The sequence below is a fragment of the Sulfitobacter brevis genome (genome assembly GCF_900112755.1).
Classification (GTDB): domain Bacteria; phylum Pseudomonadota; class Alphaproteobacteria; order Rhodobacterales; family Rhodobacteraceae; genus Sulfitobacter; species Sulfitobacter brevis.
Window position 1 is genome coordinate 1 of sequence record NZ_FOMW01000004.1, and the last position, 115343, is coordinate 115343.

Consider the following 115343-nt stretch of genomic DNA (forward strand, 5'->3'; position numbering starts at 1 on the left):
CAAAAAGACCGCGAAGAACTCATGGCATTCTTCGACTTTCCTGCTCAACATTGGCAAAGCATCCGCACCAGTAACCCAATTGAATCCGCCTTTGCCACGATCCGGCACCGCACCAAGCGCTCAAAAGGCTGCCTGTCACGCGACGGAATGCTGCACATGATGTTCAAGCTGGGACAATGCGCTGAGGAAAACTGGCGGAAGCTACGCGGCTTTGACTACCTCGCCAAAGTCATCACAGGCGTTACGTTCAAAGACGGAATTGAAACTACCAAACCCAGCCAGATCGCCGCATGACCGACAAGCCTCAAACACCAGACTCGACAATAGCTCGTGGCCTTGTCCTGGTCTGTCATGCTGTCTCCTGTCGTTAAACAGGAGGTGCGTCCGCAGGCTGTGGAACAGAAAGAATTAGGTTTGATAGGCGGACGTGGGGGAGAAGACGGAAATTGTCTGTAACCTGTAAGAACCGCCAGACGGGAAACGCACCTAATTGTGGCTATCTTGTCAGTTGTGAATTTGTAAAGTGAGCCCACTTTCGCTTTTGTTAGAAAGAGCATTCCTGACTGCGCCATCTGTCGCATTGGCAAGAAGAGCAATCTCATGGGAGGTGGCAGAGCTTACAATCTCGAATGCGTCGCTTGATGCACGCGTGCATCGGACATCTGATCTGGCGGAGGCTTACAATCTCGAACTCGTCGCTTGATGCACGCGTGCATCGGGGCATCCGATCTGGCGGAGCTTACAATCTCGAATGTGTCGCGTGAAGCACGTGTGCATCGGACATCCGATTTACGCGGGGCATGTAGAAAGGGCCGGCGTGGTGCCGCGTCCCGCAAATGTGAGTAACGTAAATGCCGACTCAGAAACCTCAGCCCAAAAAGGGCCAATCGGATCAGACAGGTTCGAAAAACCCATCGAATCCCGGCAACAAGTCACCGCAGAAATAAGCCCCATTTTCACAGCTGCGTCTGCCGTCCCTTCACAGGGGCGGTAATTTTGTTGAGGGCCAACCCTACCAACTCTACCCTTTTGGGGCGAAGTTCTGTCCAGCATAACCATCGTCTGGGGGCGTATCCTTTCCATAGGCGATGTTGCCATTCTCATCGAGACCCACGCCAAGACCAAGGCGCCTGCGTCGTTCCCAAAACGCTTCTTCCTCAGGGCTGGCTTGAACCATTTGCTCAGCAAACCAGTCAAACCACTTTGGGTCCGCTTCATCCGGTTCAATCGTCATGACGCTCTCCTTTACGCGAGTTCGCGACGGACCGCGCACTCTGTGCTACATTGCTAAACATAGCATAGGCGGCCTGTTCATCGTAGATCCCATTGTTGACGACGCGCCAGCGCTCGAGCTTGTCGGTCGGGACCCAAAGGATGTCATCATGATCAATCAGCGAGATTGCCTCAAAGAACTCCGGCTCATCCCTGTGGGTCCGGATATATTCTGACAATATGCCAGAGACCGCCTGCCCGAGAGCGGCCCCTTCATTGCCATCCAATTTGCAACGAGTTGAAGGTTATCAGGTGTATAGTGGCCATCGCTGGCGTAGCAGCGGATGCGCAGCGTGATGCACACGTGCATTCCCCATCCAATCTTGGCGGACCTGATGGGGAATGATGGGAACTTTGATCCGAACGCGGATCAAGCATCTATGCTCATACAAGGTTAGAATAAATCGTGAACATTCGGCAGGGTTTCATTCCACTATTCTGCCTCGAAGTGTCAGTTCATGCGCATTCTGTCAGCCCGACCGCTTAGTCCTGGTTACGCTACGCCCGTATCTTGTAACCAACTTCATCCCTCCCTGACTTGGTGCGCATTCTGTCAGCCCGACCGCATAGTCCTTGGTTACGCTACGCCCGTATCTTGTAACCAACTTCATCCCTCCACTGACTTGGTGCTCAGGCAGTGATGTCGTCGTCTTGTGTTCGAAGGCGCCCAGTGCGTTCAGCTCTCGTCTGACGAAAGAATGCGCAATGTCCGCTGTGTGTCAGCAATGCCAGGATCGGAGATCGGGCTGTCGCAGAGCAGGTCAAATGCTTTGTCGAACAGTGCGTCCCATTTGCGCAGCGTCTTGATCCTGACCATCGAGCCACCATTCGTAAAACGCGCCATTGATCGGCTGGTCTCGGTTGCGTGATCATTGTAACCGTGCTCGCGCAGAGCGGTGATAGTTTCCTGTGCAGCTTTCACAAGTCCACCGGCGTCAGAGGCGAGGAAGATGGTGCTGTCGGAGTTGTTGAATTTTGTTATTGTCGTATTCCTTTTTTAGTGCGTTCCGTCCTAATCTGGCCCGCACGAAGTCGGGACCGGATTTGGTCGGGATGCACATCGTTTGGTCCTCTGAACAGAAGATGGCCTAAAGTTTCAAACCAAAAACAGCTTTTTGGAAAAAGAAAGAGAGACAGAGCGCGAGGGGCATCATAGAGGCGCTGTGACTCGTCCGGGTGTCACATCAATTTGCGCCAAAGCTGAGCGTGAGCCGCCGCGTCCGGGCCGGCTCGGTGCAGCGTATCTTGAGACGCCATAATGCGGTAGGCCAACCCCAGCTTCCCTGGCTCAATTTTGCCTTGTGACGAAAACGCCCACGTCAATGCCTCATCGAGGGAATGAATTTTGCACCAACTCTGTTCCCCTGCTAACATCCGCAACCACCTCTCATCGAACGAAGGAGCATCGGATATGATCGGGCGGCCAGCGATGAGTTTATAAAGCCAACCCGCTACTTCCTCAGTAACCGGAGCGTCATTCAGATCAACAAGCGGAATTTTATGTATCTTTGCGCTGTCCTCGTGCCATGCATTCGGCGACCAATCTGGCCGAGGTCGGATTAGCGAACTATGCGTAATGATCTTGCGCCCGTCGAGCCATGCTAAGCCAACTTCGATCGGCCAGCTGTCTTCAGCGAGAGAAGAAGCTTCGAAGTCTATAAATACGGGCGTTTTGAACATATCAGGGATCTGGGGCCTCTCTAAGAACCATCCTCAATGGTAGGGATAGAATATGGAGCGCCAGTCATAGTGCCTAACGGATTTTCCACAGAAGTATAACAGCAAAAGCTGCCCGCCTCTGAGGTCATCATAGCCGGTTCGCTAAGGTTCCGCGATACGGGCGTAGCGCCACCTCGGATCTAATCGTGAGCAGTCATTCCTGCCAAGACTGCAGCAACCCGCTCAATCTCCGATCGGACAAAATGGATGTCTCGATATACCGCACCGACTGAGTTTGCTGAGTCTCGGCCGTAGGGTGCCCAATCATCAGGATGATTACAGTTAAATCCCAGTGTCCAACCGCCGCCGTCCACCGTTGCGTGTGTTCCCTGCCCTGAATATGTCCACCCGTTATGCACCTGAATCCCATGCAAATCTTCAAGGTCCGAGCCGGATAGGGGGTGGTCATTGGGGATTTGGATATAAGCGTGCAAAACCCCAAACCTCTGACGCTTGATGCGACAGTCATATCCTGATGCGGTTAGGTCGAGGTAGTCGGGTTCGTTGAACCAAGATTCAGTGTGTTCTGCCATAGCCTGAATACGCTTTGAGGGGCCTTTGTAGCGCACTGCGTGCAAGTTACCACCATTGACCCGCGCCATGACGGCGGGGGAAACTTGACCAGACTGTAGCTTCTCCTCATCGTTTGCGCGCGCCGCAGCTTTTTCGGACGCGCGTTTCTGGAATGAAAAGCTTGGCACCTTGGGTTTCATGATTTCTCCCTCGTGCGAGTTTATCACATGGACGTCGATTTCTTCTTGGTAAATCTCGATACCTGTGGCCAGCCGCTCGGATTAACGATCTTGATTAAAGTCCAATAGGACATATATGACCTGTATTCATATATTATAAGCCATATGAGACCATTAATGTCGAATCTTCGTGCCCAGAGGGCTTTGGTGAACCTTGGCCGCAACGTCAAGCAAGCGCGCCTCGCGCGTCGTCTTGCCATGCTTGATCTCGCCGAACGCGCAAGCGTGTCGGAAAAGACGATCCAGCGTCTGGAGCGGGGCGATGCTGGCGTGGGCATCGGGAATCTGGCCGCAGTGCTTGCGGCGCTCGGCGAGCCCGATGCACTCGCGAAGATCCTGCGGATAGAAGATGATGCTGTGGGCCTATCCCGCGCGCTCGACGGGATTCCCAAGAGGGGGATATCCTATGTAAAGCGCGGCCGCGCACGAGCTCCGGATAGCCGCCATGAGGCCGAAGGTGATGACGATGAAGGCGTAGGCTTCTGATGGCCCCGCGCGCAGAACAGAAGGTCACCCATGTCTGCCTTGGGAACGCACTCTTGCCGGTCGGTAAGCTGCGGTTCACGCAGGAGCCGCGCCGCCAGTATTCCGAATTTCAAAATTTCGAGAGCTGGATCAACGATGCGCTTGCCTTCGCGATCGCACCTCGGTTGACGCGCCCTCCTATACGTCCATAGCATCCACAGGCGATCAGCGCGACAGCCTGCTTTCCGTCCTTCAGGATGCGACCCCTGACGCATGGGGGCATCTCTTGATGGCGCGCGTTCACGGCGCGGGCCTCAGTGAATTCGACATGCTTACCCTGTTGGATGATGCGACGCGCCAGGGCGCACTCCGGTTCATCGGAGAAGACGGCGGGATCATCAGTGGACATCGCGCACCGGTGCCTAACCTTATGCAGATTGACGCACTCCGGGGCATTGCGGTCAGGATCGAGCAACGCCGCGAGATGTCGAGCGAGGATCTGCGCCTGCTCGCAGGCGCTGGCGGCTCGATTGACGATGCCCGACCGAAGGCAAATGTGCAGGACCGCGACAACCTCTGGATCGCTAAGTTCTCGTCTCTGGAAGACCCGCATTGTGGCGGCGCGCGGGTGCCTGTCCAACACGTTTTGCCTGACAGTGAAGTGCGCTCACAGAATTCATCTGACATTTAAACTGCTATGTTCCGCGAAGGCGGCGCAGCCGATCATCGATTTCTTGCGGGGGAAGAAACACAGCGCGGTCATCCCGCCAGAGTTCGAGTGCAAAGATCAAAAGTTCGACTTCGCATGCCATGGCCTCACATAATTCGTCGATGATCCAGAGCACCCCATGCACCCGCACGTCGCGGGCGGCCGCGACTTTCCTCAGTTGGCCGTCGCCCGTGAGCAAGATTCCGTTTTCCTGACAGGTTGCAGTCACCAGTGCGAAACAATCGTTTGCCGATAGGCCGCTGTGCTTCTTTTTAAGAGCGAACACTTGCGCCACTTCCTCGCCGGGCAGGTCGTATGTGGTAAACCCACCATCCTCGAGCATGCGCCATTCCTGTGGGGTGAAATCGAGAAGTTCTTCCTCGCGGATCGGCAAGGGCACGATGAACTGGTAGGGAAGCCGGAACAGCACATGGAGTAGCTGCCCCTTTCTGAGGTCAATAAGGCAGGAGGCATCATTAACGATAACGCAGGTCACTGGTCGCGGGGCCCCCGGATTTCACGCTCGATGATGTTCAGCGGCAGGCTAAGCATTTGTGCCGCCCTGACTGGCGAGATTAGTTCTTCGCCAAGGGCACGCCAGACCAAGCGATCAAAGCGCTGCGGGGACTCAAACGCAGCAAACCCCTCGTCATCTTCAATTGGCTCGGGCTCAGCGGTTCGCCATTTGCGTGCGTAGGTCTTGAAGGCATATTCTACGGCCGATTCTGACAGGATGCCGACTTGGCGGAGTCGCATCAGCATTGCCGCAGCTGAAACGCCATAAGTCTGCTTGAGCCGCATGATTTCGTGATAGGTGACGCCACGCTGGTTTTCACCGGCCAAGGCAATGAGGTGTTCAGAAGGTATCAAAAATGCCCCAGCGAAACGGTTCATCGCTGGTTCCAGCCGGATTGACGAATTGCCGGTGCTGACGATGATCCGATGCGCCAATTCATGGGCAAGGTTGAATCTTTTGCGCTCGACGTTGGTTTGTCGCGCGACAACGATCACTTCGGTTGGCGGACGATTTGCCCGCTCAACATGACACGCCATACCGTTGATCCGTTCCGGCAGATCGGTCTCGATGACCTTCAATCCCTTGTCCTCGAGCAGGGCGGTCATACTGGGGATAGGATCGATGCCCAGCTGCCATGCCCTGCGAACTTCACGCGCCTTGATATCCAGTGCAGCATCATTCTCTACATGGTCGATCCGAACCTCTGCAAAGGGATCGCCCGCAGGTTGGAGGTCAAGAATATCTTCGATGGCCAGATAGTCTTCCAGCTTTCCGATCACGACCGCTTCTGCCTTGGCGCGATCTTGAGCCGAGGCTTTCGAAGTTTTGCGCCATTCGAGTGATTGAAGGGCCTCCACTTGGCCGCCCATTAGGAAGTCGAGCGATACTCCGAGGGACCGGCTCAAGCCGACCAGCACACTCGAGGACGGCATCATCTTGTCCGCCTCGTATTTGCTGATTGCCTGCGCCGAAATGCCGGGGGTAACGCTCCCTGCGAGCGCCTGCATAGATAATCCCGCCTGCTTGCGGGCAAGTCTGAGTCTTTGTCCGAACATGGTTTTCTCCCGTCGATTTTTCAGCGGTTGATAAGCGCCATATAGTTGTGTATATATAAACACAAGGTTTAAGAATCGTCAACGAGAATAGGGGTTAATAAGCTAAAATGATAAAGAAAAATCAACATGTTGTGCCGCATAAGAGCGGGTGGGCTGTGAGAGGTGCAGGCAACGGGCGTGCTTCCTCCGTCCATGGCACGCAAAGTGAAGCAATAAGCGCGGCCCGCGAAACCGCTATCCGCCAAGGGAGCGAAATGCTGATCCACGGTGAAAATGGCCGTATCCGCGAGCGCAACACTTACGGCAATGACCCGTATCCACCGAAGGGTTGAGCGATAACGACGAGGTGGAATCCGTATGAGCAGTATCGGGAACAATAGGCAGATACGTCGCATCCTCTCCATCGATGGCGGTGGGATTAAGGGCACGATGCCCGCTGCTTTCCTTGCGGGGCTGGAAGAGGATTTGGGCGAGCCCATCGGGCGCTATTTCGATCTCATTGCGGGCACATCGACGGGCGGTATCATCGCACTGGGCCTCGGCATGGGGCGCACGGCAGCGGAGTTGCTCGAACTCTATGAACACCGCGGACCCGTCATCTTTGGTCAGAATGAGATAGATGATAAACCGCAGGGGAAGATGGGTCGGTTCTGGCGCAACCTCACAGCTATTGGACGCCGCGTTGTCAGACCAAAGCATGACTCGGCAACTCTTGCCCGGGAACTCAAGGCGGTTCTGAACGACAGCCTCATCGGGCAATCGCAGACCCGGTTGGTTATTCCGGCATGGGATGCAGATCTGCGCAGCCCCTATATTTACAAAACCGCGCATCATGCGCGCCTTCAGACGGATTATCGTAAAACGGCATTAGATGCCGCTCTGGCCACAGCGGCCGCGCCCACGTATTTCAAGCGGCATCGCACGGTTGATGATATCGGCCTGACCGATGGCGGAACATGGGCTAACAACCCCACGGCCATCGCTGTCGTCGAAGCCATAACCCTTCTGGGATGGCACGCTTCAGACCTGCGCATTCTAAGTCTGGGTTGTTTGGACGAAGTTTACATGCTGCCCGAGAGTCCGGGAATTGCGGGGCTCGGACCCAAGGCTCTGAATCTCTACACCGATGGTCAATCACACGGTGCCCTTGGCATGGCAAAGCTCTTAACCGGGCATTCCTATGATGGAGACCGAATCTATCGGTATTCGCCTTCCGTCCCGAGTGGGTTCTTCACTCTGGATGACACCACGAAAATCGGTCGGCTCAAGGGTATCGGTATGTCCGAAGCCCGAAAGGCGAAACCTCACCTTACCCCTATCTTTTTTACTGAGCCCGCCGATGTCTTCGTGCCAGTTCATCAACTTAAGGAGGATGCGGCATGAACCAAGTGTTGCGACAGCCGCTGACCGACAGTGACATTCGGCGGCGCACGCATATATTCTCCATACTGAACGAAATCGGCGAAGATTTGGATCTGACCGAGACCCAGTTTGATCGCGCTCGCCAGAGCTACGGCGCGGTGGGTGACTGGCTGTCGAGTTCGAACGATCCGCTATTGGTCAGCGTTCTTGTCTATCTTCAGGGGTCCAGCGCGCTTGGAACGGCTGTGAAGCCGATCGGCCGCCGGGAATTTGATGTGGATCTGATCTGCTTCTGTGCGGGTGTCGCATCGGGCATTTCACCCGCGACCCTGAAGGAGGCTGTCGGCAATCGACTGAAGGAACACGTCACTTATGCGCGGCTCCTCGAAGAAAAGAAACGCTGCTGGCGCCTCAACTACGCGGGAGACTTTCATCTCGACCTGTCTCCGACTATCGTAAACCCGTTTTGTGCCAACCGTGGCGAACTGGTTCCCGACCAAACGTTGCAGGAGTGGCATCCGACGAACCCGCGTGCCTACAAGACACTGTTTGATGAGCGTGCCGCGCTCCGGCCCACCTTTGTGGGCAAACTCGTCGCCAAGCAGCGGGATGAAGCAACGGTAGAGCCGTTCCCCGTCCGCGAAACGGTGAAGGGCATCCTGCGCCGTATTGTGCAGTTGCTCAAACGGCACCGGGACGTCTTTTATGAAAACAACACGGAAGACGTCGCTCCAATTTCCGTTATCATCACCACGCTCGCGATGCAGGCTTACGCGTATTGCGTGCGACGGCATGTCTTCAAAGATGAAATGGATGTGCTGGTCGAGACGATCCGGATGATGCCGCACTTTATCGAGCGGCCCATTCTGGACGGGCACCAAAGCTATGCCATCCTGAATGAGACCACCAATGGAGAAAACTTCGCGGATAACTGGAACAAGGATGCACGCCGCGCGCCGGCCTTCTACACGTGGCACGCGCGGGCAGTGGCTGATTTCGAGGCCCTTCGCGATGCCGTTGGTCAGGACCGCCTGTCGCTGAACATGGAGCGCTCGTTCGGCTCCCGTGTCACTGGCCGAGTCCTTGATAGCCGCATAGGCGCGGTTTCAGACGGCCGCAAATCTGGCCTACTTTTTGTCGCGCCCTTGATAGGCCTGACGACATCGAAAGTCGCCGCATCAACGGTAGTGCCCGCAAACACATTTTTTGGAGACCAATGAAAGGGCGCGGCGGGAAACAGGACTTGACGCTGTCGCAGCAATTACTGTTTCTCAAGGCCAATCCAGCCATCGGAGGCACAGGCATGGTGCGGGGAAACATGCTGGCATGGCAAACCCCTGTTCAACCTACACCATTAGCACGCTCTTATCAGGCAAATATTGCCTACCTACTTGGGAAAGCGCCGACGGTCCGGATAAGCGAGCCCGATCTTCAGATTTTGGCGCAAGGTCGAACTCTTCCTCATGTCTACAACAACCCGCTGCGGCTTTGCCTTCACCTCCCCGGGGACGAAGGTTGGGATCCTACAAAGCGGATCGACCAGACCATTATTCCATGGACCTACATGTGGCTTTTCTATTTCGAAGACTGGCTCGCGACCGATGATTGGAAGGGTGGCGGCCAACATCCTGGGGCCGAACCAGAAGATCCCGGAAACCGTGCGCTCCGTAGAGCAATCTCTCGGTCCTAAAACGGTCATTTATGAATGATGATCTGCAGTTGGATAATCTCCCACGGTGAGGGTAGATTGATCTAAGCCCTCGTCTGACCAAAGGTGTAAATTAACTGCCGAATACAGGGCGTGCAGTTTGTGATTCATCGAACGACCGGCAGGTCCGATAACCGTGTAGTGTATCGCGGGCTATGATGGTCGGACCGTAACTTCCAAGACCTCTTCATGCCTTCGCTTGCCAGCACCATAGTCTTTTTGCCGAACCGGTCATTTACCTGATCGAGCGCTGCCATCAGCGCTTGGGATTTGATTTTTGGGACATCGAAAAGCGTCAATGGTCGATCTTCCATACGTAGCAGATCATCAAGCATGACGCCCGCCTTCGTGAACCCGAATGGCCCCGCCTGCCCCTTCGGCCACGCGGCCTGCGCGCAGCGCCGCGCAGCACCGATAAGATCGAAGGTGTCGGACGACATGGGCATCATCCGAGTTGAGCGTGAGCCTGAGTATTGCGGCCGATCCGGCCGGTGCCGGTTGGTGTGGAAAAACACGGTCAGCGTTCCGGCCACCAAACCATGCTGGCGTAGCTTTTCCGCCGCACGCGTTGCATGCGCTGTGATCGCCTGAAAAAGCGTGTCGAAATCCGTCATGGGCGTTCCGGACGAGCGGGTCACAGCCATGCCCTTGCGCTGCGGCTCAACATCATCAAAGGCGATGCAGGGCTCACCCTGGAGTTCTAACACGGTCCGCTCAAGCACGACCGTGCCCAGGGCGCGCGCCTGCCGGATCGGCATATCGCGCAGTTCTGCCGCTGTGCGGATACCGAGACCGTGGAGCTTCACTTCGGTTCGACGCCCGATCCCCCATATGTCTCCGACCGGAACCATGGGCAGCAACCAGTCGGCCAGCGTGTCGTCCATCATGTCTAACACGCCTGCGAAGATCGGGTTCTTTTTCGCAATATCATTCGCGCATTTCGCCAGCGTCTTTGTCGGCGCGATACCAACCCGCACCGGCACACCAATACGCCGCAAGACAGCTGAACGCATGGCACGCGCATGCTCGGTGCGATTGTTAAAGCCGCCGAAATCCAGAAAACACTCATCGATAGAGTAAATCTCTACGTTCGGTGTAAAGTCTTCATAGACCTCGACGACGCGGCGGGAAATGTCGCCATATAACGTGTAGTTCGAGCTGAACACGCGCACGCCATGTGCTTCGATCTTGTGGCGGATCAAATGGAGCGGTTCACCCATCTTGATCCCGAGCGCCTTTGCCTCATCCGACCTTGCCACCGCGCAGCCATCGTTGTTTGACAGGACGATTACGGGCACGTTTTTTAGAGATGGATCGAAGATCCGTTCGGCGCTCACATAGAAGTTTGCACTGTCACTGATTGCGATCGGACGCTTCATGCGAGGTCATAGCGCCGCACAACGCCTGCGATCACACCCCAGATCTCGCTGTCTTCGGTCAGTTCAATGTCAGGAAACTGTTCGCGGTTGTTGGCCGGAGCGAGATAATACCTGCCATCACGTTTCCGTAAGATCTTCGCTGTCACCGCGCCTTCAACAACAGCAAGGACCGCACGCCCGATGCGTCGTTTTCCAGCGCGATCCACAGCGATGATGTCACCGTCGCGGATACCCACATCCCAGAGACAATCCCCCTCGACACGCCACCAGAAGGTTGAAGCCGGATGCCGCACCACCCATGCTATCGGATCGATCTCGTCTTCCAGATCATCGCCGGCGGGTGACGGAAACCCGGCACTTGCTGGCATGGCGACAAGACGCATCGGAAAACCGTTGGCAGTGACAGGTTGCTCGATGCGGTGCAGGGGCATGGGAATCCTAACGTGTTCTTATTTTGTTCTCCATCGGTCAGATGGACCCCTCGTGTCAAGATTGATCCGGTTCTGCATCGAAAATTACAGGCCGCCCTTGTCAGACTTCAGTCCTTCGCCGCTTTGATGGATGACCATCTCATCTGCCGGAAACTGGCGTATTAGCAAAAATGCCGATTTGGGATCACCTGTCAGCCATTCTTCGTAGTCTTCCGGATGCAGAATTGCGGGCATCCGGTCCGGGTGGGTGTCCCTCACCAGCTCATTCGGCGTCGTGGTTACCATCGAAGATGTGATTAACTCGCGGAATTCTCCGCCGTAATTGCCGGCAAACGCGCGCCACACCCCCGCCAGGGCAAAAGGTGGCCGTGCATCGTCGCCTTTGACGCCAAACCACACATAGGTGGCTGGATTTCGACCCTTCGCCTCGCAGAAGCTTGTCGCGGGGATCAGGCACCGTCGCTCAACGAAGCTGTTTTTCCAGAATGAAGAGGTGCGTAGTTTGTCGTCGCGGGCGTTGTTGACCGCCTTGGGCTGGATAGGCTTGCCGGTCTTTTTCGAGACCTGTGGGAGCACGAAGCCCCAGTGCGTGTTCTTCATCCACCGGGTGCCGTCGGCGTCCAAACCAATGATTGGCGCAGTTCCTTTTGGAAAGATCGCGGGAAGCGGCTGCGCATTGCCAAGGTCATCGCTTCCGGGTTCGACTGCGAAAAGCTGGCGCATCGCTCCGACCGGCATGGTGTTTGAATAAAGGTTACACATGGCTGATCCTACGCCGTTTCGAGTTCGTCCCTAACAGCCGTTTATGTCCAGCTGGTTTAGCGACAGCAATGGTATGCTCAGAACAGAAAAGGGCCAGCACACAAACGCATGCTGGCCCTAACCATCAACGAAACTCGAAGATGTTCAGTGTTTATGCCCGGGGAGAGCCTTCAGCTGATCCTTCGTCATGGCAGTCGTCGCGTGAATCTTGCCGCCTTCGTCACGCATGAAATTCAGGTTAGAGACGGGCAGAGACACCGGCTTTGCGCCGAGACCGAGAAACCCACCGACATCCACTACGACTTGCGCGGACGCACCGGCACCATGGAAATGGGAGATGTCACCAATGTGGAGATCGTCCGGCCCATACACGTTGACACCGTCGACGTTCGTAGAGGTCAGTTCTTCAGCGCGGAGGGGTGTGTGCTTGGAATGGTCCATTACGGCCTCTCTTTGGTCAATGTTTCCTGATGGAAGTTCAACCCGCCCGAGAACGAAGAGGTTCCGGCCGCGTAATATGCGGGCGGGAAATCGCGCAACTCCGTATCCACCGCTATCACCTGAGGAGCTTAGTCGTTATTCTTTATAACTTTCTGAGGGTTCTTTGGATCAAACTCTTCGGGCCGGTGTGCGGCTCCCTCTTGGTCGTCTTGTGAGTTACGACGTTCGCGGTGCGGCGGGCGCTTTTCTTTTGCGTGATCTGGTTCGTTTGGCATCGGGTGCTCCGTTCTCAAGTGGCGCGCTGGAAAAAAGGCGTATTGGAATCACCATCGCCTATCGCCTTGAACTCGAAATGATTGATAAATGTTCCTAAAAGTAGCGACGCGCCGTGCGTGCAGATCGCAGCGAACGACCACAACGAACCCCCAATTCCAGATGCTCCGCTTAGCTTTAACGTCTGCTAAGCAGTGGAAAACCGCCTGCGAAAAGTCGCAACCACCTCTCCGGGCCGATAACCGCGACAGGCAAAACCGCATGTTTGGCCTGCCAAATTTTCTTCAAAAATTTCAGGAGCCGGCGTTAAAGTGCAAGGCAATCGGGCCACATATCCATGGAAGATGTTCCCACATTGGCATACACTGATCCAGCCGGAACGCAGGCAAGCCTCCTGACCGTTCCGAAATCAGGAGCGGTGCCAATGGTAGAGTCAGAGACGTTTGAGTTTCTTACCAATCTCTCAACGAACAACCGCAAAACATGGATGGACGCGCACCGTGAGGAGCGTGATGACGCTTTACGTAATTTCACTGGCATTGCGACTTCCTTGCATGATTACGCTGATCGCTTCGATCCATACGTGGCTGATGCGAAGATCAGACCCAAGCAAAGCTATACCAAGTTCTTTCAGGAGCCACGCGATCGCGTCGGCCCCGGTTTATATCGCACGGACGTTGATGTGTTTGCCAACGCAGGCGACCCCGCCGAGGACGTCGGATATTACCTTCACATCGAGCCAGGGAATTGCCACGCAGGGGCTGGACTTTTCCAGCCGTCGAAGGCGGCACTGGCGCGAATGCGCGCACGTTTGATTGATGACCCTCAGGGGCTGAACGACATCGTGGCCGACCCCGAATTCACAGAGGTTTTCCCAGAGGGCATTGTGACTCGGAAGGCGCTGAGTGTTGTGCCGGAGGGGTTTGACAGTGGCGATCCTGCAGCACCCTATTTGAAAATGGTCGGGCTCGGGTGCCGCAAGGCTCTGCCTGACGCCCTTTTGCTGGGCGACGACGTGATTGATCTGTTAGTCGATATTTTTCGTTCAGCCAATCCGCTGATGCGATACTTCGAATAAGGGCGCTCGCAGAACTGCCCGTTGAAAGGCTGAGGCCAAACAGTTTTACAATTCAGCCACTCAGGCGGGCGTTCTCCGGATCGTCGGATTGCTCCACCGGAACCAGAGCACGGACCAATTTACGCATATCCAGTACACCAACTAACTTGCCGTCCTTCATTACGCGATAGCTGAGCGATGTGTCGCCTTCCGACAGTGCGATGACAGATTCAAGCGTGTCATCATGGTCAATCTCCCCTGCCCGTTCACCTGTCGCATCTGGTGCCTTGGTCATGACAGACCGTACCCGCAGCACCCGTGCGCGATTGATGTCGCTGACAAAGTCTTTGATATAGGGAGTCGCCGGATTCAGCAGGATATACTGTGGTTCCCCTTGTTGAACGACCGAGCCGTCCTTTAGGATCACCAGATGGTCCGCAAGTTTCAGCGCTTCATCCAAATCATGGGTGATAAACACGACGGTTTTTTGCAACTCTGCCTGCAATTCGATCAGCAGGCCCTGCATATCTGTGCGGATCAGCGGATCAAGGGCTGAGAATGCCTCGTCCATCAACATGATATCCGAATTGCTCGTCAGCGCCCGGGCGATGCCAACGCGCTGCTGCATGCCGCCTGACATCTGATGTGGATATTGCTCCCCCTGACCTTGCAACCCAACGCGATCCAGCCATTTTCGGGCCTCGTCAGCGTATTGCCTTTCCTTTTGCCCCCCGACCGAGGGCGCAAGCCCTGCGTTCTGCAAAACGGTCCGGTGCGGCAAAAGAGCGAACTTCTGAAATACCATCGACATTGTGTGTTTGCGCAACTCTCTCAGCTGCGCTTCACTATAGTCGAGAATGTTGTCACCGTTCACCAAGACCTCACCAGCCGTAGGTTCGATCAGACGATTGAGGTGACGGATCAGCGTCGATTTACCCGACCCTGACAGCCCCATGATTACAGTCGTCTTTCCCGCAGGCACGTCAACATTGATGTCGTTGAGGCCCAACACATGATTGTGCGTCTCAAGCAGGTCCGCCTTGCTCAACCCCCCTTTGACATATTGCAATGCAGGCAATGGATCGTCGCCAAAAACCTTGTAGAGGCTCCGGATCGAGATCTTGATTTCCGTATCGGTCATATCCGTTCTCCTTAGCGCGATTGGCTGACATTGATGCGGGCAAGTGCCGCCTTGGTGACGCGATCCAGAATGATCGCAAGAAGGACGATACCCAGCCCCGAAAGCAAACCGACGCCAAGTTCAAGCGACCGGATGCCGCGCAGAACCAGCACACCCAGACCGGGCGCGGACACCAGCGATGCGATGACAACCATCGCAAGGCTCATCATGATGGTTTGGTTTACGCCCGCCATAATGTTGGGAAGCGCCAACGGGATCTGCACGTTGAAAAGCTTTTGCCGCTTCGTCATGCCAAAGGCGTCGGCTGCTTCAATCACATCCGGATCGACCAGCCTAATACCGAGGTCAGTCAAACGGACCACTGGCACGATGGCGTAGAGGATGATTGCAATCCCGTAGAGCTTTGGCTCGGTCACCGAAAACAGGAAGATCAGAGGGATCAGGTAAACAAAGGGCGGCAGGGTTTGGAGCATGTCCAAAATGGGGATCATGATGCGCTGCACCCGGTCACTTCGAGACATGGCAATGCCGATCGGCACCCCGAGAAGCACGCAGGTCACCGCGCAGACAAAGATGATCGCAAGCGTCTGCATCGTGTAGGTGTAGTAATCAACAAAGCCCAAGAACCCGAAGCAGATCACCACCAGCCCGACAAGCTTCATCTGCCGGCTCACCGCCCATGCGACAAGCATTAACAGCGGGATCATGACGAACCATGGCACTGCCTGCATGACCCAAAGCGCTTCGTTCAGCGCCCAGCTTAGCGGCTGCGTCAAAGGGTCGACGACCACTTTCAGACTGTCTTTGATGGCGAGAAACCCTTGCTCAAGCCCGCTGGTCAATTCGCGCGATTGCGGGAAGGACGGGCAGGCATCATGAAGCGCGTCCATTGAGGGAAACGGCGTTTCCCAAGGCGAAACTTCAACGTCGCCGCCAGATGTTTGGGCAAGCAATTGCGCCATCGACGTCATGCCGCCATCGTCGGCGCTGCTACCGCACCAGTTTCGCAGGCCGAGCCCGTCGAATATAAAATCGTACGTCGCCATCCATCCCTCATCCGGGCGTGAATTGCGGCCCTTTACCTATTGATATGTTTTATCGCCGAAAGGGCCGGATCAGCTGATCCCGCCCTTTCGAATAGTTGCCTAAGATGCCGGCAATCACGCGCAGACATCACACCGGGCAAAGAGCGGCACCAATTGGCGCCGCTCCGACTGGCTTATTTCAGCAGGGCTGCCAGCTTTGCAGTGGCGGCTTCGTTGATCCAGCCGCTCCACTCATCAGGGTTGTTCTTCAGGAAATAGACAGCCGCTTCTTCGTTTGAGGCGTTGTTGTCCTGCTTCCAAGCCAAGAGCTGGCTCATGGTTTCCGTCTTGAACGTTACCTTGCCCATCATGGCGGCAATGTCAGGATGCGACGTCATGAAATCCTTGGTCACAATCGTCAGCACAGGTGCTGCGGGAAAGGACGAAGCTTTGGGGTCAGGCGCATCGGCGTTTTGCAGAGGCGCAAATGCCTCGGCGTCGTAACCGCCCAGATCAACGCTGGTCATGTCGAACATGCCAAGCGGCGTCGTCGGGCCCCAGTAGTAGCCGAACCAAGGTTCTTCGCTCTCATAGGCCGCAGCCATTGACGTTGCCAGCGTTTCGCCTGAACCGTGATTGAAGACCTCGATGCCACTGTCTTCGAGGTTGAAGGCGCGGATCAGGTTATCATTGACGATACGGCAGCCCCAGCCATCGGGACAGTTGTTAAACATGCCACCAACCAATTCGGGGTTGGCCATCACGCCTTCGATTGTCGCAAGTTCCGGATGCGCTTCGACCAAATAGGTCGGAAGCCACCAGCCCTCGACACCCCCGGGCTCAAGCACGCTGCCAAGCTCTTCGATCTTGCCGTCTGCTTTTAACTTTTCGTACGCATCACCCGCCGAATTGGTCCAAAGCTCGGTCACGATGTCCGGCTCGTTGTTTTCGGACAGCGACGTCATTGCCGGTGTGGTGTCGGATGGTACAGCGGTCACGTCACAGCCATACCCCTGTTCCATCAGAAATTTGGATACTGACGTCACAATGGCGGCTGAGTCCCAATTCATCTGAGTGATCGTGACTTCACCGCATTGTTCCTGCGCCAAGGCCGCCGAGGGGGCCGCAAGTGCTGCGAATGCAGCGCCTATTATCAGGCTCTTCATAGGGCGTATCTCCTTTGATTTTCGTATTGAGGCGGGTCAAAGCCAAACTTCTGGCGTACCCACGCAAAGCTCATGAACGTCGCAATCGCCATTCAAGCAGCCGAACTGCTCACTATTTTTACAGAAACAGAAGAATGTAGATTTGCGACATGTGATGTCGCTTTCAGGATGGCACGTATCCTATTGGTGGACGGATGCAACCGTATAGTTGTGGCCGTCCCTTAGCATTCGCCGCGATTTTAGCTTCGATGCGAAGGCAAAAAACGAACTGCCAGCCAGATTTCCGCCAGCTCTGGTATAGATTGTTATCGGTCCGTTTGTGCCTCAAGCAGCGCCGCAAGCGCGCTACGAGGCTGCACCACATCTGCCAATGTGTAGCCATCGAGCGTGGCGAAAAACGCCTCTTGCGCCAGAGCGAGCGGTCCTCTTAGCCCGCAAGCTGGCAGGATCAGACAAGATTTATCGGCTCCAAAACACTCGGCGACTTGATCATTGCGCTTCATCGCCCGCACCACTTCGCCAATGCTGATCAGATCGGCGCTGCGCCCAAGGATCAAGCCGCCGTTGCGTCCGCGCTCGGACGCAGCAAAACCCTCAGCTACAAGCTGTGTCGCAACTTTTGACAGATGATGCTCCGACAAACCGTAGAGCGAGGCGATCTGCGACGTCGGCACCCGCGCAGGTGCGCGCACTGCTAACGTCATCAGTATTCGTAAGGCATAATCAGTGAACTTGTCTAACTGCATGGTGTGATATTTAGCATTTGAATTACGCAATTAAAAGTGCTACATAATGCGCATTGATTTTACTTATTAACGAGGTCTCTCATGACACTGTCCGAAGCTATTTTATGGCCTGGCACCAAAGCCTGCGAGAAAGTTGGCATTGATCCAGAGGGCGAGGCAGGACTGCTACGCTGGCTGGTCAATACGCTTGTCTATTTGGTGGTAGGCCTGATTTTCGTCTGGATCGTCGTGGTGTGAGTATACCGCCGCGCATTCCTGTCACTGTAGATCAAATTCAAATTGTCGTAGCGCAGTTTTACGCCCGTGCCCGCGCTGACCCCGTGCTTGGACCGGTCTTTGCCGCGCATGTGATGGATTGGGAGCAGCACGAGGCAAAGATCGTGCGTTTCTGGCGAAACGCCTTGTTGCTTGAGCGGTGTTACGACGGCAACCCGATGCAGGTTCATGCGGCAGCGGGCGACGTTAGATCCGACCATTTTGCGGTATGGCTTTCGCTGTTCGATAAGGCTCTTAAGCAGGAGTTGCCGCCTGCCCTCGCACAAGCATGGTCAGTATTGGCCCATAGGATCGGGCGTGGGCTTAGTTACGGCCTGCCCTTGTCATGTGGTGCAACTGCGGTGCCCGATTTGAGCTAAGTGGCGATCGGGCGCTTCGTTCGTCATGATCGCCGATCCGCTGCCGAGAAAATCACGCGCTCCCAAATTTGCGTGCAACAGATCCGTTCAGCAGGTCGCACCAACCCGTCGCGCTCCATCCGCCGCAGCAGGTGCAAGATACCGCTGTTGCTCATCCCGAGGGCATCCCGTAGCTCCGCTTGAGTTCGTGGACGCGCGAGCGCTTTGAACACATATGTTCGCCGCTCTTCAGCCCTGCCGTGCCTGCGTTGGGCGGAGCGACGGAGCTCGCTGTTTCCGGGCATCAGTGCACCTCGTGTTTGCTTGTTGCGCGTTCGCGCAGCTGCTCAAGTGCATCGTCGACTGTGGCGGCAAAATCGATCAGTTGGCGCGTCAGCCCGTGGATCTCTAATACGTTTCGGATATCGGGGGTCGCTCCGGTCAGCCAGATTGCGACACCTTGTTTTTGGGCTTTTTTAGCAAGGCTCTCAATCATATTAGCACCAGTCGAGTCGAGGAAAGGAACGGATGAGAAGTCGACAATCAGCGCCTTATGGGTGTCCTGAATACGGTCAAGCACCGAGCCAATGGAGGCGGTCGCGCCGAAGAAAAGCGCACCGGTGATCCGGTAGATGACCACGTCGGGATTTGCGCCATGCTCTTCTCGGTATTTGCCGCGCGGCTGGGCAGTATCAGCCTCGTCGCGGCCAACGAAGGCGCTATCGGTCGCTACTTCTGTTGTCTGGCTCATTCGATGAATAAACAGGACCGACCCGAGCGCAAAGCCAACGACGATGGCCTCGGTCAGATCGCGGAAGATAGTCAGGAAGAAGGTTGCGCCCAATACAGTCGCCTCCCCCCAGCCTGAACGAACCAGCACGGCGATGGCCGGTTTCTCGATCATGTTCCATGCAACGATTGCCAGAACACCGGCGAGTGCGGCCAGCGGGATGTAGGAGGCGAGCGGTGCGGCGACCAGCATGAACAAGAGCAGGAACACGGCGTGAAGCATACCTGCAACCGGACCATGCGCACTGGCTCGCACATTGGTAGCGGTGCGCGCTATGGTGCCCGTCACGCAAAAGCCGCCGAAAAGCGAAGAGCCGATGTTGGCTACGCCCTGTGCCACGAGTTCGCAGTTCGATCGGTGCCGCCGGCCGCTCATGCCATCCGCGACGACAGCAGAAAGGAGCGACTCGATGGCGCCCAGCAAGGTAAAGGAGATAGCGGCCGGAAGGACAGCAGGGATGCTGGCCATCGAAAGCGTTGGCAGGCTTGGCACTGGAAGCGATGAAGGAATGCCGCCGAACTTGGAGCCGATGGTCTGCACTGGCAGCGTGAGCAGTGTCGTGGCGGCCGCAGCAAAACCGACGGCGATCAACATGCCTGTCCAGCGTGGCTGCAAGCGTCGCAAACCGAGGGTAATACACACTGTCGCTGCGGAAACGCTAAGGGCAGCGGGCGACAGGCTCAATCGCGCTTCCCATAATAGGGGTATCTTCTCTAATAACGCGCCGGGCTCTTCCTCCAGCGTCAGGCCGAACAGTTCTTTGACTTGGCTGGCAAATATGATGACTGCGATCCCGGCAGTAAATCCAACCGTGACCGGAAACGATATAAACTTAATGAAGGTTCCCATCCGCAGAAAACCTGCGGCTGCCATCATCAACCCCGACAGAAACGTCGCAAGTATCAGCCCGTCAATCCCGTGCTGAGCCACGGTGACCGCGACCAGTACGATGAAGGCCCCCGCTGGGCCCCCGATCTGAAAGCGCGATCCACCGAGTAGTGATACGAGAAATCCGCCGACGATTGCGGTATAAAGTCCTTGCGCCGGAGTCGCGCCGGACGCGATAGCGATGGCCATCGAGAGCGGCAGCGCGACAATGGCGACAGTTAACCCGGCGACGGCGTCGGCGCGCAAATGCGTTAGCCCGTAACCTTCGCGCAGGACCGTGACGAGCTTTGGAGTGAAAAGCTCGGCGAAGCTCGCGGCGTCGCGCTGTCTGGTGGACTGGTCATTCATTTGGGCCGCACCTTTGAAGGTAGCGGCGGGATCGTCGGCTTGGTGTCGGCGGTCGCCGTCGCGGGTTGAGAGGTCAGTAAGTTGGGGGAGGCATCTTCAGCCGCACACCGCATCCGCTCGCAATGCTTTCGGAGCCCTCTTTGATCAGTTCGATGCCAGCAAGTTCAAGCGCTGCTACTACTTTGGTCAGGCTTTCTATGAGGCCACGGACATTGCCGCTGCTGGCCTCCATGCGCTGTACCGTCGGCACCGACAGCCCGGCCAGTTCAGCCAAGGTTTTCTGATCAATGCAAAGCAGGGCGCGCGCTGCGCGCATTTGAGGGCCAGTGATCATGATGCATATCCTGAAGGTTATAACCGCTATCTATGAGATGCATCCAGATATGTCAAATATCACCGACGCATTTTTGCAGTCTGCTGAGACTCAATCATAGTTCTATGCGATCGGAAGCAATAGCTTACCCTATGCAGGTGATTTTGCAAGCGGAGGTAGAGTCTTGGACGAGCCTTCGCGCAGTGATGCCTTACGGCCAGTAAGTAAGACCCGCCGAGTCGTTTTTGGGCTTTGATGGCCCTTCAGAACGGATCAACAAGCGCTCGTTTATGGGACGTGCGCCAACGGGGCAATTTCACGCTACCAAAAACTCCGTTCCAAACCCAAGTGCTTGTTGCAGTTTTCTCGTTGCGTTGCGACAGCCGCCATTCGCTGAAAAGCAGAATTCTCGTAAAATGGGCTCGGAGTTGCCTTCCGCGGTGCAGAAAGTACCCTCAATTCGTGGCTGATTGAATGTCGGCTGTCGCCATCGACGCACGGCATCCTCGCACCTGCAGCGAATGCACACTTTCCGCCCTTCGTGTTGAAAAATTTCGGGCTTGGTCCCAATGTCGCCTTCCGAGACACGTTAGTTCGACATCTTGGCATCGACACTATGGCATCCACATTCTGCACGCCTGCACCACCACTTACCGCATCATCTCCAGCCGACGCGCTGTGAATTGTTTGGACTCGGCAGAAATTTGAACGGGTTTGACCACTGTGGTCTCTTGTCTGTGCTGTGGTCTCGACGCAGGCTGGGAGTAGACCTGCCTGGAGGGAACTGATGCCTGTCATAAATCGCTTTGCCGAAATGTTGCCGGAAATTACCGCATGGCGGCGCGATATCCATGCCCATCCCGAATTGCGCTTCGAGGAGCATCGAACCGCAGCGTTCGTCGCCTCGAAACTTGAAGAATTTGGCTGTGATGAGGTGATAACTGGCTTTGGCGGCACCGGCGTGGTTGGAGTTATCAACGGCAAATCCGGATCTGCGGGCAAGACCATTGGATTTCGTGCTGATATGGATGCTCTGCCGATCCAAGAGACGACCGGCTTGCCGCATGCCTCGACCATTCCTGGAAAGATGCATGCCTGCGGCCACGATGGACACACTTCGATGCTTTTGGGCGCGGCGAAGTATTTGGCTGAGACACGCAATTTTGCCGGCAGGGTCGTGCTGGCCTTCCAACCAGCCGAAGAGGGCGGCGGCGGTGCGCGTGCGATGATCGAGGCCGGCTTAATGGACCGTTGGGCCATTGAAGAGGTCTATGGGATGCACAACATGCCTGGAATTTCAGCTGGGGAATTCGCCGTGCGCACGGGACCGCAAATGGCGTCACCGGATAAATTTGAGATTACCGTGCGCGGCACAGGGGGCCACGGCGCGATGCCACACAAGGGTGTAGATACGACACTGGTCGCCGCCCAGATCGTTGTCGCGCTGCAATCCATCGTATCGCGGAACTTTGACCCAATGGACAAGGTCGTCGTGTCGGTTTGCGGATTTCGCACCGAAACCGCCACCTATAATGTGATCCCTGACTCAGTCCAGTTGCTTGGGACAGTACGGACGTTCAATACACAAGCTCAGCACCAAGTGCGTGCGCGTATCGACGCCTTGGCGGCGGCAACTGCCCTTGGCTATGGTGCGGAGGCAGAAGTCAGGCATATGTCTGGGCCACCTCCACTGGTCAACCACGCGCGGGAAGCAGATATGGCGGCCGAGGCAGCTCTGGCAGTGTCTGGCGTGGCCCACCGTAATTTGGATCCGATAATGGCTGGCGAGGATTTTTCAGAGATGTTGTTGGAACGTCCCGGCGCTTATCTGTTCATTGGCAACGGCGATGGCGCGGACCTTCACAATCCGTCCTATGAGTTCAACGATGAGGTGATCCCCGCAGGCTGCAGTTGGTTTGTCACAATGGCAGAAGGGCGCTTGTCGATCGCGTGAGCGGTGAATAGTGCCGCCGCAACACCTTGCAATATCAAATCTTAGCGGAGAAGTTCGCTGAGTGTGTTGTGTCGATCAGTCGAGCACACCGGCCGTTCACCTGAATGTCCAACACCACAGTGCAGCTTCTGCATTGCCGACATTGGCGGCACCGCAATAAATGCGTAAGATGTGCCCGACAACTTAGGGGACCTTGATGGAACGTGAACCGAACTTAATACTCTCAGGCGCTTCTAAGCGTATCGTCGAAGACCGCGTCCCCTTTAAGGTGGACATCTACAAACTCGAGGGCGGGAACGGCTGGTCGCTCGAAGTGGTAAAAAAAGATGGAACGTCCATCGTCTGAGACGATCTATTTGACGACGACCATGCAGCGTATGAGGAAGCGGTTGCTACCATTCGCGCAGAAGGTGCTCAGACGTATTCCAAAGGCGGATCAAATGTAATTTCTTTCAACCGGTGATCCGCCCACACGGCGCTAAGCGGACCTTTATGCTCGGCTCAGCGCGGCGAATGACCGGTCAGTGTTTCGGTTTCAAAGGGTCGTCGCAACACTCAAACCTTTATATGACACTTAACAAGCGATGTATTTGGAGATGGCTCGTTACCTGTGCTGCGGTTATTGAAAATGAGCTTTAAGATCTCTCAAGTCATTCGTACTGGCTCGAATGATTCAGAAACCTTGGCAGCCCGATTACATCGTTCAACTCGTCGAAGCTCGCCATTCTATCCCGGAACGGAGCATTCGAACCACTTCCCTTGAGGCTGGCATAATAGGCCTGCCCGTGACGCAACATCGCCCGAGCAATACCACCGGGAAAGATGACCAATTTGAACCCAATGTCGTGGAGGTCTTGTGCGAAATTCATTGGGGTCATACCACCTTCAACCATGTTCGCAAGCAGCGGAATACGACCCGCAAACCGGGATGAGATTTGCTGCATTTGGTCAAGGTTGCGCGGTGCCTCAATGAATAGTACGTCGCCACCAGCTTCGGCATACTTTTCAGCCCGGTCCAGCGCGGCATCAAAGCCTTCTACAGCGATAGCATCTGTCCGGGCAATGATTTGAAAATTGTCCGAATGGCGGGCGTCACAAGCAGCGCGGATCTTGCCAACCATTTCTCCGACCGGAATGAGTTTCTTGCCCGCCAGATGGCCGCATCGCTTGGGAAAGCTTTGATCCTCAAGTTGGATTGCTTGCGCGCCTGCGCGCTCAAACCCCCGAACAGTACGCTGCACGTTCATGGCATTGCCAAAGCCGGTATCTCCATCAACGATCAAGGGAAGTTGAACCCGATCTGCAATGAGTTCGATGGTTGAGATAACTTCTGACACAGACACCAGGCCCAGGTCCGGCCGCGCGAGCCTGGTATAGGCAATCGCTGCTCCAGATAAATAGATACACTCAAATCCAGCCTGCTCGGCCAACAACGCAGTGAAAGGATCATAAACGCCAGGTGCGATAATGCCTTGTCCAGTGTTGGATAGCAGTGCCTTCAGGTCGGTCATGATACATCTCCGTGCGTCGTTGTTCTTGTAGTCCATATTTCGGCGGTCGAGCTTGGGCTGCGGTCGTATTCCATACGATGCTCATAGGTGTCTGGGCGGTAAAGCCCGCTGATATATTCGACGACCAGTCCGACGTCGTCATACACCAGTCGTTGAACTGAGAGCAGCGGCTCGCCCGGCTCAATCTGCAGAAGTTGCGCGACCTCAGGAGCTGCCAACTTTGCACTGATTGACTGCTCGGCTTTAGCAATGCGATGCCCTGCCCGCTCGATCAAACGCAACAAGGGCGTGTCACGCATTTCATTATCCGTGAAACTGCGGCCGATATCTTCGGGAAGCCAAGTTGTCAGGTGGCTGAACGGAACGCCATCCAGACTGCGCACCCGGATAGCGCGTTGCATAACCGAGCCTTCTGGTTTGACCATGACGCTACAAATATGCGGCGGTGCCACGGCATAGGTCAGTTCGATCAGATCCACATCTGTCTCCAGCCCAAGAGCCACGAGGTTCTCGATGTTGCCGGAAAGACTTGCCATAACCGGTGACGAATGGTCATGCTGATGCCGCGCGAAAGTACCCCGCCCCCGCTGGCGCTCGACCAACCCTTCGGTGGTCAGGCGACCCATGGCCTTGCGTATCGTTATGCGGGAAACATTGAAACGCTCGGCAAGCCAAATCTCTCCCTGCATGGGCTCGGTTCCAGAATATACACCATCAGCTATTTCCTGCTTCAGGATCAGATAAACGCGATGGTGCTTGGGCCACAGATTGTCGTCGGCCTGAGAGCCAATGATGGCCGAACTGTCACCCTGCGTCACTTCAAGTCCCCAAATTTCCAATCCCAGCACCTTCACATGTTTAGCTGGTGTCCCGTGCTGATCCAAGCTAAATGTTCTATTGACATAACATTAACACTGAGTAGCATCACGCTTGTCAAACAAACCTTATTAAAATGTGTCTCGGGAGGACCCAATGTTAAAATTTTCCGGTCAGTCGCGCCGTCGTTTCATCACTGCTGCAGCTGCGCTTGGCGCTGTCGGGCTTACTTTGGGGGCAGGTGTCGCCAAGGCGGCCGATGATTGGCCTGCAGATCCGATCAACATAGTAGTTCCGTTCAAAGCGGGCGGGTCCGCTGACCGAATGGCGCGCACATTGGCTGAGCCTCTGAGCGCGGAACTTGGCGTTCCAGTTGTGGTCGAAAACCGACCCGGCGGCGCAGGAGGTTTAGGGGCGACATATGTCAGCCAACAACCCGCCGACGGTAACACAATGTTGCTAATGCAAGCGACGCCATACCTTGCGAATGCGATCCTTGTCGGCGGGGCACCAGTCAAGTGGGAGGATTTCAGCTTCCTAAACGCCCAGTGGAACGATTATGCCATTTGGGCCGTCCACAAGGACAGCCCCTATCAGACATTCGATCAATTGGCCGAGGCGATGAAGGAGCCGGGCAAGGTGTCTTCGGGCATCATCTACGGCAATGGCGGGCACCTGCAGACACTCCTTGCAATGCAGGCTTTGAATATCCCCGAGACGAATGTCCGCTTCGTCACATATGACGGCGGTGCCCCTCTCCGGACAGCGCTGGCAGGCAATCAGGTTGATTTCGAGGTGCTTGCTGCCCGCGGTGCCGCCTCTGTGATGGACAACCTGCGTGTCTTGTCGGTGGTGAATGACAATGATCCGGACAGCATGGGAGCGCCATTGTTGAATGATGCGCTTTCTGCCCTCGGTGCAGACCCCCAGCCGATCATCGGTGGCAATATTACCGGTCTGTTGGTTCCATCCGCCCTTAAGGCCGATCACCCGGATCGATATACACGGCTGGTATCTGCCTACGAAACAGTTGTGACAAGCGAAGCCTATAAAGCGGCGGCAGTCGAGGCCGGAATTGGGTCGGACTGGTTAGGCCCAGAAGCCAGCCAGGCGATGGTAGATAGTGCCTATCAGGCACTGTCCGAGCTCAGCGATGTCATTAAGTGACCAACTGAGAGCGATGCCCCGAGTGTAGCTCGGGGCATCGCTCTATTGCGCACCTGCGTCCCGGCTGATCTGCGAGGATAATTTAATGAGCCAAATGCCGCACGACCAGACAGAAGCCTCTCATGGCCGCCCCGACTGGGGTGCTCTGATTTTTGCCTGCCTGCTTGCCGTTGCCGTTCTGGTTTTCGCGTGGTCCGTGGTCAGCACGGCTCGGCGGACGACAGACTGGCTGTTGATCGCACCTGGGGCTATGATTGCGGCCTTCGCATTTATCTATGCGGGAATTGTGGATTTGCGGATCAAGCGGCACGTCGCTGACCTGGCCGTGAAGGCACGCAGCGAAGCGGCGCAACCGGTCATTCTCATAGGACTAACATGCGTTTTTGCCGGTGCGGCTCCCTTCATCGGCTTTGATCTGGGTTCGGGGATATTTATTTTGCTTTGTCTGTTGGTGCAGGGAGAGCGGTGCTGGTGGAAACTCGCTTTGGCCTCAATCGGGGGCGCCGCAGTGATGAGTTGGGTCTTTGTGGACCTACTCATGGTCCGCTTACCGGTAATTTTTCTATAGGTAGAGTTCCCTTCCGATGACGATGAAAGCACAGTTTAAATGATAGACCTATCGGCGTTCTCCTCCGCACTAAGCCTTTTGGGAAGCGATCCTATGGCTTGGCTGGTGGTCATTCCCGGCCTTTTTATTGGTCTGATTTTCGGCGCGATCCCTGGTCTGTCTATTTCAATTGCCATGGCAGTGTTCCTGCCCGCGACGCTCTACATGGAGTTTCTTCCGGCAATTCTGTTCCTGACAGCGATTTTCACTGGTGGTGGGTTTGGCGGGGCCGTGCCTGCGATCCTAATGAATATTCCAGGCACCTCAAGTGCTGTCGCCACTGCATTTGACGGCTATCCGATGGCACGATCAGGACTTCATGGCGAGGCGCTCGGCACTGGTCTCGTGGCCTCGGCAGTCGGGACATTGTTCGGCTATGTTATCTTGCTGTTCATCGTCAGCCCTGTTGCCACGTTGGTACTCATGCTGGGACCGACCGAGATGCTGACCGTCGCAATCTGGGGCCTATTGCTGATTGCGGTGCTAAATGATGCCAGCATCGCCAAGGGCGTGGCCGCTGGCCTTCTTGGGATTTTGATCAGCACCATTGGTTACTCTGACACTGGCATGATGCGCGGCACCTTCGGCAGCATGTATCTGTTAGACGGTATCCCCCCGATTCCAGCGTTGATTGGTCTGTTCGCGGCCTCAGAACTGATCAATATGTCCGGCTGCGGTGACTACCTCGTCGCCGACCGCGAGCTCCGCAAAATCCGGCTTGGTCCAATTCTTAAAGGTGTTAAGGCGTCGCTACGCGCTTGGCCGCAAGTGCTGCGCGGATCGGCAATCGGCACAGCGATCGGTATTATTCCCGGGGTCGGTGCAAGTGTGGCGAATCTCGCCTCCTACGCCGCGGCAAAGCGCCTGGCGCGCAACCCCGAGAGCTTTGGCAAGGGTAACCCGGCAGGCGTCATAGCATCGGAATCCGCCAACTCTTCATCCGAAGGCGGCGGTATGGTTACGCTTCTCGCGCTTGGCTTGCCTGGCGGCGCGGGAACTGCAATTCTGCTTGGTGCTTTTGCCATGCACAATGTCACCGGTGGACCGCGTTTCATTTCAGAAAGCAAAGATATTGTTTATGCCCTCATCTTGGGAAACATCGTGCAGGCGATCCTGCTGATGGGCGTCGGCCTTATCTTCGTATTTGGCGCCAGCTACATCGTGAAGGTCCGGCTCAGCTACCTGATCCCTTTCGTACTTACCGTCTCGATGATGGGGGCTTTTGCTATCACCGGATCTATGGTCGGTCCGCTCACTGTTGCCGGAGCTGGAGCCCTTGGCTGGGTAATGCGTCGATATGGCTACCCAGTGACGGCAACTGTCGTTGGTCTGCTGATCGGTCCGATGGCCGAAGGCGAATTGACGCGAAGTTGGCAAATCTCGGGCGGCGACCCGACTTTTCTTCTCAACCGCCCGATAACACTGGTAATGTTCGCATTGCTGCTGGTCACGATCACCTTCGTGCTTATTAGCCGCAAACGCAGCCGGGCGGAGGTGAAATACGATGTCTGATACGAGAACTTTGACGGAACCCCGCGGCACTGTCGCAAAAATCCGAGAAGCGCACCGGATCTTGGCGCAGGATGGTACCGACTTACTCTATATCGACCGTCACTTTTTGCACGAAGGGTCGCATCACGCATTTGCCAGCTTGCGCGAAGCAGGGCGCAGCATCCGCCAGCCAGCGCTAACTTTTGGTGTTGCAGACCACTACGTCCCCTCAAGTCCGGAACGGGCTAACGAAGTGACGGCGACTATGATCGATAGGTTGGATCGCAATACGCGCGACTTCGGCATAGATAGCTTCGGTATCGGTGATCCCCGCCGCGGCATCGTGCATGTTGCTATGCCGGAACAAGGATTAAGCCTGCCCGGCACCACGATCGTCTGCGGCGACAGTCACACGGCCACACATGGTGCCTTTGGGGCCTTCGCGTTTGGCATCGGTGCCTCCGAAGTGGCCCACGTACTGGCGACGCAGACGCTGTGGCAGATGCCCATGCCTGTCATGCGCATCCGCATTGAGGGGCAGTTACCCACAGGTGCTACTGCCAAGGATCTGGCGCTGACGATCATTTGGCGGATCGGGACAGGCGGTGCAACTGGTCATGCCGTAGAATATGACGGCAGCGCCGTAGCCGCCCTTTCAATGGAAGAACGCATGACATTGTGCAATATGACCATCGAAATGGGCGCGCGTTCAGGGCTTGTTCCACCGGATGACACGACATTTGAGTGGCTCAAGGGGCGTCCAATGGCCCCCAAAGGGAAAGCCTGGAAGAGCGCTGTTGCTGAATGGCGTGCGTTGCGGCCCGATCCAAACGCAACCTACGACAAGGAAATACTTATCGACGCGGATGATGTCAGCCCAATGGTCACTTGGGGAACCAGCCCGGAGCAGGTGGCCCCAGTAGACGCCGCTGTTCCAGCAGATGCGGATCCAGATGCTTTGGATTACATGGGACTCGCCGCCGGGGTGCCGTTAACCACCATCAACATCGACCGCGCGTTCATTGGAAGTTGCACAAATGGTCGGTTGAGCGACCTGCGCGCCGCAGCAGTCATCCTAAGCGGGCGCCGTGTCGTCGTCCCTTTGTTGGTTTCGCCTGGATCTGATGACGTCGCCCGCCAAGCAGAATCCGAGGGTATTGCAGAGATTTTCCGCGCCGCTGGGGCGGAATGGGGCGCGAGCGGATGTTCTTTGTGTGTCAGTATGAACGGAGACTTAGTTGCATCCAACGAACGCTGTGCCTCGACCTCTAATCGGAACTTCAAAGGCCGGCAGGGACCCGGTGCGCGGACACATCTTATGAGTCCGCAAATGGTCGCCGCAGCAGCAATCACTGGGCGCATCACGGACGCGCGCACCATGGCGCCACAGGACTGCCTTGGAGACCCGTCATGAGCGGCATGCAGACGATCAACGGTGTGGCGAGCGCCCTGCCCCGCGCAAACATCGACACCGATCAAATCATTCCCGCCAGGTTCATGAGCCGCTCACGCGCAGATGGTTACGGCAGCCAATGTTTTTATGATCTGCGATTTACCCAAGAAGGCACGCCCCGGGCAGACTGGCCACTCAGGCACTTGTCCGAGGGTCCCACAGTACTGGTCGCGGGAGAGAATTTCGGCTGTGGATCATCGCGCGAAGCTGCCGTGTATGCTTTGATGGACTTTGGCGTGAAGGTCATCATCGCCGCAAGTTTTGGCGACATTTTTCAATCCAATGCCGGAAAGAACGGGCTTCTAACCATCATATTGCCTGCTGCCCACATTCGTGAAATTTTCGCAATGCTGCACGTCGACCCTGAGATGCAGATCTCCATTGATCTGCCCGGCCAGCGACTTTGTGCCGGTGAGATCAATATCAGTTTTGAGATAGATGCCCGGCTCAAATACCGCTTGGAACGTGGACTGGATGAATTGTCAGCGACACTGGAACTGGAGGACTGCATCGTAGCCTTCGAAGCCAAACACCTTGGGTCATCCGCTTGGCGAGTGCCTTTGAAACCTGAACCAAGACCAGACTGATCGCCGCAGACAAACCAGAGCTAAAGCTAAAATTTTCGACGGAACCGCCGAAATGGCGCCAATTGCATTTGCAAAAAGGACCTTCCAGCGATGAAAAACACTTGTGATCTGCACGACAAATTTGGCGAAGTGCTCGAAATTATACCCTTCGGCCTGCGCTCGTATGGAAGTCGCTCGGCCTTTTCAGGGCCGGTAGAAACGGTGAAATGCTTCGAGGATAATTCTCGCATTCGTGAATTGGCGCAAACCGCTGGAAACGGCCGTGTCCTTGTCGTGGATGCCGGCGCATCGCTGCGCTATGCTGTGATGGGTGACATGATCGCCGGAAACTACAGCAGAAATGGCTGGGCCGGCGTGATAATTTGGGGTGCAGTGCGAGACGTCACGGAACTCGCAAAACTCGACCTCGGCATCATGGCTCTGGGCAATATTATGCGCCCGTCTATCAGATGTAGCGAAGGTCAGACTGGCGTACCGATACGCATCGGAGAGGCACGGATCAGCAAAAACGCCTTCTTAGTTGCTGACGAAGATGGTGTAATCGTCTTCCCGGAAAGTGTTGCATACCCAATCTAATAGACGAAATAAGGTACTATTCAGCCGGTATGTTGCTGCAGCAAAACTTTTTTTGAGCGGTGCAAGTCCATGTGCAGCTCGACAGGATGATGGCGCGCAATGAAGTGCTAAACGACGTGTATAGGCGGCGACTCTTTGCCACACAGTGCATATTTAGTAATCTCCAACCAAGCTGAGCCACCGTCCGCGATGTGGACCTGCACATGATACAGACACCGCCATCTTGTTTGCAATCTAAGACCGCGATGTCAGATCAAAGATTAAACTGTCGTTCGCTATGGAGTCGTACATTTCCGCGACCGCAGGATCATGACCGGGGATCAGACGATCCGGGCTGCCAGCAAGTCGTAACACCTTGTCTTGGCTGTCGAGTGCGTCCCCGACATTAGCGATGATCGGAAACGGTTTGCCGCTGTCGATATTCGCGTAGAAATGCGCGGCATCCGAGGCCAGACAAAGCCGCCCTCTCGCCGTCTCAACTGTCAGAGCCTGAAGCCCCAGAGAATGCCCGGGCACATGGTGCAACCGGATGCCATCGGCTAAATCGATATCCCCGCTCACAAAATCAACCCGCCCACCATAATTTAGGGCGACCATGAGCTGGACGTCCGAAAGTTCGAACGGAGCGCGCATAAGCGTGTGGCGCATGTATCTCCCAGTTGCGAAGTTCATTTCGCTCTCTTGCAAAACAAAACGCGCATTGGGCAATTTATCCATGTTGCCAGCGTGATCGTAGTGCAGATGAGTAATTACGACGGTGTCGATATCTTCTGGCGCAACACCCAAACCCGCAAGCGCCTCGATCGGGCAGCGCAGGAAATCTCGGTTACGAGTCTGAGCACGTGCGGCATTAAAGCCGGTATCGACCAAGAGTACCCTACCCGCGTTTTTAATGAGCCAGACATAGTAAAAAATCGGGAGCGGCCCGTCGTGGGGGTCTGCTCCCATGAAGTAGTCCGACGCGGGTCGCATCGACTGCGCGTACTTGATCGCATAGACCTCGTATTGTGCAGGTTTTTTCATGGACGACGCTCCTCTATCCGTGCCAGTGCGGCGCAAAAGTGCGGCCGGAAACGGTCCGGATCCTCGATCATCGGGAAGTGGCCCAGACCGTCCATCTCGTGAAATGTCGCAGTGCTGCCGCCAATTTCGTTCAACAATTGCCGCGTATTTGCAGGGGAGGCAGAATAGTCATAGCTGCCCGTCAGCAACTCGATCGGCACTCCGCAGGTACGCAGTGCAGGTGCAAGTCGCTTGCCGTCGTATTCCTCGGAGTAGTAGCCCAGATCGCCCATATAAACACCAGGCCGGGCTTGTGCATAAATCGCGCAGGCCTCGTCGCGTTGCTTTTGCGGGCAACCCGGGCCGAGCATGGCACGTACGTAGGCCGGATTGTGTTGGCTGTCGGCAATACGGGCGTCGGTGAGCAACTCACTTTTTCGCCCCGGCGAGATGAGAGGCGCTTCGAGCGCCACGACCCCGCGCAAGAGGTCAGGACGTTGCGCGGCCACAGTCAACGCCATGGATGCCCCCATTGAACATCCGACCAAAATGACCGGCTCCTGTACTATTTCGTCTATAAAGGCTACCACCCATTGAAGGTATCGTGCTTCGGTAAGTTTGTACTGGGCGGTTGTTTCGACATTGTCCGCGCCGGAAGATAACCCGTGCCACGGCATATCGAATGCCAAAAGCCGGTGGTTCTTTTGAAGCTTTGTATCCGCAAGTTGATGCAGGAATTGCCGCGCATCAGCTCCAGCAGTATGCAAAAAAACGACAGGCGTGCCCTGCCCCGCCTCCATATAATGAAGACGGGCAAACGTCCCGTCAGGCAAGGCAACGACCCGATGGCGGCTTGTGACATTCGACACGTCATGGAGAAAGTTAAAGCCAGTATAAGGAGTCGGCGCGGGACGGGCTAATTCAATCAAACGTTCCAATGCAGCAAGCGCTTGAGCGAGCGCAACAGGCGAGCCTGTCACCGCCGGACCTTGCTCATTGCGGATCAGAGCCCCGAAGGAATGAAGGCCCGGGGCCGGATCGGCACGCAAGACCTCAGCCCAAAGTGCCATTGGGGCTTCGAGCGTAATGCCGCCCCCGTGAGTGTCGAGGAAAAGAGGTTCCTCACAAAGGTGAAGCGTCCAAGACTGATCGGCAATGCGCAGGGTTAGCGGCAGGTCCAGCCCGCGACAAGACCAGCAGAAAATCGTGTCTTCGGCGGCTTGCTGCAGCCAGTTTTTAATCTGGTCAGTCATTTAACGTTAGCTGCGAGAAAGGTAAATATTTCGGTATGGTCCGCACCTTTCTCAAGCGAGGCCTCTGCCGCGCGCCATGTCTCCGCGGCAGCACGCACGCCCGGCAGATGCTGGCCCACGTGTCTCGACAGGCTGGCGGCCAAACCAACATCCTTGGCCATCAATCCAAGACCAAAGCCCGCACCTTTGAAGTTTTCAGACAGGATAAACTGCACGATCTTGTTTTCAGTCGAGTTGTTCCGCCCGGTCGAAGCATTGATGATCTCGATCAACCGCGCCGGATCAAGCCCGAATTCTTGCCCGATCAGCACCGCCTCGCAAGCAGCGGCAAGACCGGCGGCAGAGACATAGTTGTTCAGTGCCTTGGTGGCATGGCCCGCTGCCAGCCCCCCCGCAGAGAACACCTTGCCCATGCTTTCGAGAACGGGCGTCACAAGATCAATAGCAGCGGGATCATCACCGCCCAACATAATCGCAAGCGACCCGTTGACTGCTTTGCGTAGCCCGCCCGATACAGGTGCATCTAACAGCACGATGCCATGCTCTTTCAGGGCAGCGCCAAGCTTTCTGGTTTCAATTGGATCAGAAGAGCTCATATCGACGATGATCCCGCCTTGCGTCATTGAACGCGCCACGCCGTCCGCACCAAGGCAGACGGTCTCGACAATCTTAGAATTTGGCAACATCAAAATGACGATTTCGGCATGCTCTCCCACTTCGGCAAGGCTGGAGGCGACTTGCAATTTACTGCCCTTGCCAGCCTTACGTGCGGCATCGGGAAGCGCGTCATAGATCAGCGGTGCATGGCCATTCTGTGCCATGCACCGCACCATAGGCGCGCCCATTGTGCCGATTCCAATAAAGCCAAGTTTGGGCACGCTACTCTGCCTCCAGCTCGTCGAGCACAGTTTTTGCGATGCGGAAGCTGTCGACCATGGCTGGCACGCCGCAATAGATCCCTACCTGAAGCAAAATCTCTTTGATCTCAGCACGGCTCAGCCCGTTATTCACGGCTCCACGCACATGAGCGGCCAATTCATGCGGACGGTTTAGCGCACTTATCATGGCGAGGTTGATCGTGGAGCGTGTTTTACGGTCAATCCCGTCACGACCCCAGACTTCGCCCCAGCAGTAGGTCGTGACAAGTTCCTGAAGATCCTTGGTGAAATCATCAGCATTTTCAATTGCCTTGTCTACATATGCGTCGCCCAAGGTTGCGCGCCGAATTTCCATGCCTTTGTCGTAGGTAGCCTTGTCCATGTTTGGGTCCTTTTGGTTATTCTTTATCTAAATCAAGCTCTGAGAAACGGCGCTGAACGACCTCGGCAGCGGCTGCAACATGCGCCTCAGCCATATCTCTGGCCCGACGACCGTCGCCTGCACGGATCGCATTTACGACCCTGCCAATTTCCTTGAGCGTATCGGGAAAACGGCCCGAAGCCGATAACGTCAGCCGCCTGAGCTGAACGATACGGTTGTTAAGTTGGGTAAACATCAACTCGAGCACTTCGTTCGCAGCGCCATTCAGCAGGCAGCGATAGAAATCGTTCTTTGCCTCGACTAAGGCATTGGGCTCTTCCTTAACCACCATCGCTTCAAGTCGGGCGAAGATATCGAAAAGCTCTTGGCGCTGCTCGTCCGAGGCCCGCTGCGTAAATTCCGAACAGGCCAATCCTTCGAGAGCGCCGCGCACACGGTAAAGCTGAGCAGCCTCCTCGCGGCCTAAGAGAGTGACGACGGGTCCCTTGTGAGGCACCAGTGTGATCAGCCCTTCGGAGGCAAGTGTTTGAATCGCCTCACGCAGCAGCCCACGGCTGACCCCGAACATCTCAGTCATCTCTCGCTCGACAAGACGGGCGCCGCCTTTGAGATCTCCCGACAGGATGGCTTCACGCAGACCGCGCACAAGACGTGCGTTCAATGTGAGGTCTTCTCGGTCCAGTGCGTATTTCGAGGTCATTGCGTTATCCTTCAGGAGCAATCAATCATATTGTCTAACAATCTGTCAATATAGTTGACAAACAAACTGACGTCACACTACGCTATTTGAAAATGAAGGTCATCATTGGGAGGATGAAAAATGAAGCGTAGTAAACTATCGACCTCGGTTGCCGCACTTACCCGCCGCTCCGTACTTGCCACGGGGGCCGCTGCCCTTGCCATGCCAGCGCTGACAGGGCGCGGCTTTGCACAAGAAGCCGTGAATGTAGGGGTGATCGTCCCGCTTTCGGGTGCCAATGCACAGTTCGGTATTAACTCGCGCAATGGCATCCAGCTGGTCGCCGATGAGATCAATGCCAACGGCGGGATCAAATCGATGGGCGGAGCGCAGATCAATCTGGTCATAGCCGATGCAACCTCGAACCCGACACAGGCGGCCACCGTGGCACAGCGCATGATGTCGCAAGATAATGTCGTTGCTGTGTTGGGCGCTTTTGCCTCGTCACTGACGCTGGCCATCTCCGAAGTAACCGAACGGCGCGGTGTGCCGCTCCTGACCATGTCATTCTCGGACCAAATCACCGATCGCGGTTTCCAAAATGTGTTCCAGATCGTTTCGCCGGGCAGCCAGATTGGTGCCGCGACGTTCGACTTCACACGTGCTCTGGCACAAGAAGCAGGCCAAACACTCGAAAAAATCGCAATCATGTACGAAGATACGGCTTATGGAACGTCACAATCAGCCGGTCTACGCAAAGCCGCACAGGACGCAGGTATCGAAGTGGTGATGGACGAGGCATACCCTCTCGGCATCACTGACGTCAGCCCGCTTATCAACCAGTTGCGCCGCTCTGATGCGCAAGTAGTATTCCCCGTATCTTATCTCAACGATTCCTTGCTGATCGTGCGCTCGATGCGCCAGCAAGGCATCAACATCCCCACCATCGGCGGCGCTGCAGGGTATATCATCCCCGACTTCCGCGAAGGTCTGGGCGATCTGGCGGACAATGTTCTGTCCATCTCTCCGGCGGCTTATGATCAGGCGCCAGACTATACCGAGCGTTTCCGTGAGAAATTCGGCTATTTCATGGTGCATGAAGCGCAAGAGCATGCGGCCTGCATGGGATGCCTGCACTCCGCTCTCGAGGCTGCCGGATCCGCCGATCATGCGGCAATCCGAGAACAACTACAGAATAGTGTCTTTGACCAAGGCTGGGCGACCGTCATGTCCGGCGGCAAGGTTGAATTCGACGAAATGGGCCGCAACATCCATGCTTCGCCTCTGATGGTGCAATGGCGCGGTGGGGAACTGGTGACCGTTTATCCTAAGGAATACGCCACCGGCGAAGTCGTCTGGAACAGCTAAGTAATCACTCCAATTCCAACTCAGGGTCCTGAACGGTACTCAGCCGTTCAGGACCAGTGGCAGCAGGATCCCGCAGACTATGCAATCGATCACCACCTTCTTTCAAACGCTGATCGACGGCGTTTTGATCGGCGGCGTCTATGCCGTCATTTCAATCGGGCTGAGCCTTGTGTTTGGCGTGATGCATATCGTCAACTTTGCCCATGCAGAGTTTCTCATGCTGGGTATGTTTATTGCATGGTTTGCCTGGGCCTACGCCGGAATCGACCCAATGCTGGGCGCGTTCATTGCCCTGATCATCACATTTTTTATCGGCATGGGCATGCAGCGGGTGCTGATCAAGCCGATCATCGGCGCCCCTCAAGTTGCACAAATCTTCCTCACCGTCGGATTACTCTTTGCCATGGAAAACGGTGCGCTTTTGCTCTTCGGGGCCGATTTTCGGTCTGTCAGTACTTCCTACCAGACACAGGCTTTAACCCTTTTTTCCGGCGAGTCCGGTCGAATCCTCGTACCGCTGGATAAGCTCTATGCTTTCTTGATGGCTCTCCTGAGCGGCGCCTCGCTTTGGTTTTTTCTTAACCGCACTTCATGGGGGCGCGCAATGCGCGCCACGTCCCAAGACCCGATGGCGGCCAAGCTGATGGGGATCAACACCGACAAGATGTATATGATCGCCTTCGGCCTCGGCGTCGGCACCACCGCTTTTGGCGGTGCGGTTATTCTGCCCTATATCACCGCTTCTCCGACCGTCGGGTCGCAGTTTGTGGTGCTGATGTTCACCGCCGTTGTCCTTGGCGGGCTGGGCTCGGTTGCCGGGGCCGTAGTTGGCGGCATCATGGTCGGGCTGATCCAGTCGTTCTCGGCACTGATATTGCCGATCCAGCTCCAAAACCTGACGCTCTTCGTAATTTTCATTCTGGTGCTCGCTCTCAAGCCTGAAGGGCTGACCGCACGGAGACGCTCATGACCCGTTTTTTCTATCCTTCCCTGGCAGTGGTGGCTGTTACAGTCATGTCACTCTTGCCGCTGACACTCGACCCACAAGGATATGAGATTCGCATCTTGTGTATTGCGATGCTTTTTGCGGCCTTGGGCCAAGCCTGGAACATTGTAGGCGGTCTGGCCAACCAGATTTCGCTGGGGCATGCGGCCTATTTCGGGATCGGGGCCTATACTTCAACCATCCTGTTGCGGTTGTTCAGCCTTTCGCCTTGGCTCGGTGGAATCTTGGGTATGGTGCTGGCCGTGCTTTTCGCCCTGCTGCTCAGCGTGCCGACGGTGCGCCTGAAGGGGCACTACTTTGCTCTGGCAACATTGGGAGCCGGAGAGGCGATGCGCGTCATCGCTAATAGCTGGGCCAGCGTCACAGGCGGTCCGGTCGGCATATCCGTCCCCTACTCCCGCGAGAGCAGCCTTTGGATGATGCAATTTCCCACGGTCTTGCCCAACTATTACCTATTTTTGATCGCCTTGGTGATCATTTGCCTCGTGTTCTGGAAGATCCAGACTGGCGCCTTGGGGTTCCGGTTGCGGGCCATAAAGGAAAACGAACAGGCCGCTGAGGTTATCGGCGTAGACACCTATCGCGCCAAACTGATCGCAAGCACGGTCTCGGCCGCGATTACTGCCTTTATGGGTACGCTCTATGCGCAATTCCAGTTCTTTTTTGACCCCGATACGGTGTTCGGTGTGGCGACGATTTCGGTTAAGATGGCACTGATCGCAATTCTGGGCGGCGTCGGCACGCTTCTTGGACCACTGCTCGGGGCCGCGTTCATCATTCCGATGGAGGAGTTTGCCAACAGCTACTTCGGAGCCTCTGTCGCGGGGCTGTCGCAATTCGCTTACGGCGTTATCCTCGTGGTGATCATCCTGATCAACCCCCGAGGTCTGGTGGCCCTTATCGGACAGATCAAGAACCGGATTTTCTCGAAAGGAGGGTCGCAATGACAGCCCCCATCCTTCAGGTCCAGAACCTGACCCGACGGTTTGGCGGCCTTGTAGCCGTCAACGACGTCAGCTTTGAATTGGACCCCGGAGAAATTGTCGGCCTGATTGGCCCCAATGGTGCCGGTAAGACCACCCTCTTCAACGTTCTGACCGGCATCTACCCCCCGAGTGCGGGGCAGATCCTGCTGCGCGGTGCACCAAGTGGCGGGTTGAAGCCGCACAAGATCGCTGCCCGCGGGATGACAAAAACCTTCCAGAACGTCGCCTTGTTCATGGAATCCTCGGTACTTGATAATGTGGTCACCGGCGGGCTGTTGAAAAACACCCTCCCCGAGGCCCGCAAGAAAGCCCGCGCTATACTGGAGCGGGTCGGACTTGCCAGCATCGCAGACAAAAAGGCCGGTGATCTGTCCTTCCCCGAGCGCGCCCGCGTAGAGGTGGCCCGCGCCCTATGCACCGAGCCTGACATTTTATTACTCGACGAGGTCATGGCCGCACTTACCCCCGCCGAAATGGAGGACGTCATCACGCTGGTGCGTTCTTTGCGCGACGAGGGCATTACCTTTGTCGTGGTCGAACATCACATGAAAGCAGTGATGAAATTGTGCGAACGGTTGTTGGTCCTCAATTTCGGCGAGTTGATCGCCGATGGCACGCCCACAGACATTGCCCAGAATGATCGGGTTATCGAAGCCTATCTGGGATCGTCCTTCGCCAAGAAACGCCAACACCAAGCGCCGGAGGTTCTGGCATGACGACACCATCGGCAACCGGTGCCCCGCTTTTGACTATCGAAAACCTCTGCGCGTCTTACGGGGGCGCATGGGTACTCAAGGACGTGTCCCTGACCATGCAGGTAGGCGAATTTCTGGCGATCATCGGCGCAAATACTGCTGGAAAAAGTACCTTACTTAAGGCGATTTCCGGTCTGATGCCTCAGACCAGCGGAAACATTTCGTTTTTGGGGCACGACTTGCTGAACACTCCCGCCCACCGCGTGCCGACATTAGGCATCGCTCACGTCCCCGAAGGCCGTCATGTATTTACGGAAATGACCGTAGAAGAAAATCTCCGCACGGGGGCCTTCACGCGGGGAAAATCCTCTGGGGTTGGCGACTCAATAGCGCGTATTTTCGACCTGTTCCCCCGTCTCAAAGAGCGGCGCACCCAGCTGGCGGGCACGCTCTCAGGCGGCGAGCAGCAGATGGTGGCCGTCGGGCGTGGCATGATGCTGGACCCCAAGCTGCTTATTCTGGATGAACCGAGCCTTGGCCTCGCGCCAATTGTGGTCGAAGAGATGCACGATCGATTTCACGAGATCCACAACAGCGGAGTCTCTGTCCTGCTGGTAGAACAAAACGTTTCCCTCGCACTTGAAAGCGCAGGACGGGCATATGTAATGTCTTCGGGCAGCATTGAGTTTGAGGGAATTGCGACAGAGTTGGCCCAAGATGATCGAATTCGTCGCGCGTATCTCGGAATCTGAATTGAAAGGCGCCGAGTATATTAAACCGTGAAAGCTGCACTTGTATCCAACATGCTTCGACCTGCGTCATTAGCTCAAACAGTTCGGGGGCTCTGGTATCCTCCCATCAGGCTGTTGTTTGGATCAAACAGGGGATGCAATCGAAGGACTGTGTCATGGACTGTGATTAAGACAAGCGACATCAAGGCTGGCTGCAATCATATATAATTGGTAGCCAATACTAAATAGCCGATAACTTGGCCCAGGACAGCGACAGAGAAATCTTGCCGCCACAAGGCTGGGTCGAATGCACGATTCATCTGGCAAGCGGCTTCACTCGCGTTACCGCATCACAAAAGGGTTCGCCATCGGCGTGTCCGACGTATTGATCCAAGTCGTTTTCGTGCGGGTATAGTCATAGATCGCATCCACGCCAGCTTCGCGTCCGTAACCTGAGTGGTTGTATCCACCGAAGGGCGCGATGGGTGAAATAGCACGGTAGGTGTTGATCCAGCAAATCCCGGCTTTGAGCCGCTTTGATACGCGGTGCGCGCGCGCAAGGTTTTGCGTGAACACTCCCGATCCAAGCCCGAATGGCGTACTATTGGCTAAGGATATGGCCTCTTCTTCGGTATCAAAAGGGATCAGCGACATGATTGGCAAGAACAATTCAACATGCGCGGTTTCGATATTATGCGTTTCACACTTTACCAGCGTCGGTGCCATGTAATTGCCCGGCCGCTCCAGCGGTGCGCCGCCAAACCGGATATGCGCGCCTTGCGCCCTCGCCTTCGCCAGAATTGCAACGATATGGTCGATCTGTGCCTTGGTGCAAAGCGGCCCCAAATGCGTTGCAGTATCAAGAGGATCACCGACAACTATCGCTTGGGCCGTTTGCACAATGCGCTCTATTAGCGCCTCGAGGATGGGCCGATGGATCAGGCCGCGCGATCCGGCGACACAACTCTGTCCCGATGCCCCGAAGTTGCCCGCGATCAGCCCGTTCGCCGCCCCGCCCAGTTCAAGCGAGGTCACGGCAAAGTTCTCGGCCGAGTTGCGCACCACATGGCGCGCGGTTTCAGGCCCGCCGGTAAAGGCGATCCGGTCGACATCAGGATGACGGGTCAAAGGGATGGCGCAACTCTCCGCGTCCCCTGTGATGACCGAAACCACGCCAGCCGGGAACCCCGGCCTCTTGGACCAACTTTGCGAACGCAAGCATCGGAGCGGGCGCAACATTGCACAATTCCGGGCCACCGATGAAGACGCCGCGGATATACTCGGCGGGAGCACCTATGTGCGCCGAATTGAACAACTGGCTGAGGATCTGCAGCATAAAAGTGGGTTTTCGTACCGGACCATAGCGAACACTTTGGCGCTATATGAATTGCTTGAGCACGTTTATGATTCCGACCGAATTGAAATTTTTACTGTAACGCTCGTTCAATTCAAACTTGATTTTCGATCAACAACGACGGACATATATCCCAATGTTATCAAGGGACTGTTATTATGGCAAAAAATCCTACCATCCCAGCCAAACACTTCCGCAAATACAGACGCTGCAAGGGTCGCTCTATATAGCGGCGCGTTGTCCGTGGGTTACGGGTGTGCATAATATCTGCAGACTCATTTTGCCCTGCACATCTGGCACGACAACGCCCTGTGTCTGCAAACCGCATTCCGACGGTAGCAGTGTCCGGCTTTACGATGTTAGAGAGTCGCTAATAGCGCGCGCTGGTCTTGCCAACTGCTGGGCAACTGATGTCGCTTGCACCAGTCGGAGGTAAACCCGAGCGGCTGCTTCCCATCAAGGATCATTTTGGTGATGTCAGGTGCCATGACAAAGGATGCACTAAACCACCCCCGGAAGTCGGGCGTCACATATGGATTTGGTATGTGAAATATAATCAAGTGCCAGTCCACTTGGAACGACGGGGAGTTGTTGTCGTAGTAAAAGGGCAGGAACCATTGTGCTGTGAGCCAGCCGCCCCGGCCGATTTCGTATTGGGGTCTACGAGTGAGTATCTTTGAACGACCTCGCCAAGGCCAACTGTGGTGCATTTGCTGCGAAATCACACTTTATGCGCGCTGCGATCTATCAGCTGCCGAAAATGCTGCGCGATGCACGAACGGCCGGTCTGGAGAAGCCGCGCTGCGGCATTGGAAGGCTGGTCCAATGGCCGGATAGGGCCGTTCGTGCCAATCCGAGACAAGGGCGGAGAGCGGCAATTCGCTGCATACGCGAGCCGTTTATCCACGAATACTGTGAAGCAAACCTTCAAGCAGATTGGAAGTGAGGGGTGTTTTATAGGACGACGACAGGCCATAGGACATGACGCGATTAGTCACTCGCAATGAGGGCCTCTGGGTCTATGCCACGCTCTTTTGCGCTTGCACGGATGGCCTGCTGGATCTCGGGGCTTCGGGCGAGCAGACGGTGGAAGCGTTCAGCATCGAGCACGAGTAAAGTCGAAGGAGCGATAGAGCGCACCTGTGTGCGAACCGCTTTTTTGGTTAGGATGGCAATCTGGCCGAACATCTCGCCGCCGCCTCGACGCCAAGTCTGTCCGGCGCTTTCCAGCTCCACCGCACCAGATGCGATGAAGTACACGCTTTGTGCCGAATCGTCTTTGCCGATGATCAGCTCGCCAGAGTTCACGTATACAGTCTTAAGCGCACGACCCAGCTTTTTGCGCGCTGCATCATCAATCCCAGCAAACAAAGGGAACTGCTGGACGAGTTCTAACCGTTGAATGGCGATGTCGAGGGATGGGCGTTTCTCAGCTACTGAGCGCTGCTCGTTTAGGCTTTGCATGAGAGTGGTATAAACTTCCTCACTGATAAGCCCATCCTCACGCATATTGTTGTATTCGCGCTCTTCCAGCCGCAGCGCCGTCCGGCGGATAAACCTGCGCTCAAGTTTTTCCGCATATCCGGGGTATTGCAGGCGCAGTCCCTCCAAGGCGGTTTCCATCGTTTCGACCCGTCGTGCCAGTAACTCGTGCAGCAGATCCGCGACCCGGCGCCCGTGAATGCGGCGGATCCGGCTGTCGATAAATGTATCAAGGTCCTTAAGAATAAGCCTTTGCGACAGCAACAGCTCAAATCGGTCGGCCGTCATTCGGGCCAGAGGTGCCGACAGGTTCAGTCGTCGCTGCAAAGCCACGCCAATCTTAAAACCCCTGCCGTATGACACGCTCATTCGCGCTGCGCGCTGATACCCGTTTCGACCGCCAGAACGCGCGCCTTCGATCAGGCGGTCGGCATCAGACAGCACTTGTTCCGCCATCCTCTGCGAAATTGTGTTTTCGCGCATCCGAATGAGCACGGTATCACGCTCATGTCCGGCTAATGCGATCAATCCCAAGGTAATTCGGTCACGATCAAGGATTGCCGCGCCATTGTCTGCAGCCTGAACAGTTTCGTCCAAGCGTTCGCCAAAGCTCTTTGCTTCGGACCGGACTATTTCGCGGGTTAGTTCATAGTTTTCGGTGGTCCGTTCAACGTCCTCACGCACAGTCTGAAGGGCAACCGCGACTACTTGCCGTGACAGTGCCTCATCTATCGGAGACAGCCGGTCGAGGCCAAGCCACCTGATAACAGACCGCAATGTTGTCCCCTGCACAATCAGAGTGAACAATGTGAAGCCGGTAGCCAATATCCCAACTACACGTTTGATCTCAATCGGGACGCTCGTGCTCTCCGTGACTGCCAGAGCAAGTGCAAGGGTTACAGCCCCCCTTAGTCCGCCCCAAAGGATCGCGGCGCGGTAGGGCCGTTCAACGACTGGTGAAAGGCGCAGCAAAGTTAGTAGTGGCAGCAGGCCGAAAAGGATGACCGCCCGTGCTATTACAGCAGCGCAGATTACGACGCCGACCAGCACGAGGTCTTCCGCACGCACTTCTCCCAACAGCTTCGGTATAAGCAGTGCTGCCAGAATAAAGATCAGTGCACCGGCCCAGTGCGCGAGCAGATCCCAGACTTCGGTCAAATTCTTCCAGGTCTCCGGAGACAATCGGCGAGGGCCCGACAGGTTCATCGTGATCCCGGCTGTGACGACTGAAATGACGCCAGATGCACCGATGATTTGCTCCGCGCCGATATAGACGAGATATGGCAGGGCGACCGACAGAGAAATCTGCGCGCGTTCGTAGTTTGCGATGATTGACATGAGCCATACAGACAGTCGTGCGGCGACCCACCCTGCGATGACGCCGCCGCCAATAAGCAGCGGAAATTGTCCTAACGCATCTGTCAACGTGGGGTCGGGCATCCCCAGCATGACAAAGCCCATGAATAAACCGAAGAGCGCGATCGCGGCGGCATCGTTGAGTAAGCTTTCGCCTTCGATAATCCGCGCCAATCTGCGGGGCGCCGAGATCGAGCGGAAAATAGAGACGACAGCCGACGGGTCTGTCGTGGATACAATGGCCCCGATCAGAAAGCAGGCAGCGAGCGGCAGTGTGCTTGCCCATGCCAGTGAATATCCGACGCCCAACGTAGCCACCACGACGGCCACCACCGCGAGCACTATAATGGGTACCCAATCGTCGAGCATACGAAGCAGATTCATTTCCAGAGTTGCCTGAAATAACAGCGTTGGCAGAAACACATAGAGGAACACGTTGGATCGGATTGGCAAACCAAGGATCGCTTCAGCGACAGGGTTTAGTGCATCCGTCAGCTCAGTACGGAGAAAGAAGATGGCGCCCGCGCTAATTAGAATACCGACAAGAGCCAAGATCACGCTGTAGGGTAGCCGCAGCCGTGCGGCCAACGGTTCAGCCGCGCCAATGACGAGAAAGAGCGAAGCGATGACTGCAGTGATTAATACGATATTCATGGGCAAAAAGTTCTGGAAATCTAAATGAAAAAAATTCGCGTTCTGATGGAACGTCATCCTTAGAGGCGATTAGTTGGTGAGGCAGTTCTCCAGCGAAATCCGCTACGGCGTGCGGTCGGCCGTTCACATTAATTTAGATAGTTGGTAGCGCGTTAACTATGCAGCCACAACGAACATAATTGGCCAGCGCAGGGGCTGCAAACATGCAGGCAGAGTTAAATGTTTAGAACTTATCAACTGGCCAGCAATCGGCAATCAAAGATTCGTACACAACAAAATCTCGATGAGGATGTCCACTTAGGGTTGCAGAGTTTTGCGACGATCCACAACCCCTTTCGGGCGGCGGATTGCGCTGCGGTCAAGGTGCATAATTTCGCCCCCATATCCTAAATACATTTGGGAGCGCATAATGAGGATCTGCTGTTTCCGAGTCTTCCGGTGGACTTTCTGGGGCCGCTCCCTCCTTGATCCAAGTCACAAATATTTATCGTTTGGGACGCGCCTACCACTTGCGAAGTGACCTACCAGCATCAATATCAGCAATACAACGTGCATCGAGACTGTCCTTCGTGAGAGTTGCGTGCATTGAGTGGTACCTCGCGCTCGGCGATTTCCGAGCTGGAATACATCCAATTGCAATTCGAGTACTCACCCGGTCAGAAGGACAGCGTTGATGAAGTTGGACCGGAAGACAGGTCCGCACACGATGAAACCGAATGCCAGTCGGTCTTCTACGATTGGATTGTACTGCTTGCAGGCATGAGTGTGATCTACGCGATCGGCTACTGGATCTCTCCATAAGTTTCTACGTGCTGGTGAACGACGTTGGAACCTGCTCGGTCCAGTTCGTGCGCCGGGAAGCGCTGGATGTACTGGCTTTATCTGCCGGAAAATCGCACCTACATTGGCGCCGCCCTCACTACAATGCTCCGCTGTATGTTATGGAGGATTCGGACTGCAAATTAAATGCTCAAACGCCGCTGTCCGTTGCGAAGCTTGACAAGAAACTGTCCTCCGCAGAGCGTTCAAACGCGGAACCACGGCTATAAGGGCGAACGCCTAAGAAATCACGCCCTGATACAGACGCTCTTTCCCCGACAATGCGCCCAAGTTCCTCCCACTCTGATTGCCTGACCCCGGCAAGCTCCAACACCACGCCGTCGTTAAGGATTCTGCACCGGACACCTTCAGCACTCGGAGAAAAACCCCGGACTTCGGCTTCCACGCTGTCGACAAACGCAAGATCTTCGGCGGTGACCGGGATCCCTGTGGAAATACGACTTGCCAGACATGGCTGTGCTGGAAGCTCCGCGATATCCGCCAAACCGCGTTCAGAAGCGATTTGGCGCAGGTCCTTCTTGCTGATTTCCGCTTCCACAAAGGGATGAACCACCCCATGATCCTTTGCCGCGACTAAGCCTGGCCGGTAATCACTCAGGTCATCGAGGTTAGCGCCCGATGCAATTTGCCAATCAGTAAACGCCGATATGCGCGCATAGAGGTTCGATTTGCAGAAAAAGCAACGGTTGGCGGGGTTACGCAGATATTGAGGGTCCTCAAACTCACGCGCCTCAATCATTCTGACGTCCCAGCCAAAGCGTCTCCCGTGGTCCGCGACCCGCGCCGTGGCGACAGGCGGGACCGCTGGGGAGACCGCATGAAGAATGCGCACATCAATCAGGTCATGGGCAACATGGGCAAGGGTCAAACTATCAACACCGCCAGACACAGCAATTGCGAGGCGCTTGTGACGCGCCAGAATTTCGCGCAATCTTTCCAAAGGCTTATACTTGGTCATCTGATCCCCCGTGGAGGCTATCAATCCTGCGTTGACGCTTCATCACTCATGCCGTTCACCCCAATGTGCGTGTCACACTTCAACCATTCATCCAAGAGCGCCTACATCACGCTCCGAGTTGTCCTCACCCCGCCACGTATGCGCGGGAGGTCAGCTGCCCCTCACTGTCAAAGGCAAGCGGTCCTACATCTTCTTCCCCGCCATAAAGAGGGGACTGGCGCGCTTCCTCAAGCAAAGATGCCGAGATCAGGACCTCGTCCAAATGCAAGGTTGAACGGATTTGGCAAAAGCGCGTCGATCTATCGTCTTTGGACCATGAGGTGGAAACCAAGGCGCGCAGGGCATCCTTGTCATTTCGCAGGACGATCGGAATCCGGGACTTTTCCACCATCGTGGAAGTCAGCGAGTTCATATAGATCTGCTGTATATCGATCCGCTCCATTACGCTTAATGTCGTAAAGTCCGCCAACCCAACACCCAACCCATTTCCGCCCGTGCCTTTTGTCAGGCCCAGAACCGCTATTCGCGCAATGAAAGGTGCGGGGTTAGGCATGGATCGCAAATCCGCGCGGCCCGTGACCGCAAAATCCATTCCGGCCCCGGAGATATCTTTGCCGATTTGCTCGACTGCAAGAGCGTCCAGCTGCTCGAATGGCAAACGAGGGATAAATGATTTGGCCAGCTTGAGCAGACGCTCATCGCTAGCGAAGAAATCCGACGGCGCCACGCCTTCGATTATATGAAGCTGTTTCTGAGCGTTTTCAACAAGAGCGATCCCAAGCGCAACGGGGGCCTTATCCAGCGCGATGGCTGCAAGATTGGGCAGGGTCCTGAGAAAGGCATCCGGACCGGTTCGGTGTACAGCGCGCGCGCCTTCCGCTTTACCAAGGCCCACAGCCACCATTTTGACTAAGCCGCTTTCGATGGGCCGGTCAAAGGTGGTGTGCGACTTGATCCGGTTGATCACCACGATCCCGTCAGCCTCGGCAGCGATCTTGTCAAACTTGCAGCGCGCGCCGTCCGGAGTTTCCCCGTAATCGACCACCTCCATCGAGGAGCGTATTTCGGCTCCCAAACTCTCTTCGGTCATACCGAGCTTCGCCAAGACCTCCTTCTGCCCCTCTGCTGTGCCCCCGCCATGGCTTCCCATGGCGGGGACAACAAAGGGGGAATGTCCCATCTCGCGGAGACATTGGACCGTCGCTCTTGCCACTAAATCAATCTTGGCAATGCCGCGGCTCCCGACCGCGACAGCTATAGAGGCCCCCTTAGGCATTTGCTTCAGCCGGTCGCTGCGCTGAATCTCACCCCTAACCGCTTCTTCGACATTCTCGATTGCCTTCGAGGCCTGCCGCTTGAACCGTACGCGGGTCACGTCTGGCAATTCAACCTTGTCGAGGTGCGGAAAGGCAAGCGATGGAAATTGAGCATGGTTCATAGGGCACCTTTCGGTATCAAGATACGGGTTTGTCTCGGGGATGTGCTCTCAGGAAGTTAAAGTCACAGCCATCTTCTGCCTGCAGAACCTCATCGAAATACAGCTTTTCATAGCCGCGCTTCGCGCCAATATGCTCAGGCGCTTTCCACACAGCTTTCCTTTGCTGCAGCTCATCTTCCGACAGGAGCACATCAATAGTCCCTGCAGCTACATCAAGTTTTACAAGGTCTCCGTCTTGCACTAGGCCAAGCGGGCCTCCTACGGCTGCCTCGGGGCTGATGTGGAGCACTATACTCCCAAAGGCAGTGCCGCTCATGCGCGCATCAGAGATGCGCACCATATCTTTGACCCCTTGCGCGGCCAACTTCTTCGGAATCGGGATGTAGCCAGCCTCGGGCATGCCGGGCGCGCCTTTCGGCCCGGCGTTCTGAAGGACAAGTACACTGTCAGGCATTACGTCCAACTCAGGCGAATCGAGCCGTTCAGCCATGTCCGCAAGTGAGGAAAAGACCACTGCCGGCCCCGTATGCTGAAGCAGTTCCTCTGTCGCCGCCGCTTGCTTGATGATCGCCCCACCTGGCGCGAGGTTGCCGCGAAGACGCCGCAGCCCGCCGCCGCTATGGATCGGATTATCCAGTGACCTTACAACGTCTTGCGGCCAAGAGGCCGGCGCTTCTGCAATGTTTTCGGCAAGAGTTTTTCCGCTGACTGTCACACAGTCAGTGTTCATCATATGCTCGATCTCACGCAAGACCGTTGTCAATCCGCCCGCTTTGAAGAGATCTTCCATATAGTGGGATCCCGATGGCTTCAGGTCCACAAGAACAGGTGTCTCTGCGCCCATGCGATCAAGGTCTTCCATGTCCAGATCAAAGCCGAGCCGGCCAGCGATGGCCGCGAGATGGACGATTCCGTTGGTCGACCCGCCAACCGCCTGAAGGACCCGTACCGCATTCGCCATCGACTCTTTCGTCATGATCTCGGTGGGTTTCAGCCCTTCAGCGGCAAGCTCAACCGCACGGGCGCCCGTGGCCTCTGCATGGCGCAGTCGGTCTGCGTGAACTGCAGGGATTGAAGCCCCGCCCGGCAACATCATGCCCATAGCCTCGGAGACCAAAGCCATGGTACTTGCAGTACCCATCACCATGCAAGTCCCTGCCCCAGGAGCCAGCTTGCCATTAATCTCTTCAATCTCACGCTCGTCAATCTCACCGGCCCGGTGCTGACCCCAAAGACGCCGGCAATCCGTGCAAGCCCCAAGGCGCTCACCCCGGTGGCTCCCTGTGATCATCGGTCCCGTCACGGTCAGAATCGAAGGAATATCGGCGCTTGCGGCCCCCATGAGCAAAGCGGGAACTGTCTTGTCGCACCCGCCAATGAGCACAGAAGCATCCATCGGCTGTGCCCGCACCATCTCTTCAGTGTCCATGGACATGAGGTTGCGCAGAAACATCGAAGTCGGATGGGAAAAGGCTTCGTGGATTGAAACAATTGGAAATTCGATCGGCAGCCCGCCCGCCAGCATAACGCCGCGTTTCACCGCCTCGATGATGTCAGGAACATTGCGATGACAAGCATTGAAGCCCGAATAGGTGTTCGTAATACCGATAACCGGACGATCCAGTGCGTCGTCGGAATACCCCATCGCCTTGATGAATGCCTTGCGAAGAAAAAGAGAAAATCCCGCGTCCCCGTAGTTCGCCAGCCCCTTTGCCATTCCAGTCTTCTTATCAGTCATTCACCAACCGCTCCACAATAGTGCTCATTTGCCAATCAACTTGTATGATAAGCAGGTAAGCATGTCTAGTGGCGGCAACGTTGAATTTGCACCGCGCCGATGTGGCCGCTGCGCGGTACCGAGGCCGCAAAGAGTCGATTCTTCTCGCTGTCAGATGTCGCTTGAGGCCGCGCGCATGTCACACCCTCGCGCAGGCTCCCCCGCAGGGAGGCCCGCGAGGATCGAGGCCGGACGCGGCCTTGCCCCTATTTAGAGAACCCGAACGGCGATCACCGCAAGATGTTCAGATCACTTTCGCCGCAAACCTAATACAGCAAGGACCGCGAGCGCCAACACAGTCACCGCGATGATCCAGAACAGATCATCCCCGTGCGGATTCACATGTGCGCCCGGATGCGCGCTCAGCGGGGATGCAGCCAGAAAGAATATCGCAAACCATTTTTTCATCGTTATTTCCTAATTATGTTCATTGTACGCGCGCCGTTTCCTGCAGGAACTGACGGCCAGTTCGGCGGTCATTCAAGCGCGATCTGGGTGATACCCCACATTTCCGAACTGAAAGCGCAGTGCGGCACAGATTTTGGCAATTGCCGATGTGGACAATACAAGCGGCTCATGATGTGCCTTCACCACTCAGCCGAAGGATTTTCGTGGCGGCAACGGCTGCACCAAAACCATTGTCGATATTTACGGTAACGATCCCCGGAGAACAGCTGGCCAATGCAGATGATAGCGCCGCTTTTCCGCCCTCACTCACGCCATACCCCACGGACGTCGGCACCGCGATCACAGGCGCAGCAATCAATCCCCCAAGCACACTAAAAAGCGCGCCTTCCATGCCAGCCACCGCGATAATAACGCGCGATTGGCGAATTTCATCCAAACGCTCTATAAGACGCCAAAGACCGGCGACCCCTACATCGACGATGAGCCTTGCTTCATATCCATTAAAGCGAAGGGTCTGCGCGGCCTCCATGGCCACCTGCACATCAGAGGTTCCTGCGGCCACGATTGACACGCCCTCCATATATGCCAATTCCGGCGCGCCTTCTCCGATCACAGCCGTAAGAGAGGGTGGGTGGTAGTGGAAGCCAGTGGGGAACTTATTTTTGAGCTCTGCTGCCTTGTCCGCAGAGAGGCGTGTTACAAAGAGGCGCTCTTGACGCTCCAGGGTCGCAAGGACAATATCGACCATCTGGGCTAAAGCCTTACTTTCGGCAAGCACAGCTTCGCAAACGCCGGTTCGCGCCTCCCTACCCCAATCGAGCTGAATGTTCGCCCTTTTTTGCATAGGTTCAACCGATCTCGAATTGGGCTACGCTGAGAAATCTGTTGCAGCTTCTAAAGCGAGCTGGAAATCCAGACGGCGCGTCGTATTTACCACATGCTGGCGGGCCGCCGCGCGGGCCGCTGCGCTATCGCCAAGCCTGATTGCGGAAAAAATCGTCGAATGCTCATTCTGCGCATCCATTGCACGTCCTTCAACACTCGCTGAACTACGCCGGGAAGCCGAAATGTTATTTAGCAGAAATTGACTCAAAAATTCAAATAGTTGACCGAAGTGCGGGTTTCGGGCCGCCAGCCATATTGCACGGTGAAACGCGAGATCCGCTGCAATGCTCTTTTCAATATCACCGTCATCGAAACAGGCTTCCATTGTGCGAAGAGCACTTTCCATATCCGCTATATCCTGCGGTGTTCGCCGCAGAGCCGCAAGACCCGCGGCTTCCGCCTCCAATCCAAGGCGGATCTCCAGGATGCTAATCAGCCCTGCATTACTCGGATCATTGGCGAAGACAAGCCTTTGGGGAGGAAGGTCCGCAGCCACGAACACGCCAACCCCCTGACGGGAGGTTATTAACCCTTCGGTAGATAGTCGTGACAGCGCTTCGCGCATCACCGTCCGACTTACACCCCAAGTTTCTGAGAGCGCTTGAACAGAAGGCAGCATTGCGCCAACCTCATAGTCGCCCCGCCTAATTTGCAGGTTCAGCCCCTCAGCAACTTGGTCCACCAAACTTGGTTGTCTTTTTGCACTCATAACAGGCGCATCAACGGAAGAATTCTTGCTCATAGATATCAGCTTACCAGTTAAGTAGTAGGTTAGGAAGATAGGCGGCACGTTATTACCGGTCTACCTCGCCCCGCAATATGATCAAAATCCTAGTCCCGCTGTACGTCCTTTGGGGACTCTGAAGGACCGACTTCATCATGACGCTGCTCAATTGAGGACGCGCCCAACCGCTTTAAATTGAGCATCTCTATCCTAGATTCCTGACTTCCGCCTAAGAAATCTCTCACCTACATTCAATCTTTCCAGCCTCTCGTGCGGCCGTCGAACCGCTTTCCAAAATACTCTCCGAAGCAACTTGTCACTAGCTGAAGTAGTCGGGGATGAAGGTGACAATACCGGGAAAGAGAACAATCAAAACGAGAACCGCCAAAATAACCGCGATAAAGGGCAAGATCTCACGTATGACATATTGCAGGGGGGTCTTGGCGATTGAGGATGTGATGATCAAACATGTCCCGACGGGGGGCGTAATCGTCCCGATTGCGAGATTTATGACAATCATAATGCCGAAGAAGGTCAGATTGATATCCAAAGCCTCCACCACTGGCAGGATGGTTGGAAGGAGGATGACCATAATGGCGATCCCTTCAATAAAACAGCCGAATGCCAGAAACATCAGATTGATCATTAGCAGGATGATCAGCGGATTATCGGAGACCGACAGGAAGAAGCTCGCGATGTCCTGGGGGATATGCTGGCTCGCAAGAACCCAACCGGCAAAGGCTGCCATAGAGATGATGAACATGATCTGAGACGAAATAATTGCGCTTTCGTAGCAGATCCTAAGTACGTCCTTAAAGGACAGGGTCCGATAAAACACCATGGATACGATCAAAGCATAGACCACGGCGATCATTGCCGATTCAGTCGCCGTAAACACCCCGCTAAAGATGCCTCCGAGAATGATCACCGGCGCAAATATCGGCAAAATTGCCTTGCCTAAGGCATTGGTTATGTTCTTGAAGGACGGTCGATCCCCTTTAGGATAGTTGCGGACTAGCGCCGTGGCATAACACAGCGCCATCAAGCTCAAGCCGATGATGACACCAGGTGCAATACCCGCGAGAAATAGATCTGCGATTGACGCATTCGCGAGCGACCCAAACGCCACAAGCATGATGCTGGGCGGAATAATCGGACCGACAGACCCCCCCGCCGCTACCAATGCAGCGGCGTAATTCTCGTTATACCCTCGTGCTTTCATCTCCGGGATCATGACGGAGCCGATGGCAGCCGAGACCGCGCTTGGAGAGCCTGCAATCGCCGCGAGCATCATCTCGGCCATGACCACAACCATGGAAAGGCCGCCGCGCACCCAGCCAATCATCGCGTCGGCAAGGCGAATGAGGCGCGCCGAAAGCCCACCGCCGTCCATGATATTGCCTGCAAGAAAAAACAGCGGGATCGCCAATAGAGGAAATGAATCCGCCCCGGAGAACATGCGCTGGCTCATCACCACAAGAACAGCTTCGAGAGGTAGGCCGGGACCGAAAAATAGCAACAATGCTAAAGCTGCTGACGCGACCGCGAAGGCAATCGGCACGCCGAAAATCATCGTACTAAACATGACAAGGGAGAAGATGAAGACTTCCATAAGATTAGTCCTTCACTGTCGGGGTAGCATCACTAAGCAAGTAGCGAATGAGACGCGCGATCCCGATCACTCCGGATATGGGGATAACCGAGTACACAAAAATCATGGGAACGCCCATTGCAGGGCTGGAAGCGTGGGTGCTTTTTAATATCCAAAGCACTCCTCCGATCGTGATGAGACATAGCAGACCCACCACGACAAACGCGGCAAACAAAGTCGCAAATTTTTTCATCTGAGGGGACATTTTGTCTACAAAATAGTCGACTTTAACATGGCCATCCGCACGTCCAACCAGCGAAGCTCCACCTAGAAAGGTCATCCAAACAAGCGCATAGCGTGATATTTCATCCGACCAAAAAAGCGGAGAGTTCAATACGTACCGGAAAACAACGCCCAAACCGACCGCCAAAATGATGGCGATCATAGTTCCGGCCAGCAGCGCCTTTGACAAGTAACTTAGAATTTGCATTCCGATCCCAACTTAGGTGCTCAAGCCATCGCTTCGGCAATGGTCAACTGACCAAAGGTGCCGCCATGGCAGTAAGATGTAGCATCACGCGGTCCGAGGAATGCCGCTCTGGGCATCCCTCGACGTTATACAGGCTGGAGCTTAGTATCCGCCGATCGAAGCGAGCTTGGGAATGAGCCCGTCGGGGTCGCCATCCACTAAGGAAGCATAGCGATCATACCCGCCTTCCACATGCGCTCTAAACTTTGCCTGATCAGCTTGTGTGACATTGAGGCCCTCAGCCTTGAATTGCGCCTCGTATTCCGCGTCTTGCTGAGGGAAAAGGCCGCGCCAGTAGGCAGTCGCAACCTCACCTGCAGCGTCAATTTCTTTACGCTCGGCTTCACCAACGGATTGATAGGCGCTTTCCGACAACACCATCGGCACCCAAACATAGGCGTGACGCGTGATCGCAAGGTGCTTTGTCACCTCATACATTTTGGTCTGATAAAGCGTGGTCAGGCTGTTTGTCAGGCCATCCACAACGCCTTGCTGTAGTGCGGAAAACACTTCCCCGTAAGCCATTGGCGTGGGGTTCGCCCCAAGCAGCTCCAGAGCCAATTTAGCACCCGGTGCCTCCCAGACACGCAGCTTGAGTCCCTCGACATCTTTGGGTTCAATAACAGACTGGTCTCGGGTGACCATCTGGTGGAAACCTGAAGCACCGTACCCCAGAATGCGGAAGCCAGCTTCCTCAGGCAGACCTTCGCGGAACTGCTGTCCGACTTCGCCAGTGGCAAAGCGCTCCGCTGCTTCATAGTCCTTCAAAAGATAGGGCATATCGAGCAAGTGGAAGCGGTTTACACCGTGCGTCGACGGAATCGAGCCTGAAGCGACCGCACCCCCATCAACCAATCCGAAGTTCATGCCCTCCAGAATTTGAATCTCACCCCCGAGCTGGGCGGAAGGGAACACTTGCGCCGTAACCGCGCCGTTAGTACGCGCAGCGATTTCCTCCGCAAATTTCGCCAGCCCAAGATGGTAGGGATGTGTGGTTGGAAAGATATGTGCAAGGCGCAACTCGCGGTTAGAAGCGGCCCTCAACAAGTTAGGCGCACATAGAACTGAAGCAGCAGCCCCGCCCCGTATCAGAAGTGAACGACGATTGATCAAGTGATTTCCTCCCATTTAATAACCGCCCCCAGCACAGCATTTCCCCCCGGCTGTAGGCCCGAATAGACCCTTGTGCGCCCTGCAACACGACGATTTTCGCAAGTCAATCGGTTGCACGCCGCATCAGGGCATGTAAGATGCTTATATGATAAGTTGAAAGAGTGTCAAGTTTCTCTAGTGGCACTCAGTTGAAGTACTACCGACCGAAATTAACAAAGCGAGCGATTATGCCTTCTCACTCACTGTTTCCTGCCCCCCAGAACATCGAAGCTGAAGTATTCTCGCGCATGTCGGATGCGCTGAGACGAACGAACAGAAGTTCTGATTGGCTGAACGCACAGCTCCGGGGTAATAGCCTCCCGGGTCTGCTAGAAGCGCCAACATTTGATCGGCAAGGCAACCTCTTTGTCGTGGATGTGGCATTCGGCCGGATATTCAAGATCGACCGTAGCGGCACATTTCATCTAGTATGTGAATATGACGGTGAACCGAACGGGCTTGCGCTGCACCGCGACGGTCGCATGTATGTCGCCGACCACAAAAATGGGATCATGCTGCTTGATACCGACAGCGGAAAGATTGAGCCCTTTCTCGACCGCCCTCGCCTAGAACGCTTCAAAGGGGTCAATGACCTGACGTTTTCAAAGAAGGGCGATTTGTACTTCACCGATCAAGGCCAGACGGGCCTCCACGATCCGACCGGCGCTGTTTATCGCCTTGCTCCGGACGGAACGCTCGACAAGTTGCTCTCTAACATTCCCAGTCCGAACGGCCTGGTGCTGTCTTCGGATGAAACAGCGCTCTACGTTGCCGTGACCCGCGCAAACGGAATCTGGCGCGTTCCGTTTATGCTGGACGATACGCCGTCGAAAGTGGGGCTGTTCATCCAGCTTTCGGGCCTCGGAGGCCCCGACGGCATGGCTCTCGATCAAGAAGGAGGCTTGGCCATCGCGCATATCGACCTTGGAACGGTCTGGATATTCAATCACTTGGGCGAGCCTCAATTCCGGGTCCGGTCCGCCGAAGGCATGAAAACGACCAATGTCGCCTATGATCCAATTGATCCAACCATGATCTATTTCACCGAAGCGGAAAGTGGTTCCATACAGAGAGCGCGGGTGCCGACTGCTGGAGCCTCCTTGTTCCCCCACGATTAACCCCACAGACCAAGGCAGGAGAAGTCGATTGGGCCTAACTAGGCGCTCTTGAGCCAAACCAATAGCGATGCGCGCAAGCGCACTTCTTGTCCACCTCTTTGGTGAAGAACTTGAAGCCCACCGCCCTTTAGAACCTTTAAAAAAAAGGACCAGGAACCATGACCAAATTCAATAAAATTCTTATCACTGGAGCGGCAGGCGGCATTGGAAGCACCCTGCGGTCCGCTCTTCATCCTCACTGCAATCTCCTTCGGAGCAGCGACATCGTCGACGTCCAGCCCGCGACTGCAAATGAGGAGTCTTTTGCTTTCGATCTCCGCGATCGTGAGGCAGCTATGAAAGCCATGGAGGGTATCGACATCGTCTATCATTTCGGAGGAATCCCGGCGGAAGATAACTGGGAGGCGATCCGCGACGTAAATATCGAGGGGACCTATAATATCTACGAAGCTGCGCGCCTGAATGGTGTAAAGCGCGTCATCTTTGCCAGTTCGAACCACGCAATGGGCTTTCATCGCAGGGAGACGATTGTCGGGCAAGACGAGCCCACACGACCTGACTCCCGGTACGGGGTTAGTAAGGTCTTCGGGGAAGCGGTCGGCCGCCTTTACGCTGACAAGCACGGTTTGGAGACAATCAGCCTTCGAATTGGACAATTCCGGCCCAAACCCACAAACCGCCGAATGCTGAGCCTCTGGCTCAGTCCGGCTGACATGGGGCGCCTGGTGGTCTCCTGCCTCACCGACCGAAAGATCCATTTTGAAGTTGTGTATGGGATCTCGGCAAACAAGCGCGGCTGGTACGAAAATTCAGGGAACGAGATGATCGGTTATCAGCCGCAAGACTCCGCGGAAGAGTATGCATACGGTCTAAGCGGAGACGCCCTTCAAGAAGGCGAAGTAGAGGCTGCGTTCCAAGGCGGACCCTTTTGTTCCGACGAATTTCATGGGGATATCGACGATATACGGTGAGCAATACAGGCTCAGATTTCTAGGTTTCTGTTGCATTTAGCGATTCCCCAAGTGGCAGGCACCGGCGTGTCGTCGCATGTTGGGTAGTTGACTAGTTGTTTAGTCCCGGCATCTGGTGGATCGGATTTAAGATGAATCTGTCTGGCTCAGATGTCCAGATCTTGCTGATATATTCGTATGGCGTGAGCCCACCGAGGGCCTTGAGTCTGTGCTCGGCGGAGATATAGAACCGGCACAAAACTTACTTGACGCTCACTTTACCAAGACACTGCATGCGCTGGAAGAGCTCTTCCAATCTGATGAAGCGCTTGCAGCGTTTGACGCCGTTGAACGAGTATAGCAGGAAAAAAATGGTTTGAACGGTAAAACCAAAAGATATTGCCGCGATTTCTGGAGTATCAACTGCTGCTTTGCCCGCAAAGCGGACCAATATAACATGCGGAAACCCCCATTAAAATGGGGAGAATGCGCTCACCCCAACCGACCGCGCTGCATCATTGGCGTGACGCCAAATGCGGTGCGGAACACCCGTGAGAAATGGCCGGGGCTTTGGAAGCCACAGCAGATGGCGATATCAATCACCGACATTTCAGTTTGCAAAAGCCGGTGCCGAGCACGCTCAAGGCGCATCTCGAGATAGTATTTTTTTGGCGACGAATTGAGATATTTCCCGAACAAACGTTCCGACTGACGGGTGGAAATGCCGACCTTACGCGCGATGTTTGAGGGCGGGATCGGCTCGTCGAGATTGTCGCGCATCAATTCAAGCGCACGGGCCAGATGAGCATTGCGCATCCCGTTTCGCGATTGCAGCGAGAACCTTTGCGCCGAGGTCGCATTTCGCACGGCATTATAAACCATCTGGTCGGCCACCGCGACAGACAGGTCATAGCCATGATCGCGTTCAATAAGGTGCAGCATCAGGTCTGCTGTCGCCGTGCCGCCGGAGGCAGTTATATGTTTCTCTTCCGCCACAAAAACTGTCAACGCCGGACTAAAATTGCACCAGTCGCCGGAGCAAAAGTGCGCCACCTTTCTGGATTTTGCCGGACCAATATTGCGCCACCTTGTTGAGTTTCGCCAATTTTTGACCACGACGACATCCTGTTTTCTGAACCGGTGGCCAACTGCATGCCGATGCCGTTGCCGTTTTACGATTTTCACCATAGCGCCGTGCTTATGGACACTTTGTTTGACAATTGCTCTGTCCGCCACTGCGGTGCCCGGCAGGACAGCGGTTGTAGCTATCGCCAAGACGAGAACAGTTGCGCATCGTTTCATCCGGTTCTGCATTTTCGTCGCTCCTAATTGTTACCTGCCTATTCAATGTTTGGTGCGCATATTTCTGTCGCTGCAACTGAGCGATTGTTTGCCATCACCCGCACAGTGGCGAGTGGTCTATGGTGCCCCCGTCTCTTCTGCGCGCAGGGAAGCAAATGCGATCGGTCTCCCCATCGCGGGCGGGCGCTTTGGCGTGGCAGCTGGATCAAATCCGCTGCAACTACTGGCACCGCCCCACTACACCCCCGCAGTCGCCTCTACCTCTGACTTCAGCCTCTGCGCCGCCCCTCCGGGGGCCGCGCCCCAAACTGCGATCCAGCGATAGAAAATTGGCGTAAGGAACAAGGTAAACACAGTCGCAAAGCCCAAGCCGCCGACGATCACCCAGCCTACCGCAATACGGGCTTCGGCGCCTGCGCCGGAGGTCAGGATTAAAGGGAGGCCGCCAAAAACCGTTGAAACCATCGTCATCAACACTGGCCGGATACGCAGGCGCAGCGCGCTTCGGATCGCGCTATCAATGTCCTCGCCCGCTTCGCGCAACTGGTTTGCGAATTCGACGATCAGGATGCCATTCTTGGCCATGACCCCGATCAGCATGACAAGGCCAATCTGACTGTAATAGTTCAGCGAACCGCCCGTCATCGAAATCGCCAGCAGTGCTGCGGCAAGTCCAAAGGGCACCGTCATCATGATGACAACCGCGCTGGCAAAGCTTTCGAACTGGGCCGCGAGCACCAGAAGCACGACGATCAGAGCCACACCAAAAACCATGTACATGCCGCTTTGGGAGTCGTCGAGCGTCGCGGCTTCACCGGTAAAGGTAATGCCCATACCGTCGGGCAGGACCTCGTCAGAAATCGCAATCACTCGGTTCATCGCGGTCGACAGGTCAACGCCCTCCCCGAGGTTTGCCTGCAGAGAGACAGACAAGGCACCGCCCAGACGTTCGATCTGTGCCTCGCTCACCACCATGTCGAGCGAGGCAACGGTAGAGAGCGGAACGTAAGCGCCGCTGTCGAGCCGGATGGACATAGAGGCGATGTCAGACGGATCATCAATCGGCGGCCCGCCGGGGACGACATTGACGTCTACTTCAACGTCATCGGAAAAGACGCTGACCGCGACATTGCCCTGGACCATGGCGCGTACCAGGCTCGTGACATCCGAACTGTTTAGCCCCATGTCCCCCGCGGCGCTGTCATCCACGGTCACTTCCAATTGCGCATTGACGCTATTGTTGGACAGTTGCGGGTTCAGGAAAGTCGCATCCTGCGCCATTGCTGCGACAAGGGTGTCGGCGGCTTCGGTCATGTTCGTAAGATTGGTGCCCGTCACGGCAAAGCTCAGCCCGCCGCCCGCGCCACGAATATTCAGGCTGTTGGTAGAGCGCGCGCTGACCTGCACGCCGGGAACGGACGCCAACTGGCCACTGATCTGCATGATAAGCTCTTGCTGGGTAAAGTCGCGCTCAGCCCAATCCGGCAGGCGGACCACAATAAACGCACTGGTGCCGCTACCGACGCCGATGATGCTCTGCACGGTCTCGATCTGCCCACTCTCTTGGTAGGGCGCGAGAATGTCCTCAACCAGCCGGACTTGCGTATCGAGGTAGTCGATAGTCGTATCCGACGCGCCACGCGCTTGCTTACGACGGAAAGCGAAGTCTTTTGATATCTCCAGTCCGGCTCCTTTTGCGGGAAAACGCCCCGCTTCACGCAGTTTAGGCCAGTTCGACTTCGGCACCAGCTGCTTCCAGCTTGGCTTTCACGTCGTCGGCTTCGGCTTTGTCGACGCCTTCTTTGATCTTGCCACCGGCTTCGACCAAGTCTTTGGCTTCTTTGAGGCCAAGGCCGGTGATTGCGCGGACTTCTTTGATCACGGCGGGTTCAAATCTCACCGCCACCTCATTCCGCCACGCCCGCTCCGATGCGTTCAACATATGGGCCGATTATCAGCCGAAATGGCCGCGTGACCCACCCCCGCCACCGCCCCTCTATATACAGAAGACAACTTGGCAATATCCAGGGTGTGGTGTCCTTGCCACGGAATGTCGAAGTGCTTCGATGGGGAACTATTATGCAGGCCGAATAAACATGCATTCGGCGTCATCGTCGGGAGCGATGTCACCGCGGATGGCGCGATACGCGTGCCAAGTGGCGTGTCCTAGAAGTGGAAAAATCAGGATCAAACCCAGAAATCCCGTCAGCATTGAAAGGATGAACAGCACGAGGACAATGGCCCCCCACACGAGCATAACGGGCAGGTTGTTCCACACCATCGCCATACTGTTTCCCAAAGCGGACATGGCATCAGTCCGTTCGGTCAGCAGCATCGGCACCGCGAAGACGCTGATGGCGAAGGAAAATGCCGCAAAGAGTGCACCGACAGCGCTGCCCACGAATAAGACAGCCCAGCCGGTTGGTGTCAGAAACAACATCTGCAGAATCTGATCCGTTCCGGGAAACGGCACTATCCCGAAGAACAATGCCCAGATCAGAACGGCCGCGCGCATCCAGAGGAGAAACAGGCACAGCAGCAGGACGCCCATGAACAAGGCTTGATAGCCTGACCGTGGCTTAACGAAGATCATTGCGATGTAGCCGATCGCCGTATCCGTCTCAAGCCGGCGGCTCTTCTCAAATAGACCATTCGCGATCAACGGACCGATGACCATGAAACCGGCAAGGGCGGGAAGAAGGACATAGCCGTAATCAAAACGAAACAACGCCCACACGATCAGGGCTGAAACGACGAAGACCCCAAAGCCGTAAAGCAGACTTGGTAAAGGGTTATGCCAAAGGTCGGACCACCCGGCCCGCAACCAGTCAAACGCAGTGTGCCAAGGCAGTTCCCGCGCACGCCGGTTTTCCAGTGGCAACGGTGGCACAATCCTAGGAATCCTGTCGTCGGCATGTCGATTGTCTGGCGGCTGAGGGGCGTCCTTGTCTTCGGTGTGATCGCTCAGCATGATGGTTTCGCCGCGCTATAGACCACGACGCCTTCCTTAGCTGGTTTCAGGACACAATCTGGTTTCGATGCAAAAGACACTGCGATTAGATGCGCGTTGGCCCCAATGAACAGGAGTATCACGGCGGAAACCGTCGCGATTGCAAACAGGCGCGGGCCCGTCCAGAAGCGTTCTCGACTGCCCGGGAGCGAGCGGATGATGTCCGTCATTGCGGTACCTCCTGACCGAGATGTTGCAGGTAAACAGCGAGAATCTTGCGCTCCGTCAGGGACAGCCGACCCTCCCAACTGGGCATCCAGCCTTGCCGGCCACCCCAGATGGTTTCGAAAAGTGTCTTGTCGTCGCCTCCGTAAATCCAGAACGCGTCGCTCAGGTCTGGAGCGCCGAGATCCGTATCACCGTGGCCATTTTCGCCGTGGCAGGCCGCGCAGTTGTTCGCGAAAATCTCTCCCCCCGCGGCGATCCGGTCAGCGGGTGCGGCGGTACCGGACAGCGACTGGACGTAGTCAATGACCAGCCGGATATCGTCGCGCGGCAGGATACCGTCACGACCAAAGGCCAGCATCTGCGCATAGCGCGTGTCGGGGTGGGTCGAATTGATGCCGACGCGCAGCGTCTCCATGACGGTTTCGGTGTCACCCCCCCAAAGCCAGGCCGTATCGACGAGGCTGGGAAACGCAGGTCCACCGGCCGCATCGGTTCCATGGCAGCCGGCGCAGTTATCGCCGAATATCTGGTGAGCGGTCCCCGTCACCCGGGCCATCAATTCAGGGTCTTTTAGGATGTCATCTGCGGGCAAGGTCGCGATGCGGTCAGCCCAGTCGGCACGGGCGATATTTGCAAGCTCGATGTCCTGCTTAACCACGTTGCGCTGATCAACACCAAGAAGACCTTTTGTATAGGTCGTAACCAGCGGCCACGCCGGGAGCAGTATCCACATGAGTAGCGCGAACAGATGGGTCACGATGATGAAGAACCACACGACGCGAGGCACACGGGTATTCAACTCCGTAATTCCGTTCCATTCATGCCCGGTCGTCTGATGGCCTGTGAGGGGGTCGCGATCCTTCACCGACATACCTTTCCCTCCAACTTGCCCGCAGTGGGCTGAGCTGGCCCGTCCTCATCGTCAAGGATACTGTTTGCAGCCTTGTCGAAGCGTCCACCAAGCGAGGGCCAGAAGGCATAGGCTGTGATCGCGACAGACAGGCCAAGCAGCCAGAACAGGCCAAACGACTTGGACAGCGCAACATACCATTCGTGGGTCATATCCATCGCCTATTCCTCTGTCATCAGTTGGGTGTTCTGCGCCACATCGGTCAGATTGCCTAGAATTTGAAGATACGCGACCAGCGCATCCATCTCGGTCAGGCGATCGCTTTGCCCATCAAAGGTGCGCACCGCAGTCGCTTCGCCATACCGGTCCAGCACACCGCTCGCGCGGTCGCTATCGGGTCGCGCCTGACCCAGCGCATCGTCGGCCGCGTTGGCGATCATGTCATCCGTATAGGGTACGCCGACCATGCTCAGCGCTTTGAGCCTGCCGGGCAGATCATCTGTGCGCAGCGGGGTCTCCTGCAGGAATGCGTACTGTGGCATCACGGATTGAGGCACCAGATCGCGCGGGTTGATCAGATGACGCACCTGCCAGTCATCGGAATACTTGTCGCCGACCCGCGCGAGGTCTGGTCCCGTGCGCTTTGATCCCCACAGCATCGGGTGGTCGTATTTCGATTCTACGGCCAGCGAATAGGGACCATAGCGCTCCACTTCGTCGCGAAGCGTGCGGATCATCTGCGAATGGCAGGCATAGCAACCTTCGCGGATATAGATATCGCGCCCGGCTTGCTCCAGCGGTGTGTAGACCCGCATGTCGGCGACATCCTCGACTGTTTCGTCGATGGTGAACAAGGGTGCGATTTCGACAAAGCCACCAACACCAGCGGCTAGGATGATACCTGCGGTCAGCGCCATTGAGTGTCGTTCCATCCGGTAATGGGTCTTGGCCTGAAACTCGAAAACACGCGCGAACGGCTTGAGAAGGGTTTTCAACATGGGTTTACTCCGCCGCCGGCACTGCCGGCTCCATTGCTTCCGGGATGGTAGGGTAGTCGGCTTCCGGGGCGTGATTTGGCACGCGCCGGATCGTCATGACGACGTTCCAGAAGCAGATGCAGGCGCCCGCAAAGAACAGCAGCCCGCCAAAGGCCCGCGCGATATAGTAAGGATGCATCGCAATCAGCGTATCGACGAATGAAAAGCGGAGTGTGCCGCTTTCAGTATATGTCCGCCACATCAGGCCTTGAGTGATGCCGCTGTTCCACATCGCAAAGATGTAGATAACCGTCCCCGACAGGGCCAACCAGAAGTGCCATTCGACTGCTTTCCAGGAATACATTGTCTCGCGCCGCCATAGCATGGGCGTCAGCGCATAGATTGACCCGAACGTGATCATAGCGACCCACCCCATCGCTCCGGAGTGGACATGACCGACAGTCCAGTCGGTATAGTGCGACAAGGCGTTGACCGGGCGGATCGCCATGAACGAGCCCTCGAACGTCGACAAACCGTAGAACACCGCCGCCACCATCATGAAACGCAATGTGGCGTCGTCGCGGACCTTGTGCCACGCCCCGTTGAGGGTCATCAGCGCATTGCCGGCCGAGGCCCAGCTTGGCACAAGAAGCATGACCGAAAACGTGACACCCAGCGTTTGGACCCACTGCGGCAGTGCCGTGTAATGCAGGTGGTGCGATCCGACCCAGATATAGAAAAAGACGATCCCCCAGAACGACAGGATCGACAGGCGGTAAGAATAGATTGGCCGCCCTGCCCGCTTTGGCAGAAAGTAATAGAGCATGCCAAGAAAGCCGGTCGTCAGAAAGAAGGCGACCGCGTTGTGGCCATACCACCATTGCACCATTGCATCCTGTACCCCCGCAAAGGCCGAATAACTCTTGGCACCGGAGAAGGATGCCGGCACTGCCAGATTGTTGACGATGTGGAGGATCGCCACGACGAGGATGAACGACAGGTAATACCAGTTGGCGACGTAAATATGCGGCTCATTCCGGCGCGCAAGTGTGCGGATATAAAGAATAAAATAAACCACCCAGACGATCACCAGCCAAAGGTCGGCATACCATTCCGGCTCCGCGTATTCCTTGGACTGCGTGATGCCCATCAGATAGCCGCTGGCGGCGACTACGCAGAACAGGTTGAATCCCAGTAGCACGAACCAAGGCGAGACCTGGTCCGGCATCCGTGCACGGCTGGTGCGCTGCATGATGTGGTAGGATGTGGCAATCAGGGCATTGCCGCCAAAGCCGAAGATCACGCCGGACGTGTGCACCGGGCGGATGCGGCCAAAGCTGGACCAGGCCGCATCAAACCGCAGGTCCGGCCATGCCAACTGCGACGCCACCCACACACCCATGCCCATCGCGACGACCGCCCAGAACAGTGCGAGAAGGATCCCGACCTTCGTGGGATCGTCGTAATAGGATGTGCTGCGGTCCTCGACAGGCTCCGCATCGTAAAGCGTCTGGGCCACAAGAAAGAACAGCACGCCGCAGAACAGCAGGACAATCCAGCCATGTGCGCCCATGGGGTCGTTGCGACCCACGGCTGCCATCGTCAGGCCGATCAGCACACCCGCTACCGTGATTAGCATAGCCCTTGCGCGTTCGGTGCTGGTGAGGTTCGACATCATGGCGCGGTCTCCTTGGTTGTGTTGGACAGGCGTGCAGATGCAGCCAGAAGCGGGTGGTCATCGTCGAAGAGGATCCGTTCGGCATCCCCTGACAGGTCGTCGTACTGGTTGCTGCGCAGTGACCAGAAAAATACGCCTAATCCGATGGCGCCCATGCTCAGTGTCACCGGGATTAGGAACGCGAGAATGGTCATGCGGGCACCTCCATTCCACCAGCGCGGGGCATAGGCATCGGGCGTGGCTTCGCGGCGCGGTTCAGTCGGAGGGCATTGCCGATCACGAGAAGCGACGAGCCCGACATCGCGAGTGCCGCGATCAGAGGCGTCACAAGACCGGCCATGGCCAATGGGATCGCGATGCAGTTGTAGGTGATGGCCAGAGCAAAGTTCTGCCGTACGATCCGCGCAGTAGCGCGGGCCATGTGCCAGGCGGCCGTTACGGCATCAAGTCCATCACGCAGGAAAATGAAGTCAGCTGCCGTCCGGCCCGCATCCGACGCGCTGGAGGGTGCCATGGACACATGCGCCGCCGCCAGCGCCGCTGCATCGTTCAATCCGTCACCGACCATCAGCGCACGGTGGCCCGCGTCGCGCAGGACATTGAGCGCCGCGATCTTGTCGGCGGGTGTTTCGTCCGACCTCACGTCGGCGATATCCAGTTGGTTCGCAATGCTGTTTGCCCGCGCCGCGATATCTCCGGAGAGCATGGCGACAGGAATGCCTGCCTCGGCAAATGAGCTGATCGCATCAACCGCACCGGGGCGCAGTGTCTCGATCAGGTCGAACGACATCGCAGGTCCATCCGCAAAGGCGCATACAGGACTCGCTTTACCTTTGGCTTGCAGACAGATGTCCGCGACCCAGTCCGCGCGGCCCAGCCGCACGGCACGTCCGCCAACGCAACCTGCGATGCCAAACCCCGGAACTTCGATTGCATCGTCCAGTTGGCAGGGCTGTTCAGCGATACTCATCGCGATCGCACGGGCGGCAGGATGGACCGTCTTCAGAGCCAAAGCCTTGGCCGCGGTGCGGAGCGCAGGATCACCGGGGCCGCATCCTATCGCAGCTGTGCCCATGGTCAGCGTGCCCGTCTTGTCGAAGACTACCCGGTCGATTTCCGCCAGCCGCTCCAGCGCGGAACCATCTTTCATCAGGATGCCCATGCGCATCAGCCGTCCGGAGGCCACGACATGCGCCACGGGCACAGCCAGACCCAGCGCACAGGGGCACGTGATGATCAGAACACTGATCGCGATAAAAATCGCCGTGTGCCATTCACCTGTGGCAAGGAACCAACCGACAAATGTTGCCAGTGACAGCAGATGCACAACCGGCGCATAGAGCTGCGCGGCGCGGTCGGCGATCCGCACGTAGGTGCCACGACCGGTCTCGGCTTCCGACTGCATGCGCATCATCTGCGCGAGGAATGACCCGTCCGCGGACCGCAGGACTTCTGCCTCCACGACACCGGTCAGATTCAGCGTTCCGGCCTCCAGCGTGTCACCAAACCCAGCCGGCACCGGCATCGCCTCGCCGGTCACGAGGGACCGGTCCAGATCGGTGGAGCCCGAGATGATCCGCACATCAACCGGGACGCGCTCATCCAGGCCGATGGTAATTATCGCACCGGGTGTGATCGAGCTTAGCGGCATGTAGGTCAGCGTCCCATCGGGTTGGCGCAGCATCGCTCCGCGTGGTGACAGTCGCGCCAGCCCAGAGACCGCACTGCGCGCACGTTCCCGCATCAGGTGATCGAGGTAGCGGCCGGACAGAAGAAAGAAAAGCAAGGTCACGGCGGCGTCGAAAAAGGCTTGCTCCCCGCCCCGCATCGTCTCGACCAGGCTCAATGCTAATGCCAATACGACAGCAACAGCGATCGGCACATCCATGTTGAGCCGTCCCATCCGCAAGGCCTGGAACGCTGAACGAAAGAAAGGCTGGCCGGCATAGGCCACGACAGGGATGGCGATCAGTGCAGAGATCAGGTGAAAAGTATCTCGCGTCTCACCTGCCGCACCTGACCAGACGGCAACGGACAACAACATGATATTCATCGCCCCGAACCCGGCCACGGCGATCGCGCGTAACAGGCCGCGACCCACGTCGTCGGTATCGTCTTCGTCCTGTTGCGCCACATCCGCAGGTATTGCCGGATATCCAAGCAGGGCAAGCGCAGAGATAACGCAGGTGGGATCTGTGTCTGCGTCGGCGAAGGTTACAACCGCCTGCTTCAGGGTCAGGTTTACCCTCGCAGTTACGACATCAGCGCGTGCATTCAGGGTACGCTCGATCTTTGCGACACAGCCGCCACATCGCAGATCCGGGATCGACAACACGCAGTGCCCCTGACCGTTGGCCAGCAGTCGCACACCGGCACGGGCCTCGGCTTCCCGCCATTCACGCGATGACACCTGTAATTGATCGCCGCTGCATGTCTGCGGATGTGTTCCGATCCCTGACACCCTATCCACTCCTGATTACTCTTTATCTAGCCCCAAGTTTTAGACGAAGACTCAGGGCACCGATTGATATGGATCAAAGTTTTCATGGAATATGACAGTAGGCTGTCAGCCCGTCCGGCACCGTCCGGTCAGGCACAGGAGTAACAACCTTGCGTGGACCCAGCAGTAAAATCAGCGACAGGGGGGCCGCGCGTTTTGAGACGTGTCTGGCGCAACAGGTCGACCTCTGCTGCGCACTCGAAACATTGGCCGATGCCCTCCCATCACATGTTGATACGAAGGCCGCTACGCTGTTGGCGGAAACACTCGAGGATTCGTTGCACCACTGTCACCAGATAGAAGAGAACTTCATTTTTCCGGCCATTTTGACTGCACGCCCGGGCATGCTTGCTACCATCACACGATTGCGGGCCGAGCATGTCGAAGATGAAGAACAGGCTTGCGAAGTGAAGGATGCGATTATGGCCTTCGTCATTCGGCAGAAACGCAAGGACGTCGAAGAGTTTGGTTATCTGCTGCGCGGCCTTTTCGTGGCGCTGCGACGGCATCTGGCTTTTGATCGGGACTATGTATTGCCGCTGTACCGCCGCACAGACGCGGCCTCAAACATCACAAACCAGCCGCGGTCTCCAGAAGACTGAAATCATTCACCGTAACCAGACGGTTTTTCTGGATCGTCAGAACACCTGCCTTGCGCAACTGCGTCAGATTTCGACTGACCGTTTCAACCGTTAGTCCCAGAAAGTCCGCGATATCCGATCGCTTGAGAGGAATTTCCAGATGATCTGAATAGCCCTCCACCAGAGGATCGACATGGCGGGACAAAAGTAACAAGAACGTTGCGACCTTCTCCGCTGCTGACTTCTGACCTAGGGTCATCATCCACTCACGCGCATCATCCAACTCACGCAGGGCTTGTTCATGCAGGCGATGTTCCAGGCCCGGCGACTGACGGACCATGTCTTCCAAAGCGCTGCGTGGGAAAGTACAAATACGCACGGTGCTCGCCGCCTCGGCGCTGACATCGCTACTTGCTGCAAATGGGCGTCCCACGAAGTCAGGGGCAAATTGAAGTCCGACAATCTGCTGCCGACCGTCAGCCATCAGCTTGCTCAGCTTGACGATCCCGCTGAGGATGTTTGCGTATCCATCGGTCTGAACACCTGCAGCGACAAGTTCGGTCCCAGCCGCGACCTCTCGTCGACCTGTCTGGCGTCCAAGCTGCTGCAACTGTTTTGGATCGAGCGCTCCGCAAATGCCCTTGTGGCGCGCCTCACAGGCCCGGCACAGCAGCGGTATATCGGAATTATGTATATCGAGTCGCATGGCAACCTCCCCTTATATGGCGATAGCCTTAACACACGTACTTTATCTGAAAAGAAAACGTGCGGCCGTTGTCTGTGGACGCGCCAATTTGCGAAGGCCCATGTGTCCGCTTCATGCGTTTAAAGGAAAGTGCAAGATATCACTAACCTTTTTCATCACTGGTTCTCCCGATTTTCTTTCGCGGTGCCGGGCGATGGCCGCGGCTACGCATCGGACTACGAGCCCATTTAAAAAATCTCTTAAATGCTTGAGCTAGATCAACGTGGCTTTGCATCGACTGCCTATCGTTGTGTTGAAAGTCAAACTTGGAAGGTATTCGAAATGCTCAAAGAACTTATTATTGGTCTCGCAACAGGTGCGTTGCTTGCCGGGAGTGCTTTCGCCGGGTCTTACGAAGTGCAGATGCTCAATAGGAGCGGCACGGACACAATGGTGTTCGAACCCGCCTTCTTGCGGATTGCCCCCGGTGACACAGTCAAGTTCATCGCAACCGACAAGGGACATAACGCGGAAATAATCAGCGGCATGATCCCCGATGGGGCTGAGCCCTTTCAGGGAAAGATCAACGAAGAAATCGAGGTCCAGTTGGATGTTGAGGGCTTCTATGCAGTTAAATGCCTACCTCACTTCGCAATGGGGATGGTGATGACCATTGCTGTCGGCACGGACGAGATCCCGCCCGAGGGATACCTCGAAGGACGCCTGCCTCCGCGTGCGAAAACACGACTAGCCGCACAGCTTGAAGCTCTCTGATCTCATCCGCGTGGGTGCATAGACGACGCCCCGGTACTTCCAGATCCAATCTTAAGGAACACACAATGGTACATGACATGAACGCCGGGACAATCAACACCAGCCGCCGCAACGTTTTAAAGGGAACTGCATTGGCCGGAGCAGCGGCGATAACGGGCACATTCGCCTCTGCCGGCCCGATGCACAGCAGGGTGTCGCCGCCGACCATGCGCATGCCGGACAATGCGTTCGTACAGGCCCAAGCACAACAAATGGCCAAAGCAGAGCCAGTCGACCTGTCGGGATATGAGCGTATACAGCAGCATCTTGTCAGGCCGCCCTACGCGCCAGAGCACGATCAGATCGCAAAAGGTGCGCCGAAAATCGTCGAAATCGAACTGACCGTCGATGAACGCCTGATGGTAGTCGATGAGGATACCGGCGCGTCGATCTGGGCGATGACATACAACGGTTCGGTCCCCGGCCCTCTGATCATCGTCCATCAGGGCGACTATGTCGAACTCACACTCAGGAGCCATACGCGTAACGTTCTGGAACACAACATCGACTTTCACGCCTCGACCGGCGCATTGGGGGGCGGTGCGCTGACCCATATTTACCCGGGCGAAGAGACCGTCCTGCGCTGGAAGGCGACGAAAGCCGGATGCTTCACCTACCACTGTGCGCCCGGTGGCGCGATGATCCCCTATCACGTCTGCCACGGCATGAATGGCGCCGTTATGGTGCTGCCGCGCGATGGCCTGAAAGACCGTGATCGCAATGCTTTGCCCTACGACAAGATCGCCTATATCGGGGAACAGGACTATTACCTGCCAATGGATGAAAATGGCACCTACCGGACTTATCGCGACGCTGGGGAAGATTACGCAGATTCCCTTGCCGCTATGCGCACCCTCACCCCTACTCACGTCGTCTTCAATGGGGCTGTCGGCGCACTCACCGGTAACCGAGCAATTACCGCCGAGGTTGGTCAGACCTTGCTGATGATCCACAACCAATGCAATCGCGACAGCCGTCCACACCTGATTGGAGGACATGGCGCGTATGTCTGGGAAAGTTCCTTCTCCGACCCGCCACTGACAGAGATGGAAACCTGGTTCGTCCGCGGCGGCAGCGCCGTAGCCGCCATGTATACGTTTGAGCAGCCGGGGGTTTACGCGTACGTGAACCACAACCTCATCGAAGGCGCGCTTTTAGGGGCCACGGCGCATTTTAATGTCGGCGGAGAATGGAACAATGCGCTGATGGAACAAGTGGTCGCACCCCGAACAATGGAAACCTGAGTTACATCGCCACAGCCTTCTGACGGGTCTGGAGGTGAAACTTTGTGTTTTTGCCTGCATCGACGACCTGCTCGGCCATGCCAGCGCCACCATGCTTGCCCGGTTCGTCACGACGCGCAATCTTTCGCCAGGCGATCAATTTTTGACCGAAGCGCAGTACGACATGAAGAAGTCGGTGACAGGTGATCTGCGCCAAAGTTATTTGGCGCTACCACAGCGTGACCCTGCCAATGTCGACATTGCCGATTTTCTAGGGCTGACCACCCAGACCATCAGCCGGACGTTCACCCCGCCGCGCAAAAGCAAGATCATTGCCATCGACAACAATCATACGGTGATCATTCAGCGCCCGACAGCCCTGAACGGCTTGGCGCGGGGCGATGCCCGTTAACAGCGCTCATGCAGCCGAGCTGAGATAAAGGCGCCGGGAACCACATCCTCTGCGGCCTTGGCGCGCGTGGTTAATATCCCGCCGGAGATAGAGCCTCCCGGCCCAGAAGGCAGGTCATACCAGCCATGTTGATATTTATTGACCGGGATCAATTAGGCTGGCCGCAGACCCTGCTAACCTAGCCCCATGCCAAACCAAGCGGATAAAGAGGAACGCGACCATGGGTATCAAGACAATAATGGTCTGTCTGACCACGCCGGAGAACACTGAAACGCTCCTGAAGGTTGCCGTCCCAATGGCGCGCAAACATAGCGCGCATCTGGTGGGCTTTCATACAATCGAAGCCTTGCTGGTCTATCCCGGCATCGCCATGCACATCCCTGAAACAACCTTCGCGGCCTTTAACGACAGCCAGAAAAAGGAATCCGAAGCGATCAAGGAGATCTTTACCAAACACACCAAAAACGAAGACTTCGTAAGCGAATTTCGCCTGATCCGCGCCGAGGCAGTTTCCGCCAACGAGCGGATGGTCGAAAGCGCCCGCGCCGCTGACCTTGTGATCATGGCGCATGAGGACCGCGAGAATGACCGTGTTGATCAACGCCATGCGCAGGTTGAGGTGATCCGCGAAAGCGGGCGGCCCGTGATCGTCGTGCCATTGGGCTATGACGGCCCCGAGATCGGAGCCAATATGCTGCTTGGTTGGAGCGACACCAGAGAAGCGGCGCGTGCTGCCCATGATATGCTGGGGGTCGCCGATGCGGGCGCAAATCTGACCGTTTTGCGTGTCGGCACCGCGCCAAAGGACCCGATGACCGATGGTGACGCTTTAGACATCGTGACGATGTTTGCACGGCACGGACTGAAAACCACTTTGGAATACCGCAATACCGAAGGGCACAGCATTGCCGACGTGCTCAACAAGGCGGCATTTGAAAAAGGCGCGGACTTGATTGTCACTGGCGCTTTTGGCCACTCGCGGACGTATGATTTTGTCCTCGGCGCCACGTCCTACGCGCTGCTGCGGGATCAAAAACTGCCTGTGTTGTTCAGTAAGTAACAGCGCGACACGTTGCCGGACCAGTTCAGTGATTGGTCCGGCAGAAGTCGCGCGCGGGCGCGCCCTTCCCGTTACAGGCGGTTCGGACACCGCGCTTAAAGCGCCTCATGTTGCGCCAGTCGGCGCAGGATATGATCGCGCTCTTCCAGCAGCTCCAGCACGAGCGCGACGCCTGCTGTGTTGATGCCAAGGTCCCGCTTGAGCCTTTGGGCCTTTTTAGCCCGCGCAATGCTGGCTCCGACAAAGCGCCAGTTGCCGCGGGAGCTGCCCACGGGCTCCAACACTCCGTAATCCACCAGCTCTATTACCCAAGTCTCCTCGGCCTGACAAAAGCGGCACAGATCCTGCAAAGACAGGGCATCAACGATATCGCTGTGCGATCTGGTCTGTTTCATCTCCCGTTCCCTCCAAGATGGGCGCGCGGATCAAACGGCATTTTCTCGGCCATCTGCTCAAAGAAAGCACGCGCCTGTTCGGTTGTGACCTTTGGATTGACGATCTTCAGGGTGGCATAGATATCGCCCGCCGGTGCACCGGGCAGCCCCTTTCCCTTGAGGCGCATTTTCTGGCCGGACCGCGCATTTTCAGGGATACGCAGATCGACCTTGCCGCCCGGTATGGGCATGACCACATGAGCGCCGAGAGCGGCCTCCCATGGCGCGATCGGCAAATCCAGATAGAGGTCTTTGCCGTCCGGCCGATAGACGGGATGTGGCGCAAAGACGACCTCGAGAAACAGATCACCCGCACCACCGCTGCCCTGCCCGCCTTGACCTGCAAGCCTGATATGCTGGCCCTGAGCGATGCCTTTTAGCACCTTCACGGAGATTTTTCGGTCCTGCTGGGACACTGTGCCATTGGGGCCGACAACGGGCGTTCGCAGACTCAGTGTGCGTTCACCGCCGAGATAGGCCTCCTCAATCGAGATCTCGATACGCCCGTGGCTATCAGCGCCCTGCTGGGGCCGCATTCGCGCCGATTGCCCCCCTTCGCGGCGAAACAGCGTCTCGAAGAAATCGCTGAAATCCGCTTCGCCTTGCGGGCCGCCGTCCGAGAAGGAATAATTACTGTCCCAGTCCGGCGGGGGCCGAAAACCGCCCTGCGCTTGGGGAGGTTCTTTCCCCAGCTGATCATAGGCCGCGCGGCGCTCGGGGTCTTTTAGAACCTCATAGGCCTCGTTCACTTCTTTAAATTTTGCCTCGGTCCCCGCATCTGTGTTAATATCAGGGTGATACTTGCGCGCCGCTTTGCGGAACGCTTTCTTGATGTCGTCCGCGCTCGCCTCTCGGGCCAGACCCAACGCCTTATAGTAATCTTTGAATTCCATCTGCCGATTGTCCAATCATCCAGTGTGATCTCAAACTACCACGGAATTTAGGGCCGGCGTTGATCTTTATCAAACCGGGCTGCCTAATATTGCCCGGCAACACCTGCGAAGGTGTTGACCTGCATCAATAACCGCAGCCGTTAAACTGCGCATAATTTTCAGCATCAAACAGAAGGATAGAGAAAATGCTGAACGTATCGAAACCATCAACCGACCGTGTCGACATCAGCTTATCCGGTGCTCTGGATGCAGATGAAATGTCCGCAGCGCTCGACGCGATTGTCGAAGTGAGCAAAGACATCGTCCACGGCAAGCTCTTCTACCGGATCAGTGATTTTGCGATGCCGACCTTGGGCGCAATGGCGATTGAATTGCAGCGCATGCCGCAACTACTGCCGCTGATCAAAAAGTTCGACAGATGTGCCGTGCTCTCGGACACGGCGTGGATCCGAATGGCGTCGGAGTTGGAGGGCGCGGTGATCCCGTCCCTGAAGATTAAAAGTTTTGCACTTTCCGATGCTAAGGCTGCTGAGGCTTGGCTCAATGCCGACGCGCGGCAGGACGATAATGTGCCGGAAGAAGAGAACTTTCCCGTTTAAGGCACCGTAAAGATCATGACCCGCATACACCGCCGTCACCTCACGCGCTCTGCAAAACCCAATCCGCCATCGCAGGTAAGAGTTGATCCAGCACCGCCTGAAACGCGGATACGATCGCTGTAGGGCTATCATTCGCCGTGTGCGCCGCTTGTTCAAAGTTGCGCGTGCTGATTACCCGACCGCCGCGATCTGATTGAGCATTTGCGGGAGGGTGTCGCGCAGGATGGTCTGGGCTTCGGTGAACGTCTTTTCAACGCTGTCAATTACTGGGCCGGATGCCATCAGCGCGGCGTCGGCAGATTCAAAGGTGCGCTGCGCCGAGGCCAAGGCCGTGTTGCCATTCTCCAGTGTTATTGCGACCGCAGCGCCGATGCTGTCCAGCTTGCCCGTGAACAAGGATACCTGGTCTGTCGCATCACCAACGGTTCGGCTGATCTGCGAGAAATCGGTCATTGCCTGGTCCAGCCGCGATGAGGAGGCATCCAAATTGCGCAAGATGCGGGTGACATAGGCTTGATTTTCAGGCCCCGTCAGCGCTGAAATGGTCCGGCAAAACTGGACAGCGTGCTAAGATGTATCCAACCTTGAAGACAGGAAACACCAATGACCATGAGACGCAGTTTTCCAGACAAGTGCAAAGCTACTGTGGCGCTCGAGACGCTGCGTGGTGACAAGATCGCGCAAGAGATTGCAGCGAAGCACAAGTTTCATCTAATACCGGCAAGTGTTTGCATGCAAACACTGAGAGGCAACGCAGGTGACGACGTGGAAGCGACAGGCCATTGATGGGCTGACCGGGGTACTTTCCGATAAGGTCCGGCGGGCCGAAGATAACGAAGCTGAGGTCAAAGAACTTCACGCCAAGATCGGAAAGCTGGCGGTCGAAAACGTTTTTTTGTCACAAGGGCTAAAGCGATGAGCCCGACCGAACGCAAGGCGCTGATCAACGCTGACCGCACAGAACTGAGCCTGACCAAGCAGTGCAAGTTGCTGAAGATTAGCCGGTCGTCGCTTTATTTTACGCCGGTCGGTGTGAATGCTGAGACGCTGGAATTGATGAACGAGATTGATCGGGTCTTCACGAAATACCCGTTCTTTCCCTTTCGGGATCATGCTGCGCATAACCCTGTCGGGCAGTGGGCAGTCGCCAGATCGCAGCTTATTTGCCCAGAAATGGGTTCCATGCAGGTCGGCATCGTGTGCGCCGCTTGATGGGTATCATGCCTTGGCCGGCAGGGCATCGCAAAGCGATGTCCCGAGAGGGGGCTACAGGCCATCTACAAAGGCCCGAACACCCGCTGCCCGGCAGCACATGCAAAGCATGTGTGAGAGGGGGCAAGAAGCATCCTCAGCATCGCATTTATCCCTACCTGCTGAGAAAGCTGCCGATCACGCGACCCAATCATGTTTGGTGCAGTGACATTACTTACATCCCCCTGCGACGTGGTTTCTTATATCCCCCTGCGACGTGGTTTCTTATATCTGGTGGCGATCATGGACTGGGCGACGCGCAAGGTGCTGGCATGGCGGCTGTCGAACACATTGGATGCCAGCTTTTGTGTCGAGGCAATGAAAGAAGCCATCACAAAATATGGCAAGCCCGAGATAATGAATACCGATCAAGGATCGCAGTTCACAGGTTCAGCCTGGATCACCACTTTGACTGAGGCTGAAGTCAAAATATCGATGGATGGGCGTGGCCGTTATCTCGACAACATCTTCATCGAACGGCTGTGGCGGTCCCTCAAACAGGAGGCCGTATACTTGCATGAATTGCAGGACGGGTTCCAAGCCAAACGCGTTATCAAAGATTGGATCAGCTTCTACAACATCGAGCGGCCTCACACCGCTCTCGACAAACGATCACCCGACGACGCATTCTTCTCAACAGAACGGACGCAGAAGGCCGCATGAAACCAACCAGATTACATCTTAGCTGAGCCGCAAACCTGTCCTAAAAAGCAGGACCGCTTCAGATATCAGTTGCCAATTTCAACCTCAACTCCGATACTTCGTGCGCGGGCTAGTTTTATAATTTCTTTGCCCAACGCGAGGTCCTCCGCAGCTATTCCGAGTGACTTGAAAATGGTGATTTCCTGTTCGCTCATACGCCCAGGATGGGTTTTGGCTAAGATGTCTTGCAGTTCGACGATTGGATAATCGATGGCGATGGCCTTCTCCGATCTAGCCAACAGTAATTCTCCACACTCAGTTTCAGCTTGCGCGCGTGAGTCGACCACAAGCTTAGAAATCGCGACGAGGTCCCCTGCAATTTCCCGAGCTACAGGGCGGCTGGCTCCAACCGCGTTGATATGGGTGCCCGGCGCTACATTCCTAGCATCGAGAATTGGTGTAGTTGCTCCAGTCACTGTGCAAATCACCTGTGCGTTTCTGGCAGCATCTTCAACTGTTGCAGCATAAGTTGCTCCTAGCCGCTCGGCGATCTCTACGCCGTTCGAGCGGGACCAGATCACTAATTCAGCGGCTGGGTATAGCCTGCGCATTGCATCTGCATGGCTCCTCGCTTGTGTTCCGCCACCAAGTATTGCGATGCGTTCCGGACGCGAGCAGCCGCATCCAACGTCGCCCAGGCAGATCGGATAAAGGGGTCGTGATCAAATGGGCCACACGGACCTTAGCCTCTTCGGTCAGTTCTGCGATCTCATAAAGTGTGCGCCGTGCCGATGCGCCCCGGATACTGACGCGGAGGAAATCAGGCGATATGACGTCGCCCTGAACCTCGGCGAAAAGCTCTTCGTTGGTCAACAAATTGTTTCCGGCTTCTTTGTTGGCCTGTTCGACCCGGCTAGCGATGTTCGCCACGTCTCCGACGACCGTGAGCCGATCTACCCCCGGTGGTCCTAAGGCACCGATGAGCGCCTCACCGTAATGCAAGCCAATGCGGCCGGAAAAGTCGATCCCGTATAGCCGACGCATGACCGGACGGGCAAGGTCGACTGCCGCAAGAATTTCGAGGGCTGCGGCCACGGCGCGCAGCGCGCAGGCCTCCACGCCCTGCACGCCGAAGACGGCAAGGAAACCGTCCCCGATTGTCTTATCGAAATAACCGCAACATGTTGGTCTGGCGCGCAGCAATCACCTCTTTTGTCACGCCAGCCCGCATGCCGCTGTCTTTCTCAGCCTGCTTGACCCATTCGCTCAAAGTCTGGGGAATACAGCCGATCTTGGGTGCAATGACCGCAATCGCGCCCGCCTGCGTTTCGTATGAACCTTGATGCTCAAACACCATCCGGACCGCAGGTGCCCGGACCTCTGGCGAGTAGCGATTTGCCATTTCGCTTTTTTGTCGGAGACCATCTTCCTTACTTAAGTTGATGGTCTCCGAAAAACTCCGGGCGATTCAGGAAGACACAATATGATTGCTTACGTCACTGTTGGAGCAGAAGACATCGCACAAGCAGAACGCTTCTACTCGGCGTTCCTCCCAGTCTCCCTAAATTCACAAGGAAATTGATTCAGGGGCGGACCTTTAAATCAAAAACAATTTTTAAACAGAATTCGCCCTCTCTGAGGGGTGGAACTACAGCCTATCAGCCACCGTCCGCGACAAAACCAGCCTTCTCGATCGCTGAAATTGCGCAGGCCTCGTCGTTGTCTGAACTATCGCCTGTAACGCCAACCGCTCCAACAATGACACCATCCTTTTTTATCAAGACGCCGCCGGCAACCGGCACCAATGAGCCTTGCGAAAGCGCGTTCATTGCTTGAATGAAGAACGGTTCCGCCTTGGCCCTTTCGAATAGCGCACGCGATCCCAGCCCCATCGCCACTGCACCGCGCGCTTTGCCTCGAGCAATTTCCGGCCTCAAATTACTGGTGCCGTTCTCTCTTGAGAGCGCCACCAGATACCCTCCGCTGTCCAGAACAGCGATCGTCAACGGCTTCAGCCCGTTCGTTTTGCGCCAATCGAGGCAATGTTTTACGATGGCTTGCGCCTGATCAAGGCTGACGTTCATGGCTTTTTCCCTGCCTTGCGTTCATTGATGTGCCGAAATGCATGTGACGGTAGCGCGACCATTGGCCGTTGTTTCGTGTGCGCCGAGATTATGACGATCAGGCGCCAATCACCGCCTGCGACTTTATCAAAGCGTCTATTTCACTGCTGTTAAAGCCGAGCTGGGACAGAACCTCCTTCGTATGCTCTCCCAGCAGCGGGGATGCGCGTTCGACGCTACCGGGGGTTCGGCTGAATTTCACCGGATGCCCCAAGGTTTCAACCTTCCCGGCTGTGGGGTGATCCAGTTCAACGATCATGTCCCGCGCCCGCGCCTGCGGATCCGCGTGCATCTGCAAGATGTCGTTAACCGGTCCGGCTGGCAGCGCCGCCTTTTCCATGCGATCCAGCCACGTTTCGGTTGTCTCCTGCGAGAGGTATCCGTTCAAGATATCGACCAACGCAGGCAAATTGCGAATGCGCTCGGCATTCGACGCGAACCTTGCATCTTCATTCAGTTCGGGTGCCCCGATAACCCCGAGAAACCGCAACCAGTTGCTCTGGTTTGCGGCACCGACGTTGATCCAGCCGTCGCTGGTCTGGAATGCCTGATAAGGTGCGTTAAGGGGGTGTGCAGACCCGAGCGGTTCGGGTTTGTCGCCAGTTGCAAAGGCAATCGCCGATTGCCAATAGGTCTGCACGATTGCGGCCTCGAACAGGGAAGTATCGACCTTTTGGCCAAGGCCAGTCTGCAACACATTCGCATATGCCGCGCAGACACCCATCGCCGCTAGTATGCCCGCGTTGATGTCAGAAATTGGCGCCGCGACTTTAACCGGCGGGCGTCCGGGGCCCTCGCCGGTAATCGACATCAGCCCGGCCATGCCTTGCGCTATCAGATCAAAGCCGCCGCGCTCCGCATAGGGGCCAGTGCGCCCAAACCCCGAAATTTCGCAGTAAATGAGGCGCGGATTAACCTTCGCCAGTTCTTCGTAGGACAAGCCGAGCTTTTCCATCGTGCCTTTGCGATAGTTCTCGATAACCACGTCCGCTTTGGCCAGCAGTCGGCGCAGGATTTCCAGCGCATCGGGGTCTTTGAGGTTCAGGGCGATGCCGCGCTTGTTGCGGTTCATCATCATAAAGGCAGCCGCTTCGCCTTCGATCTCGGGCGGCACAAACCTTCGGCTATCGTCGCCGGTCGGTTTTTCGACCTTGATCACGTCGGCGCCCATATCGGCCAACATCATGCCACACACCGGCCCTGCCATAATATGTGCCAGTTCGATCACGCGCAGCCCCTTTAGGGGTCCTGATGAGGTGCTCATTTGCCGCTCCATTCCGGTTTGCGCTTGCCCAGAAAGGCCTCGATGCCGTTGCGGAAATCTTCGCTCATATAGCACATGGTGATGAGATCGGAATCGTCTACCACCGTAGCCGCGCGGGTGCGGCGCATGGCCTCCTTGGTGGCGCGCAGGGTCAGCGGCGCCATCGATCCCACGAGATCAGCAAGCGCTTCCGCCCGCGTCATCAAGCTGGCCTCGTCGGGCAGGACTTCACTGACAAGCCCGACACGCAACGCCTCGTTCGCCTCGATCAGACGCGCCGTGAATATGAGCTCACGAACCCGCCCTGCCCCAATCAGCTCCGACAGCCGCGCAAGGTTGCCCGCCGCGAGACAATTGCCCAGCGTGCGTGCAATGGGAAAGCCGTATTTGAGGCTGGCGGAGGCGATCCGGATATCGCAGGCCGCTGCGATCGAACCACCCCCGCCCGTGCACGCGCCGTTGATTGCGGCAATTGTCGGCACTGGACAGCGCTCGACAGCCTGAAGTACGGCATCAATGCGGTGCTCATAGTCCAGTGCATCTTGTGCTGTCTCGAAAGCGCGAAATTGGGTCATATCGGTGCCTGCAGCGAAGGCCTTCCCCCCTGAGCCAGAGATCACTACGGCGCGTACCGAACCGTCGGTTGGCATTTCCAAGCAAAGAGCGGCGAGGCGTTCGTACATCGCAAAGGTCAGCGCGTTGCGGGTTTCAGGGCGCTGGAATGTGATCCAGAGCACGCCGTTGCGCAGTTCCTCAGAGAGGTCGGGGGTCTCAGAGATCATCGGTAGAAATACTCCACAAGGAACATCGGAACGGCCGGAACGTAGGTGCAGATCATCAGGACCGCCAACAGCACGCCGACGAACCAGATATTGACCTTTGACACCTCCCAGATATTGGCGCGGGCCACCGAACAGGCCGTGATCAGCACCGAAGCCACGGGTGGCGTCTGTTGTCCGATGGCGAGGTTCAAGGTCACGACCAACCCGAAATGCACCGGATCAATGCCAGCCGCGGTGATCAGCGGAATAACGATCGGGATCACCAGAATGATCGCAGCGGCCGAATGCAGGAAGAAGCCGATAATCAGGAAAAAGAAGTTCAGGATCAGCAGGATCGCCCATTGCTGGGTCGTGACCGAAAGAATGCTTTCGGCCAGTTGCTGTGGTATCTGCGCACGGGTCAAAAAGCCCCCCATCAGCACCGAGGCCGCGACCAAAAGCATCACGACCGCTGTCTGCATACCGCCGTCGAGCATGGCGCGGCGCAGGTGGCGCATGTTGAGGTTGCCGTACCAAGCCGACACGGCGAGCGATGCAATCACCGCAAGACCCGCAGCTTCGGTCGCGGTGACATAGCCGCCAAAGATACCGCCGAGAATGATTACCGGCAGGGTGAAAGCTGGCAGGGCATCTACGAAAGTTTCGCGCAAGCGCGCCATGCTGAAGGCGGCTTCGGTGGGAAAATTGTACCGCTTGGCAAAGAAATACGCGACGAGGATTAAGCCGCCAGCCCCCAAAATGCCCGGCACCAAGCCTGCGACAAATAGTTGTTCAACCGAGGTGTTGGCAGAGGCCGCGTAGAGGATCATCGGGATCGACGGAGGAATGATAATGGCGAGCGAGGCCGAGGACGAGGTAACGGCGGCTGAAAATTCCTTGCTGTAGCCGCGTTTTTTCATCTGCGGGATCAGAATTGACCCCATCGCCGCGACATCCGCCACAGCCGATCCGGAGATTTCGGCGAAAAACAGCGACACGCCGATATTAACCATCGCCAAACCGCCCCGGATGAAACCGATAATCGCGGAGACAAAGTTGATCAGGCGGTCGGTTATGCCGCCCGCGTTCATAATGGCACCGGCAAGGACGAACATCGGGATCGCGATCAGCGAGAACTTGGTCGAGCCATCGTACATATCGAGCGCGATGGTTACCAAGCTGCCAGACCCTTCGGTGGCGAGCAGGCCAAGCACGCCGCACATGGCAAGCGCTACGGCAATCGGGATATTGATGCAGATCATAACCAGCATCGCCAGAAAAATGGCACCCATCAGCATCAGATGCGATCCTTGTTCTTTTCGAGTTCGGTTTCGACTTCTTCCTCGATTTCCGCATGTTCCAGCGAAATTCCCTCAGAAGTCAGCTTGAGATAGGCAGGCAAACTCAAAAGTTGGCCCAGCATAAAGAGAACGGCGCCGATCGGGATGACAGACTGGGTGAATTGCACCGGCATCCAGCGCAGTGAAACCAGCGTGTCACCGGCCAGCACCTCAAGCACCTGAAGCCCGGCGCGTGCCATGAGAAAGAAGAAGGTCAGGACAATCAGTTCACCTGCCAAAAGCGCCGCAATTCGCAAGCCGCGCGGCATCGCCAGCAGGACGGTGTCAAAGCCGATATGGCGGCGGTGCAAAGCAGCAAGTGCGCTGCCGTAATAGGTGATCCATGCCAGCATGATGGCCGCGATCTCGTCATACCAAGAGAAGCTTTCGCCCATCAGGCGCGCAATCACGGCAACGCTGACAACCACCGTCAGCAAGATCATCAGCCCAATGGTGATCCATTCAAGGATCTGGCTGACCAGCCGGTTAAGGCGCGACAGCACGGGGTACGAAGCATGTTCCATTAGGCCAGACCTGTTGGCATCACCCCGACAGGTCGCACGAAAGACGCACGCCAAAGCGGTGGATGAGCATTAAAAAGAATAAGATAAGGCGGCAGGATGTCCCTGCCGCCTGTCCGAGATCAGCCCGACTGACCCAAGCCCAACACTTTATCGATCATCTCTTGCGCGCCGTCGACTTCGTCGGCGAACTGCTTGTAGATCGGCTTGGACGCCTCGATGAAGGCGGCTTTGTCGGCGGTATTCACTTCCACCCCCGCATCCTCGATCTCTTTGAGCAAGACGCTCTCCATCTCGGCGGCGGTTTCATAGGTGAAATCCTGCGTCTTGTTGGCGCAGTCGGTCAGGCCAGCCTGAATATCCTCCGGCAGGCTGTCGAACTTCTTTTTGGACGTCAGAATATAGGCAGGCGTATAGACGTGGCCAGTGATCGAGAGATACTTCTGCACTTCTTGAAACTTGGCCGAAGCGATCTGCGCATAGGGGTTTTCCTGACCGTCGATCACGCCGGTTTGCAACGCCGTGAACACGTCCGAAAATGCCATCGGCGTCGGGTTAGCGCCATACTCCTGGAACATCTTCAAGCGCCAGACACCGTTCGGCGTACGCAGCTTGATCCCTTCGAGATCCGTAGGCACGTTAATCGGCCGGACGTTATTGGTGATGTGGCGGAAGCCGTTTTCGGCCAACCCGACGATGTGATAGCCGTTTGCGTTGGCCGCAGTCTGGAACACATCCATCATCTCATCCTGCACGCGGCGCATATGCTCCCGGCTGGTGATGATGTAGGGCATTTCGAAAATACCGAAGGAATCGTCAACCGAAGACATGATCGACGAGGGCAGCGAAAAGTCCATCTGCGCCAGTTTAAGCTTTTGCAGCATTTCCTTGTCGTTGCCCAACTGGGACGATCCAAAGGTCTGCATTTCGACCTTGTCGGTCATCGACGTGTTAACGCATTCGGCAAAGTTTTCTGCCGTGGCTTCGAAAAGCGAGCCCGGCGCACCGACATGGCCGAACTTCATCGTCATATCAGCCGCCGACACAGCGGTTGCCATGCCCGCGACCGCTGTGGCCGCCAGAAGTCTTGTAATCACTTTCATGGTTTCTCCTCCCAGAGTTTCGCGTTTATTTCAGGCCGCCGCCCTTAGATGCCAGCCAATCTCAGGCAAGCATCTGCATCGCGGCTTGCACCCCACCCTCCTCGTGGGGCACATCCGCTTTCTTCAGTCCCATTTCGACACCCGCCAGCGTTGCGACAAGCATCAGATCGTTGAAATCGCCCAAATGCCCGATGCGGAACACCTTGTCAGCGACCTTGGACAAGCCATTGCCAAGCGAGATGTCGTAATGCTCCAGCGTCGAAGCACGGAATGCGTCGGCGCTATGCCCGTCGGGCATTTTGACCGCCGTAAGCACGCCACTTTCCTGTCCTTGCGTGGCGCAGAGCACTTCAAGCCCCCAATGGCGGACCGCAGCACGCGCCGCAGCGCCGTGCCGGGCGTGGCGGGCAAAGACATTATCCAAACCCTCTTCGTGCAGCATATCAACAGCCTCGTTTAAACCGTAAAGCAGGTTTGTCGCGGGCGTGTAGGGAAAGTATCCGGTCTTGTTTGGACCGACCATCTCGGCCCAATCCCAATAGGAGCGTTGAAGTGCAGCCGTCTTGTTTGCCGCCATTGCCTTGGCGCTTGCTGCATTGAAGGACAGGCCAGGCGGCAACATGAGCCCCTTCTGGGAGCCTGAAACCGTCACATCCACGCCCCAGGCGTCATGCTGGTAGTCGAGCGAGGCAAGTCCCGAGATCGTATCTACCATGAACAGGGCCGGATGTTTGGCATTGTCGATCGCTTTGCGCACAGCAGCGATGGGCGACACGGAACCGGTCGAGGTCTCGTTATGAACCACGCAAACCGCTTTGATCTCGTGCCCCTTATCCTCGGCAAGATGGGCCTCGATCCGGTCGGGATCAGCGCCACCGCGCCAGTCGCCTTCGATAAATTCTGCCTTAAGGCCGAGCTTTTCCGCGAGCTTTTTCCAAAGGGTCGCAAAGTGTCCGGTTTCAAACATTAAAACGCGGTCACCCGGCGACAGGGTGTTGACCAAGGCCGCTTCCCACGCGCCGGTGCCGGACGCCGGATAGATGAACACGTTCTCTTCTGTCTTGAAGATCGTTTTCAATCCGTTCAGTGCCTTTAGCCCAACCTTGGCGAAGTCAGGGCCACGATGGTCAATGGTCTGCTGAGAAATTGCGCTTAGAATCCGGTCAGGGACAGCACTTGGCCCCGGGATCTGCAAGAAGTGACGACCAGCTTTTCTCAAGACAAGAAACCCCCGCTATTATCGATGAAACCGGCGTTTGGCACGGCTACATCCTTTTCTGGTTGCTTAATCTTAATTTTGAATTCAAAATTATGTCAATCGAAAATATTGCCCCCTTCTGCAAACAAACGGGATCGAACATGCCTCAGCATCTCCCTGACCTTCTTCAATCTCGCGTTGAGGGAGACCTGTTGTTTGACCGTTTTTCGCGGGGGCGATACGCCACCGACGCGTCGCTTTATCAGATGATGCCACTCGGCATCCTGTGCCCAAAATCCGAAGATGACGTCGCAGCCGCCATCGACATCGCCCGCGAACAGCAGGTGCCGATACTGGCGCGCGGTGGCGGCACGTCGCAATGTGGCCAGACGGTGAATGAGGCGCTGGTTCTCGACAACACCCAATATTTCAACGACATTTTGGAACTGGATGTCGAAAACCAACGCTGCGTGGTGCGCCCCGGCATCGTGCTGGACGAGCTGAACCGCGCATTAAAGCCACACGGGTTATGGTTTCCGGTCGATGTCTCCACGGCGTCGCGGGCCACAATCGGCGGCATGACGGGCAATAACTCCTGCGGCGGCAAATCGCTGCGCTACGGCATGATGCGCGACAACGTTCTGTCGATTGACGGTTTCATGGCCGATGGGAGCCATCACCACTTTGGCCTGAACGGCCCTGCCCCATCGCCAGCATTTGCAGCACTGAAAGACGATATGCTGCGGCTCGGCCACCGCGAAGCGGAAGAGATTGGCGCAAGGTTTCCCAAGGTCATGCGGCGTGTGGGCGGCTACAATATCGACGCATTAACCCCGAACCAATCGCCCAACAATCTTGCACAGCTATTGGTCGGATCCGAAGGTACATTGGTTTATTCCACGGCCATCGAGTTGAAACTTTGGCCGATCATCTCGCAAAAGGTGCTGGGTGTCTGCCACTTTGCCACCTTCCATCAAGCAATGGATGCCGCTCAACATCTTGTATCTTTGCGCCCCCAAGGCGTGGAGTTGGTGGATGCCACGATGATCGCGCTTGCCCGCGATATCCCAATGTTCCGCGCCACGATTGAAGAGGTGGTGACCGGCACGCCCGAGGCACTGCTGTTGGTTGAATTCGCCGAAGAAGATGCGACCCGCCACCCCGCCAAGCTGAAAGCGCTGGAGGAGATGATGGGGGATTTGGGATTTTCATGGACTGGCAAAGGCCGGAACTGGGGCGGTGTCACGAAGGTAACCGACGCAGCCATGCAGGGCCGGATTGCCGATCTGCGCAGTTCGGGGCTTAACATCATGATGTCGATGAAGGACGATGGCAAACCTGTGTCCTTTGTCGAGGACTGCGCCGTCGAATTGCCCGATCTCGCAGCATATACTGCCGGGCTGACCGAGATTTTTGACAAACACGGCACCAAAGGCACGTGGTACGCGCATGCGTCGGTGGGATGTCTGCATGTACGCCCTGTGCTGAACCTGAAGCTCGACAAAGACGTCAAGACGATGCGCGCTATCGCGGAGGAATGTTTTGACCTCGTCGCCAAGTACAAAGGGTCGCATTCAGGCGAGCACGGCGACGGGCTGGTCCGGTCGGAGTTCCATGAAAAAATGTTCGGGGCCCGCATGGTGGCCAATTTTGCCGAGGTGAAAAAGCGCTTTGATCCAGACGGGCTGTTCAACCCCGGCAAGATCGTAAACGCGCCGAAAATGGACGACCGGCGCCTGTTTCGCTATGGCCCTGATTACGCCGCCCCCGAGATCAAAACCGAACTCGACTGGTCTGACTGGACCGGCAGCGGCGGCGGTTTTCAAGGTGCCATCGAGATGTGCAACAACAACGGGGCCTGCCGCAAGCTCAAGGGCGGGGTCATGTGCCCGTCCTATCGCGTTACACGCAAGGAACAAGATCTGACACGGGGCCGTGCCAATACTTTACGGTTGGCGATCACCGGGCAGCTTGGCCCGGATGCGCTTACCTCGGACGAGATGGCCGAAACGATGAAGCTTTGCGTGTCGTGCAAAGGCTGTAAACGCGAATGCCCGACAGGCGTGGACATGGCGCGCATGAAGATCGAGGTAATGTCCGCTCGGGCCAGAAAACACGGTGTAAGCCTGCATGACCGGCTTGTCGGCTATTTGCCGCGCTACGCGCCTTGGGCCTCGCGCCTGTCCTTCTTGGCAAACTTGCGCAATAGCGTGCCGGGGCTTGCTACTCTGACCGAACGGCTCACCGGGTTTACCCGCACGCGCGACCTGCCCACCTGGAGCAATCGACCATTCCGCAACGATGAGGTCGCACGGCATGATCAGCCCAAGGCTGTGATCTTTGCCGACTGCTTTAACCGCTATTTTGAGCCCGAAAACCTGCGCGCGGCAGTTGTGGTGCTTGACGCCGCGCAGGTCACTGTCGCCGTGGCTGCGCAACCCGAGGGTGAACGGTCTTTGTGCTGCGGACGCACCTTTCTTTCAGTGGGCCTTATTGATGAGGCGAAGGCCGAGGCGCGCCGGCTGGTCGACGCCCTGTTGCCCTTCGCGCAACAAGGTTTGCCGATCATCGGGCTCGAACCCAGTTGCCTGTTGACCCTGCGCGATGAGATACCAGCGCTGCTGCCCGGTGCGGACACCGCATTGCTGGCGAAACAGGCTCGCATGTTGGAGGAATATATCGCCGATCAGGAGGGCAACCCTGACTTCGTGCTGCCACTGTCGTCTCCTGCTCCAAAGGTCCTACTGCATGGGCACTGCCACCAAAAAGCAATGGGCGTGATGTCCAGCATCGAGAAAACATTGGCCCGCCTGCCGGATACCGAGGTCGAAATCGTCGAGACAAGCTGCTGTGGTATGGCAGGATCGTTCGGATATGGCGTCGACACCCACGAAGTCTCGCGTAGGATGGCCGAAGCCGATTTGGCCCCCGCCGTGCGCGGGGCCGATGGCAATACGTTGATCGTGGCCGACGGCACCTCTTGCAGGCATCAGGTTGCCGATATTACCGGGCGCAAGCCCATTCATGTTGCCCGCCTGCTTGAGATGGCGCTGAAAAAAGGAGAGGTATCCGCCAGATGATGCAGAATTTGACGCCGCATGCCATCACCCGCAAATCCCTGCACCAAGAACTGGTGGACCGCTTGCAGCCTCTGATCATCAGTGGCGAATTGATCCCGGGCACAAAGGTCCCGGAAAAGATGCTCTGCACTCGCTTTGGCGTGTCGCGGACCCCACTCCGCGAAGCGCTAAAGGTTCTTGCGTCGGACGGACTTGTGCGGCTTGAACCGAACCGCGGGGCTTGGGTTACTTCAGTCACAGTTGGCGAAGTTGAAGAAGTTTTTCCGGTTCTCGGCGCGCTCGAAGCCCTATCGGGTGAACTGGCGTGCAAATGCGTTACCAGCGACGAAACCGATGCTGTGCGTAAACTGCATGCCCAGATGATCAAAAGCTATGAGACCCGCGACCTGGACACTTATTTCGCCATTAACCAGAAAATCCATCGCGCAATCCTGCTCGCGGCACGCAACGATACCCTGACGACCTCATGTCAGGCGCTCTCATTGCGGATGCAGCGCGCCCGCTACCTTGCGAACATGACCGAAGGCAGATGGTACGCCGCCGTGCAGGAGCATGAAAATATCCTAAAGTTTCTGATTGATAAGGACGGCAAGAGTTTGGCACGCACCTTGCTTGATCACATGGATGCCAAGCGCGCCTCGGTGATCCAGTGGCTTGAGATGCAAAATGAGCCTTCCGAGCCTGTTTAAGCCGCCTCGCCAGCAAACTACCTCTCTAACTCAGACATTATTTCAGTCACTCTGTTTGACACACGAGCGTGAGGCGGTCGCCACAGGATTCATAGTTGGCCGATGTCTTGCGTTAACTAAGTCTGACGAAAGTGTTCTTCTGACCGTATTCGGAACTTGTTGTTCTACAAAGCAACATAGGCTGAGATTTCGTCCTGCCAGACGGACCCGTGGGAACTTGGCGTATCTCAGGTCTACTATTTCTTTGGTGCACATCTTGTGACACAGCCGAGATGATATCTCTGAGAGACGTAGCGGGAGTCGGTCCATGCAAATTCTGAAGTTCGACGATTTGATTGAAGTCCCGTGGAGAAACGGCGGCGGCATCACCCGCAACATCGCCAAGGGCCTGCACCTCGATCAGGCAGCTTGGACTATCAGCCGCGCTGATGTCGCACAGGACGGTCCGTTTTCCGATTTCGCGGGTATGGTGCGGGTGCTGACTGTGGTTTCCGGCAGTATCATGACGCTGGAGACGCCGACAGCTTCTATCGACGCACGCCCTTGGGAGCCGGTTCGTTTTGATGGAGGGCTTAAGGTCAATTCCCGTCTGGCCGATGGACCCCTTACGGATCTCAACCTGATGTTTAATCCGCAGCTTTGTGAAGGAGAGGTGCGGACGCGGCGCAGACCGTTAGTCTGCGACCTGCCCCGCCCCAACAAAGGATTGCTGGCGTTTCACGGCCTCGCAGGGATGCCAAAGGTGAACGGAACGGCTATCGCTATCGGCGACACCGCGTTTGTCGCGCAGCCGAACGCGGCCCTGACATTGGCAGAAGGCGACGCCCTGCTAGAGATCCGGCTGACCTATCTGGATCACAGCAAGGCCATCACGCTGTGCATCGCGGAACGATAGGCGGCGGTAATCGCATCGCGGTGGATGTGCCGGCCCTGTTTGACCGCATGACGCCCCGCGGACCAAACATCCGTGACCACCTCGTCATTGGCGGCGAAAACCAAGCCATCCAGCAGTTGATCCCGCTTTAACGTGAATAAGGCGGGGGCGGTGCTGTCGATTGCCACCAGATCCGCCCAAGCCCCGACCGAGATGTCGCCGGCACCGCGCCCCAAAGCCCGGGCACCCCCTTTGGCCGCGCCAGTGTAAAGCGTGTCGCCCACCGAGCCTTCGCCCACCACCATGACATTGCGCGCGATGTCGCGCAGGCGTTGGGAATATTCCAAGGTGCGCAATTCCTCGGTCAGCGAAATAAGCACGTTTGAGTCCGAGCCCATGCCAAACACCCCGCCCGCGTTCAGATACGCAGGACCGTTAAACGGGCCATCGCCGAGGTTCGCCTCGGTGATCGGGCAAAGCCCTGCAACGGCACCGGAGCTTGCCAAATTCACGGTTTCCGCCTCCGTCATGTGGGTTGCATGGATCAGGCACCAATCTGCGTCCACATGAGCATTTGCCAACAACCATTCGACTGGCCGCGCCCCGAGAACAGTTTGAATATCCGCTACTTCCTGAGGTTGCTCGGCGATGTGAATGTGCACCGGCCCTACGTCATGGGCTGCCAGAACCGCCTTGAGATCATCAGGTGAGGTGGCCCGCAAGGAATGCGGCGCAATACCCACGTGGCAATCCTCTGGCAATCCAGCAATGGCGCCTCTGGCCTGCGCGACAAGTTCGTTAAAACGATCGACGGAGTTGCCAAAGCGCGCCTGCCCCGCAGTCAGCGCCGCCTGCCCCGCCCCGCCGTAGGTATAGAGCACGGGCAGATGGGTCAGCCCGATCCCGGTAGTTGCCGCAGCCGAAGCGATGCGGGCAGAAAGTTCGCCCAGATCGTCATAGGGCATGCCGCCGGGTTGATGATGCAAATAGTGAAATTCCCCGACGCTGGCGTAGCCCGCTTCCTGCATTTCCAGAAAGACAAACGCCGCTATCGCCTCGACGTGTTCGGGCGTCAGATGCGCGGTAAAACGGTACATCAGATCGCGCCATGTCCAAAAGCTGTCTTTACCCGCCATCCGGTATTCGGTCATCCCCGCCATCGCCCGCTGAAAGCTGTGGCTGTGCAGGTTTGCCAGCGCGGGCAAAAGCGTGTCGACCGTCGTGTCACCGACCTTGGCCTGCTGGTTGGCATCAACCCCGACGACCCGGCCATGCGCCATGTCCAAACGGACGTTACTGGCCCACCCCGTTGAAAGCTTGGCTTGACGTGCAAAAATCATTTCGCGTTCCTCAGTTTTTATGTCTAGACATAAAGCACACTTATACATACCATTAAAGTGAAATTTAAGCTGCGGTGGGCCGGGATGACGAAAAATAGCAAAGTTTTTGTGAACTTGAACCTGGCGAGCCTCGACGACTCGGGGGCCAAGTATGGTTGGATCGAGAATGCAGCCGTTGTGGTGATTGACGGGTTAATTGACTGGCTCGGCCCGCTCGGTGCTTTACCCTCCCCCTATAGTACCCTGCCGCAGGACGATCTTGGCGGGCGCGTCGTGACGCCCGGATTGATCGATTGCCACACACATATCGTTCACGGCGGCGACCGCGCGGTCGAGTTCGAGATGCGCCTTAACGGGACCAGCTACGAGGAAGTCGCGCGGGCGGGTGGCGGCATCGTCTCGACGGTCAAGGCCACGCGCGCGGCCACTGCCGAGGAGTTGTTGACGACAGCACTTGCCCGTGTCGACGTGTTGATCGCTGAGGGTGTCACCTGCATCGAGATCAAGTCCGGCTATGGTCTGGATATCGAAACCGAATTGCGCATGTTGCGCGTCGCCCGCGCCATTGGCGAGAGGCGCCCGATCCGGGTCAGAACCACGTTCCTCGGTGCGCACGCCACACCGGCGGAATATGCGGGCCGCGATGACGACTATATCGATGATGTCTGCATCCCTGCCCTGCGTGCGGCCCATGCCGAAGGGCTGGTCGATGCGGTTGACGGATTTTGCGAGGGCATCGCGTTCCAGCCCGCCCAGATTGCCCGCGTCTTTGATGTGGCACGCGCCTTGGGCCTGCCTGTCAAACTGCATGCAGAGCAGCTTTCAAATATCGGCGGCACAAAGCTGGCAGCGAGCTACGGCGCGCTTTCAGCCGATCATATCGAATATCTGGACGAGGCTGGCGTAGCAGCGATGGCGCAAGCGGGTACGGTTGCGGTCATCCTGCCCGGCGCGTTTTATACGTTGCGAGAGACACAAGCCCCGCCCATCGCGCTGCTGCGCAAACACGGCGTGCCGATGGCCTTGGCGACAGACATCAACCCCGGCTCCTCCCCGCTCAACTCGCTGCTGCTGACCCTCAACATGGGCTGCACCCTGTTCCGGATGACCCCCGAAGAAGCCCTGCGCGGGGTCACGCAAAATGCGGCGCGGGCTTTGGGGCTGGCTGACGTTGGCACCCTCGCTGTTGGCATGCGTGCCGACATGGCCGTCTGGAACATCAAGCACCCTGCCGAACTGTCATACCGCATTGGCTTTAATCCCCTTCACTCCCGCATTTTCGGAGGTTCATCGTGACCACACTAACCCTCACCCCCGGCGCCGTTACCTTGGATAATCTGGCTGACATCTATTGGAACGAAGCATCGGTGCAGCTTGATCCGGCCAGTCATCCCGCGATTGAGCGCGCCCATGCGCGGATCGCTAAGGCCGTCGCAGGCACCGATGCGGTTTACGGGGTGAACACCGGATTTGGCAAATTGGCCTCGGTCAAGATCGCGAGCAAAGACACCGCAACCTTACAGCGCAATCTGATCTTGTCGCATTGCTGCGGCGTCGGTCCTGCGATCCCGCGCCGCCACGCGCGTCTGCTGATGGCTCTTAAATTGCTCAGCTTGGGGCGCGGTGCCTCGGGTGTGCGGCTTGAAGTTGTGACGCTGATTGAGGATATGCTCACCAAAGGAGTGACACCTGTCATACCGGCGCAAGGCTCCGTGGGCGCATCGGGCGATCTGGCGCCGCTGGCCCATATGGCCGCCGTGATGATGGGTCACGGCGAGGCGGAGTATCTCGGCAAGACACGGCCCGGCGCCGACGCTTTGGCCGCAGCGGGGCTTGAGCCGGTTGTCCTTGGCCCCAAGGAAGGGTTGGCTCTGATCAACGGCACCCAGTTCTCGACAGCTTTTGCGCTGGCGGGCCTGTTCGGCGCATGGCGCGCGGCGCATTCGGCGCTGATCACCTCGGCCCTGTCCACCGATGCCATTATGGGGTCCACCGCGCCCTTGCAGCCTGAAATCCACGCTCTGCGCGGCCATCTTGGCCAAATTCAGGCCGGAGAGACCATGCGCGCCCTGCTTGAGGGCTCCCAAATTCGCGACAGCCATATCGTGGATGATGCGCGGGTTCAGGACCCCTATTGCATCCGCTGCCAGCCTCAGGTGACGGGCGCGGCGATGGATGTGCTGCGCATGACAGCCCGCACGCTGGAGATTGAGGCGAACGCCGCCACCGACAACCCGCTGGTGCTGATTGAAGCCGATCTGATCGTGTCGGGCGGCAACTTCCACGCCGAGCCAGTCGGCTTTGCCGCCGATATGATCGCGCTGGCGATTGCCGAAATCGGCGCGATTGCCCAACGCCGCGTTGCCTTGATCGTTGATCCGGTGCTCAGCTTTAATCTGCCGCCGTTCCTCACCCCCAATCCGGGGCTGAACAGCGGCTATATGATTGCCGAAGTGACCACCGCGGCGTTGATGAGCGAGAACAAACATCTGGCGAACCCCTGCGTCACCGACAGCACGCCGACCTCTGCCAATCAGGAAGACCACGTCAGTATGGCCGCCCACGGCGCAAGACGGCTGGGCGCGATGAACGAAAATCTGGCACGCATTCTGGGTGTTGAACTGCTCTGCGCGGCGCAGGGGATCGATTTTCGCGCACCGCTCGCCACCAGCGCTACTTTGCAACGCGTGGTTGCCCGTGTGCGCCAAGAGGTGGCAACGCTGGGGGAGGATCGCTATCTCGCGCCCGATCTGGAGCGTGCAGCGGTGATGATCGCTTCCGGTGATATCGTGAACGCCGCGGGCATCGACATGCCTGAGTTGATCGCGTGACGCCCGTCGAAATCCACCAAGGCGATACGCCGGTCGTATTGGGCCTGCCGCATACCGGCACCTTCGTGCCTGAGAAAATCAGGGCCGCGATGAATGCCCGTGGCCGTGGGTTGGACGACACGGATTGGCATATTCACAAGCTTTACGATGGCGTGCTGCACGGCGCGAGCACGGTGCGCGCGACCTTCCACCGCTACGTCATAGATGCCAACCGTGACCCTTCCGGTGTCTCGCTGTATCCGGGGCAGAATACCACCGGGTTGGTGCCGCTGACCGATTTCGACGGGTATGACATCTGGACTACCCCGCCAAACGACGCCGAGGTTGAGGCCCGCCGCCAGACCTGTCACGCGCCCTATCATGCCGCGCTTGAGGCCGAGCTTACCCGCGTGCGCAGCATCCACGGCGTCGCGATCTTGTATGATTGCCACTCGATCCGGTCGGGCATTCCGTTCCTGTTTGAAGGGACGCTGCCCGACTTCAACATCGGCACAAACATGGGCACCACCTGCGCCCCCGAGATCGAGACCGCAACGCAACAGGTCTGCGCTGCCGCGAAAGGCTATACTTGCGTCACCAATGGACGCTTCAAAGGCGGCTGGACGACGCGCCACTATGGCCGCCCTTCCGAAGGCCTGCACGCGATCCAGATGGAACTGGCGCAGAGCACATATCTCAGCACCGAAGCGCGCCCTTGGGAGTACGACGTTGCGAAATCGGGCCGCCTTCGCCGCCACCTCTCAACCATTTTGACCGAACTGGCCGCATTGGCCCCGAACCTAAAACCGATACAGAAAGGCACATCATGAGCGATCCGCGCAAGAATACCCGTGACGTTTATCCGGCAACCGGCACCGAGTTGACGGCCAAAAGCTGGCTAACCGAAGCCCCCTTGCGGATGCTGATGAACAACCTGCACCCCGACGTTGCCGAAAATCCGCATGAACTTGTGGTCTACGGCGGGATTGGTCGGGCTGCGCGGACATGGAAGGATTACGATATGATCGTCGCTTCCTTGCGCGAATTGGAAGACGACCAGACCCTGCTGGTGCAATCGGGCAAACCTGTCGGCGTGTTTCAAACCCACAAAGATGCGCCGCGGGTTCTGATCGCCAACTCCAACCTCGTGCCGCATTGGGCCACATGGGACCACTTCAACGAACTGGATAAAAAGGGTCTGGCCATGTACGGCCAGATGACAGCCGGATCGTGGATTTACATCGGATCGCAAGGCATTGTTCAGGGCACCTACGAGACCTTTGTCGAGGCCGGACGCCAGCACTATGACGGCTCGCTTAAGGGTAAATGGATCCTGACCGGTGGTCTTGGCGGCATGGGCGGCGCTCAGCCACTGGCGGCTGTAATGGCGGGCGCCTGTTGCCTTGCGGTCGAATGCAATCCTGACAGCATCGACTTCCGGCTGCGCACAAACTACGTCGATGAAAAGGCCGAAACGCTGGACGAGGCGCTGGAGATGATCAACCGCTGGACCGCGGCAGGCGAGGCAAAATCGGTTGGCTTGCTAGGCAATGCGGCGGATGTGTTTCCCGAACTGGTAAAGCGCGGCATCCGCCCCGATATCGTCACAGACCAGACATCAGCCCATGATCCGATCAACGGCTACCTGCCCCAAGGCTGGACATTGGCAGAGTGGAAAGAGAAACGCGAAACCGCTCCGAAAGAGGTCGAAAAAGCCGCCCGCGCCAGCATGAAAGTGCAGGTCAAGGCGATGTGCGATTTCCACGCGTCAGGCGTGCCGACAGTCGATTACGGCAATAACATCCGCCAGATGGCACTGGAGGAAGGGTTGGACAACGCGTTCGACTTCCCCGGATTTGTCCCCGCCTATATCCGCCCACTGTTTTGCCGTGGGGTTGGCCCGTTTCGTTGGGCGGCATTGTCTGGAGATCCCGAAGACATCTATAAAACCGACGCCAAGGTGAAGGAAATCCTGTCCGAGGATAAACACCTTCACAACTGGCTCGACATGGCACGCGAACGCATCGCCTTCCAAGGCCTGCCAGCCCGCATTTGCTGGGTGGGTCTGGGCGTGCGCCACAAGCTCGGCCTCGCCTTCAACGAAATGGTGCGCAACGGCGAGCTTTCCGCGCCTATCGTCATTGGCCGCGATCATCTCGATTCAGGCTCGGTTGCCTCGCCAAACCGCGAAACCGAGGCGATGAAAGACGGCTCGGATGCAGTTTCAGACTGGCCATTGCTCAACGCGCTATTGAACACGGCTTCGGGGGCGACTTGGGTCTCCTTGCACCACGGGGGCGGCGTTGGCATGGGCTTCTCGCAACACTCTGGAATGGTGATCTGCTGCGACGGCACCGAGGACGCAGACCGGCGCATTGCCCGCGTTTTGTGGAACGATCCGGCGACCGGCGTCATGCGCCACGCCGATGCGGGCTATGAGGATGCGCTTGAGTGCGCGCGCGAGAATGGCTTGAATCTGCCGGGCATCCTTTAACTAACGCCTGCGCTGCCACCTCACGGGGGCGGCGCAGTCCTTGCCTAAAAGCGGGACGTCAGGCGATGGCCGGGACGGTACGAAAAACGGACGTAGGTCACCGCATCGCTTTCCCACCATGTCGAGCGTTCGATGGTGAATAGCGGATCGCCGACAGAACATCCCAGATAGTCCGCCAAACCCTGATCCGCCAATCCGGCAGACAAGTTAATCTCGGCCTCCGAAAACGGGATCGTCGCGACCAACCACTCGCTTGGGCCACCTTCCGCGAAATCAGCAAATTCCGCTGCTGGCAGTGCAGTCAGATTGATCCATCTGTCTTCGTGCTCATAGGGAACGCCGTCGGCGTAATGCATACAAACAAGGTGCAAAACCCTGCCCTCTTCCGGCAGTTGCAGCCGCGCCCGCAGCCAGTCCGGTGCCACTTCAACAATGCGACTGGACAGCGAATACCGGTAGGACGCGCCCTTATCCTCGATCTCGTCGCGTACAAGCGGGATGTCAAAACGCGCCTGACGGATCGGTGACATGCGCACGCGCGTGCCGGCTTTGCGGCGCCGTTCAATAATCCCGTCGTCCGAAAGCTCGCGCATGGCGCGGTTCACCGTCGCCCGCGCACAGCCATATGTCTCGGCAAGATCGACTTCATTTGGCACCAAATCACCCGGCCCCCAATCGCCCTTGATGATCTTGCCCAGAATGTCGGCTTTGACCTCTTTGTAGGTGACTTTCATTGCGGGCCAGTTTTCTTGCTTTGTGTATCGGTCATCGGGCCCTTCGCAGCTCTCGTTCACCTCAATGTGCTATTAATCTAGACATAATGCAATGTGCCAAGACAAAAGCGAACGTCTGAACATAAAGCAGCGCGCGTTCGCTTTGCCGCTCATTATCTCATCTTCGCGTCGACTAGCGCCTCTTCGGCAATCATGGCCTCCAACTGGCGGCGGAACCGCAGCTGCCCCGCATCAATGCCCAGATCAATATGTGGCGAGGTTTTCTCGTCCATCCCGATCTGGACCTGATCCAGCACGGCGCGGTCTTCTTCGAAAGCGTGGCGTACGTCCTCGCTCATCATCTTTGACAGTGCTTCGTCATCAGGGCGGATATTGCGCAACTGGAACCAGTAATACCGGGTCTCTTTATCGGTCGTGGGGGTCATAAAGTTATAGCTGTCCATGACAAAAGTGTTTTCATGCAGCGTTCCGTCCACACCACCTGTGCCCGCTGGAGTAAACACCGCGCGGATCAAAGCATGGCTGGGATAGCGCACCTCATAGTGCTGCAGGCGGTCGCAATTACCCGCGAACTCCACAATCTTTTTGTAAAATGGCGCTGGTTCATGGTCCATCATCCAGCGATGAACAATAACGCCGTTGTCGGTCTTGGTCACCCGCAGCGGCGCGTCTTTCGTCTGGGCCGAGGCAAAGGACGTAGCATGCACCCAAGCCACATGGGTCGGGTCGAGCAGGTTGTCACACATCAGCAGATAGTTGCAGTTGAGCTCCATCGCCGCGCCGCGATTGAGGCCCCATTCGGGGCTGTCGAAATTTGGAATGTCGATAATGTCTTCGGGGTCCGCGATTGCTGCATTGCCCATCCAGATCCAGACCAGCCCGTATTTTTCATGGACTGGAAAGGGCCGCACCCGCGCAGCCGAGGGGATGCGCCCGCCGCCCGGTGCCCAGACACATTGGCCCGCGCAATCGAAGGTCAGCCCGTGATAGCCACATTCCACATTGTCGCCCTTGATCCGCCCCTTGGAGAGCGGCAGTTTGCGGTGCGGACAGGCATCCTCCATCGCGATCACTTCGCCCTGAGTATTGCGGAACATACATATCTTTTCACCGAGCACCTTGATCTGCTGCAAATCGTTAACGATCTCGTCGCTCCACGCGGCGACGTACCAAGCATTCTTCAGAAACATGTGACTTCCTAACTAAGGTGAGGGCCGTGATTGCGCCGACGATACATCTGCTTACCCCTCGAAAGAATCGAAGCCGCGCGGCATATTGTTTAGTTTTGCTAAGTGTTCAAAACTTTTGCTTCCGCCAGCAGCCAGTTAAGAAAATCGCGCGGTTTTTCCTGCTCTAGCATCAAAGGCCCCCAGCAGACATAATAAGGCTCGGGCATTTGAATCGACTCCTGCGAGATCCGGATCAGTCGCCCCAGGCCGAGATCGACAGAGGCAAAGGACAATTGCGCCAAAGCGATCCCCTGCCCGCTGACAACCGATTCCAGCGCCGAGCTGGAAAGCGAATGTATCGATACTGGCTTTCGCGTCGGCCGTGGCAGGCCTTGGGCTGCTAGCCACGTCCCCAAGGTCGGCACGGTCGAATAGGATGGCCCCCAGTCAATATCAACCCATGGCAGATAGGGCAGGTTCGCCGGCTCAAGCGCTTCGGGATGCCGCATTAGAAAATCAGGCGAACACACTGGAAAGCAGACATCTTGAAACAAGGCACGTGAATGGGGAAATGTATTGGAAACATTGCCATAGGTGAGGCGAAACATGTGATCCAGAAAAGCCGGTTCCGGCTCTCCGTGGGTGGCCTCCAACCTGATCGAGACCCCTTCGCTTCGTGCTTCGAAACTTTGCAATCGAGGCTGGAGCCACTTTATCAACAAAGTCGGCAACCCCGAGACATGGATATCCAGCGCGGATTTCTGCTGTGCCAGAAGCGCCTGCGCGCGCCGGAGTTTCTCAGACCCTTCCGAGACAACAGCATGGTAGGATCGGGCCTTGGGCACCAGTGATGCGCGCCGCCCGTCCTTCATGATGAGCGCCATTTGCAGATGATCTTCGAGCAATTTGAGCTGCTGGCTGATCGCACCGGCGGTCACGCCTAATTCTTGCGCAGCGCCGCTCACCGAGCCCAGCCGCCCAAAGCTTTCGAAGGCCTGCAAAGCGCGTAAGGGTGGCAAAACAGACCGCATATTTGGCTAAAACACTCCGCCTCACGAGACTGGCTCAATAATACTAAACAGTAGCCCGCCAGAACTAAGTTGTCACCCGTATTGGAGATTCATATTAACGGGCGCGGGTAACTGAGATTTTGACGGCAACCGGTGCGCCGAGCGCTGGTGGTTCAACGCCTAAAGAACTGAACGGATCAGGCGGGTCGTACGCGAAGCTGACCCGCCTCGCACAGCAAGTTGCCGATGACGGCACCGAAATTCTGATAAACTGATAATGGTCGGACCTGAAATTCCCGCACAAGGTGAGCACTATCTCTAGTTTTCACAGCTATGATCAACCTGCGCCAAGCCACCAGCCGAACCTCGCCAACTACGTCGTGGAAGTTCGGTTGACACCTCACGTTAATTCTCCGTACCTTGGTTCCACAGAGCGGAATGATGTTTCACGAAATTTCATAACCGCTGGTATGGATCCGCGGCGATTCTCGTTGATGGGTCTGATATTTTTTGGGAGGAAAATATGAACTATTTCACGACTACTGTTGCGGTGTTGGGCCTGTCGGCCAGCATGGCGATGGCGCAGGACATCGTTCTGCCCAAGCAGCTGAACTGGACTGCCTACGATACGGGCTCCGCCGGCTACAACCAAGCAGTCGCAATCGGTGCCGCGTTGCAGGATGCCGTGGGCGTCAATCTGCGCGTGCTGCCTGGCAAAAATGACATCTCGCGCACCGAGCCATTGCGTCAGGGCCGCGTCGAATTCTCCGCTACCGGTGTTGGTGGCAGCTACATGGCGCAAGAAGGCGTGTTTGATTTTGGCGCCGAGAACTGGGGACCGCAGCCCATTCGCGTGCTGATGGCCAATAACGGTGGTGCAATCAACCTTTCTGTAGGTGTGGCCGGCGATCTGGGCATCGAGACCTACGCCGATCTCAAGGGCAAGCGCGTCGCCTATATCGTGGGTGCGCCTGCACTTAACGTGAACACCGAGGCCTATCTCGCTTACGGCGGCCTGACCTGGGATGACGTCGAGCGTGTCGATTTTGGCGGCTTTGGCGCCAGCTGGACCGGTCTGATCGAAGGTCAGGTCGACGCGGCATTCGCGTCCACAAACTCCGGCAAGGCCTATGAGGCCGAAGCGGGTCCGCGCGGTCTGTTCTGGCCCCCAATCGATCCTAATGACGCCGAAGCGCTCGGCCGTTTGCAGAACATCGCACCATTCTTCCAGCCGAACCTTGCATCTGTCGGGGCCAAGATCGACGGCACGGACGGCTATCAGGGCGCGGGCTATGCCTATCCGGTGCTGACTGCCATGGCCGCAACGGACGAAGATTTGGTCTACAACATGACCAAAGCGATGGTTGAGCTGTTCCCCGCCTATGATGGCAATTCTCCGGGGATCGGCGGCTGGGCGCTGGACAAGCAGAACATGAAATGGGTCGTCCCTTATCATGAGGGTGCAATCCGCTACTTCACCGAAGCAGGCGCTTGGTCTGACGAAGCACAGGCGCACAACGATATGCTCGTCTCGCGTCAGGCGGCACTCATGGAGGCTTGGGAAGCAACGATTGCGTCCAAGCCTGACGATCTTGAGGCGGCCTGGTCAACGGCGCGCCGCGAGGCTCTCAAAGCAGGCGGCTTCACCATCGTTTTCTAAACGGTGCTGAGACGATGAAACCGGCCGGTCCTTGGACCGGCCGGAAGTTTCTGTGCATCCCCCCATACGAGAGTAGCCCCATGACCGACCAGTCCAACGCCTCCCCCGCGACAAAAGGGATCGAGCAAGTCGCCATCGACGGCGAGACCCCCGCAGAGCGCCTCGCCGGACCCGCGCGTTGGGTCGTGATTATCGGCACGCTGTTTTCGCTGGTTCTGGTCGTCAACCAGCTTTTCAATCTTCAGTTGATGGGCATCGTCCTCATTGAAGGGCGATATCTCTATGTTCTTGGCGGCCTTTTTCTGGCGCTGAGCTTTCTGATTTTCCAAATGCGTGGCGGCAAAGGCGGTGAACCTTCACTGCTCGACTGGGGACTGTTCGCGGTTGCTCTTGGATGCACCTATTATTTAGCCCAGACCGCACAGCAGAACCTGTCGCAGGGATGGGAGTTCGCCCCGCCGGAAATCGCGCAATACGTCTCGGTCGTGTTCTTTTTTCTGGTGCTTGAGGCGACACGGCGCGCCGGCGGTCTCGTGCTATTTCTGATCGTGCTATTCTTTGCCTTCTACCCCACCTTTGCTGGCGTGGTGCCGGATCCCTTCTCGGGGTTCCAGAGCACCTTCTTGCAGACGGTCCCCTATCATATCTATTCGTCCGAGAGTTCCTTTGGCATTCCGATGAAAGCCTTTGGCGGCGTTGTCATCGGCTTCATCCTGTTTGGCGCGGTGCTGCAACGCACGGGCGGCGGGCAGTTCTTTAATGATCTGGCCCTCGGCATGGTCGGCGGCTATCGCGGCGGCGCGGCAAAAGTGTCGATCTTTGCCTCCGGTTTCATGGGTTCCATGTCTGGCTCGGTAATCTCCAACGTGTTGACCACCGGTGCAGTCTCGATCCCCGCCATGCGCAAAACCGGATTTTCGGCAAAGACCGCCGCGGCGACCGAGGCCTGTGCCTCAACCGGCGGCGTGCTGATGCCGCCCATCATGGGGGCCACGGCCTTCATCATGGCGTCCTTTTTGTCGCGACCCTACGTGGAGATTGCGCTTGCTGCCGCGATCCCCAGCATCCTGTTCTACTGGGGGCTGTTCACCGGTATCGACGCCTATTCAGCCAAGCGCGGCCTTAAGGGGCTGCCCAAGCCTGATCTGCCGCGTCTCAAGGAAGTGATGATTGAGGGCTGGCCCTATATCTTCGTCTTTGCCCTGCTGCTCTATATGATGATCGGTTTGCGGCAGGAATCCTCCGCGCCGTTCTACGCCACTGTTCTGCTGTTGATCGTCAACCAGTTTCGTGCGCGCTTTCGCCTCAACAAAGAGCGTCTGGGCAATATGATCGTGGGCGTCGGCATGGGTCTGGCCGAGTTGACGGCCATTTTGCTGGGCGTGGGTCTGATTGTGGGCTCTTTCTCGGCAACCGGCCTTGCAGGCACTTTGGTCAACGAGTTGGTGTTCATGGCGGGGGATAATACAATCGTCTTGTTGGGAATGGGCGCACTGACCGCATTTATCTTTGGCATGGGGATGACGGTCACGGCCTGCTATATTTTCCTCGCCGTGGTTCTGGCGCCAGCGCTCGAAGCAGGCGGATTGAACCAGCTCGCAGTACACCTCTTCATCCTCTACTGGGGCATGGTCAGCTTTATCACTCCGCCAGTGGCATTGGGCGCTTTCGCGGCATCCACCATGGCAGGCTCTAACCCGATTGCGACAGGGTTCGAGGCGATGCGCTTGGGTGGGGTGATCTACATTGCGCCGTTCTTCTTCGTGCTCAATCCGGCTCTGATCGGTCAGGCGCCTGCGTGGGAAGTGGTTGTCGCGCTGTCGTCTGCAATGATCGGCGTGGCAGTTATTTCATCGGCATTACAAGGCTACATCAGCCTTGTCGGCCCGTTGGAAGGGCCTTTGGCCTATCCGCTGCGCATCGTGCTGTTTTTCGGCGGTGTGCTCATCGCCCTTCCTGAAACAGCCCTGCTGCCGTTGAGCTATCTGGTGTCCTTCGTCATTGGCGTGGCCCTATGTGCCGTGCCGTTCTATGTGGCATGGCAGGCCAATATCAGCGATCCCCGAACTGCGTGAGACCTATGATCAAGATTACACCACCGACGCCCGAGACACCGCCCACTCAAACCATCGTCGCCCGGATCAGAGCCAATGCTGCGGCCCACCCTGACGATCTGGCCCTTGTCTGTGGCGAGGCGCGCGTCACTTGGTGCGCGTTCGACGCCCGCATCAACCGCGTTGCCAACGCGCTGCTCGCTATGGGGCTGCGCAAGGGCGACAATGTCGCTGTCCTCTCTGCAAACTCCGTCGCCTACGCCGAAGTTTTCATGGGGACCTTACGCGCAGGCGGCTGCATCACGCCGCTGTCGTCGATGGCGGCACCTGAGGCACTGCACAAGATGCTGGTCGATAGCGGCGCCAAAGCACTCTTCGTCGCGGACCAATACGCCGATCTGCTGGCAGGTTTCGTCGAAGATCTGCCGCTCAAACGCATCGCCTTTGATTTCGAGCGGGGTGGATATGCTGGGTACGAAACCGAACTGGCGCAGGCCGCCACGACCGATCCCGATATCCCTATCGAGATGTCCGATCCGTTCAACCTGATCTACTCCTCCGGCACCACCGGCACGCCCAAAGGGATAGTGCACAATCACTGGATGCGCGCGGCGCAGATGGATCGGGTCTCGCCCAACGGTTATGACGACAACGCGCGCACCCTGATCTCGACGCCGCTTTATTCCAACACCACGATTGTTTCGTTCCTGCCGACCTTGTTTGGCGGATCGACGGTGCATCTGATGCCGAAATTCGACGCGCGGGCATATCTGGAGATCGTGCAGCGCGAGCAGATCACCCACACCATGTTGGTGCCAGTGCAATACAAACGCATCATGGACGTGCCCGATTTCGACGCTTTCGACCTGTCATCGATGCGGGTCAAATTCTCGACCTCTGCCCCCCTGCGCGCGGACGTCAAGCAAGATGTGCTGGCCCGCTTCCCGGGCAAGTTGCTGGAATATTACGGCCTCACCGAAGGGGGTGGCGTGACGGTCCTGGCCGCGCACGAGTATCCCGACAAGCTCCACACTGTCGGCAAGCTCGCGCCCGGCAATGACATCCGCCTGATCGACAGCGCGGGCCGCGAGGTTCCGCAGGGCGAAGTGGGCGAGATTTGCGGACGCGGACCGACGATGATGGCCGGGTACTATGGCCGCGACGATCTGACGGCAGATTACATCTGGCGGGACGCCGAAGACCGCATCTATTTCCGCTCGGGCGATATGGGATCCTTCGACGAAGACGGGTTTCTGGTGCTGTCCGACCGCAAGAAGGACATGATCATTTCGGGCGGTCTCAACATCTTTGCCAATGACCTTGAACTGGTGCTGCTTGATGACCCTGACGTGACCGACGCCGCTGTGATCGGCGTGCCATCAGACGCTTGGGGCGAAACGCCGCTGGGGCTGGTGGTGTTGCGCGCCGGTGCGACCCGATCAGATGGCGATATCTTGGCGCAGGCCAATGCGCGGCTTGGTAAAAGCCACCGCCTGTCGGGCATCGAGGTGCGCGATCACCTGCCCCGCAGCACCATCGGCAAAATTCTCAAAAAAGACCTGCGTATCCCCTATTGGGAAAAGGAAAAACAGTGACTGACAGCAAGATGAACGGCGCGGAAAGCCTTGTGCATACCCTCTTGGCCAACGGGGTCGATGTGTGTTTCACCAATCCCGGAACCTCCGAGATGCATTTTGTCGCCGCCCTTGATCATATTCCCGGCATGCGGTCCATTCTCGCGCTGCAGGAAGGTGTCGCGACCGGTGCGGCGGATGGCTACTTCCGAATGGCGGGCAAGCCCGCCTCGACCCTGCTGCACCTCGGACCCGGTCTGGCCAATGGCCTGTCAAATCTGCACAACGCGAAAAAGGCGGGTTCCGGCGTGGTCAATATCATTGGCGAACATGCATCGACGCATATCGCGCTCGACGCACCGCTCACCTCCGACATCGAAGGGATCGCACGGCCTGTTTCACATTGGGTGCACAGTTCCAAATCGGTCGCGACCGTGGGCGAGGATGCGGCGCGTGCGGTGCAGGCGGCAATGACAGCACCGGGCCAGATCGCCTCGCTTATCCTGCCGTCGGACACCGCATGGAACGAAGGCGGCGTGCCGCAAGGTGCTGTCGAGATGCCCGCCCCTGCGCCCTTTGACGAAAGCGCACTCGACCGCGCAGCAGAGGCACTGGACGGATCTGAGACGCTGTTGCTGCTGGGCGGCACCGCGCTGACCGAAGCCAACCTCGAAGTCGCGGGACGGATCGCGGCCAAAACAGGTTGCAAGCTGCTGTCGGAATGGTCCAACGCGCGGATGGAGCGCGGCGCGGGGCGGGTGTTTATCGGGCGCGTGCCCTATCCCATCGACATCGCGCTCAAGGTGCTGGAGCCGTTCAAGCGCATCGTACTCATCGGTGCGCGTGCGCCCATCGGGTTCTTCGCCTACCCCGACAAACCCGCGATCCTGACCCGTGAGGGTGCCGATATTTTGACGCTCGCGGCGGCGGATGCCGACCTGACAGCAGCCCTCGCGGCATTGTCCACAGCCACCGGCGCCGATGACACTGCGCCCGCGCATGTTGTCACCGACGCCCTGCCTGAGCGGCCTACCGGGCGGATTAACCTCGACAGCCTTGCCGCCCTCATCGCCCGTGCAATCCCCGAAGATGGCATTGTGGTCGACGAATCTGTGACCTCGGGCCGCGCCTTCTCTCCGGCCACGAAATCCGCACGCAAACATACATGGCTTAACAATTGCGGCGGCTCCATCGGCTACGGCATGCCCGCGGCCATTGGCGCCGCAGTCGCCTGCCCTGACCGCAAGGTGCTGTGCCTGACAGGCGACGGATCGGCGATGTACACCGTGCAATCGCTCTGGACGATGGCACGTGAAAAGCTTGACATAACGGTGCTGATTTTTGCCAACCGCAGTTACCAAATCCTGCGCGGAGAACTTACGAATGTGGGCGTGCAAAACCCCGGCCCCCGTGCGATTGACATGCTCAGCCTCGATCGCCCCGCGCTCGACTGGGTGCAGATGTCACGCTCCATGGGTGTCTCCGCCGTCAGCGTGACCGACTGCGAGGATCTGGAGGCGGCGCTGGAAGAGGGGCTGACCCAATCGGGACCGAGCCTTATCGAAATCGTCCTTTGACGGCGGGCCGCCCTGTCCCACTCCAATGATCCGCTAAGGTGCAACGACATGGCCCCGACCCTCAAAGATTTGCCGCAGATACAAGCGCTGCTGGACCGGCCAGCGATTGCCGATCTGGTCACGCGCTATAGCCACGGCGAGGTGGTTGAAGTGCTGCGCGGGGTGATCGGGGCGCTGCGATTGGCTTTTCTGAGCGGCGATATGCCCGACTTGCCGGATTTTGCCAGCACCAGTTTCGCGGCGCGTGTTGCCAAACAGATAGAGGCAGGCCGTGCGCCCAGCCTTGTGCCCGTCATCAACGCCACGGGTATCATTATCCACACCAATCTGGGCCGCGCTCTACTCGCCCCGCAGGCGGTGGAGGCAATGCAGATGGCAGCGACGGCCCCCTCAAATCTGGAGCTTGATCTGGCGACAGGAAAGCGCGGCTCGCGGCATGCCCATGTGGAGCGGCTGATCTGTGAACTGACTGGGGCAGAAGCAGCTGTGGTCGTGAACAATTGCGCGGCGGCGGTACTCTTGAGCCTCATGGCCACCGCGCAGGGCCGCAGCGTGGTCGCCTCGCGCGGGGAACTGATCGAGATCGGTGGCTCGTTTCGCCTGCCCGACGTGATCGCGCAGAGCGGAGCCGTTCTGCGCGAGGTCGGGGCCACCAACAAAACCCGCATCGGCGATTACGCCGCCGCAATTGACGACAGCACCGCTGTCTTGCTGAAAAGCCATACCAGCAATTACCGGATTGTCGGCTTCACCGCCGCGCCAGAGCGACGCGAACTGGCGAAGCTGGCGCAGGAGCGAGACGTGATCTTGATGGAAGACTTGGGCAGCGGCGTGCTTATCGACCTGTCGCCCTACGGGCTTCCCGACGAGCCGGTAGTGCGCGACATCCTGAAAACGGGCGTCGATCTGGTGGTATTTTCGGGCGATAAGCTGTTGGGCGGGCCACAGGCGGGCATCATCGCAGGGCGGCGCGATATCGTGGCACAGCTCAAGGCGCATCCGCTTATGCGGGCCGTGCGCATCGATAAACTCTCGCTGGCGGCACTCGGGGCGACCCTGCGCCTTTATCGCGCGCCGTTTGAGCCGGTGCGCGACATCCCCGTACTGGCAATGTTGTCTGCTGCGCTGGAGGAGATCGAGGGACGCGCCCACAGGCTTGCGCAGATGCTTCGCGGGATCGGCATGGCTCAGGTCGAGGTAACCGAAAGTGTCGCCTATGCTGGCGCCGGATCGTTGCCCGATCAGGATTTGCCCAGTTTCGCCGTTGCGACAGCCCTGCCCGACATGACGGTCGAACTTCTGGGCGCCGCGCTGCGCCGTGCCACCCCGCCCGTGATTGGCCGGATTGCGCAAGGAAAAGTGATGCTCGATATGCGCACGGTTGCCGAGGATGAGTTGCCGCATATTGCCCGCGCCTTTGCGCAGATTTCGGCGGTATGAAGACCTGCTGTGTGGTGGTTATCGGCCATGTAGATCATGGCAAGACCGCCATCGTCCGCGCGTTGACAGGGATCGAGACGGATCGCCTTCCCGAAGAAAAGAAGCGCGGGTTGTCGATTGTGCCGGGCTATGCCCATGCCAGCTATCCAAGCGGCATTGTCGATTTCATCGATGTGCCGGGGCATGAAGATTTCATTCAGGCGATGGTGTCAGGCGCCAGTGGAGCGCGTGCTGCCCTTTTGGTGATTTCCGCAACCGAAGGGTTCCGCGCGCAAACGCTGGAGCATCTGGAGATTGCCGCTGCATTGGGTATCGACGAGGTTCTTGTCGCAGTCACGAAGTCGGACTTGCTTGCAACGGCGGAGCGCGAGGACCGGATGGCGCAGATACGCCATGCCCTGACCGAAACTTTGCTGGTTGATGTGGAGATGATCGCATGCTCTGCCCTGACAGGTGAAGGTCTGGAGAGTCTGCACAGCCGATTGGAGGCGCTCATCACACAGCCGTCGCAGCGCGTGGCCCCGCCGGATGCGTTCTTGCCGGTCGATCGGGTGTTCAGCCTTGCGGGACGCGGGACCATCGTCACGGGGACTTTAACGGGCGGCGCATTGGCATCGGGTGCGCAGGCGCAGCTTATGCCCCCTGGCGTGCCCGTCACCCTGCGCGGATTGCACACGCGGGGGGAGGAACGCGAGACCGTGCAGGCAGGCGAGCGTGTCGCCGTGAACCTACGCGGCATCGCGGTCGCGCAGATCCCCCGTGGTGCGGTACTGTGGTCTGGCGGGGATTACCGGCCTTCGCTCTGCATGGACGTCGCACTCACGCGGCCTGCGCGGGGTGCCCCCACGCTCAAACACAACGAACAGGTCCGCGTTCTGCTTGGGACGGCAAGTACCGTGGCACAGGTGCGTTTGTTCAAAACTGAAACCGGGGGTGGCACTTACGCGCAACTGCGGTTCCAGAAGCCAATTGTCGCGTTCGCGGGGCAGCGCGCGGTCTTGCGTCGCTTGTCGCCGCAACAAACGACTGGCGGCGCGATTGTGCTTGATCCACAATCAACGCCCGTGCGCCCGAACGATACCCTGCGTATCGCGCTGCTCGCCGCGGTGACGCGTCAGGACATCTCTGGCGTGGCAGCCAATCTGGCCCGCGCACAGGGCGGTGCTTTCTCGCTCAAACAGATGGCGCGGCTGATGCGCCGGTCCGTGGAGGCTGTGCAGACCGCTTTCGGTCAGAGGCTGATTTCTCTGGGACCCGGTCTCGTCACCACTCAGGGAAATATCACGGACTGCACCTTCAAGATTACAACGGCATTGACAAGTTATCACATCAAACACCCGCTGGAGGTCGCCGCCCCGCGATCCGTTTTGTCAGGTCTCAAGGTAAACCCAGAACTACTGACCCATGCCGAGACCGTCGCGTTGGAAATCGGTCTTATCCGCGCCCACGGAAAACGGCTGGCGCTGAGTGCCCATGATCCGGTTTCGCTTCTCACACCCGACCAGCATCGGCGGATGTCTGAACTGGAAGCGATGTTTGCCAATGCCGCCCTTACGCCGCCCCGCCAACAGGATCTGGCGCAAGATGCTCTTGACCGCGACCTGATGGCTCTGCTGCTGGATACCGGAAAGCTCTGGTCGTTGCCCAATATCGCATTGGGACAAACGATCGTGTGCCACCGCGATGCTCTGGATGCAGCCGCCGCGCAGCTGCGCGGCGCGTTTCCGCCGCCGCTGAGCTTTTCTACCTCACAAGCGCGCAGTGCCCTGTCGACCAGCCGCAGGGTCATCGTACCCGTGCTGGAATATTTCGACACGCAGGGCATTACTTTGCGCACCAACGACTTGCGCGAGATGGCACCGGATTTTGCTGTTCCCCCTCCGGATGCGACTTGATAGCGTGCGGATATACGGGGGTGACTGGAGTCTGGTGGCTTCTCTGGTCTTCAAAACCATGGACGCGTCTTCGCGGCGTGTGGTGGGTTCGATTCCCATCCACCTCCGCCATGCAAACCTATTGGACGACGGGAACGGTTCTACCGCAGGATGAACCGGACGCACGGGAGGGCGGACATGAACGGCAGCCAAACTGAACTTTCATTGAACGATCTCGAAGGGACGGCGCACCGCTTGCCCGAGGGACAGCCGAGCCTGATCTGCTTTGTCAAAGACGATTGCGAGACCTGCAACACTGCCGCCCCCGTGCTGGAAGCTCTGCACAAAGCCTACGGCAGCAAGGTCGCGGTGCTGCTGGTCGCACAATCCGGTGAGGCCAACGCCGCATTCGCCAAGCGGCACGGACTGAGCATGCCGGTGTTAGACGACACCGCATGCAAGGCAGCGTTTGCGTGGGATATCGAAAGCGTGCCTTCGGTTTTCTGGCGTGATGCACAGGGGGCGCTAGTTCGCAAATTCGAAGGGTTCATACGCGCCGACTGGGAGGCGCTGGCTGCTGATATGGGCGCGGCAGTCGCCTTGCCCCTCCCACAGTTAGACTGGAGCAGCCTGCCCGCTTGGCGGCCCGGTTGCGGCTCCAAACATCTTGATCCGTCGATCTATGACAAGCTGCGCGCCGAGGCCGACGGCAGCCCGATCCGCGCACGGCGCATCGAAGTGGCCTCCGGCGACGATGTGGCCGAATTCATGTTCGATCAGGGCTTCTCTGACGGCTTGCCCTTGGTCCCGCCCACGCCTGAACGGGTGATGCGGATGCTGGGCGGTACGCACCGCGATCCGCAAGAGGTGGTTGCGACCGTGCCGCCAAACATGGGCGAGGCGACGATCGAGAAGATTGCGATCAATGCCGTCATGGCAGGCTGCAAGCCCGAATATCTGCCGGTGATCATCGCCGCCGTCGAAGCCGTGTGCACCGATGATTTCAACATCCACGGTGTCACCGCAACGACGATGGGGGCCGCTCCCGTGATGATCGTGAACGGCCCCATCCGAGAGCGGATCGGGATGAACAAGGGGCTTGCAGCGCTCGGCTCGGGCAACCGTGCCAACGCCACCATCGGCCGCGCGTTGCGCCTTGTGGTGCGCAATGTGGGCGGGGCCACCACCGGCGGGGTCGAACGGTCGGTGCTGGGCAACCCGATGAAATTCACTATGTGTTTTGCCGAGAACGAGGAACGCTCTCCTTGGCCCGCCTTGCATGTAGAGCGGGGGTTTGCGCCGGAAGATTCAGTGGTCACCATCTTTGCCATGACCGGGGGCCCGGTGCATATTGTCGATCAGACCTCCCGCGCGCCCGACCAGATCGCGGGCTCGCTGGGTCTAGGGCTGGAAGGTGTGTTTCTGCCGAAGCTCCACAATCTGCCCGTCGATGCCCTGTTGGTGGTCTGCCCCGAGCATATCGACACGCTGATGCGTGAGGGCGCGTATTCCAAGGAACGCCTGCGCGACCGGATACAGGAGGTGACGATGCGCCCGCTGTCGGACATGGTGCAGGACGACCGCTCCGGCGCGGGGATCCCGCCAGAGACGGCGAAAGAAATGGGGCCGAAGGCGCTTGAGAAATTCGTGCCTAAATTCGCCGGCAAAGAATACATCCACATTGTCGTCGCCGGATCGGATGCAGGGAAATTTTCCTCCGCCTTTCACGGCTGGGCCACGGGCGCGGTCGGATCCATCGCCGTATCAAAGAAAATCGACTTGGGATAAAACTTGGGCAATACTGCCCAGACAGGAGGAGTGATATGACAACAATTCTCGACCCGACGGACGAGCGAAAACCGGTGGAGCGGCAGATTACGCCGCGCAGCGGCAGCCTGTCTGGCGTGATCGGCCTTTTGGACATCAGCAAGCCGCGCGGGAATGTTTTTCTCGATGAGCTTGAACAACTGCTGGCCCAAAAAGCGCCCGATGTGACGGTCAAGCGCTATATGAAACCGACATTCGCCAAGCCCTGCCCCGACGCGCTGCGCCAGCAGATACGCAACGAATGCAGCTTTGTGATCGAGGCTTTGGCCGACTGAGGATCTTGTACGACGTGCAGTATGCACGACAATTTCTGGTTTGAAACCCAGGGGATCCCGGCAGTCGCCATCGCATCGAGCGAATTTGATCAGGCCGCAATTTCCCAGCGCAAAGCGCTGGGTATGACCGACGCGCGCTATCTGCTGGTCCCGCACCCAATACAGGATGCGACCGACGCGGAGATGCGGGCGAAAGCGCAAGATGTGCTTGAACACATCGTCAACGCGCTGACGGTGAACTAGGCGTATGCGACGAAATGCGCAGCGGCTCGGACGGGCCGCTGCGTGGAGCAAGTTCCACGGCTTCAGTCCGCATGATCGTGTGCGCGTTTGGTGAATTGGAAAAAATATCAAGTATTGGCGAGCCGTGGAGGACTCGAACCCCCGACCTGAGAATTAGAAGTTCCCTGCTCTAATCCAGCTGAGCTAACGGCCCGCACTTGAGGTCGTTGTATCGGTTACTTCCTGCCGCACTGTCAACTTGCTAGTTTCCCGTGCTGCCAGATTTGCCACATACACCACCGCTTACTGGCTGCTGGGCGCAGAAACGCACCGGCGGCGCGCCAAGCGATAGCTGGAAAGTGCCCAGTGCTTTATCTGCGCTCCGACCAATCAATCGAACCCCTAGCGCCTAGGCAGTTCCTTCATTTGCGCTAGGGCTGATGCTGGTAAATTGGCGACCGGGCGTGGGCGGGCGGGCGTAAGCGGGCGTGGGCGCGAAATAACCGTCCAGACTATGCCGCCAAAGCTTCGGTCACTGCAATCTTTGCCATCGCCATAATCGCATCTCGGCTGCCGGCGACCGCAATGAACCGGCCGTTGTGGCAGAACTTTGCACCGTTCACACCGGAGGCCTCTTCAAGCGCGCTGTCGGTCAAACCCGCCCATGCGGCGGGCAGTTCGGCGCGCGACTCAAATGTATCGTCACCCACGCGAATGGTGGTCAATGTCCAATCCGATCCGCGCGGGTGGATGACAAATAGCAGATGGTCGGCATTGGCCTTTTCGACCCCTGCGCGAAACGGCATGCCCATCGGCAGTTCCAGAATGTGCCCCGTACCCGCCGCTTGGATAGCGGTCATCACCATCGTTTCGGCACGGAACTTCGCAGCCTTGCGTTTTATTTGTGCCTCCACCAAGGCGCGTGCCACCAAGAGAGCTGCGTCAAAAGCACTGTCGTCCGCGCCTGGATCGGTATTGTCGAAAACCGGTTTCAGACTTTCCAACAACGTTGGCAACGTCAGCCCCGCGAATAATGGCCCCGCTTCGGACGCATTTACCGCCCCGTTGTCGAGCAGATCGACCGGCAGAACAAAGCCTTTGTCGAAGGAGCTGTGTATCGCATCGATATCCTGCGCGGGAACATCCATTGCGCGCAGATATTCACCGCCGTAATGCGCCCAGATTAGCCCGAACGAGCTATAGGGGTGACCGTCCTGCCGCAACGGTGTCGGGCGTTGATGGTGATCAAATATCTGCAGCCCCGCGTCGAACTGGCCACCAACGTCGTAAATGATGCGGGTGTCTTGCGGGGTGATCCATTCTTTGTCGCGGCTGCGCACAATCTCCGCCTGTGGAAAGAGCCGTGTCAGGATAACCGACGACAAGAGTTCGTCTGCGTGAAAGCCGCCGGAGTGCGTTACAAGGTGCGTGACTGTCATTTTGTTGCCTTTAAGAACAGGGGCAGCCTACGAGCGGGCCATTGATGTTGACGCGGGACGCCGCGTGAACGGTGCCTTGGCAGACGCCGCGCATTAGGGGCCGCAATCACATACGAGACTAAGCATACAAAGGTCTAGGGGTTATTCTTGGGAGCAGCGTCAAAAATCGTGGGCGAAAGATTGTGGTGGGGGTGATACTCCGCAGAGCCTGATTTCAATTCCGGCCTGCCTGCTCATAATCAATACAGGAGTAAAACGGAACGTGTCGCCGCCCGCGGCGTTCAACCTCCAGGGTGCAACGAAATCTCCCTGATCTGATAAGTTCTCAAAAGGGGCCCCGCATGTTTTTCGACAACACAGTTCTGGACGCCGTTGCAAAAGGGTCGCTTCTTAGCGGGTTGGGGCTTTTCTGGATCATCTTTCTGGTGCGGATTGTGGGCCTCAGATCGTTCTCGAAAATGACAAACTTCGATTTTGTGATGACAGTTGCGATGGGATCGTTACTCGCAGGGGCATCGCAGTCCAAGGAATGGACCGGACTACTGCGAACCCTCACGGCAATGGCGAGCCTCTTTGCTGTGCAGTATATAGTCGCTGCAGTGCGCCAGAAATCGTCAGCGCTCGACGATTTGGTTCAGAACACCCCCGTGCTGTTGATGAAAGACGGCCTGATCAACCACGCCGCGCTGACTGCAACCCGCGTTCGCGAAGAGGATCTGATCGCAAAGCTGCGCGAGGCCAATGCGCTGGACTTTAGCCAAGTGCGTGCGGTGATCCTCGAGACGACAGGTGACATCTCTGTCCTGCACGGGCCGAGCGTTGATGATCGTTTGCTTCAGGGGGTGCGTGAGGAAGGGGCCGCGTGACTGTTTAGGTTGTCAGTCCTCAAACGCCCCGGCCTGTGGTATGCGGAATATAAACTTCGTCTGGTCGTCGTCAGAGGTCACGCTCAGGTTACCCCCGTGCGCTTTGGCGATCTCGGACGCAATATAAAGACCAAGCCCCAGCCCTTTGCGATTACGCCCTGCGGTCCCTTGTTGAAAGGGCAAGAATAGGCTCGGTAGTATATCTGCAGGGATCGCTTTGCCTTCGTTGGCAACCGAGAGCACGACCTCCCCTTCGGCGCGTTTTGCAGCGACTTCGATGCGACGCCCTTGGGCACCATGGGTAATTGCATTGCGCAACAGATTCGACAGCATCTGCGCAATCCGTTCACGATCACAATCAATATTCCCGCGCAAATCAATATCGCACTCGATCACATGATCGGGTGACACGGCTTTGATCTCCGAGACAATTTGCAAAATCACCGGTTCCAAAGGCGCATCGGCGTCGCGCTCAATGACAATGCCGCCGTCATGACGCTGCCGGGCCCGGTCCAGCAGGTTCTCGATCAGATTAGACATCCGCCCCAGCGATGCTTTCATCAGCGTCACGACCTTGGCCGACGGTTGTTCCAACTTTTCCCGCTCTAACAGGCGCAGTCCTGCATCCAGCGCGCTCACCGGATTGCGCAGATCATGCGCCAGTATGGCAATGAACTGCTGTTGTATCTCGGCCAGATGGCGCTCCTGAAGCACAGCGGATTCGCTCTCTCTGAGCTTTAAGTCGACCTCCAGACTGTCACCGATCATTTTTGCAAACAGCCTGAACATCTCCAGCACGTTTTGGCTTTTCAGTTTGCGCGGTTCCGGATCAATCGCACAAAGCGTGCCGAAGAACGTGCCATCCTTCTTGTGGATCGGGACCGAAATATAGCTCTGGATACCGTAGGTTCGGGGAGTGTGGTGGTTGCAGTAGGTCGGATCGTTTTTCACGTCATCAATGACGATTTCCTGATCAGACAGCCGGACCTCGTGGCAAAGCGTGCTCTCCACATCCAGCTCATCGCCGGGTTTCAACCCAAAAAATATCTTGTCAACCGCCCGACAGGTCACCCAGCGCGACTCGGTCACCCGCGCGACCGCAGCAAACCCCATGCCGGTGGCAAGCGTCACCGTTTCCAGAAGCGTCGGAACCAGCACACTGCGCCCGATCTCGTCAATATCGCTTTGGAGGTCGTGGGTTTTCGTGTGCAGTGTCAAAACAGGGTCATCACTTTGCTAAATATAATGGTGCCGCATTGGTCGTTGGGCAGTGCCCGGTTAGACGCCGAGGGGTTCTTAGTCACGGCAAAAGCGGACCAGAACTTTGCCATCTTGTCAACGGACCGACGGGTACAGAACCTCAATTTACGGCATCTGAATGGCCGATCGAGTATGTCAGTTTACCACGTCCCGTCCACCTCAAGAGTTGGCCACCCCCGGCAAACCAATGCAACCATCGACCCGCTCGGCGGTTTAGCCCCGACAGGTAGACTTTGCGGTTGCAGCACTAAGTTAGGGATAACGGCGGCAGGCGCAGCGCGGAAAAGCTCGGCGATGCGTGGGTGACTTTGCCGTGAGAGAGATGACGAGAGAAAGGTGGCTTGTAGGACGGATATGTGCCTGCAAACTGGCCAGAAAGTGCAAGAAAGGGCTGAA

At 57.1% G+C, this 115343-nt stretch carries 114 protein-coding genes, 2 tRNA genes and 5 pseudogenes; 52 read left to right on the forward strand and 69 right to left on the reverse strand.

The features are described from left to right. A partial coding sequence (locus tag BM174_RS06000) for a transposase (RefSeq protein ID WP_177209426.1) occupies positions 1-294 on the forward strand: 294 nt, incomplete at its 5' end. Between the two features lie 727 nt (positions 295-1021). Here BM174_RS06000 and BM174_RS06005 read toward each other — a convergent pair. From BM174_RS06005 to BM174_RS06025, 5 genes are all read right to left on the reverse strand, one after another. Then, positions 1022-1234 carry a hypothetical protein gene (locus tag BM174_RS06005; RefSeq protein WP_093922950.1) on the reverse strand — a complete coding sequence of 71 codons (213 nt, stop codon included), beginning with the start codon at positions 1232-1234 and terminating at the stop codon, positions 1022-1024. Then, a complete protein-coding gene (locus tag BM174_RS06010) occupies positions 1224-1451 on the reverse strand; it encodes a hypothetical protein (protein WP_143092427.1) in 228 nt (75 codons plus the stop codon). Before BM174_RS06010 ends, BM174_RS06005 begins: the two co-directional genes overlap by 11 nt. A gap of 497 nt (positions 1452-1948) precedes the next feature. Next, positions 1949-2194 carry a hypothetical protein gene (locus BM174_RS06015; RefSeq protein WP_093922952.1) on the reverse strand — a complete coding sequence of 82 codons (246 nt, stop codon included), beginning with the start codon at positions 2192-2194 and terminating at the stop codon, positions 1949-1951. Between the two features lie 257 nt (positions 2195-2451). Next, positions 2452-2952 carry a 3'-5' exonuclease gene (locus BM174_RS06020; RefSeq protein WP_093922953.1) on the reverse strand — a complete coding sequence of 167 codons (501 nt, stop codon included), beginning with the start codon at positions 2950-2952 and terminating at the stop codon, positions 2452-2454. A gap of 179 nt (positions 2953-3131) precedes the next feature. After that, positions 3132-3704 (reverse strand): hypothetical protein, encoded by a 573-nt coding sequence (locus BM174_RS06025; protein WP_093922954.1) that lies wholly within the window; start codon positions 3702-3704, stop codon positions 3132-3134. A 156-nt stretch (positions 3705-3860) separates the two neighbouring features. On the opposite strand from BM174_RS06025, the gene BM174_RS06030 reads away from it, so the two are divergent. Both BM174_RS06030 and BM174_RS06040 read left to right on the forward strand, forming a co-directional pair. Further along, positions 3861-4229 carry a helix-turn-helix domain-containing protein gene (locus BM174_RS06030; protein ID WP_093922955.1) on the forward strand — a complete coding sequence of 123 codons (369 nt, stop codon included), beginning with the start codon at positions 3861-3863 and terminating at the stop codon, positions 4227-4229. Positions 4230-4497: 268 nt separating this feature from the next. After that, entirely contained in the window at positions 4498-4899 is a 402-nt protein-coding gene (locus BM174_RS06040) for a hypothetical protein (protein WP_093922957.1), read from the forward strand. Between the two features lie 4 nt (positions 4900-4903). On the opposite strand, the gene BM174_RS06045 is transcribed toward BM174_RS06040, so the two are convergent. Further along, positions 4904-5413, reverse strand: coding sequence for a PIN domain-containing protein (locus tag BM174_RS06045; RefSeq protein ID WP_093922958.1), 510 nt, complete (start codon positions 5411-5413; stop codon positions 4904-4906). Then, positions 5410-6489 (reverse strand): helix-turn-helix domain-containing protein, encoded by a 1080-nt coding sequence (locus BM174_RS06050; RefSeq protein ID WP_093922959.1) that lies wholly within the window; start codon positions 6487-6489, stop codon positions 5410-5412. The genes BM174_RS06045 and BM174_RS06050 overlap by 4 nt, the downstream gene beginning before the upstream one ends. 107 nt (positions 6490-6596) lie before the next feature. Here BM174_RS06050 and BM174_RS06055 point away from each other — a divergent pair, with 107 nt between their 5' ends. The 4 genes from BM174_RS06055 to BM174_RS06070 are packed head-to-tail and all read left to right on the forward strand — an operon-like array spanning position 6597 to position 9541. Further along, on the forward strand, positions 6597-6821 hold the full coding sequence (locus BM174_RS06055) for a DUF2188 domain-containing protein (RefSeq protein ID WP_093922960.1): 225 nt from the start codon (positions 6597-6599) through the stop codon (positions 6819-6821). Positions 6822-6846: 25 nt separating this feature from the next. Continuing rightward, positions 6847-7872 (forward strand): CBASS cGAMP-activated phospholipase, encoded by a 1026-nt coding sequence (locus BM174_RS06060; protein WP_093922961.1) that lies wholly within the window; start codon positions 6847-6849, stop codon positions 7870-7872. After that, entirely contained in the window at positions 7869-9071 is a 1203-nt protein-coding gene (locus BM174_RS06065; protein ID WP_093922962.1) for a nucleotidyltransferase domain-containing protein, read from the forward strand. The genes BM174_RS06060 and BM174_RS06065 overlap by 4 nt, the downstream gene beginning before the upstream one ends. A 23-nt stretch (positions 9072-9094) precedes the next feature. Then, the gene (locus BM174_RS06070) at positions 9095-9541 is read left to right on the forward strand and encodes a type II CBASS E2 protein (protein ID WP_245766278.1); all 447 of its coding nucleotides are present in this window, start codon (positions 9095-9097) and stop codon (positions 9539-9541) included. Between the two features lie 125 nt (positions 9542-9666). On the opposite strand, the gene BM174_RS06075 is transcribed toward BM174_RS06070, so the two are convergent. The 4 genes from BM174_RS06075 to BM174_RS06090 all read right to left on the reverse strand — a co-directional run bounded on the left by BM174_RS06075 (position 9667) and on the right by BM174_RS06090 (position 12572). Then, positions 9667-10938 carry a Y-family DNA polymerase gene (locus BM174_RS06075; protein WP_093922964.1) on the reverse strand — a complete coding sequence of 424 codons (1272 nt, stop codon included), beginning with the start codon at positions 10936-10938 and terminating at the stop codon, positions 9667-9669. Continuing rightward, positions 10935-11369 carry a LexA family protein gene (locus BM174_RS06080; protein WP_093922965.1) on the reverse strand — a complete coding sequence of 145 codons (435 nt, stop codon included), beginning with the start codon at positions 11367-11369 and terminating at the stop codon, positions 10935-10937. The genes BM174_RS06075 and BM174_RS06080 overlap by 4 nt, the downstream gene beginning before the upstream one ends. An 84-nt stretch (positions 11370-11453) precedes the next feature. Then, complete coding sequence (locus BM174_RS06085; RefSeq protein WP_093922966.1) at positions 11454-12131, reverse strand: SOS response-associated peptidase; 678 nt, start codon at positions 12129-12131, stop codon at positions 11454-11456. 144 nt (positions 12132-12275) lie between these two features. After that, entirely contained in the window at positions 12276-12572 is a 297-nt protein-coding gene (locus BM174_RS06090) for a photosystem reaction center subunit H (RefSeq protein ID WP_093922967.1), read from the reverse strand. A 697-nt stretch (positions 12573-13269) separates the two neighbouring features. Here BM174_RS06090 and BM174_RS06095 point away from each other — a divergent pair. Beyond that, entirely contained in the window at positions 13270-13923 is a 654-nt protein-coding gene (locus BM174_RS06095; RefSeq protein WP_093922968.1) for a DUF2461 domain-containing protein, read from the forward strand. A 52-nt stretch (positions 13924-13975) separates the two neighbouring features. On the opposite strand, the gene BM174_RS06100 is transcribed toward BM174_RS06095, so the two are convergent. The 4 genes from BM174_RS06100 to BM174_RS06115 all read right to left on the reverse strand — a co-directional run bounded on the left by BM174_RS06100 (position 13976) and on the right by BM174_RS06115 (position 17980). Then, positions 13976-15043, reverse strand: coding sequence for a quaternary amine ABC transporter ATP-binding protein (locus BM174_RS06100; RefSeq protein WP_093922969.1), 1068 nt, complete (start codon positions 15041-15043; stop codon positions 13976-13978). Positions 15044-15054: 11 nt separating this feature from the next. Continuing rightward, on the reverse strand, positions 15055-16089 hold the full coding sequence (locus tag BM174_RS06105; protein WP_093922970.1) for an ABC transporter permease: 1035 nt from the start codon (positions 16087-16089) through the stop codon (positions 15055-15057). Between the two features lie 173 nt (positions 16090-16262). Then, a complete protein-coding gene (locus tag BM174_RS06110; protein ID WP_093922971.1) occupies positions 16263-17234 on the reverse strand; it encodes an ABC transporter substrate-binding protein in 972 nt (323 codons plus the stop codon). A gap of 305 nt (positions 17235-17539) precedes the next feature. Continuing rightward, positions 17540-17980: an RrF2 family transcriptional regulator gene (locus tag BM174_RS06115; RefSeq protein ID WP_093922972.1), complete on the reverse strand. Its 441-nt coding sequence runs from the start codon at positions 17978-17980 to the stop codon at positions 17540-17542. Between the two features lie 81 nt (positions 17981-18061). Between BM174_RS06115 and BM174_RS21020 the strand changes: the two genes are divergently transcribed. Continuing rightward, positions 18062-18217, forward strand: a complete 156-nt coding sequence (locus BM174_RS21020; RefSeq protein ID WP_177209427.1) for a hypothetical protein — start codon at positions 18062-18064, stop codon at positions 18215-18217. Further along, positions 18214-18615 (forward strand): group III truncated hemoglobin, encoded by a 402-nt coding sequence (locus tag BM174_RS06120; RefSeq protein WP_093922973.1) that lies wholly within the window; start codon positions 18214-18216, stop codon positions 18613-18615. Before BM174_RS21020 ends, BM174_RS06120 begins: the two co-directional genes overlap by 4 nt. A 23-nt stretch (positions 18616-18638) precedes the next feature. On the opposite strand, the gene BM174_RS21705 is transcribed toward BM174_RS06120, so the two are convergent. The 3 genes from BM174_RS21705 to BM174_RS06130 all read right to left on the reverse strand — a co-directional run bounded on the left by BM174_RS21705 (position 18639) and on the right by BM174_RS06130 (position 20954). Then, positions 18639-18899, reverse strand: coding sequence for a winged helix-turn-helix transcriptional regulator (locus tag BM174_RS21705; protein WP_143092428.1), 261 nt, complete (start codon positions 18897-18899; stop codon positions 18639-18641). Beyond that, a complete protein-coding gene (locus BM174_RS06125) occupies positions 18899-20620 on the reverse strand; it encodes a SulP family inorganic anion transporter (protein WP_093922974.1) in 1722 nt (573 codons plus the stop codon). The genes BM174_RS21705 and BM174_RS06125 overlap by 1 nt, the downstream gene beginning before the upstream one ends. A gap of 73 nt (positions 20621-20693) precedes the next feature. After that, positions 20694-20954 (reverse strand): helix-turn-helix domain-containing protein, encoded by a 261-nt coding sequence (locus tag BM174_RS06130; RefSeq protein WP_093922975.1) that lies wholly within the window; start codon positions 20952-20954, stop codon positions 20694-20696. A gap of 766 nt (positions 20955-21720) precedes the next feature. On the opposite strand from BM174_RS06130, the gene BM174_RS06135 reads away from it, so the two are divergent. Together BM174_RS06135 and BM174_RS21030 are read left to right on the forward strand one after the other, a co-directional pair. Continuing rightward, positions 21721-22887 (forward strand): M20 aminoacylase family protein, encoded by a 1167-nt coding sequence (locus BM174_RS06135; protein WP_093922976.1) that lies wholly within the window; start codon positions 21721-21723, stop codon positions 22885-22887. A gap of 196 nt (positions 22888-23083) precedes the next feature. Next, entirely contained in the window at positions 23084-23233 is a 150-nt protein-coding gene (locus BM174_RS21030) for a hypothetical protein (RefSeq protein ID WP_177209429.1), read from the forward strand. Positions 23234-23537: 304 nt separating this feature from the next. Here BM174_RS21030 and BM174_RS06140 read toward each other — a convergent pair whose 3' ends face one another. Next, positions 23538-24398, reverse strand: coding sequence for an isocitrate lyase/PEP mutase family protein (locus BM174_RS06140; protein WP_093922977.1), 861 nt, complete (start codon positions 24396-24398; stop codon positions 23538-23540). Further along, positions 24395-25282 carry a GntR family transcriptional regulator gene (locus BM174_RS06145; RefSeq protein ID WP_093922978.1) on the reverse strand — a complete coding sequence of 296 codons (888 nt, stop codon included), beginning with the start codon at positions 25280-25282 and terminating at the stop codon, positions 24395-24397. Before BM174_RS06145 ends, BM174_RS06140 begins: the two co-directional genes overlap by 4 nt. A gap of 88 nt (positions 25283-25370) precedes the next feature. Here BM174_RS06145 and BM174_RS06150 point away from each other — a divergent pair, with 88 nt between their 5' ends. The 6 genes from BM174_RS06150 to rraA all read left to right on the forward strand — a co-directional run bounded on the left by BM174_RS06150 (position 25371) and on the right by rraA (position 31095). Further along, positions 25371-26381, forward strand: a complete 1011-nt coding sequence (locus BM174_RS06150) for a tripartite tricarboxylate transporter substrate binding protein (RefSeq protein WP_093922979.1) — start codon at positions 25371-25373, stop codon at positions 26379-26381. 85 nt (positions 26382-26466) lie between these two features. Next, the gene (locus BM174_RS06155) at positions 26467-26949 is read left to right on the forward strand and encodes a tripartite tricarboxylate transporter TctB family protein (RefSeq protein WP_093922980.1); all 483 of its coding nucleotides are present in this window, start codon (positions 26467-26469) and stop codon (positions 26947-26949) included. Positions 26950-26988: 39 nt separating this feature from the next. Continuing rightward, positions 26989-28500 carry a tripartite tricarboxylate transporter permease gene (locus BM174_RS06160; RefSeq protein WP_093922981.1) on the forward strand — a complete coding sequence of 504 codons (1512 nt, stop codon included), beginning with the start codon at positions 26989-26991 and terminating at the stop codon, positions 28498-28500. Further along, positions 28493-29893 carry a 3-isopropylmalate dehydratase large subunit gene (gene leuC / locus BM174_RS06165; protein ID WP_093922982.1) on the forward strand — a complete coding sequence of 467 codons (1401 nt, stop codon included), beginning with the start codon at positions 28493-28495 and terminating at the stop codon, positions 29891-29893. The genes BM174_RS06160 and leuC overlap by 8 nt, the downstream gene beginning before the upstream one ends. Further along, on the forward strand, positions 29890-30519 hold the full coding sequence (gene leuD / locus BM174_RS06170; protein WP_093922983.1) for a 3-isopropylmalate dehydratase small subunit: 630 nt from the start codon (positions 29890-29892) through the stop codon (positions 30517-30519). Before leuC ends, leuD begins: the two co-directional genes overlap by 4 nt. A gap of 90 nt (positions 30520-30609) precedes the next feature. Continuing rightward, positions 30610-31095: a ribonuclease E activity regulator RraA gene (gene rraA / locus BM174_RS06175; protein WP_093922984.1), complete on the forward strand. Its 486-nt coding sequence runs from the start codon at positions 30610-30612 to the stop codon at positions 31093-31095. A 234-nt stretch (positions 31096-31329) separates the two neighbouring features. Here the strand turns inward: rraA and BM174_RS06180 are convergent, their stop codons facing one another. Genes BM174_RS06180 through BM174_RS06200 form a run of 5 tightly spaced genes read right to left on the reverse strand, consistent with a single transcriptional unit; the run spans position 31330 to position 35310 of the window. Then, positions 31330-32118: an N-acyl homoserine lactonase family protein gene (locus BM174_RS06180; protein WP_093922985.1), complete on the reverse strand. Its 789-nt coding sequence runs from the start codon at positions 32116-32118 to the stop codon at positions 31330-31332. After that, complete coding sequence (locus tag BM174_RS06185; RefSeq protein ID WP_093922986.1) at positions 32115-33350, reverse strand: alpha/beta fold hydrolase; 1236 nt, start codon at positions 33348-33350, stop codon at positions 32115-32117. The genes BM174_RS06180 and BM174_RS06185 overlap by 4 nt, the downstream gene beginning before the upstream one ends. Continuing rightward, on the reverse strand, positions 33347-34228 hold the full coding sequence (locus BM174_RS06190; protein ID WP_218152915.1) for an NAD(P)-dependent oxidoreductase: 882 nt from the start codon (positions 34226-34228) through the stop codon (positions 33347-33349). The genes BM174_RS06185 and BM174_RS06190 overlap by 4 nt, the downstream gene beginning before the upstream one ends. A gap of 1 nt (position 34229) precedes the next feature. Beyond that, positions 34230-34610 (reverse strand): carboxymuconolactone decarboxylase family protein, encoded by a 381-nt coding sequence (locus BM174_RS06195; RefSeq protein WP_093922987.1) that lies wholly within the window; start codon positions 34608-34610, stop codon positions 34230-34232. Positions 34611-34626: 16 nt separating this feature from the next. Continuing rightward, on the reverse strand, positions 34627-35310 hold the full coding sequence (locus tag BM174_RS06200) for a GntR family transcriptional regulator (RefSeq protein ID WP_093922988.1): 684 nt from the start codon (positions 35308-35310) through the stop codon (positions 34627-34629). Positions 35311-35430: 120 nt separating this feature from the next. Between BM174_RS06200 and BM174_RS06205 the strand changes: the two genes are divergently transcribed. The 5 genes from BM174_RS06205 to BM174_RS06225 all read left to right on the forward strand — a co-directional run bounded on the left by BM174_RS06205 (position 35431) and on the right by BM174_RS06225 (position 40096). Then, positions 35431-36657 (forward strand): ABC transporter substrate-binding protein, encoded by a 1227-nt coding sequence (locus BM174_RS06205; protein WP_093922989.1) that lies wholly within the window; start codon positions 35431-35433, stop codon positions 36655-36657. Between the two features lie 79 nt (positions 36658-36736). After that, entirely contained in the window at positions 36737-37627 is an 891-nt protein-coding gene (locus tag BM174_RS06210) for a branched-chain amino acid ABC transporter permease (protein ID WP_093922990.1), read from the forward strand. Further along, positions 37624-38610: a branched-chain amino acid ABC transporter permease gene (locus BM174_RS06215; protein ID WP_093922991.1), complete on the forward strand. Its 987-nt coding sequence runs from the start codon at positions 37624-37626 to the stop codon at positions 38608-38610. The genes BM174_RS06210 and BM174_RS06215 overlap by 4 nt, the downstream gene beginning before the upstream one ends. Next, positions 38607-39365, forward strand: coding sequence for an ABC transporter ATP-binding protein (locus tag BM174_RS06220; RefSeq protein ID WP_093922992.1), 759 nt, complete (start codon positions 38607-38609; stop codon positions 39363-39365). Before BM174_RS06215 ends, BM174_RS06220 begins: the two co-directional genes overlap by 4 nt. Continuing rightward, a complete protein-coding gene (locus BM174_RS06225; RefSeq protein ID WP_093922993.1) occupies positions 39362-40096 on the forward strand; it encodes an ABC transporter ATP-binding protein in 735 nt (244 codons plus the stop codon). The genes BM174_RS06220 and BM174_RS06225 overlap by 4 nt, the downstream gene beginning before the upstream one ends. 321 nt (positions 40097-40417) lie before the next feature. Here the strand turns inward: BM174_RS06225 and BM174_RS06230 are convergent, their stop codons facing one another. After that, complete coding sequence (locus tag BM174_RS06230; protein WP_093922994.1) at positions 40418-41314, reverse strand: aldehyde dehydrogenase family protein; 897 nt, start codon at positions 41312-41314, stop codon at positions 40418-40420. Between BM174_RS06230 and BM174_RS21035 the strand changes: the two genes are divergently transcribed. After that, positions 41208-41693 (forward strand): hypothetical protein, encoded by a 486-nt coding sequence (locus tag BM174_RS21035; RefSeq protein ID WP_177209425.1) that lies wholly within the window; start codon positions 41208-41210, stop codon positions 41691-41693. The genes BM174_RS06230 and BM174_RS21035 overlap by 107 nt on opposite strands. Before the next feature lie 726 nt (positions 41694-42419). Here BM174_RS21035 and BM174_RS06235 read toward each other — a convergent pair. The 10 genes from BM174_RS06235 to BM174_RS06285 all read right to left on the reverse strand — a co-directional run bounded on the left by BM174_RS06235 (position 42420) and on the right by BM174_RS06285 (position 55184). After that, a complete protein-coding gene (locus BM174_RS06235; RefSeq protein WP_093923256.1) occupies positions 42420-44921 on the reverse strand; it encodes a cation:proton antiporter in 2502 nt (833 codons plus the stop codon). A 970-nt stretch (positions 44922-45891) separates the two neighbouring features. After that, complete coding sequence (gene larE / locus BM174_RS06245; RefSeq protein ID WP_245766281.1) at positions 45892-46692, reverse strand: ATP-dependent sacrificial sulfur transferase LarE; 801 nt, start codon at positions 46690-46692, stop codon at positions 45892-45894. 151 nt (positions 46693-46843) lie between these two features. Next, positions 46844-48157: a nickel pincer cofactor-dependent isomerase, group 22 gene (locus tag BM174_RS06250; protein WP_093922997.1), complete on the reverse strand. Its 1314-nt coding sequence runs from the start codon at positions 48155-48157 to the stop codon at positions 46844-46846. 16 nt (positions 48158-48173) lie between these two features. Continuing rightward, positions 48174-49895, reverse strand: coding sequence for an IlvD/Edd family dehydratase (locus BM174_RS06255; RefSeq protein ID WP_093922998.1), 1722 nt, complete (start codon positions 49893-49895; stop codon positions 48174-48176). Between the two features lie 288 nt (positions 49896-50183). Continuing rightward, entirely contained in the window at positions 50184-50342 is a 159-nt protein-coding gene (locus tag BM174_RS06260; RefSeq protein WP_093922999.1) for a peptidase M23, read from the reverse strand. Between the two features lie 166 nt (positions 50343-50508). Next, positions 50509-51186 (reverse strand): nickel pincer cofactor biosynthesis protein LarB, encoded by a 678-nt coding sequence (gene larB, locus BM174_RS06265; protein ID WP_093923000.1) that lies wholly within the window; start codon positions 51184-51186, stop codon positions 50509-50511. A 24-nt stretch (positions 51187-51210) separates the two neighbouring features. Beyond that, positions 51211-51969: a FadR/GntR family transcriptional regulator gene (locus tag BM174_RS06270; protein ID WP_093923001.1), complete on the reverse strand. Its 759-nt coding sequence runs from the start codon at positions 51967-51969 to the stop codon at positions 51211-51213. A 301-nt stretch (positions 51970-52270) separates the two neighbouring features. Continuing rightward, a complete protein-coding gene (locus tag BM174_RS06275; RefSeq protein WP_093923002.1) occupies positions 52271-53563 on the reverse strand; it encodes a TRAP transporter large permease in 1293 nt (430 codons plus the stop codon). Between the two features lie 4 nt (positions 53564-53567). After that, the gene (locus tag BM174_RS06280; RefSeq protein WP_177209430.1) at positions 53568-53987 is read right to left on the reverse strand and encodes a TRAP transporter small permease; all 420 of its coding nucleotides are present in this window, start codon (positions 53985-53987) and stop codon (positions 53568-53570) included. A gap of 186 nt (positions 53988-54173) precedes the next feature. Further along, on the reverse strand, positions 54174-55184 hold the full coding sequence (locus BM174_RS06285) for a TRAP transporter substrate-binding protein (RefSeq protein ID WP_177209431.1): 1011 nt from the start codon (positions 55182-55184) through the stop codon (positions 54174-54176). Positions 55185-55411: 227 nt separating this feature from the next. Here BM174_RS06285 and BM174_RS06290 point away from each other — a divergent pair, with 227 nt between their 5' ends. Together BM174_RS06290 and BM174_RS06295 are read left to right on the forward strand one after the other, a co-directional pair. Continuing rightward, complete coding sequence (locus BM174_RS06290; RefSeq protein ID WP_093923005.1) at positions 55412-56341, forward strand: SMP-30/gluconolactonase/LRE family protein; 930 nt, start codon at positions 55412-55414, stop codon at positions 56339-56341. A gap of 158 nt (positions 56342-56499) precedes the next feature. After that, on the forward strand, positions 56500-57312 hold the full coding sequence (locus tag BM174_RS06295) for an NAD-dependent epimerase/dehydratase family protein (RefSeq protein ID WP_093923006.1): 813 nt from the start codon (positions 56500-56502) through the stop codon (positions 57310-57312). A 91-nt stretch (positions 57313-57403) separates the two neighbouring features. Here BM174_RS06295 and BM174_RS20775 read toward each other — a convergent pair. From BM174_RS20775 to BM174_RS06355, 12 genes and pseudogenes are all read right to left on the reverse strand, one after another. Further along, positions 57404-57520: pseudogene (locus BM174_RS20775) on the reverse strand (IS481 family transposase); the annotation flags it as partial. A 263-nt stretch (positions 57521-57783) separates the two neighbouring features. After that, positions 57784-58233, reverse strand: coding sequence for a GlxA family transcriptional regulator (locus tag BM174_RS21340; RefSeq protein WP_342742053.1), 450 nt, complete (start codon positions 58231-58233; stop codon positions 57784-57786). A 597-nt stretch (positions 58234-58830) separates the two neighbouring features. Next, the gene (locus tag BM174_RS06310; protein ID WP_245766282.1) at positions 58831-60339 is read right to left on the reverse strand and encodes an efflux RND transporter permease subunit; all 1509 of its coding nucleotides are present in this window, start codon (positions 60337-60339) and stop codon (positions 58831-58833) included. Continuing rightward, a pseudogene (locus BM174_RS06315) lies at positions 60317-60475 on the reverse strand (ribosomal protein L7/L12); the annotation flags it as partial. The pseudogene BM174_RS06315 and the gene BM174_RS06310, both read right to left, overlap by 23 nt. 195 nt (positions 60476-60670) lie before the next feature. Next, complete coding sequence (locus BM174_RS06320) at positions 60671-61564, reverse strand: DUF2189 domain-containing protein (protein ID WP_093923010.1); 894 nt, start codon at positions 61562-61564, stop codon at positions 60671-60673. Next, the gene (locus BM174_RS06325) at positions 61558-61773 is read right to left on the reverse strand and encodes a hypothetical protein (protein ID WP_093923011.1); all 216 of its coding nucleotides are present in this window, start codon (positions 61771-61773) and stop codon (positions 61558-61560) included. Before BM174_RS06325 ends, BM174_RS06320 begins: the two co-directional genes overlap by 7 nt. Continuing rightward, positions 61770-62642 carry a cytochrome-c oxidase, cbb3-type subunit III gene (gene ccoP / locus BM174_RS06330; protein WP_093923012.1) on the reverse strand — a complete coding sequence of 291 codons (873 nt, stop codon included), beginning with the start codon at positions 62640-62642 and terminating at the stop codon, positions 61770-61772. Before ccoP ends, BM174_RS06325 begins: the two co-directional genes overlap by 4 nt. Further along, on the reverse strand, positions 62633-62839 hold the full coding sequence (locus tag BM174_RS06335) for a cbb3-type cytochrome c oxidase subunit 3 (protein ID WP_093923013.1): 207 nt from the start codon (positions 62837-62839) through the stop codon (positions 62633-62635). Before BM174_RS06335 ends, ccoP begins: the two co-directional genes overlap by 10 nt. Positions 62840-62842: 3 nt before the next feature. Beyond that, on the reverse strand, positions 62843-63619 hold the full coding sequence (gene ccoO, locus BM174_RS06340; protein WP_093923014.1) for a cytochrome-c oxidase, cbb3-type subunit II: 777 nt from the start codon (positions 63617-63619) through the stop codon (positions 62843-62845). 4 nt (positions 63620-63623) lie between these two features. Then, the gene (gene ccoN / locus BM174_RS06345) at positions 63624-65276 is read right to left on the reverse strand and encodes a cytochrome-c oxidase, cbb3-type subunit I (protein ID WP_218152916.1); all 1653 of its coding nucleotides are present in this window, start codon (positions 65274-65276) and stop codon (positions 63624-63626) included. A 50-nt stretch (positions 65277-65326) separates the two neighbouring features. Beyond that, positions 65327-65470, reverse strand: a pseudogene (gene ccoS / locus BM174_RS06350) (cbb3-type cytochrome oxidase assembly protein CcoS); the annotation flags it as partial. After that, complete coding sequence (locus BM174_RS06355) at positions 65467-67737, reverse strand: heavy metal translocating P-type ATPase (RefSeq protein WP_177209432.1); 2271 nt, start codon at positions 67735-67737, stop codon at positions 65467-65469. The pseudogene ccoS and the gene BM174_RS06355, both read right to left, overlap by 4 nt. 149 nt (positions 67738-67886) lie before the next feature. Between BM174_RS06355 and BM174_RS06360 the strand changes: the two genes are divergently transcribed. Continuing rightward, on the forward strand, positions 67887-68378 hold the full coding sequence (locus BM174_RS06360) for a hemerythrin domain-containing protein (RefSeq protein WP_093923017.1): 492 nt from the start codon (positions 67887-67889) through the stop codon (positions 68376-68378). Here BM174_RS06360 and BM174_RS06365 read toward each other — a convergent pair. Then, complete coding sequence (locus BM174_RS06365) at positions 68347-69063, reverse strand: Crp/Fnr family transcriptional regulator (RefSeq protein ID WP_093923018.1); 717 nt, start codon at positions 69061-69063, stop codon at positions 68347-68349. The two genes, BM174_RS06360 and BM174_RS06365, sit on opposite strands and share 32 nt — an antisense overlap. Positions 69064-69306: 243 nt before the next feature. Here BM174_RS06365 and BM174_RS06370 point away from each other — a divergent pair, with 243 nt between their 5' ends. The 4 genes from BM174_RS06370 to BM174_RS06385 all read left to right on the forward strand — a co-directional run bounded on the left by BM174_RS06370 (position 69307) and on the right by BM174_RS06385 (position 72550). Continuing rightward, positions 69307-69816 carry a pseudoazurin gene (locus BM174_RS06370; RefSeq protein ID WP_342742054.1) on the forward strand — a complete coding sequence of 170 codons (510 nt, stop codon included), beginning with the start codon at positions 69307-69309 and terminating at the stop codon, positions 69814-69816. 65 nt (positions 69817-69881) lie between these two features. Further along, positions 69882-71099 (forward strand): copper-containing nitrite reductase, encoded by a 1218-nt coding sequence (gene nirK, locus BM174_RS06375; RefSeq protein WP_093923020.1) that lies wholly within the window; start codon positions 69882-69884, stop codon positions 71097-71099. Positions 71100-71133: 34 nt separating this feature from the next. Continuing rightward, positions 71134-71490, forward strand: coding sequence for a helix-turn-helix domain-containing protein (locus BM174_RS21565; protein ID WP_281244840.1), 357 nt, complete (start codon positions 71134-71136; stop codon positions 71488-71490). A 220-nt stretch (positions 71491-71710) separates the two neighbouring features. Continuing rightward, complete coding sequence (locus tag BM174_RS06385) at positions 71711-72550, forward strand: universal stress protein (RefSeq protein WP_093923021.1); 840 nt, start codon at positions 71711-71713, stop codon at positions 72548-72550. 95 nt (positions 72551-72645) lie between these two features. Here the strand turns inward: BM174_RS06385 and BM174_RS06390 are convergent, their stop codons facing one another. Both BM174_RS06390 and BM174_RS06395 read right to left on the reverse strand, forming a co-directional pair. After that, positions 72646-72945 (reverse strand): chaperone modulator CbpM, encoded by a 300-nt coding sequence (locus tag BM174_RS06390; RefSeq protein WP_093923022.1) that lies wholly within the window; start codon positions 72943-72945, stop codon positions 72646-72648. Further along, positions 72942-73877, reverse strand: coding sequence for a DnaJ C-terminal domain-containing protein (locus BM174_RS06395; RefSeq protein WP_093923023.1), 936 nt, complete (start codon positions 73875-73877; stop codon positions 72942-72944). Before BM174_RS06395 ends, BM174_RS06390 begins: the two co-directional genes overlap by 4 nt. A gap of 185 nt (positions 73878-74062) precedes the next feature. Here BM174_RS06395 and BM174_RS06400 point away from each other — a divergent pair, with 185 nt between their 5' ends. Further along, positions 74063-74476, forward strand: coding sequence for a SpoIIAA family protein (locus BM174_RS06400; protein ID WP_093923024.1), 414 nt, complete (start codon positions 74063-74065; stop codon positions 74474-74476). 171 nt (positions 74477-74647) lie between these two features. Here BM174_RS06400 and BM174_RS06405 read toward each other — a convergent pair whose 3' ends face one another. Continuing rightward, positions 74648-74929, reverse strand: coding sequence for a hypothetical protein (locus tag BM174_RS06405; protein WP_093923025.1), 282 nt, complete (start codon positions 74927-74929; stop codon positions 74648-74650). Between the two features lie 304 nt (positions 74930-75233). Here BM174_RS06405 and BM174_RS21710 point away from each other — a divergent pair, with 304 nt between their 5' ends. The 3 genes and pseudogenes from BM174_RS21710 to BM174_RS21720 all read left to right on the forward strand — a co-directional run. After that, complete coding sequence (locus BM174_RS21710; RefSeq protein ID WP_425442331.1) at positions 75234-75395, forward strand: hypothetical protein; 162 nt, start codon at positions 75234-75236, stop codon at positions 75393-75395. Further along, the gene (locus BM174_RS21715; RefSeq protein ID WP_425442332.1) at positions 75392-75688 is read left to right on the forward strand and encodes a hypothetical protein; all 297 of its coding nucleotides are present in this window, start codon (positions 75392-75394) and stop codon (positions 75686-75688) included. Before BM174_RS21710 ends, BM174_RS21715 begins: the two co-directional genes overlap by 4 nt. Further along, a pseudogene (locus tag BM174_RS21720) lies at positions 75616-76390 on the forward strand (IS3 family transposase); the annotation flags it as partial. The gene BM174_RS21715 and the pseudogene BM174_RS21720, both read left to right, overlap by 73 nt. 65 nt (positions 76391-76455) lie before the next feature. On the opposite strand, the gene BM174_RS06415 reads toward BM174_RS21720, so the two are convergent. The 10 genes and pseudogenes from BM174_RS06415 to BM174_RS06460 all read right to left on the reverse strand — a co-directional run bounded on the left by BM174_RS06415 (position 76456) and on the right by BM174_RS06460 (position 84676). Continuing rightward, complete coding sequence (locus BM174_RS06415; RefSeq protein ID WP_245766283.1) at positions 76456-76980, reverse strand: hypothetical protein; 525 nt, start codon at positions 76978-76980, stop codon at positions 76456-76458. Continuing rightward, complete coding sequence (locus BM174_RS06420) at positions 76955-77572, reverse strand: adenylate/guanylate cyclase domain-containing protein (protein ID WP_093923027.1); 618 nt, start codon at positions 77570-77572, stop codon at positions 76955-76957. Before BM174_RS06420 ends, BM174_RS06415 begins: the two co-directional genes overlap by 26 nt. Before the next feature lie 4 nt (positions 77573-77576). Beyond that, a pseudogene (locus BM174_RS06425) lies at positions 77577-77771 on the reverse strand (transposase); the annotation flags it as partial. Between the two features lie 256 nt (positions 77772-78027). Next, complete coding sequence (locus BM174_RS06430) at positions 78028-78453, reverse strand: GlcG/HbpS family heme-binding protein (protein ID WP_093923028.1); 426 nt, start codon at positions 78451-78453, stop codon at positions 78028-78030. Positions 78454-78550: 97 nt separating this feature from the next. Further along, positions 78551-79756, reverse strand: coding sequence for a CaiB/BaiF CoA transferase family protein (locus BM174_RS06435; protein ID WP_093923029.1), 1206 nt, complete (start codon positions 79754-79756; stop codon positions 78551-78553). Next, complete coding sequence (locus BM174_RS06440; protein WP_093923030.1) at positions 79753-80538, reverse strand: enoyl-CoA hydratase/isomerase family protein; 786 nt, start codon at positions 80536-80538, stop codon at positions 79753-79755. The genes BM174_RS06435 and BM174_RS06440 overlap by 4 nt, the downstream gene beginning before the upstream one ends. Further along, positions 80535-81815 carry a TRAP transporter large permease gene (locus tag BM174_RS06445; RefSeq protein ID WP_093923031.1) on the reverse strand — a complete coding sequence of 427 codons (1281 nt, stop codon included), beginning with the start codon at positions 81813-81815 and terminating at the stop codon, positions 80535-80537. The genes BM174_RS06440 and BM174_RS06445 overlap by 4 nt, the downstream gene beginning before the upstream one ends. After that, complete coding sequence (locus BM174_RS06450; RefSeq protein WP_093923032.1) at positions 81815-82381, reverse strand: TRAP transporter small permease; 567 nt, start codon at positions 82379-82381, stop codon at positions 81815-81817. The genes BM174_RS06445 and BM174_RS06450 overlap by 1 nt, the downstream gene beginning before the upstream one ends. Positions 82382-82500: 119 nt before the next feature. Beyond that, positions 82501-83481: a TRAP transporter substrate-binding protein gene (locus BM174_RS06455; RefSeq protein WP_093923033.1), complete on the reverse strand. Its 981-nt coding sequence runs from the start codon at positions 83479-83481 to the stop codon at positions 82501-82503. A gap of 61 nt (positions 83482-83542) precedes the next feature. Beyond that, positions 83543-84676: a pyridoxal-phosphate-dependent aminotransferase family protein gene (locus BM174_RS06460; protein WP_218152919.1), complete on the reverse strand. Its 1134-nt coding sequence runs from the start codon at positions 84674-84676 to the stop codon at positions 83543-83545. 215 nt (positions 84677-84891) lie between these two features. Between BM174_RS06460 and BM174_RS06465 the strand changes: the two genes are divergently transcribed. The 3 genes from BM174_RS06465 (at position 84892) to BM174_RS06475 (ending at position 89343) form a co-directional block, all read left to right on the forward strand. Beyond that, positions 84892-87759, forward strand: coding sequence for an FAD-binding and (Fe-S)-binding domain-containing protein (locus BM174_RS06465; RefSeq protein WP_342742055.1), 2868 nt, complete (start codon positions 84892-84894; stop codon positions 87757-87759). Beyond that, complete coding sequence (locus tag BM174_RS06470) at positions 87756-88448, forward strand: GntR family transcriptional regulator (RefSeq protein WP_093923035.1); 693 nt, start codon at positions 87756-87758, stop codon at positions 88446-88448. The genes BM174_RS06465 and BM174_RS06470 overlap by 4 nt, the downstream gene beginning before the upstream one ends. Positions 88449-88755: 307 nt before the next feature. After that, entirely contained in the window at positions 88756-89343 is a 588-nt protein-coding gene (locus BM174_RS06475; RefSeq protein WP_093923036.1) for a HutD/Ves family protein, read from the forward strand. Here BM174_RS06475 and BM174_RS06480 read toward each other — a convergent pair. Then, on the reverse strand, positions 89304-90662 hold the full coding sequence (locus BM174_RS06480; RefSeq protein WP_093923037.1) for a formimidoylglutamate deiminase: 1359 nt from the start codon (positions 90660-90662) through the stop codon (positions 89304-89306). The two genes, BM174_RS06475 and BM174_RS06480, sit on opposite strands and share 40 nt — an antisense overlap. Positions 90663-90746: 84 nt before the next feature. On the opposite strand from BM174_RS06480, the gene hutI reads away from it, so the two are divergent. The 4 genes from hutI to hutU are packed head-to-tail and all read left to right on the forward strand — an operon-like array spanning position 90747 to position 95966. Beyond that, positions 90747-91958, forward strand: coding sequence for an imidazolonepropionase (gene hutI / locus BM174_RS06485; protein WP_093923260.1), 1212 nt, complete (start codon positions 90747-90749; stop codon positions 91956-91958). Continuing rightward, positions 91955-93493 (forward strand): histidine ammonia-lyase, encoded by a 1539-nt coding sequence (gene hutH, locus BM174_RS06490; protein WP_093923038.1) that lies wholly within the window; start codon positions 91955-91957, stop codon positions 93491-93493. The genes hutI and hutH overlap by 4 nt, the downstream gene beginning before the upstream one ends. Then, the gene (gene hutG, locus BM174_RS06495; protein ID WP_093923039.1) at positions 93490-94302 is read left to right on the forward strand and encodes an N-formylglutamate deformylase; all 813 of its coding nucleotides are present in this window, start codon (positions 93490-93492) and stop codon (positions 94300-94302) included. Before hutH ends, hutG begins: the two co-directional genes overlap by 4 nt. Next, positions 94299-95966: a urocanate hydratase gene (gene hutU / locus BM174_RS06500; protein ID WP_093923040.1), complete on the forward strand. Its 1668-nt coding sequence runs from the start codon at positions 94299-94301 to the stop codon at positions 95964-95966. The genes hutG and hutU overlap by 4 nt, the downstream gene beginning before the upstream one ends. A 44-nt stretch (positions 95967-96010) precedes the next feature. On the opposite strand, the gene BM174_RS06505 is transcribed toward hutU, so the two are convergent. From BM174_RS06505 to BM174_RS06515, 3 genes are all read right to left on the reverse strand, one after another. Continuing rightward, positions 96011-96700 (reverse strand): histidine utilization transcriptional repressor HutC, encoded by a 690-nt coding sequence (locus BM174_RS06505; RefSeq protein ID WP_093923041.1) that lies wholly within the window; start codon positions 96698-96700, stop codon positions 96011-96013. A 152-nt stretch (positions 96701-96852) separates the two neighbouring features. Next, positions 96853-97890, reverse strand: a complete 1038-nt coding sequence (locus tag BM174_RS06510; protein WP_093923042.1) for an aromatic ring-hydroxylating dioxygenase subunit alpha — start codon at positions 97888-97890, stop codon at positions 96853-96855. 98 nt (positions 97891-97988) lie between these two features. Continuing rightward, on the reverse strand, positions 97989-98900 hold the full coding sequence (locus tag BM174_RS06515; protein WP_093923043.1) for a LysR substrate-binding domain-containing protein: 912 nt from the start codon (positions 98898-98900) through the stop codon (positions 97989-97991). Between the two features lie 502 nt (positions 98901-99402). Between BM174_RS06515 and BM174_RS06520 the strand changes: the two genes are divergently transcribed. From BM174_RS06520 to BM174_RS21570, 9 genes are all read left to right on the forward strand, one after another. Then, entirely contained in the window at positions 99403-100539 is a 1137-nt protein-coding gene (locus BM174_RS06520; RefSeq protein WP_093923044.1) for a TAXI family TRAP transporter solute-binding subunit, read from the forward strand. An 80-nt stretch (positions 100540-100619) separates the two neighbouring features. After that, positions 100620-102614, forward strand: a complete 1995-nt coding sequence (locus BM174_RS06525) for a TRAP transporter permease (protein ID WP_093923045.1) — start codon at positions 100620-100622, stop codon at positions 102612-102614. A 5-nt stretch (positions 102615-102619) separates the two neighbouring features. Next, positions 102620-104188, forward strand: coding sequence for a class I adenylate-forming enzyme family protein (locus BM174_RS06530; protein ID WP_093923046.1), 1569 nt, complete (start codon positions 102620-102622; stop codon positions 104186-104188). 11 nt (positions 104189-104199) lie between these two features. Then, positions 104200-105744 (forward strand): acetolactate synthase large subunit, encoded by a 1545-nt coding sequence (locus BM174_RS06535; protein ID WP_093923261.1) that lies wholly within the window; start codon positions 104200-104202, stop codon positions 105742-105744. A 48-nt stretch (positions 105745-105792) separates the two neighbouring features. Then, a complete protein-coding gene (gene selA / locus BM174_RS06540) occupies positions 105793-107184 on the forward strand; it encodes an L-seryl-tRNA(Sec) selenium transferase (protein ID WP_093923047.1) in 1392 nt (463 codons plus the stop codon). Continuing rightward, positions 107181-109079 (forward strand): selenocysteine-specific translation elongation factor, encoded by a 1899-nt coding sequence (gene selB / locus BM174_RS06545; RefSeq protein ID WP_093923048.1) that lies wholly within the window; start codon positions 107181-107183, stop codon positions 109077-109079. The genes selA and selB overlap by 4 nt, the downstream gene beginning before the upstream one ends. A gap of 16 nt (positions 109080-109095) precedes the next feature. Continuing rightward, positions 109096-109190: transfer RNA gene (locus tag BM174_RS06550), tRNA-Sec, on the forward strand. Positions 109191-109256: 66 nt separating this feature from the next. Continuing rightward, complete coding sequence (locus tag BM174_RS06555; RefSeq protein ID WP_093923049.1) at positions 109257-110846, forward strand: TlpA family protein disulfide reductase; 1590 nt, start codon at positions 109257-109259, stop codon at positions 110844-110846. A 35-nt stretch (positions 110847-110881) separates the two neighbouring features. Then, positions 110882-111403, forward strand: coding sequence for a UGSC family (seleno)protein (locus BM174_RS21570; protein ID WP_273701369.1), 522 nt, complete (start codon positions 110882-110884; stop codon positions 111401-111403). Between the two features lie 115 nt (positions 111404-111518). Here the strand turns inward: BM174_RS21570 and BM174_RS06570 are convergent. Both BM174_RS06570 and BM174_RS06575 read right to left on the reverse strand, forming a co-directional pair. Continuing rightward, positions 111519-111596, reverse strand: a tRNA-Arg gene (locus BM174_RS06570). Between the two features lie 298 nt (positions 111597-111894). After that, positions 111895-112821, reverse strand: coding sequence for an MYG1 family protein (locus BM174_RS06575; RefSeq protein WP_093923052.1), 927 nt, complete (start codon positions 112819-112821; stop codon positions 111895-111897). A 341-nt stretch (positions 112822-113162) separates the two neighbouring features. Between BM174_RS06575 and BM174_RS06580 the strand changes: the two genes are divergently transcribed. Next, complete coding sequence (locus BM174_RS06580; RefSeq protein ID WP_093923053.1) at positions 113163-113687, forward strand: DUF421 domain-containing protein; 525 nt, start codon at positions 113163-113165, stop codon at positions 113685-113687. 12 nt (positions 113688-113699) lie between these two features. Here the strand turns inward: BM174_RS06580 and BM174_RS06585 are convergent, their stop codons facing one another. Further along, entirely contained in the window at positions 113700-114905 is a 1206-nt protein-coding gene (locus BM174_RS06585; RefSeq protein WP_245766285.1) for a GAF domain-containing sensor histidine kinase, read from the reverse strand. Positions 114906-115343 lie beyond the last annotated feature (438 nt).

Coding starts and splice junctions, on each gene's coding strand:
- BM174_RS06005 (WP_093922950.1), bottom strand. CDS start 1,234: ATGACGATTGAACCGGATGAAGCGGACCCAAAGTGGTTTGACTGGTTT.
- BM174_RS06020 (WP_093922953.1), bottom strand. CDS start 2,952: ATGTTCAAAACGCCCGTATTTATAGACTTCGAAGCTTCTTCTCTCGCT.
- BM174_RS06025 (WP_093922954.1), bottom strand. CDS start 3,704: ATGAAACCCAAGGTGCCAAGCTTTTCATTCCAGAAACGCGCGTCCGAA.
- BM174_RS06030 (WP_093922955.1), top strand. CDS start 3,861: ATGTCGAATCTTCGTGCCCAGAGGGCTTTGGTGAACCTTGGCCGCAAC.
- BM174_RS06040 (WP_093922957.1), top strand. CDS start 4,498: ATGGCGCGCGTTCACGGCGCGGGCCTCAGTGAATTCGACATGCTTACC.
- BM174_RS06050 (WP_093922959.1), bottom strand. CDS start 6,489: ATGTTCGGACAAAGACTCAGACTTGCCCGCAAGCAGGCGGGATTATCT.
- BM174_RS06055 (WP_093922960.1), top strand. CDS start 6,597: ATGATAAAGAAAAATCAACATGTTGTGCCGCATAAGAGCGGGTGGGCT.
- BM174_RS06060 (WP_093922961.1), top strand. CDS start 6,847: ATGAGCAGTATCGGGAACAATAGGCAGATACGTCGCATCCTCTCCATC.
- BM174_RS06065 (WP_093922962.1), top strand. CDS start 7,869: ATGAACCAAGTGTTGCGACAGCCGCTGACCGACAGTGACATTCGGCGG.
- BM174_RS06075 (WP_093922964.1), bottom strand. CDS start 10,938: ATGAAGCGTCCGATCGCAATCAGTGACAGTGCAAACTTCTATGTGAGC.
- BM174_RS06080 (WP_093922965.1), bottom strand. CDS start 11,369: ATGCCCCTGCACCGCATCGAGCAACCTGTCACTGCCAACGGTTTTCCG.
- BM174_RS06085 (WP_093922966.1), bottom strand. CDS start 12,131: ATGTGTAACCTTTATTCAAACACCATGCCGGTCGGAGCGATGCGCCAG.
- BM174_RS06090 (WP_093922967.1), bottom strand. CDS start 12,572: ATGGACCATTCCAAGCACACACCCCTCCGCGCTGAAGAACTGACCTCT.
- BM174_RS06095 (WP_093922968.1), top strand. CDS start 13,270: ATGGTAGAGTCAGAGACGTTTGAGTTTCTTACCAATCTCTCAACGAAC.
- BM174_RS06100 (WP_093922969.1), bottom strand. CDS start 15,043: ATGACCGATACGGAAATCAAGATCTCGATCCGGAGCCTCTACAAGGTT.
- BM174_RS06105 (WP_093922970.1), bottom strand. CDS start 16,089: ATGGCGACGTACGATTTTATATTCGACGGGCTCGGCCTGCGAAACTGG.
- BM174_RS06110 (WP_093922971.1), bottom strand. CDS start 17,234: ATGAAGAGCCTGATAATAGGCGCTGCATTCGCAGCACTTGCGGCCCCC.
- BM174_RS06115 (WP_093922972.1), bottom strand. CDS start 17,980: ATGCAGTTAGACAAGTTCACTGATTATGCCTTACGAATACTGATGACG.
- BM174_RS21020 (WP_177209427.1), top strand. CDS start 18,062: ATGACACTGTCCGAAGCTATTTTATGGCCTGGCACCAAAGCCTGCGAG.
- BM174_RS21705 (WP_143092428.1), bottom strand. CDS start 18,899: ATGCCCGGAAACAGCGAGCTCCGTCGCTCCGCCCAACGCAGGCACGGC.
- BM174_RS06125 (WP_093922974.1), bottom strand. CDS start 20,620: ATGAATGACCAGTCCACCAGACAGCGCGACGCCGCGAGCTTCGCCGAG.
- BM174_RS06130 (WP_093922975.1), bottom strand. CDS start 20,954: ATGATCACTGGCCCTCAAATGCGCGCAGCGCGCGCCCTGCTTTGCATT.
- BM174_RS06135 (WP_093922976.1), top strand. CDS start 21,721: ATGCCTGTCATAAATCGCTTTGCCGAAATGTTGCCGGAAATTACCGCA.
- BM174_RS21030 (WP_177209429.1), top strand. CDS start 23,084: ATGGAACGTGAACCGAACTTAATACTCTCAGGCGCTTCTAAGCGTATC.
- BM174_RS06140 (WP_093922977.1), bottom strand. CDS start 24,398: ATGACCGACCTGAAGGCACTGCTATCCAACACTGGACAAGGCATTATC.
- BM174_RS06150 (WP_093922979.1), top strand. CDS start 25,371: ATGTTAAAATTTTCCGGTCAGTCGCGCCGTCGTTTCATCACTGCTGCA.
- BM174_RS06155 (WP_093922980.1), top strand. CDS start 26,467: ATGAGCCAAATGCCGCACGACCAGACAGAAGCCTCTCATGGCCGCCCC.
- BM174_RS06160 (WP_093922981.1), top strand. CDS start 26,989: ATGATAGACCTATCGGCGTTCTCCTCCGCACTAAGCCTTTTGGGAAGC.
- leuC (WP_093922982.1), top strand. CDS start 28,493: ATGTCTGATACGAGAACTTTGACGGAACCCCGCGGCACTGTCGCAAAA.
- leuD (WP_093922983.1), top strand. CDS start 29,890: ATGAGCGGCATGCAGACGATCAACGGTGTGGCGAGCGCCCTGCCCCGC.
- rraA (WP_093922984.1), top strand. CDS start 30,610: ATGAAAAACACTTGTGATCTGCACGACAAATTTGGCGAAGTGCTCGAA.
- BM174_RS06180 (WP_093922985.1), bottom strand. CDS start 32,118: ATGAAAAAACCTGCACAATACGAGGTCTATGCGATCAAGTACGCGCAG.
- BM174_RS06185 (WP_093922986.1), bottom strand. CDS start 33,350: ATGACTGACCAGATTAAAAACTGGCTGCAGCAAGCCGCCGAAGACACG.
- BM174_RS06195 (WP_093922987.1), bottom strand. CDS start 34,610: ATGGACAAGGCTACCTACGACAAAGGCATGGAAATTCGGCGCGCAACC.
- BM174_RS06200 (WP_093922988.1), bottom strand. CDS start 35,310: ATGACCTCGAAATACGCACTGGACCGAGAAGACCTCACATTGAACGCA.
- BM174_RS06205 (WP_093922989.1), top strand. CDS start 35,431: ATGAAGCGTAGTAAACTATCGACCTCGGTTGCCGCACTTACCCGCCGC.
- BM174_RS06210 (WP_093922990.1), top strand. CDS start 36,737: ATGCAATCGATCACCACCTTCTTTCAAACGCTGATCGACGGCGTTTTG.
- BM174_RS06215 (WP_093922991.1), top strand. CDS start 37,624: ATGACCCGTTTTTTCTATCCTTCCCTGGCAGTGGTGGCTGTTACAGTC.
- BM174_RS06220 (WP_093922992.1), top strand. CDS start 38,607: ATGACAGCCCCCATCCTTCAGGTCCAGAACCTGACCCGACGGTTTGGC.
- BM174_RS06225 (WP_093922993.1), top strand. CDS start 39,362: ATGACGACACCATCGGCAACCGGTGCCCCGCTTTTGACTATCGAAAAC.
- BM174_RS21035 (WP_177209425.1), top strand. CDS start 41,208: ATGGCGCAACTCTCCGCGTCCCCTGTGATGACCGAAACCACGCCAGCC.
- BM174_RS06230 (WP_093922994.1), bottom strand. CDS start 41,314: ATGTTGCGCCCGCTCCGATGCTTGCGTTCGCAAAGTTGGTCCAAGAGG.
- BM174_RS06235 (WP_093923256.1), bottom strand. CDS start 44,921: ATGAATATCGTATTAATCACTGCAGTCATCGCTTCGCTCTTTCTCGTC.
- BM174_RS06250 (WP_093922997.1), bottom strand. CDS start 48,157: ATGAACCATGCTCAATTTCCATCGCTTGCCTTTCCGCACCTCGACAAG.
- BM174_RS06255 (WP_093922998.1), bottom strand. CDS start 49,895: ATGACTGATAAGAAGACTGGAATGGCAAAGGGGCTGGCGAACTACGGG.
- BM174_RS06260 (WP_093922999.1), bottom strand. CDS start 50,342: ATGAAAAAATGGTTTGCGATATTCTTTCTGGCTGCATCCCCGCTGAGC.
- larB (WP_093923000.1), bottom strand. CDS start 51,186: ATGCAAAAAAGGGCGAACATTCAGCTCGATTGGGGTAGGGAGGCGCGA.
- BM174_RS06270 (WP_093923001.1), bottom strand. CDS start 51,969: ATGAGCAAGAATTCTTCCGTTGATGCGCCTGTTATGAGTGCAAAAAGA.
- BM174_RS06275 (WP_093923002.1), bottom strand. CDS start 53,563: ATGGAAGTCTTCATCTTCTCCCTTGTCATGTTTAGTACGATGATTTTC.
- BM174_RS06280 (WP_177209430.1), bottom strand. CDS start 53,987: ATGATCGCCATCATTTTGGCGGTCGGTTTGGGCGTTGTTTTCCGGTAC.
- BM174_RS06290 (WP_093923005.1), top strand. CDS start 55,412: ATGCCTTCTCACTCACTGTTTCCTGCCCCCCAGAACATCGAAGCTGAA.
- BM174_RS06295 (WP_093923006.1), top strand. CDS start 56,500: ATGACCAAATTCAATAAAATTCTTATCACTGGAGCGGCAGGCGGCATT.
- BM174_RS21340 (WP_342742053.1), bottom strand. CDS start 58,233: ATGCTGCACCTTATTGAACGCGATCATGGCTATGACCTGTCTGTCGCG.
- BM174_RS06320 (WP_093923010.1), bottom strand. CDS start 61,564: ATGCTGAGCGATCACACCGAAGACAAGGACGCCCCTCAGCCGCCAGAC.
- BM174_RS06325 (WP_093923011.1), bottom strand. CDS start 61,773: ATGACGGACATCATCCGCTCGCTCCCGGGCAGTCGAGAACGCTTCTGG.
- ccoP (WP_093923012.1), bottom strand. CDS start 62,642: ATGTCGGTGAAGGATCGCGACCCCCTCACAGGCCATCAGACGACCGGG.
- BM174_RS06335 (WP_093923013.1), bottom strand. CDS start 62,839: ATGGATATGACCCACGAATGGTATGTTGCGCTGTCCAAGTCGTTTGGC.
- ccoO (WP_093923014.1), bottom strand. CDS start 63,619: ATGTTGAAAACCCTTCTCAAGCCGTTCGCGCGTGTTTTCGAGTTTCAG.
- ccoN (WP_218152916.1), bottom strand. CDS start 65,276: ATGATGTCGAACCTCACCAGCACCGAACGCGCAAGGGCTATGCTAATC.
- BM174_RS06365 (WP_093923018.1), bottom strand. CDS start 69,063: ATGCGACTCGATATACATAATTCCGATATACCGCTGCTGTGCCGGGCC.
- BM174_RS06370 (WP_342742054.1), top strand. CDS start 69,307: ATGCTTGAGCTAGATCAACGTGGCTTTGCATCGACTGCCTATCGTTGT.
- nirK (WP_093923020.1), top strand. CDS start 69,882: ATGGTACATGACATGAACGCCGGGACAATCAACACCAGCCGCCGCAAC.
- BM174_RS06385 (WP_093923021.1), top strand. CDS start 71,711: ATGGGTATCAAGACAATAATGGTCTGTCTGACCACGCCGGAGAACACT.
- BM174_RS06390 (WP_093923022.1), bottom strand. CDS start 72,945: ATGAAACAGACCAGATCGCACAGCGATATCGTTGATGCCCTGTCTTTG.
- BM174_RS06395 (WP_093923023.1), bottom strand. CDS start 73,877: ATGGAATTCAAAGATTACTATAAGGCGTTGGGTCTGGCCCGAGAGGCG.
- BM174_RS06400 (WP_093923024.1), top strand. CDS start 74,063: ATGCTGAACGTATCGAAACCATCAACCGACCGTGTCGACATCAGCTTA.
- BM174_RS06405 (WP_093923025.1), bottom strand. CDS start 74,929: ATGACCGATTTCTCGCAGATCAGCCGAACCGTTGGTGATGCGACAGAC.
- BM174_RS21715 (WP_425442332.1), top strand. CDS start 75,392: ATGAGCCCGACCGAACGCAAGGCGCTGATCAACGCTGACCGCACAGAA.
- BM174_RS06415 (WP_245766283.1), bottom strand. CDS start 76,980: ATGCGCAGGCTATACCCAGCCGCTGAATTAGTGATCTGGTCCCGCTCG.
- BM174_RS06430 (WP_093923028.1), bottom strand. CDS start 78,453: ATGAACGTCAGCCTTGATCAGGCGCAAGCCATCGTAAAACATTGCCTC.
- BM174_RS06435 (WP_093923029.1), bottom strand. CDS start 79,756: ATGAGCACCTCATCAGGACCCCTAAAGGGGCTGCGCGTGATCGAACTG.
- BM174_RS06440 (WP_093923030.1), bottom strand. CDS start 80,538: ATGATCTCTGAGACCCCCGACCTCTCTGAGGAACTGCGCAACGGCGTG.
- BM174_RS06445 (WP_093923031.1), bottom strand. CDS start 81,815: ATGCTGATGGGTGCCATTTTTCTGGCGATGCTGGTTATGATCTGCATC.
- BM174_RS06450 (WP_093923032.1), bottom strand. CDS start 82,381: ATGGAACATGCTTCGTACCCCGTGCTGTCGCGCCTTAACCGGCTGGTC.
- BM174_RS06455 (WP_093923033.1), bottom strand. CDS start 83,481: ATGAAAGTGATTACAAGACTTCTGGCGGCCACAGCGGTCGCGGGCATG.
- BM174_RS06470 (WP_093923035.1), top strand. CDS start 87,756: ATGATGCAGAATTTGACGCCGCATGCCATCACCCGCAAATCCCTGCAC.
- BM174_RS06475 (WP_093923036.1), top strand. CDS start 88,756: ATGCAAATTCTGAAGTTCGACGATTTGATTGAAGTCCCGTGGAGAAAC.
- BM174_RS06480 (WP_093923037.1), bottom strand. CDS start 90,662: ATGATTTTTGCACGTCAAGCCAAGCTTTCAACGGGGTGGGCCAGTAAC.
- hutI (WP_093923260.1), top strand. CDS start 90,747: ATGACGAAAAATAGCAAAGTTTTTGTGAACTTGAACCTGGCGAGCCTC.
- hutU (WP_093923040.1), top strand. CDS start 94,299: ATGAGCGATCCGCGCAAGAATACCCGTGACGTTTATCCGGCAACCGGC.
- BM174_RS06505 (WP_093923041.1), bottom strand. CDS start 96,700: ATGAAAGTCACCTACAAAGAGGTCAAAGCCGACATTCTGGGCAAGATC.
- BM174_RS06510 (WP_093923042.1), bottom strand. CDS start 97,890: ATGTTTCTGAAGAATGCTTGGTACGTCGCCGCGTGGAGCGACGAGATC.
- BM174_RS06515 (WP_093923043.1), bottom strand. CDS start 98,900: ATGCGGTCTGTTTTGCCACCCTTACGCGCTTTGCAGGCCTTCGAAAGC.
- BM174_RS06520 (WP_093923044.1), top strand. CDS start 99,403: ATGAACTATTTCACGACTACTGTTGCGGTGTTGGGCCTGTCGGCCAGC.
- BM174_RS06525 (WP_093923045.1), top strand. CDS start 100,620: ATGACCGACCAGTCCAACGCCTCCCCCGCGACAAAAGGGATCGAGCAA.
- BM174_RS06530 (WP_093923046.1), top strand. CDS start 102,620: ATGATCAAGATTACACCACCGACGCCCGAGACACCGCCCACTCAAACC.
- BM174_RS06535 (WP_093923261.1), top strand. CDS start 104,200: ATGAACGGCGCGGAAAGCCTTGTGCATACCCTCTTGGCCAACGGGGTC.
- selA (WP_093923047.1), top strand. CDS start 105,793: ATGGCCCCGACCCTCAAAGATTTGCCGCAGATACAAGCGCTGCTGGAC.
- selB (WP_093923048.1), top strand. CDS start 107,181: ATGAAGACCTGCTGTGTGGTGGTTATCGGCCATGTAGATCATGGCAAG.
- BM174_RS06555 (WP_093923049.1), top strand. CDS start 109,257: ATGAACGGCAGCCAAACTGAACTTTCATTGAACGATCTCGAAGGGACG.
- BM174_RS06575 (WP_093923052.1), bottom strand. CDS start 112,821: ATGACAGTCACGCACCTTGTAACGCACTCCGGCGGCTTTCACGCAGAC.
- BM174_RS06580 (WP_093923053.1), top strand. CDS start 113,163: ATGTTTTTCGACAACACAGTTCTGGACGCCGTTGCAAAAGGGTCGCTT.